The sequence below is a fragment of the Thermomonas haemolytica genome, from assembly GCF_004346265.1.
GTDB classification, from domain to species: domain Bacteria; phylum Pseudomonadota; class Gammaproteobacteria; order Xanthomonadales; family Xanthomonadaceae; genus Thermomonas; species Thermomonas haemolytica.
Genome location: NZ_SMAP01000006.1, coordinates 1 through 115343, shown reverse-complemented (window position 1 = coordinate 115343; position 115343 = coordinate 1). Strand labels below are relative to the sequence as shown.

Annotated in this window: 95 protein-coding genes (1 of these 95 running past the window's edge); 64 read left to right on the top strand and 31 right to left on the bottom strand. The window is 70.4% G+C overall.

The genetic code is table 11. The features are described 5' to 3' along the window. From EDC34_RS08790 to EDC34_RS08625, 34 genes are all read left to right on the top strand, one after another. Nucleotides 1–453 carry the 3' portion of a PilZ domain-containing protein gene (locus tag EDC34_RS08790; protein ID WP_114960417.1) on the top strand. Its footprint begins 111 nt before the window's first position, so the window shows 453 of its 564 coding nt (coding positions 112–564); its start codon lies beyond the left edge, outside the window; it ends in the stop codon at nt 451–453. A 133-nt stretch (nt 454–586) separates the two neighbouring features. Then, on the top strand, nt 587–1993 hold the full coding sequence (gene rpoN / locus EDC34_RS08785; RefSeq protein WP_114960416.1) for an RNA polymerase factor sigma-54: 1407 nt from the start codon (nt 587–589) through the stop codon (nt 1991–1993). Between the two features lie 19 nt (nt 1994–2012). Further along, complete coding sequence (locus tag EDC34_RS08780; protein WP_114960415.1) at nt 2013–2411, top strand: response regulator; 399 nt, start codon at nt 2013–2015, stop codon at nt 2409–2411. Then, a complete protein-coding gene (locus EDC34_RS08775; RefSeq protein ID WP_114960414.1) occupies nt 2408–3928 on the top strand; it encodes a sigma-54 dependent transcriptional regulator in 1521 nt (506 codons plus the stop codon). The genes EDC34_RS08780 and EDC34_RS08775 overlap by 4 nt, the downstream gene beginning before the upstream one ends. Before the next feature lie 60 nt (nt 3929–3988). Continuing rightward, nucleotides 3989–4381, top strand: coding sequence for a flagellar hook-basal body complex protein FliE (fliE, locus tag EDC34_RS08770; RefSeq protein WP_114960413.1), 393 nt, complete (start codon nt 3989–3991; stop codon nt 4379–4381). Between the two features lie 75 nt (nt 4382–4456). Then, nucleotides 4457–6124 (top strand): flagellar basal-body MS-ring/collar protein FliF, encoded by a 1668-nt coding sequence (gene fliF, locus EDC34_RS08765; protein WP_114960412.1) that lies wholly within the window; start codon nt 4457–4459, stop codon nt 6122–6124. Next, on the top strand, nt 6117–7115 hold the full coding sequence (gene fliG / locus EDC34_RS08760; RefSeq protein WP_114960411.1) for a flagellar motor switch protein FliG: 999 nt from the start codon (nt 6117–6119) through the stop codon (nt 7113–7115). Before fliF ends, fliG begins: the two co-directional genes overlap by 8 nt. Continuing rightward, entirely contained in the window at nt 7112–7687 is a 576-nt protein-coding gene (locus EDC34_RS08755; RefSeq protein ID WP_114960410.1) for a FliH/SctL family protein, read from the top strand. Before fliG ends, EDC34_RS08755 begins: the two co-directional genes overlap by 4 nt. A 136-nt stretch (nt 7688–7823) precedes the next feature. After that, on the top strand, nt 7824–9200 hold the full coding sequence (gene fliI / locus EDC34_RS08750; RefSeq protein ID WP_114960409.1) for a flagellar protein export ATPase FliI: 1377 nt from the start codon (nt 7824–7826) through the stop codon (nt 9198–9200). Further along, complete coding sequence (gene fliJ, locus EDC34_RS08745; protein ID WP_114960408.1) at nt 9197–9643, top strand: flagellar export protein FliJ; 447 nt, start codon at nt 9197–9199, stop codon at nt 9641–9643. The genes fliI and fliJ overlap by 4 nt, the downstream gene beginning before the upstream one ends. Then, nucleotides 9643–11286, top strand: coding sequence for a flagellar hook-length control protein FliK (locus tag EDC34_RS08740; protein ID WP_114960407.1), 1644 nt, complete (start codon nt 9643–9645; stop codon nt 11284–11286). Before fliJ ends, EDC34_RS08740 begins: the two co-directional genes overlap by 1 nt. Before the next feature lie 186 nt (nt 11287–11472). Next, complete coding sequence (locus EDC34_RS08735) at nt 11473–11967, top strand: flagellar basal body-associated FliL family protein (protein ID WP_114960406.1); 495 nt, start codon at nt 11473–11475, stop codon at nt 11965–11967. A gap of 13 nt (nt 11968–11980) precedes the next feature. After that, nucleotides 11981–12976, top strand: coding sequence for a flagellar motor switch protein FliM (gene fliM / locus EDC34_RS08730; protein ID WP_114960405.1), 996 nt, complete (start codon nt 11981–11983; stop codon nt 12974–12976). Next, nucleotides 12973–13311 (top strand): flagellar motor switch protein FliN, encoded by a 339-nt coding sequence (gene fliN / locus EDC34_RS08725; RefSeq protein WP_114960404.1) that lies wholly within the window; start codon nt 12973–12975, stop codon nt 13309–13311. Before fliM ends, fliN begins: the two co-directional genes overlap by 4 nt. Nucleotides 13312–13320: 9 nt before the next feature. After that, nucleotides 13321–13788, top strand: coding sequence for a flagellar biosynthetic protein FliO (gene fliO / locus EDC34_RS08720; RefSeq protein ID WP_114960403.1), 468 nt, complete (start codon nt 13321–13323; stop codon nt 13786–13788). After that, on the top strand, nt 13785–14618 hold the full coding sequence (gene fliP / locus EDC34_RS08715) for a flagellar type III secretion system pore protein FliP (protein ID WP_114960402.1): 834 nt from the start codon (nt 13785–13787) through the stop codon (nt 14616–14618). Before fliO ends, fliP begins: the two co-directional genes overlap by 4 nt. A 55-nt stretch (nt 14619–14673) precedes the next feature. Then, nucleotides 14674–14943 carry a flagellar biosynthetic protein FliQ gene (locus EDC34_RS08710; protein ID WP_114960401.1) on the top strand — a complete coding sequence of 90 codons (270 nt, stop codon included), beginning with the start codon at nt 14674–14676 and terminating at the stop codon, nt 14941–14943. A gap of 8 nt (nt 14944–14951) precedes the next feature. Continuing rightward, nucleotides 14952–15740 carry a flagellar biosynthetic protein FliR gene (gene fliR, locus EDC34_RS08705; protein WP_240311099.1) on the top strand — a complete coding sequence of 263 codons (789 nt, stop codon included), beginning with the start codon at nt 14952–14954 and terminating at the stop codon, nt 15738–15740. Between the two features lie 4 nt (nt 15741–15744). Continuing rightward, entirely contained in the window at nt 15745–16887 is a 1143-nt protein-coding gene (gene flhB, locus EDC34_RS08700; protein ID WP_114960400.1) for a flagellar biosynthesis protein FlhB, read from the top strand. After that, nucleotides 16884–18974 carry a flagellar biosynthesis protein FlhA gene (gene flhA, locus EDC34_RS08695; protein WP_114960399.1) on the top strand — a complete coding sequence of 697 codons (2091 nt, stop codon included), beginning with the start codon at nt 16884–16886 and terminating at the stop codon, nt 18972–18974. Before flhB ends, flhA begins: the two co-directional genes overlap by 4 nt. Nucleotides 18975–19019: 45 nt before the next feature. Continuing rightward, entirely contained in the window at nt 19020–20570 is a 1551-nt protein-coding gene (flhF, locus tag EDC34_RS08690; RefSeq protein WP_114960398.1) for a flagellar biosynthesis GTPase FlhF, read from the top strand. Then, a complete protein-coding gene (locus EDC34_RS08685) occupies nt 20542–21417 on the top strand; it encodes a P-loop NTPase (protein WP_114960397.1) in 876 nt (291 codons plus the stop codon). Before flhF ends, EDC34_RS08685 begins: the two co-directional genes overlap by 29 nt. Then, on the top strand, nt 21414–22163 hold the full coding sequence (locus EDC34_RS08680) for an RNA polymerase sigma factor FliA (protein WP_114960396.1): 750 nt from the start codon (nt 21414–21416) through the stop codon (nt 22161–22163). The genes EDC34_RS08685 and EDC34_RS08680 overlap by 4 nt, the downstream gene beginning before the upstream one ends. A gap of 90 nt (nt 22164–22253) precedes the next feature. Then, complete coding sequence (gene cheY / locus EDC34_RS08675) at nt 22254–22646, top strand: chemotaxis response regulator CheY (RefSeq protein ID WP_114960395.1); 393 nt, start codon at nt 22254–22256, stop codon at nt 22644–22646. Beyond that, complete coding sequence (locus EDC34_RS08670) at nt 22643–23263, top strand: protein phosphatase CheZ (RefSeq protein WP_114960394.1); 621 nt, start codon at nt 22643–22645, stop codon at nt 23261–23263. Before cheY ends, EDC34_RS08670 begins: the two co-directional genes overlap by 4 nt. Before the next feature lie 2 nt (nt 23264–23265). Beyond that, nucleotides 23266–25080, top strand: a complete 1815-nt coding sequence (locus EDC34_RS08665; protein ID WP_114960393.1) for a chemotaxis protein CheA — start codon at nt 23266–23268, stop codon at nt 25078–25080. Nucleotides 25081–25090: 10 nt separating this feature from the next. Further along, nucleotides 25091–25831: a flagellar motor protein gene (locus tag EDC34_RS08660; RefSeq protein WP_114960392.1), complete on the top strand. Its 741-nt coding sequence runs from the start codon at nt 25091–25093 to the stop codon at nt 25829–25831. Between the two features lie 12 nt (nt 25832–25843). Continuing rightward, entirely contained in the window at nt 25844–26773 is a 930-nt protein-coding gene (gene motD / locus EDC34_RS08655; protein WP_114960391.1) for a flagellar motor protein MotD, read from the top strand. Beyond that, entirely contained in the window at nt 26773–27546 is a 774-nt protein-coding gene (locus tag EDC34_RS08650) for a ParA family protein (protein ID WP_114960390.1), read from the top strand. Before motD ends, EDC34_RS08650 begins: the two co-directional genes overlap by 1 nt. Continuing rightward, nucleotides 27543–28460 (top strand): chemotaxis protein CheW, encoded by a 918-nt coding sequence (locus tag EDC34_RS08645; protein WP_114960389.1) that lies wholly within the window; start codon nt 27543–27545, stop codon nt 28458–28460. The genes EDC34_RS08650 and EDC34_RS08645 overlap by 4 nt, the downstream gene beginning before the upstream one ends. A gap of 102 nt (nt 28461–28562) precedes the next feature. Next, complete coding sequence (locus tag EDC34_RS08640) at nt 28563–28847, top strand: STAS domain-containing protein (RefSeq protein WP_114960388.1); 285 nt, start codon at nt 28563–28565, stop codon at nt 28845–28847. Then, on the top strand, nt 28844–29209 hold the full coding sequence (locus tag EDC34_RS08635; RefSeq protein ID WP_114960387.1) for a response regulator: 366 nt from the start codon (nt 28844–28846) through the stop codon (nt 29207–29209). Before EDC34_RS08640 ends, EDC34_RS08635 begins: the two co-directional genes overlap by 4 nt. A gap of 20 nt (nt 29210–29229) precedes the next feature. Beyond that, nucleotides 29230–31278: a chemotaxis protein CheA gene (locus tag EDC34_RS08630; protein ID WP_114960386.1), complete on the top strand. Its 2049-nt coding sequence runs from the start codon at nt 29230–29232 to the stop codon at nt 31276–31278. A 70-nt stretch (nt 31279–31348) separates the two neighbouring features. Continuing rightward, the gene (locus EDC34_RS08625) at nt 31349–31861 is read left to right on the top strand and encodes a chemotaxis protein CheW (protein ID WP_114960385.1); all 513 of its coding nucleotides are present in this window, start codon (nt 31349–31351) and stop codon (nt 31859–31861) included. 180 nt (nt 31862–32041) lie between these two features. Here EDC34_RS08625 and EDC34_RS08620 read toward each other — a convergent pair whose 3' ends face one another. Further along, nucleotides 32042–32356, bottom strand: a complete 315-nt coding sequence (locus tag EDC34_RS08620) for an energy transducer TonB (protein WP_114960384.1) — start codon at nt 32354–32356, stop codon at nt 32042–32044. 225 nt (nt 32357–32581) lie between these two features. Between EDC34_RS08620 and EDC34_RS08615 the strand changes: the two genes are divergently transcribed. The 6 genes from EDC34_RS08615 (at nt 32582) to EDC34_RS08590 (ending at nt 41623) form a co-directional block, all read left to right on the top strand. Next, nucleotides 32582–35644, top strand: a complete 3063-nt coding sequence (locus EDC34_RS08615; RefSeq protein WP_132982871.1) for a methyl-accepting chemotaxis protein — start codon at nt 32582–32584, stop codon at nt 35642–35644. An 81-nt stretch (nt 35645–35725) separates the two neighbouring features. Further along, the gene (locus EDC34_RS08610; RefSeq protein ID WP_162797700.1) at nt 35726–37849 is read left to right on the top strand and encodes a putative bifunctional diguanylate cyclase/phosphodiesterase; all 2124 of its coding nucleotides are present in this window, start codon (nt 35726–35728) and stop codon (nt 37847–37849) included. Then, nucleotides 37842–38705, top strand: coding sequence for a CheR family methyltransferase (locus EDC34_RS08605; protein ID WP_114960381.1), 864 nt, complete (start codon nt 37842–37844; stop codon nt 38703–38705). Before EDC34_RS08610 ends, EDC34_RS08605 begins: the two co-directional genes overlap by 8 nt. Nucleotides 38706–38740: 35 nt before the next feature. After that, nucleotides 38741–39304 carry a chemoreceptor glutamine deamidase CheD gene (gene cheD / locus EDC34_RS08600; protein ID WP_114960380.1) on the top strand — a complete coding sequence of 188 codons (564 nt, stop codon included), beginning with the start codon at nt 38741–38743 and terminating at the stop codon, nt 39302–39304. Beyond that, on the top strand, nt 39304–40368 hold the full coding sequence (locus EDC34_RS08595; protein WP_114960379.1) for a protein-glutamate methylesterase/protein-glutamine glutaminase: 1065 nt from the start codon (nt 39304–39306) through the stop codon (nt 40366–40368). The genes cheD and EDC34_RS08595 overlap by 1 nt, the downstream gene beginning before the upstream one ends. A gap of 82 nt (nt 40369–40450) precedes the next feature. Continuing rightward, on the top strand, nt 40451–41623 hold the full coding sequence (locus EDC34_RS08590) for a methyl-accepting chemotaxis protein (protein ID WP_114960378.1): 1173 nt from the start codon (nt 40451–40453) through the stop codon (nt 41621–41623). Between the two features lie 127 nt (nt 41624–41750). Here EDC34_RS08590 and EDC34_RS08585 read toward each other — a convergent pair whose 3' ends face one another. From EDC34_RS08585 to ald, 4 genes are all read right to left on the bottom strand, one after another. Continuing rightward, a complete protein-coding gene (locus EDC34_RS08585; protein ID WP_114960377.1) occupies nt 41751–43115 on the bottom strand; it encodes a replication-associated recombination protein A in 1365 nt (454 codons plus the stop codon). Between the two features lie 53 nt (nt 43116–43168). Beyond that, entirely contained in the window at nt 43169–43786 is a 618-nt protein-coding gene (gene lolA / locus EDC34_RS08580) for an outer membrane lipoprotein periplasmic chaperone LolA (RefSeq protein ID WP_114960376.1), read from the bottom strand. Between the two features lie 99 nt (nt 43787–43885). Then, complete coding sequence (locus tag EDC34_RS08575; RefSeq protein ID WP_114960375.1) at nt 43886–46213, bottom strand: DNA translocase FtsK; 2328 nt, start codon at nt 46211–46213, stop codon at nt 43886–43888. A 90-nt stretch (nt 46214–46303) separates the two neighbouring features. Then, a complete protein-coding gene (gene ald / locus EDC34_RS08570) occupies nt 46304–47374 on the bottom strand; it encodes an alanine dehydrogenase (protein ID WP_114960374.1) in 1071 nt (356 codons plus the stop codon). Nucleotides 47375–47518: 144 nt separating this feature from the next. On the opposite strand from ald, the gene trxB reads away from it, so the two are divergent. The 5 genes from trxB to EDC34_RS08545 all read left to right on the top strand — a co-directional run bounded on the left by trxB (nt 47519) and on the right by EDC34_RS08545 (nt 53946). Then, nucleotides 47519–48472, top strand: coding sequence for a thioredoxin-disulfide reductase (gene trxB / locus EDC34_RS08565; RefSeq protein ID WP_114960373.1), 954 nt, complete (start codon nt 47519–47521; stop codon nt 48470–48472). A 42-nt stretch (nt 48473–48514) separates the two neighbouring features. Further along, nucleotides 48515–49648: a GNAT family N-acetyltransferase gene (locus EDC34_RS08560; RefSeq protein ID WP_114960372.1), complete on the top strand. Its 1134-nt coding sequence runs from the start codon at nt 48515–48517 to the stop codon at nt 49646–49648. Next, a complete protein-coding gene (gene aat / locus EDC34_RS08555; RefSeq protein WP_114960371.1) occupies nt 49645–50403 on the top strand; it encodes a leucyl/phenylalanyl-tRNA--protein transferase in 759 nt (252 codons plus the stop codon). Before EDC34_RS08560 ends, aat begins: the two co-directional genes overlap by 4 nt. Nucleotides 50404–50502: 99 nt before the next feature. Further along, entirely contained in the window at nt 50503–50721 is a 219-nt protein-coding gene (gene infA / locus EDC34_RS08550) for a translation initiation factor IF-1 (protein WP_028839405.1), read from the top strand. A 186-nt stretch (nt 50722–50907) separates the two neighbouring features. Further along, complete coding sequence (locus tag EDC34_RS08545) at nt 50908–53946, top strand: bifunctional diguanylate cyclase/phosphodiesterase (protein ID WP_162797699.1); 3039 nt, start codon at nt 50908–50910, stop codon at nt 53944–53946. A gap of 27 nt (nt 53947–53973) precedes the next feature. Here EDC34_RS08545 and cphA read toward each other — a convergent pair whose 3' ends face one another. Next, on the bottom strand, nt 53974–56544 hold the full coding sequence (cphA, locus tag EDC34_RS08540; protein WP_114960369.1) for a cyanophycin synthetase: 2571 nt from the start codon (nt 56542–56544) through the stop codon (nt 53974–53976). After that, nucleotides 56544–58745 carry a cyanophycin synthetase gene (locus tag EDC34_RS08535; RefSeq protein ID WP_114960368.1) on the bottom strand — a complete coding sequence of 734 codons (2202 nt, stop codon included), beginning with the start codon at nt 58743–58745 and terminating at the stop codon, nt 56544–56546. Before EDC34_RS08535 ends, cphA begins: the two co-directional genes overlap by 1 nt. 136 nt (nt 58746–58881) lie before the next feature. Between EDC34_RS08535 and EDC34_RS08530 the strand changes: the two genes are divergently transcribed. The 4 genes from EDC34_RS08530 (at nt 58882) to EDC34_RS08515 (ending at nt 64736) form a co-directional block, all read left to right on the top strand. Then, nucleotides 58882–61185: a cyanophycin metabolism-associated ABC transporter gene (locus tag EDC34_RS08530; RefSeq protein WP_114960367.1), complete on the top strand. Its 2304-nt coding sequence runs from the start codon at nt 58882–58884 to the stop codon at nt 61183–61185. Further along, nucleotides 61175–61642, top strand: coding sequence for a cyanophycin metabolism-associated DUF1854 family protein (locus tag EDC34_RS08525; RefSeq protein WP_114960366.1), 468 nt, complete (start codon nt 61175–61177; stop codon nt 61640–61642). Before EDC34_RS08530 ends, EDC34_RS08525 begins: the two co-directional genes overlap by 11 nt. A 327-nt stretch (nt 61643–61969) precedes the next feature. After that, nucleotides 61970–63646 carry an AMP-binding protein gene (locus EDC34_RS08520; RefSeq protein ID WP_114960365.1) on the top strand — a complete coding sequence of 559 codons (1677 nt, stop codon included), beginning with the start codon at nt 61970–61972 and terminating at the stop codon, nt 63644–63646. Between the two features lie 193 nt (nt 63647–63839). Then, entirely contained in the window at nt 63840–64736 is an 897-nt protein-coding gene (locus tag EDC34_RS08515) for a crotonase/enoyl-CoA hydratase family protein (protein WP_114960364.1), read from the top strand. A 33-nt stretch (nt 64737–64769) separates the two neighbouring features. Here the strand turns inward: EDC34_RS08515 and EDC34_RS08510 are convergent, their stop codons facing one another. The 3 genes from EDC34_RS08510 to lysS form a co-directional block, all read right to left on the bottom strand. Continuing rightward, nucleotides 64770–66959 carry an ATP-binding protein gene (locus tag EDC34_RS08510; RefSeq protein WP_114960363.1) on the bottom strand — a complete coding sequence of 730 codons (2190 nt, stop codon included), beginning with the start codon at nt 66957–66959 and terminating at the stop codon, nt 64770–64772. A 4-nt stretch (nt 66960–66963) separates the two neighbouring features. Next, complete coding sequence (locus EDC34_RS08505) at nt 66964–68022, bottom strand: response regulator (RefSeq protein WP_114960362.1); 1059 nt, start codon at nt 68020–68022, stop codon at nt 66964–66966. A gap of 126 nt (nt 68023–68148) precedes the next feature. Further along, the gene (gene lysS, locus EDC34_RS08500; RefSeq protein WP_114960361.1) at nt 68149–69660 is read right to left on the bottom strand and encodes a lysine--tRNA ligase; all 1512 of its coding nucleotides are present in this window, start codon (nt 69658–69660) and stop codon (nt 68149–68151) included. A gap of 179 nt (nt 69661–69839) precedes the next feature. Here lysS and EDC34_RS08495 point away from each other — a divergent pair, with 179 nt between their 5' ends. Next, complete coding sequence (locus EDC34_RS08495) at nt 69840–70874, top strand: GGDEF domain-containing protein (protein ID WP_114960360.1); 1035 nt, start codon at nt 69840–69842, stop codon at nt 70872–70874. 10 nt (nt 70875–70884) lie between these two features. Here the strand turns inward: EDC34_RS08495 and prfB are convergent. From prfB to hrcA, 13 genes are all read right to left on the bottom strand, one after another. Then, a protein-coding gene (gene prfB, locus EDC34_RS08490; protein ID WP_114960359.1) for a peptide chain release factor 2 occupies nt 70885–72013 on the bottom strand; the annotation gives its coding sequence in 2 pieces (ribosomal slippage) (nt 70885–71937 and nt 71939–72013; 1128 coding nt in all). Between the two features lie 51 nt (nt 72014–72064). Continuing rightward, entirely contained in the window at nt 72065–73744 is a 1680-nt protein-coding gene (gene recJ, locus EDC34_RS08485; protein ID WP_114960448.1) for a single-stranded-DNA-specific exonuclease RecJ, read from the bottom strand. Next, nucleotides 73741–74664: a phosphoglycerate mutase gene (locus tag EDC34_RS08480; RefSeq protein ID WP_114960358.1), complete on the bottom strand. Its 924-nt coding sequence runs from the start codon at nt 74662–74664 to the stop codon at nt 73741–73743. Before EDC34_RS08480 ends, recJ begins: the two co-directional genes overlap by 4 nt. A 3-nt stretch (nt 74665–74667) precedes the next feature. Next, nucleotides 74668–75132, bottom strand: a complete 465-nt coding sequence (gene greA, locus EDC34_RS08475) for a transcription elongation factor GreA (RefSeq protein ID WP_484600295.1) — start codon at nt 75130–75132, stop codon at nt 74668–74670. An 11-nt stretch (nt 75133–75143) separates the two neighbouring features. Continuing rightward, nucleotides 75144–78392 carry a carbamoyl-phosphate synthase large subunit gene (carB, locus tag EDC34_RS08470; protein ID WP_114960356.1) on the bottom strand — a complete coding sequence of 1083 codons (3249 nt, stop codon included), beginning with the start codon at nt 78390–78392 and terminating at the stop codon, nt 75144–75146. Beyond that, nucleotides 78385–79530, bottom strand: coding sequence for a glutamine-hydrolyzing carbamoyl-phosphate synthase small subunit (carA, locus tag EDC34_RS08465; protein ID WP_114960355.1), 1146 nt, complete (start codon nt 79528–79530; stop codon nt 78385–78387). Before carA ends, carB begins: the two co-directional genes overlap by 8 nt. A 127-nt stretch (nt 79531–79657) precedes the next feature. Continuing rightward, nucleotides 79658–80368 carry a 4-hydroxy-tetrahydrodipicolinate reductase gene (dapB, locus tag EDC34_RS08460; protein ID WP_114960354.1) on the bottom strand — a complete coding sequence of 237 codons (711 nt, stop codon included), beginning with the start codon at nt 80366–80368 and terminating at the stop codon, nt 79658–79660. Nucleotides 80369–80453: 85 nt separating this feature from the next. Next, nucleotides 80454–82679, bottom strand: a complete 2226-nt coding sequence (locus tag EDC34_RS08455; RefSeq protein WP_114960353.1) for a DUF1631 family protein — start codon at nt 82677–82679, stop codon at nt 80454–80456. A 174-nt stretch (nt 82680–82853) separates the two neighbouring features. Further along, nucleotides 82854–83978 carry a molecular chaperone DnaJ gene (gene dnaJ / locus EDC34_RS08450; RefSeq protein WP_114960352.1) on the bottom strand — a complete coding sequence of 375 codons (1125 nt, stop codon included), beginning with the start codon at nt 83976–83978 and terminating at the stop codon, nt 82854–82856. Further along, nucleotides 83975–84553, bottom strand: a complete 579-nt coding sequence (locus EDC34_RS08445; RefSeq protein ID WP_114960351.1) for a TMEM175 family protein — start codon at nt 84551–84553, stop codon at nt 83975–83977. Before EDC34_RS08445 ends, dnaJ begins: the two co-directional genes overlap by 4 nt. A 66-nt stretch (nt 84554–84619) precedes the next feature. Further along, nucleotides 84620–86545, bottom strand: coding sequence for a molecular chaperone DnaK (dnaK, locus tag EDC34_RS08440; RefSeq protein WP_114960350.1), 1926 nt, complete (start codon nt 86543–86545; stop codon nt 84620–84622). A 107-nt stretch (nt 86546–86652) separates the two neighbouring features. After that, nucleotides 86653–87180, bottom strand: a complete 528-nt coding sequence (gene grpE, locus EDC34_RS08435; RefSeq protein ID WP_114960349.1) for a nucleotide exchange factor GrpE — start codon at nt 87178–87180, stop codon at nt 86653–86655. Nucleotides 87181–87232: 52 nt separating this feature from the next. Beyond that, entirely contained in the window at nt 87233–88282 is a 1050-nt protein-coding gene (gene hrcA, locus EDC34_RS08430) for a heat-inducible transcriptional repressor HrcA (RefSeq protein ID WP_114960348.1), read from the bottom strand. Nucleotides 88283–88358: 76 nt separating this feature from the next. Here hrcA and recN point away from each other — a divergent pair, with 76 nt between their 5' ends. The 7 genes from recN (at nt 88359) to EDC34_RS08395 (ending at nt 100526) form a co-directional block, all read left to right on the top strand. Then, on the top strand, nt 88359–90017 hold the full coding sequence (gene recN, locus EDC34_RS08425; RefSeq protein WP_114960347.1) for a DNA repair protein RecN: 1659 nt from the start codon (nt 88359–88361) through the stop codon (nt 90015–90017). A 30-nt stretch (nt 90018–90047) separates the two neighbouring features. Continuing rightward, nucleotides 90048–90455, top strand: a complete 408-nt coding sequence (locus EDC34_RS08420; RefSeq protein WP_240311097.1) for a hypothetical protein — start codon at nt 90048–90050, stop codon at nt 90453–90455. Beyond that, on the top strand, nt 90452–93496 hold the full coding sequence (locus tag EDC34_RS08415) for a site-specific DNA-methyltransferase (protein ID WP_205388065.1): 3045 nt from the start codon (nt 90452–90454) through the stop codon (nt 93494–93496). The genes EDC34_RS08420 and EDC34_RS08415 overlap by 4 nt, the downstream gene beginning before the upstream one ends. Continuing rightward, on the top strand, nt 93493–96693 hold the full coding sequence (locus EDC34_RS08410; RefSeq protein WP_114960345.1) for a DEAD/DEAH box helicase family protein: 3201 nt from the start codon (nt 93493–93495) through the stop codon (nt 96691–96693). Before EDC34_RS08415 ends, EDC34_RS08410 begins: the two co-directional genes overlap by 4 nt. 5 nt (nt 96694–96698) lie before the next feature. Next, nucleotides 96699–97709 carry an amidohydrolase family protein gene (locus tag EDC34_RS08405; RefSeq protein ID WP_114960344.1) on the top strand — a complete coding sequence of 337 codons (1011 nt, stop codon included), beginning with the start codon at nt 96699–96701 and terminating at the stop codon, nt 97707–97709. 24 nt (nt 97710–97733) lie between these two features. Further along, nucleotides 97734–99002 carry a kynureninase gene (gene kynU / locus EDC34_RS08400; RefSeq protein ID WP_114960343.1) on the top strand — a complete coding sequence of 423 codons (1269 nt, stop codon included), beginning with the start codon at nt 97734–97736 and terminating at the stop codon, nt 99000–99002. Nucleotides 99003–99137: 135 nt separating this feature from the next. After that, nucleotides 99138–100526, top strand: a complete 1389-nt coding sequence (locus EDC34_RS08395; RefSeq protein ID WP_114960342.1) for an FAD-dependent oxidoreductase — start codon at nt 99138–99140, stop codon at nt 100524–100526. Nucleotides 100527–100550: 24 nt separating this feature from the next. Here EDC34_RS08395 and aroA read toward each other — a convergent pair whose 3' ends face one another. From aroA to EDC34_RS08370, 5 genes are all read right to left on the bottom strand, one after another. Then, nucleotides 100551–101855 carry a 3-phosphoshikimate 1-carboxyvinyltransferase gene (gene aroA, locus EDC34_RS08390; RefSeq protein WP_114960446.1) on the bottom strand — a complete coding sequence of 435 codons (1305 nt, stop codon included), beginning with the start codon at nt 101853–101855 and terminating at the stop codon, nt 100551–100553. 5 nt (nt 101856–101860) lie between these two features. Continuing rightward, nucleotides 101861–102973: a histidinol-phosphate transaminase gene (gene hisC, locus EDC34_RS08385; protein ID WP_114960341.1), complete on the bottom strand. Its 1113-nt coding sequence runs from the start codon at nt 102971–102973 to the stop codon at nt 101861–101863. Further along, nucleotides 102970–104139 carry a prephenate dehydratase gene (gene pheA, locus EDC34_RS08380; protein ID WP_114960340.1) on the bottom strand — a complete coding sequence of 390 codons (1170 nt, stop codon included), beginning with the start codon at nt 104137–104139 and terminating at the stop codon, nt 102970–102972. Before pheA ends, hisC begins: the two co-directional genes overlap by 4 nt. Next, nucleotides 104132–105217, bottom strand: a complete 1086-nt coding sequence (gene serC, locus EDC34_RS08375; RefSeq protein ID WP_114960339.1) for a 3-phosphoserine/phosphohydroxythreonine transaminase — start codon at nt 105215–105217, stop codon at nt 104132–104134. The genes pheA and serC overlap by 8 nt, the downstream gene beginning before the upstream one ends. 168 nt (nt 105218–105385) lie before the next feature. Beyond that, a complete protein-coding gene (locus EDC34_RS08370) occupies nt 105386–105658 on the bottom strand; it encodes a polyhydroxyalkanoic acid system family protein (RefSeq protein WP_114960338.1) in 273 nt (90 codons plus the stop codon). 121 nt (nt 105659–105779) lie between these two features. On the opposite strand from EDC34_RS08370, the gene EDC34_RS08365 reads away from it, so the two are divergent. Further along, a complete protein-coding gene (locus EDC34_RS08365; protein ID WP_114960337.1) occupies nt 105780–106556 on the top strand; it encodes an FHA domain-containing protein in 777 nt (258 codons plus the stop codon). 43 nt (nt 106557–106599) lie between these two features. Here the strand turns inward: EDC34_RS08365 and EDC34_RS08360 are convergent, their stop codons facing one another. Further along, nucleotides 106600–107322 (bottom strand): DUF8198 family protein, encoded by a 723-nt coding sequence (locus tag EDC34_RS08360; protein ID WP_114960336.1) that lies wholly within the window; start codon nt 107320–107322, stop codon nt 106600–106602. A gap of 97 nt (nt 107323–107419) precedes the next feature. Here EDC34_RS08360 and EDC34_RS08355 point away from each other — a divergent pair, with 97 nt between their 5' ends. From EDC34_RS08355 to EDC34_RS08345, 3 genes are all read left to right on the top strand, one after another. After that, on the top strand, nt 107420–108682 hold the full coding sequence (locus EDC34_RS08355) for a patatin-like phospholipase family protein (RefSeq protein ID WP_114960335.1): 1263 nt from the start codon (nt 107420–107422) through the stop codon (nt 108680–108682). 74 nt (nt 108683–108756) lie between these two features. After that, nucleotides 108757–109419 (top strand): phasin family protein, encoded by a 663-nt coding sequence (locus EDC34_RS08350; RefSeq protein ID WP_114960334.1) that lies wholly within the window; start codon nt 108757–108759, stop codon nt 109417–109419. A gap of 176 nt (nt 109420–109595) precedes the next feature. Further along, complete coding sequence (locus EDC34_RS08345; RefSeq protein WP_114960333.1) at nt 109596–110558, top strand: restriction endonuclease; 963 nt, start codon at nt 109596–109598, stop codon at nt 110556–110558. Nucleotides 110559–110985: 427 nt separating this feature from the next. Here EDC34_RS08345 and EDC34_RS08340 read toward each other — a convergent pair whose 3' ends face one another. Continuing rightward, nucleotides 110986–112974, bottom strand: coding sequence for an SDR family oxidoreductase (locus EDC34_RS08340; protein WP_114960332.1), 1989 nt, complete (start codon nt 112972–112974; stop codon nt 110986–110988). 147 nt (nt 112975–113121) lie between these two features. Here EDC34_RS08340 and EDC34_RS08335 point away from each other — a divergent pair, with 147 nt between their 5' ends. Both EDC34_RS08335 and EDC34_RS08330 read left to right on the top strand, forming a co-directional pair. Beyond that, on the top strand, nt 113122–113379 hold the full coding sequence (locus tag EDC34_RS08335; RefSeq protein ID WP_114960331.1) for an acyl-CoA-binding protein: 258 nt from the start codon (nt 113122–113124) through the stop codon (nt 113377–113379). Between the two features lie 19 nt (nt 113380–113398). Then, complete coding sequence (locus EDC34_RS08330) at nt 113399–114025, top strand: TetR/AcrR family transcriptional regulator (protein ID WP_114960330.1); 627 nt, start codon at nt 113399–113401, stop codon at nt 114023–114025. On the opposite strand, the gene EDC34_RS12465 is transcribed toward EDC34_RS08330, so the two are convergent. Continuing rightward, nucleotides 114013–114147, bottom strand: a complete 135-nt coding sequence (locus EDC34_RS12465) for a hypothetical protein (protein WP_275895187.1) — start codon at nt 114145–114147, stop codon at nt 114013–114015. The two genes, EDC34_RS08330 and EDC34_RS12465, sit on opposite strands and share 13 nt — an antisense overlap. Before the next feature lie 153 nt (nt 114148–114300). On the opposite strand from EDC34_RS12465, the gene EDC34_RS08325 reads away from it, so the two are divergent. Next, nucleotides 114301–115158 (top strand): hypothetical protein, encoded by an 858-nt coding sequence (locus EDC34_RS08325; RefSeq protein ID WP_114960329.1) that lies wholly within the window; start codon nt 114301–114303, stop codon nt 115156–115158. The last annotated feature ends 185 nt before the right edge of the window (nt 115159–115343 follow it).

Here is a 115343-nt window from a genome sequence, read left to right as displayed (position 1 = left end):
CTGTGCCTGCGCGCCGAGAGCGGCCTGGGCGCGATCGCGGTGATCGAGGACAACCGCGCCGAGGAAGAGGACGCCGCCCAGGGTGCGGCGCTGCGCCGGATCGAAGCGAAACTCGATCTACTGCTGGCACTGGTCGGCCAGCTCGGACGCGCGGCCGAGGCGGCCACCGAGGTCAGCCTGCAGTGGTCCGCGCTGGGTGCACGCCTGCCGGCCACGCCGGATGTCGCCGTGGGCGATACCGGGCTGTTCCGGATCCAGGCCGCGCCCTGGCTGCCGGAGTCGCTGGCCCTGCCCGCCCGCGTGATCGCGATCGGGCCGGCGCAGGACGCGCCGGGCGCGCCACTGCTGTGGCTGTGCTTCGACCCCCTGACGCCCGGAGTCGCCTCCGCGCTGGAGCGGCACCTGTTCCGCCGCCATCGGCAGGCGGTGGCCGAGCGCCGGCGCGGCGCCTGACCCACCGCGAATGGCTCCGGAAGCAGGCGCCCGCCATGCGTCGGAAACTCGACATTTCCGCGCTTTTTCCCGATAGTGACCACGCCGGGCCCGTGCGCTGGAGCCGGCAGGCAGTGACGTCCGGGAGCGTTGGATGAAGGCAAGCTTGCAGGCGAAGATGGGGCAGCAGATGGCGCTGACCCCGCAGCTGCTGCAGTCCATCCGGCTGCTGCAGGTGACTTCGCTGCAACTGGAGCAGGAACTGCAGCAGTTGCTCGAGCGCAATCCGCTGCTGGAGCAGGAACCCGAAGACGAACCGCTGCCGGCCTCCGCCGAAGCGGAGCGCGCCGGCCTGGAGGCCGCGGCCTGGGACGAACTTCCGGAGCCGATGTTCCTGTCCGGTGGAGGCTATGCCGGCGATCCCGACGACGACCCCACCGCCCGCATCGCCGCCGGGCAGTCCTCCGACCCGCGCCAGCGCCTGCTCGACCAGATGGCCCTGCGCAGCACGCCGCGCGAGCTGGCGCTGGCCGCCTACTGGCTGGATTGCTGCGACGACCGCGGCTATCTGGAAGGCCCACCGGACGCCTTGGCCGCGCAGGGCGCCAGTCAATTGCGCGAGGAACTGGCCGGCGTCAGCGCCGACGAACTGCTGGCCGCCCGCCAACGCCTGCTGGACGGCGAGTGGCCGGGCATGGCCGCGGCCGATCCGCGCGAATGCCTGCTGGCCCAGCTGCGCGCCCTGCCCCCGGGCCCCGCGCGCACGCTGGCCATGCAGATCGTGTCCGGGCACCTGGACCTGCTGGCCCGCCACGACCAGGCCGGGCTGGCCGCCGCGCTTGGCGCCACGTCGGAGGAAATCGCCGCGGCGGTGTCGCTGGTGCTCTCGCTGCAGCCGCATCCGGTGGAGCAGCCACCGGAGCCGGAGCCGGCCTATATCGTCCCCGACGTGATCGCCTGGCGCGCCAACGGCGGCTGGCAGGTGCGCCTGAATACCCGCAGCCAGCCGCGGCTGCGCCTGTGCGCCTACGCCGAGCAGGCCGCCAGCGGGCATGAGGGCATGCGCGGGCTGCTCGAAGAGGCGCGCTGGATGCTGCGCAGCCTGGGCATCCGCAACGAAACCCTGCTCAAGACCGCGCGCGTGCTGGTGGCGCGCCAGCAGGCCTTCCTCGAACACGGCGAGGAATCCATCGCGCCGCTGACCCTGAAGGACGTGGCCGAGGAGATCGGCATGCACGAGTCCACCGTCTCGCGCATCACCACCGGCAAGTACATCCAGACCCCGCGCGGCACGCTGGAGCTCAAGCAACTGTTCGCGGTGCGGCTGGAGGGTGCCGATGTCTCCGGCGCGGCAATCAAGGCGATGGTGCGCCGCCTGATCGAGAGCGAGCCCGCGCATGCCCCGCTGGCGGACGATGCGATCGCGGCGCTGCTGGCGCGCCAGGGCATCCGCGTGGCGCGGCGCACGGTGGCGAAGTATCGTGAGCAGTTGGCCATCGCCCCCGCCCGCGAGCGCAAGCGCGCTGCCGGCGGCGGGACGCGGATGGCGCGTGCGGGTTGACCAGATGACGGGGGATGCGATGCCGAACACGATCCGGGTGCTGCTCGTGGACGACCACGAGGGCTTCATCAACGCGGTGCTGCGCCACATGCGCAAGCATCCGTGGGTGGAGATCGTGGGCACCGCGGCCAACGGGATCGAGGCGGTGGCGCGCTCGGAGGCCCTTCGCCCCGACGTGGTGCTGATGGACCTGGCGATGCCGGAAATGGGCGGCTTGCAGGCCACGCGCCTGATCAAGGCCCAGGACGCGCCGCCGTTCGTGGCGATCGTCAGCCATTTCGACGACAACGAGCACCGCGAGCACGCCCAGCGCGCCGGCTGCGATGCCTTCATCAGCAAGCTCAACTACATGCAGGAAGTGCTGCCGCTGCTGGAGCGACTGGCGGACGGGCAGGCCGCTGACGAGGGCCGCGCATGAGCGAATCGCGGATCCTCGTGGTCGATGCCGACGACGCCCGCACCGAGCGGCTGGCGACGCTGCTGGACTTCATGGATTTCACCCCGCGCGTGGTGGTGGACGCGGCCGACCTCGACCTTTCCAAGGCCCGCGCCAGCGACTGGGTGGCGGTGATCGCCGGCGACGTGGGCGATCCCGAGGCCTGGGACGCCTTCGTCCACTGGCTGGCCGGGCAGCCGCTGCATCCGCCGCTGATCGCCCTGCCCGACCACGGCGACGACGCGGGCTGGCGCCGGCACATCCACCCCGACATGGTGTGGCCGCTGGCCTACCCGATCCGCCGCAACCAGCTGCAGGACGTGCTGCGCCGCGCCAGCATCAAGCGCATGGACGACGATGCCCGCCGCGAGCTGCCGCAGGTGGGGCCCACCGGCCGCAGCGCCGCCGTGCTGCGGCTGAACCGGATGATCGACCAGGTGGCCCGGTTCGACACCACCGTGCTGATCCTGGGCGAATCCGGCACCGGCAAGGAGGTGGCGGCGCGCGCCATCCACGCGCGCTCGCCGCGCCGGGACAAGCCGTTCGTGGCCATCAACTGCGGCGCGATCCCGCCGGACCTGCTGGAAAGCGAGCTGTTCGGCCACGAAAAAGGCGCCTTCACCGGCGCCCTGACCCAGCGCAAGGGCCGCTTCGAGATGGCCGAGGGCGGCACCCTGCTGCTGGACGAGATCGGCGACATGCCGATGGCGATGCAGGTCAAGCTGCTGCGGGCCCTGCAGGAACGGGTGTTCGAGCGGGTCGGCGGCGGCACCGCGATCCCGTGCGACGTGCGGGTGGTCGCGGCCACCCACCGCAACCTGGAAGCGCATATCGCCGAGGGCAAGTTCCGCGAAGACCTGTTCTATCGCCTCAACGTGTTCCCGATCGAGATGCCCGCCCTGCGCGAGCGCAGCGACGACCTGCCCGACCTGGTGGCCGCGATCACCCGCCAGCTGGCGGAGTCCGGCCGCGGCCGGGTCAGCCTGACCGCCGAGGCGATCGCCGCCCTGCAGCACTACGACTGGCCGGGCAACGTGCGCGAACTGGCAAACCTGCTGGAGCGGCTGGCGGTACTGAACCCGGATGGCCGGGTGGGGCTGGACGACCTGCCGGCGCGCTACCGCGCGGCGGTCCCGGCCGATTTCAGCCTGCCGCCGCCGGTGGACGAAGCCCCTGCCATTGCGGTCGTGCCCAGCCCGACGCCTGCCGCCAGGCCAGCGCCCGCGAGTGCCGCCGCGCCGGCACCCCCCGCATCCCCCGATCCAGCCACCCTCTCGCCGCTGGTGTCGCTGCCCGCCGGCGGCCTGGACCTGCGCCAGCACATCGCCGAGATCGAGAACGAGCTGATCCGGCAGGCCCTGCAGCAGACCGGCGGGGTGGTCGCGCATGCCGCCCCGCTGCTGGGCCTGCGCCGCACCACCCTGCTGGAGAAGCTGCGCAAGTACGGCATCGCCCGCAGCGGCGACGCCGGGCCGGAGGACGACGCGCGGGAATCTTGACGCATCCGCGGCACGGGTTTTGCTTGAGGTTGGCCAGACCCGTTTCCTTCCGATGCCGAGATGACCGACGCCATCAGCTCGATCCTCTCCCAGATCCGCGCCCACGAGCTGCGGACCCAGGGGGCCCTCGCCGGGGCCGCCGGCATGCCTGGCGTGGGCGGACTGGGCGGCGCCGGGCCGGCGGGGGATGCCGCGCCTTCCAATGCCATCGGCGGGGTGCGGCCGGCCGGCTCGGACTTCCAGCAAACCCTCAACAACGCCATCGATGGCGTGAGCAAGGCGCAGAACGACGCCGGTGCACTCCAGCAGGCGTTCGAACTGGGCGATCCGCGCGCCGACCTGGCGCGGGTGATGGTGGCCATGCAGCAGTCGCAGGTCGCGTTCAAGGCCGCCGTGGAAGTCCGCAACCGCCTGGTCCAGGCGTACCAGGAAGTGATGAACATGCCGATCTAGCCGGGCGCGGGCCGTGCCTGACGCCGCCCCCTCCTTCCGCACCTTAATTCCGTCCTTCGAGCTTCCCCCCGCCCCATGAGCGCCATCGCCCTCCCCAAGACCCCCGACGACCTGAAGAAGCTGGGCCGCCTGCAGGACATCCCGCTGGTGCGGCAGCTGCTCACGCTGGGCACGGTGGCGGCGGCGATCGCGCTGGGCCTGTGGCTGTTCTTCTGGACCCAGAAGCCGGCTTACACCCCGCTGCCGGGGCTGGACGCCAAGACCGCCAACGAGGCGCGCGACCTGCTGCGCAATGCCCAGGTGCCGTTCAAGATCGACCCGGCCACCGGGCTGCTGTCGGTGCCCGAGGACAAGCTGGGCGAGGCGCGCATGGCCTTGGCCGGGGCTGGCCTGGGCACCGGCGACGGCAAGGGCTTCGAGGCGATGGAAGGCGACCAGGGCTTCGGCACCAGCCAGTTCGTGGAGAACGCGCGCTACCAGCACGCGCTGGAAACCGAGCTGGCGCGCACCATCACCAACCTGCGCCCGGTGCGCGAGGCGCGGGTGCACCTGGCGCTGCCCAAGCCCTCGGCATTCACCCGCCAGCGCGAGCCGGCCAGCGCCTCGGTGGTGCTGCAGCTGCAGAGCGGGGCCAGCCTGGAGCCGGGCCAGGTGGACGCGATCGTGCACCTGGTGGCCTCGTCGATCCCGGAACTCCCGCCGGGCAACGTCACCGTGGTGGACCAGTTCGGCCGCCTGCTCTCCAACCCCGACCCCGACAGCGATGCGGCCATCGCCGCCAAGCAGTACGAACAGCAGCGCCGCCAGGAGGCCGTGTTCGCGCAGCGCATCCAGGCCCTGCTGGAGCCGATCACCGGCCCCGGCAAGGTACGCGCGCAAGTGAGCGTGGACATGGATTTCTCGCAGACCGAGGAAGCGCGCGAGGTCTACGGCCCGCAGGCCGGTCTGGTGCGCAGCGAGCAGGTGTCCGAAACCGGCACCCAGGTCGCCACCACCAACACCAGCGATGCCGGCGGCAGCGGCGGGCCGGCCCAAGGCGTGCCCGGCAGCGCCTCCAACACCCCGGGTGCGGCGCCGCAGGCCGGCGGCCCCGGTGGCAACAGCAGCGCCACCAATTCCAACAGCGGCAGCAACAGCCGCAGCGCGGTCCGCAACTACGAGATCGACCGCACCCTCACCCACACCCGCAAGGCGCCGTCGCAGATCCGCCGGATCACCGCCGCGGTGCTGGTGGACAACATCGCCGGGCCGCCCGGCAAGAACGGCAAGCCCACCGAGCGCGCGCTGACCGCGAACGAGATCAGCCGCATCCAGACCCTGGTGCAGCAGGCGATCGGGTTCGACAGCCAGCGCGGCGATGCGGTCAGCGTGGTCAACTCGCCGTTCGCGCGCGACACCGTTGCCGACAACGCGCCGTCCGCGCCGTTCTGGGAGGACCCGCGCGCCCGCGACCTGCTGCGCACCCTGCTCGGTGGGATCGCGCTAATGCTGGTGATCTGGTTCGTGCTGCGGCCGGCGTTCCGCGCCCTGACCACGCCGAAGGTCGCCCTGCCGCAGGCGATCCCCGAGGCCCTGCTGGTGGAACAGGAAGGCGGGCAGATGCCGCATCCGGCCCTCACCCAAGAGCAGCAGGCGGCGCGCAACAGTTTCGAGGAAAAGATTCAGGCGGCCCGCTCGGCGGTGAACAGCGACTCCAAGCGGGTGGCGGCGGTGGTGCGTGACCTGGTGAACTCCGATGGCTGAATTCGCTCTCTCCGGCGTGCAGCGCGCGGCCGTGGTCCTGCTCTCGCTGGGCGAGCAGCAGGCCGCGGAAGTGCTCAAGCACATGGGCGCCAAGGAAGTCCAGAAGCTGGGCGTGGCCATGACTTCGGTCGGCAACGTCTCGCGCGAGGAAGTCGAGAAGGTGATCGACGAATTCGTCACCACCCTCGAGCGTCCCAGCCTCGGCAGCGGCGCCGACGAATACGTGCGCGCGGTGCTGGTGCAGGCACTGGGCGAGGACCGCGCCAGCAGCCTGATCGACCGCATCCTGATGGGCCGCAACACCACCGGCCTGGACACCCTGAAGTGGATGGAGCCGCGCGCGATCGCCGACCTGGTGCGCAACGAGCACCCGCAGATCATCGCGATCGTGCTGTCCCACCTGGATCCCGACCAGGCCGCGGAAGCGCTGAAGTTCCTGCCCGAGCGCGTGCGCTCGGACGTACTGGTGCGGATCGCCACCCTCGATGGCATCCCGCCGCACGCGCTCAACGAGCTGAACGACGTGATGGCCAAGCAGTTCGCCGGCAACCAGAACCTGAAGTCGTCCACCATCGGCGGCGTCAAGGTCGCTGCCAACATCCTCAACTTCATGGATGGCGGCATGGACGAGAAGATCCTGGAGGCGATCGCCCAGATCGACGAACCGCTGACCGGCAAGATCCGCGACCTGATGTTCGTATTCGACAACCTCGCCGACATCGACGACCGCGCGATCCAGACCGTGCTGCGCGAAGTCGCCGCCGACAAGCTGGCGCTGGCGCTGCGCGGCGCCGACCCGAAGGTGAAGGACAAGATCATCAGCAACATGTCGCAGCGCGCCGCGGAAATGCTGGTGGAGGACATGGAGGCGCGCGGCCCGGTGCGGCTGGCCGAGGTCGAGGCGGCGCAGAAGGAAATCCTGGCGATCGTGCGCAAGATGGCCGATGACGGCACCATCCAGCTGGCGGCCAAGGCCGAGGTCTTCGTATGAGCGCGGCGGTGCGCTGGTCGGCTCCCGAGCTGGTGCCGCCGCCCCCGCCGCCGGAGCAGCGCGGCCTGCCCAGCGTCGAGGAGCTCCAGGCCATCGAGGAAGCGGCGCGCGCGGAAGGCTACGCGCGCGGGCACGCCGAAGGCCTGGCCAGCGGGCAGGCGGAGATCCGCCGCATCGTGGCCCAGATGGAGGGCATCCTGGACGCGTTCACGCGCCCGCTGGCGCGCCTGGACGCGGAAGTCGGGGATGCCCTGGGCGCATTGGCCGTGCGCATCGCCGGCGCCCTGCTGGGGCGCAGCTACGCCGCCGATCCGGCGCTGCTGGCCGCGCTCGTGCGCGAGGCGCTGGAGATCAGCGGCAGCGAAACCCGCCAGCTGGAACTGCGCCTGCATCCGGACGACATCGCCATGCTCACCCCGCACCTGCCGCCGCTGGACGGCGTGCGGCTGGTGCCCGACCTCACCCTGGCCCGCGGCGACCTGCGGGTGCACGCCGACAGCGTGCGGATCGACGGTAGCCTGGCCGCGCGCCTGAATACCGCGCTGCAGAGCCTGGCCGGGGAGCACGCATGAACGCCCGCCGTCCGTCGCCCCTATCCACGGCGCACTTGCGGAGTGGCGTGAAAAGGCGCTGGATATGCACGCCGGGACGTGATCCGCAGCGCAACATGGACGTGATCGATTCCGCGTTCCGGGCGGGAGGCCACCGATGAGCATCGCCGCCGCGCAATGGAATGAAGCCCGCAGCCTGCGCCTGGCTGCGCGCCTGCGCGCGGCCGACCCGCGCCTGGAAGCGATGGGCATGGTCCGCGAAGGCGTGTTGCGGCGCGCGGTGGGCCTGACCCTGGAAGCCACCGGCTGCAGTGCCCCGCTGGGCGCACGCTGCAGCGTGGAGACCAGCGGCGGGCGCTGGGTGGATGCCGAGGTGGTCGGCTTCGCCGGCGACCGCACCTTCCTGATGCCCACCTCCGACCTGTCCGGACTGCTGCCGAATGCGCGCGTGATCACCGGCTCCAGCCGCGGCGAGGTGGCGGTGGGCGAAGGCCTGCTGGGCCGCGTGATCGACAGCGACGGCGTTCCGCTGGACGGCCGCCCGCCGCTGCGTGCCGAGGATTTCGTCGGCCTGGCCGGCACCCAGATCAACCCGCTGATGCGTGAGCCGATCACCCGCTCGCTGGACGTCGGCGTGCGCGCCATCAACGCCCTGCTGCCGATCGGCCGCGGCCAGCGTGTCGGCCTGTTCGCCGGCTCCGGCGTCGGCAAATCGACGCTGCTGGGCATGATGACCCGCTACACCGCCGCCGACGTCATCGTGGTCGGGCTGATTGGCGAACGCGGCCGCGAAGTGCGCGATTTCGTGGAAAGCACGCTGGGCCCGGAAGGATTGCGCCGCGCAGTGGTGGTGGCCGCCCCGGCCGACCGCCCGCCGCTGGCGCGCCTGCACGGCGCCCTGCGCGCCACCGCCATCGCCGAATGGTTCCGGGATCAGGGCTTGCATGTGCTGCTGCTCATGGACTCCCTCACCCGCTTCGCCCACGCCCAGCGCGAGATCGGCTTGTCGGTCGGCGAGCCGCCTACCACCCGCGGCTACCCGCCGTCGGTGTTCGCGCGCCTGCCGGCGCTGGTGGAGCGCGCCGGCAACGGGGCCGATGGCCGTGGGTCGATCACCGCGTTCTACACCGTGCTGACCGAAGGCGACGACCAGCAGGAACCCATCGCGGACGCCGCCCGCGCCATTCTCGACGGCCACATCGTGCTCACCCGCCGGATCGCCGACGCCGGCCTGTACCCGGCGATCGACGTGGAAGTGTCGGTCAGCCGCGTGATGCAGGACATCACCGACCCGGCCTGGCGCGCCCGCATCCGCCGCCTCAAGCAACTGATGGCGGCCTACAACGCCCAGCGCGACCTCATCGCCATCGGCGCCTACCAGCGCGGCAACGACCCGGTGGTGGACGACGCCCTGGCGCTGTGGCCGCAGATCCTGCAGTTCCTGGCCCAGGACGTCACCGAATCGGCCGACGTGGAAGCCAGCCGCAATGCCCTCGCCCGCCTGCTCGACGGGACCCCGGAGATCGCACAATGACCCGCTCGCAACGCCTCGACCCCCTGCTGCGCGTCACCCAGCAACGCCAGGACGCGGTGGCCAGGCAACTGGCCGAGCGCGACAAGGCGCTGAACGAGCAACAGCAGCGGCTGGACCTGCTGAAGCAGTATGCCGACAGCTATTCCCCGGCCCCCGCCGGCAGCACCCTGGCCCCGGCGATGCTGGCCAACCACGTGGCGTTCCGCGCCAAGCTCGACGTCGCCCTGCAGCAGCAGGCGCAGGCGGTGGATGTCTCGCGCCAGAACCGCGAGATCGAGCGTGCCCGCCTGCTGCTGGCCAGCCGCGACAACAAGGTGCTGGAACAGCTGGCGGCCAGCTACCGCAGCGAGGAACAGCGGGTGGCCAGCCAGCGCGAACAGCGCGAGCTGGATGACCTCGGTGGCCGCCGCGTGCGCGCCGCGCGCGAGGCGGGCGAACCGTGATGGGCGAAGCCGCCAGCCTGCCGCTTCCCACCGGGCCGCTGGCGCTGATGGCGGCGGCGGGCAAGCTGCCGGCCGGCGAGGCCGCTGGCGATGACGCGCCGGTGGCCGGTGCGTTCCAGCTGTTGCTGGAGGCCGAGCCCTCGGCGCAGGCTGACGCAGCAGCGGCCAACCCGCCCGCGCTGGCCGCGCCCGGCAAGCACCAGCCCGCGAAACCCGGCGCATCCGCCGCTGCCGAGGCAGCGCCCGACGACGTGGCGCCGATGATGGCGATGCTGGCGCAGATGCCGGGTTTGCCGGCCGCCGCCGCACCGGCTGCTGCCACGCCCTCCCTGCCTTTGCCGGATGCGCTGCCGGCCGGCCCTGTCACCTCCCCGCAGGCCGTGCCGGACGCGCTTACCGCGCTTGCCACCCGCCCATCTGCGCCGCCCGTGCCGTCCACGCAGCCCGACTTGCCCGGGCTGCGCCGGGATGCCGTCGCCGATGCGGTCGAGGCCGCCCTGCGGCCGGTCGTGGCCGATGGCACGGAGTCCGCCAGCACCCCGGCACTGCCCGCGTCCCTGCGGGATGCGGCCGCCGGCGGTGACGGTTCCGCCCGCCGGCGGCCGCCGATCCTGCGCACCGCCTCGCCCGGGATCATCCCGCCCGCGCCGACGGATGCCCCGCGCCTGCCGGCGGCCACGGCGGGCAGCCTGCCGGCCAGCGCCCTGTTCGAGCTCCTGCGCGGCGGCGGGGCGTCGTCCTCCAACCGCGGCGCGACCGGCGGCGAGATCCTCGTGGCGGCGGCCACTGTCGCCCCCACGGCAGCCGGCCCTGCCGGTGCAGCCCCGGCACCGGCGCCCGGGAGCGATGCGGCAGTCCCCCTGCCGCTGCCGCCGGGCGTGCCCATGCCGTGGCTGCCCGCGGCGGCAAACGGGCCCGCCATGCCGACCCCGCCCGCCCTCCAAGCGGAGACCCCGCCCCCGGCGCTGGCGGCCATCGCCCCGGCATCGGCCACGGTGGCCGCATCCGGCCCGCTGCCGGCCTCCAGTGCAGCGTCCGATCCGCTCGCGCTGATGCAGGCGCTGGAGACCGCCCCGGCAGCGCCGCGTACCGCCGCCTCAGAGGCCGGCAGCGGCGAGGTGCCCAGCCTTGGCACCCTGCACTTCCCGGCGATGCTGGCCGCCACTGCGCAGCACACCACGCCCACCACCGCGCCCACGCCGGCGGCAGTGGCCGCGCCGCTGGCACAGCCTGCCGACCCCGCCACCGGCTATGACGACAGCCTCGGCGACCATCTGGCCTGGATGGCGGCGCAGAAGCTGGGCCACGCCCAGATCCGGGTCGCGCCGGAGCATCTGGGCCCGATCGACATCCGGGTGCAGGTGGACGGCCGCGACGTGCGTGCCGAGTTCCACAGCCCGCATGCCGAGGTCCGGCAGGCGCTGGAATCCAGCCTGCCGCGCCTGCGCGAGCTGCTGGGGCAGCACGGCCTGCAGCTGGCGCATGCCGGCGTCGGCCAGGGCCAGGCGCAGGCGCAGGGGCGGCGTGGCTCCGCCGCCGGCGCCACGGGTGCCGGCAGTACGGCGGAGGGGGAACCGGCGACGACCACGCCGCGGCCGCCGGAATCCCGTCGCGGCCGCGGCCTGCTCGACGAATACGCCTGACGCCGGCGTTCTGGCCCCGCTGCCCCGGGCGCGTCCCGCCCGTCGCGGTCCGGTGGATGGCGCCCGTTTGCCGCAACGGGCGGCCGCTGTCGGCCGCGCCTGCGTCCCCGCCGGGCGCTTGCCGGTCCGCCTGCGGCATGGCGTTTGCATGATGCAGGCCAACGCCATTCCAAGGACGAATCACCCGTGGCAGCTCCCGCAAAACCGGCCCCGGCCACCGCTGCGCCCGCGGCCAATCCGCCGCCGAAGAAATCCGCAAAGCTGCTGTGGATCATCCTGATCCTGGTGGTGCTGGCCGGCGGTGGCGGCGGCGCGGCATTCTTCTTCATGAAGCCGGCGCACTCCGGGCCCAAGCCGCTGCCGCCGGCGCAGTACATCGCCATGGACCCGGCCTTCGTGGTCAACCTGGCCGATGCCGATACCGTGAAATACCTGCAGGCCGACGTGCAGCTGCAGACCCGCGACCCGGAAACCGCCGCTGCGATCGCGCTGCACACGCCGCTGATCCGCAACCGGCTGCTGCTGCTGTTCGGGCAGCAGACCTCGCAACAGCTCGTCGGGCGCGCCGGCAAGGAACGCCTGCAGGCGCAGGCGCTGAACGAGGTGCGCTCGGTGCTCAAGGCGCAGCACGCCGCCGACAAGGTGGATGCGCTGCTGTTCACCAGTGTCGTGATCCAGTGACCGGGACGCCGCGATGAGCTCCGACCTGCTCAGCCAGGACGAGATCGACGCCCTCCTCCACGGCGTCGACAGCGGCGTGGTGGATACCGAACCACCGCCCGCCCCAGGCGAGGTACGCGCCTATGACTTCGCCACCCAGGAACGCATCATCCGCGGCCGCCTGCCGACCCTGGAGATGGTGAACGAGCGCTTTGCGCGGACCTGGCGGATCGGCCTGTTCAACCTGCTGCGGCGTTCGGCCGACCTGTCGGTGCGCGGCATCGACATGGTGCGCTTCGGCGAGTACATGCACTCGCTGCACGTGCCCACCAACCTCAACCTGGTGAAGATGAAGCCGCTGCGCGGCACCGCCATCGTGATGTTCGAGCCGCGCCTGGTGTTCACCGTGGTGGACAGCTTCTTCGGCGGCAACGGCAAGTACCACACCCGGATCGAGGGCCGCGAGTTCACCCCCACCGAGATGCGGGTGATCCAGCTGCTGCTGAAGCAGACCTTCGCCGATTTCACCGAGGCGTGGGCGCCGGTGATGCAGGTGGAGTTCGAATACCTCAATTCCGAGGTCAACCCGCACTTCGCCAACATCATCAGCCCGCGCGAATACATCGTGGTCTGCCGCTTCCACGTGGACCTGGAAGGCGGCGGCGGCGAACTGCACCTGGCCCTGCCGTGGGCGATGCTGGAGCCGATCCGCGAACAGCTGGACGCCGGCGTGCAGAGCGACCGGGTCGAGAAGGACGAGAGCTGGACGCGCGCGCTGCGCGCGCAGCTGCAGGACGCCGAGGTGGAACTGAGCAGCGTGCTGGCCGAGCGCCAGATCAGCCTGCGCGAACTGAGCCGGCTCAAGGTCGGCGACGTCATCCCGCTGGACATCCGGCAGGAGGTGCCGTTGCAGGTCGAGCACCTGCCGCTGTTCTCCGGTGAATTCGGCGTCCACAACGGGCGCAACGCGGTGAAGATCACCGCGGTGCACACACTTCGTTCCAACCAGGATTCCCAGGCCAAGCCATGAGCACGACCGAAAACGACCCGACCCGCGCCGCCTTCGAGCCGCTGACCGCCGAGGCCGGCACCGGCAACGGCAGCGACCTCAACCTGGAGGTCATCCTCGACGTCCCGGTCTCGCTGTCGCTGGAGGTCGGGCGCGCGCGCATCCCGATCCGCAACCTGCTGCAGCTCAACCAGGGCTCGGTGGTGGAACTCGAGCGCGGCGCCGGCGAACCGCTGGACGTGTACGTCAACGGCACCCTGATCGCGCAGGGCGAGGTCGTGGTGGTCAACGACCGCTTCGGCGTGCGCCTGACCGACGTGGTCAGCCCGGCCGAACGCATCAAGCGCCTGCGCTGAGCCGCCGCCATGCAGGACGCCACTCCCGCCTCCGCCGCGCAGCCCGTTCCGGCCGCACCGGCCGCAACACAGCCGGCCGTGCCACCGCCGCGCCCGGTGCAGACCCATGCGCTGGCGCTGCAGCCTGCGCATGCCCCGGCTGCACCCAGCGCCGCCGGCACCATCGGCGGCACCCTGTTCGCGCTGGCGCTGGTGATCGGCCTGATCTTCGGCCTGGCCTGGCTGGCGCGGCGCATGCCCGGCTTCGCGCTGGCGCGCCACGGCGGGCTGCGGGTGGTGACCTCGCTGGCGCTGGGCGCGCGCGAACGCCTGCTGGTGGTGGAAGTCGGCAGCACCCAGCTGCTGCTGTCCAGCGGTGCCTCCGGCACCCGCCTGCTGCACACCCTCGAGCAGCCCCTGCCGGACGCCGTGCCGGCCCCCGCGGCGGCCTCGCCGTTCGCGCAGGTGCTGGCCCAGCATTTCAGGAAGAAGGCATGAACCGGCACTCCCCCGCCCCTGCGGCCGGCGCCTGGCGGCGCGGCCTGCTGGTCCTGGTCGCACTGGTGCTGCTGGCCTGCGCGGTGCCCGCGCTGGCGCAAACGGCGGCATCTGCCCCGGCCGCCGCCACCGCGCCGGCCGCGGGTGCGCCGCTGCCGGACCTGCCGGCGGTGACCGTGGGGCAGATCGGCAAGGAGCCGGTCAGCATGCCGATGCAGGTGCTGCTGCTGATGACCGGCATCACCCTGCTGCCGGCGCTGCTGCTGGGGATCACCGCATTCACCCGCGTCATCATCGTGCTCAGCCTGCTGCGGCAGGCGCTGGGCACCGGGCAGACACCGTCCAACCAGATCCTGCTGGCGCTGGCGCTGTTCCTCACCGCGATGATCATGCAGCCGGTGCTGGACCAGGCCTGGACCGCGGGCATCGCGCCCTATCTGGACCACCAGATGGATTTCCGCAGCGCCTGGGCCGCGGCATCGGCGCCGTTCCGTGCCTTCATGCTGGCGCAGGTGCGCGAGAACGACCTGATGACCTTCGCCGGGATGTCCGGCAGCGGCCCCTATGCCACCCCGCAGGACGTGCCGTTCGGCGTGCTGGCGGCCTCGTTCCTGACCAGCGAGCTGAAGACCGCGTTCGAGATCGCGTTCCTGATCTACATCCCGTTCGTGATCATCGACCTGGTGGTGGCCAGCGTGCTGATGTCGATGGGCATGATGATGCTCTCGCCCATGCTGATCTCGGCCCCGTTCAAGATCCTGCTGTTCGTGCTGGTAGACGGCTGGGTGCTGGTGGTCGGCTCGATCGCAGGCAGCTTCAATCCGATATGACCGCCGCGCCGACGCCCACCTCCCGGCGCCGCCCGCTTCCCCACGGAGCCCCCGCATGACCCCCGAAATGGCCCTTTCGCAGATTTCCCAAGGCCTGCAGCTGGCGCTGCTGCTGGGCGCGCCGCTGCTGCTGGCGGTGCTCGGCACCGGCGTGGTGGTCGGCATCCTGCAGGCCGCCACCTCGATCAACGAGCCCACCGTGGCCTTCGTGTGCAAGGTCGGCGCGCTGGTGGCCACCCTGGCGCTGACCGGGCACTTCCTGCTGGGCCGGCTGGTCTCGTTCACCACCGAGCTGTTCCAGCAGATCCCGCACCTGATCGGCTGAACGCGGCCGTGGACACCGTCACCCTGACCACCGCCGACGGGTTGAACCTGTTCGGGATGCTGGCGACGGTCCTTTGGCACTCCATCCGGATCGGCGCCGCCATGCAGGTGCTGCCGGCGATCGGCGGCAAGGGCGTGCCGCGGCGCGCGCGCATGCTGTTCACCCTGGTGCTGGCGGCCGCCCTGTCGGGGATGTTGCCGGCCCCGCCGCCGGCCGCGGTGGATGCCGCCACCGCCCTCAACGTGCTGCGCGAATTCGCCATCGGCCTGTCCATCGGGCTGCTGATCAAGCTGGCGTTCGAGGCCGGGATGCTGGCCGGGCAATTCGCCTCGCAGGGCATGGCGCTGTCGTTCGCCACCATGGCCGACCCTGCCAACCAGACCCAGGTGCCGGTGCTGTCCACCTGGTTCTACCTGATCTTCGGGCTGGTGTTCTTCAGCCTGAATGCGCACGTGGCGCTGATCCAGCTGCTGGCCGACAGCTACCGCGCGCAGCCGATCGGCAAGCCGCTGGCGGACCTGTCGCATTTCCTGTCGGTGCTGCCGGCGTTCTTCCCGGCGGTGCTGCGCGCGGCGGTGCTGATGTCGCTGCCGGTGACGGTGGCGATGCTGGCGGTGAACACGGTCATGGGCGTGCTGTCGCGCGCGGCCCCGCAGTTCAACCCGATCCAGATCGGCATGCCGGTGGCCCTGCTGGTGGGCCTGGCCCTGCTGGTGGTGCTGGCACGCGAGTTGCTTGATCCAGTGCAGGCGTTGTTCGGGCAGGCATTCGAGGCCGCCCGCGCCGTCACGGATTGAGACGATGAGCGAAGCCGCCGATCGCGAAGACCGCACAGAAGCCCCGACAAGCAAACGCCTGGAAGATGCCCGCAAGCGCGGCGACGTGCCGCGCTCGCGCGAGCTGGCCAACGTGGCGGTGCTGGGCGCCTCGGTGGTCTCGCTGCTGGTGATGGGGCCGGGGGTCGCGCGTGCCTCGCTCGGCTGGATGCACGACGCGCTGGCGTTCGACCCGTCGCTGGTCGGGCACCAGGACCGCCTGCTGGCGCACGCCGCCAGCCTGCTCGGCGGCCTGGTGCTGCCCACCGTCCCGCTGGTGGCGGTGGCACTGGCCGCCTGCTTCATCTCCCCGGCGATCATGAGCGGCCTGCGCTTCAGCGGGCAGGCGCTGCAGCCGAATTTCGGCCGCCTCAACCCGATGGCCGGGCTGGCCCGCATGTACAACCGCGAAGGCCAGGTGGAACTGCTGCGCTCGCTGCTGCGGATCCTGCTGGTCGGCGCGGTGGGCTACTGGGTGGTGCATCGCGCGCTGGTGGCGATGCCGTCGCTGCAGCAGGAATCGGTGGAACACGCGGTGGCCGACGGACTGGGCTTCATGCTGCACGCGCTCGCGGCGATGGTCGGCTCGATGGCCCTGCTGGCGGCGATCGACGTGCCCTACCAGCGCTGGTCGTGGCGCGAGAAGCTGAAGATGACCAAGCAGGAGATCCGCGACGAGTTCAAGGAAAGCGAGGGCAACCCGCAGGTCAAGAGCAAGATCCGGCAGATGGCCATGCGGATCGCGCAGCAGCGGATGATGGAGGCGGTGCCGAAGGCCGACGTGGTGGTGGTGAACCCGACCCATTACGCGGTGGCGCTGAAGTACGAGCCGGGCAAGATGCGCGCGCCCAAGGTGGTGGCCACCGGGGTGGACGAGATCGCGCTGAAGATCCGCGAGATCGCGCAGGCGCACCGGGTGGCGCAGGTCGAGGCGCCGCCGCTAGCGCGCGCGCTGTACCGCCACGCCAAGCTGGACCAGGAAATCCCGGCCGCGCTGTACGCGGCGGTGGCGCAGGTGCTGTCGTACGTGTTCCAGCTGCGCCGCTGGCACCCGAAGCACGGGCCGATGCCGCGCCTGCCCGCGGTGACCCTGGACCCGGCGCTGGATGACGGGCAGGCGCCGCGATGAGCACGCTGCCCAACGACCGCCCGCAGTCCGGCGCACTGGCCGCGATCAGCCACGCCGTGCGCACCGGCGCCGCCGCCCCGGTGGTGGTGCTGGCGATGCTGTCGATGGTGGTGGTGCCGCTGCCGCCGTTCCTGCTGGACGCGCTGTTCACCATCAACATCGGCCTGTCGCTGATGGTGCTGCTGGCGGTGGTGTACGTGCGCCGGCCGCTGGAGTTCTCGATCTTCCCCAGCGTCCTGCTGATGGTCACCCTGCTGCGCCTGTCGCTGAACGTGGCCTCGACCCGCGTGGTGCTGCTGCACGGCCACCAGGGCGGCGCGGCGGCCGGGCACGTGATCGAATCGTTCGGCAACTTCGTGGTCGGCGGCAGCTATGCGGTCGGCATCGTGGTGTTCGCCATCCTCACCATCATCAACTTCGTGGTGGTGACCAAGGGCTCCGGGCGCATCTCCGAGGTGTCGGCGCGCTTCATCCTCGACGCCTTGCCCGGCAAGCAGATGGCGATCGACGCCGACCTCAACGCCGGCCTGCTGACCCGCGACGAGGCCAAGCTGCGGCGCGAGGAAGTGCGCAACGAGGCCGACTTCTACGGCTCGATGGACGGCGCCAGCAAGTTCGTGCGCGGCGACGCCATCGCCGGCCTGCTGATCCTGGCGATCAACCTGGTCGGCGGCGTCCTGATCGGCATGCTCCAGCACGGCCTCGGCTTCGGCGAGGCGATGCAGACCTACACCCTGCTGGCGATCGGCGACGGCCTGGTGGCGCAGATTCCGGCGCTGCTGGTGTCCACCGCGGTGGCGATGCTGGTGACCCGCGCCACCCGCGAGCAGGAAATGGGCGATGCGGTGAGCACCCAGGTGTTCGGGCAGCGCCGCGCGCTGACGGTGGCCGCCACCCTGCTGGGCCTGATCGGGCTGGTGCCGGGCATGCCCAACCTGCCGTTCCTGCTGCTGGCCGGCGCGCTCGGGTTCGCGGCCTGGCGCATGCGCGACCCGGGCGAGGCCAGCCCGCAGCCCGCGGCGGAAGCGACCGCCGCCAGCCCGGGCGGCACCGCGCTGGCGGAGCTGAGCTGGGACGAAGTGGCGCCGGTGGAGCCGTTGGGGCTGGAAGTCGGCTACAAGCTGATCCCGCTGGTGGACAAAAGCCAGGGCGGCGAGCTGCTGACCCGTCTCAAGGGCGTGCGCCGCAAGCTGACCCAGGACCTCGGCTTCCTGATCCCCGCGGTGCACGTGCGCGACAACCTGGAACTGGCCGCCGGCCAGTACCGCATCCTGGTGCACGGGGTGCCGGTGGCCAGCGGCGAGCTGTACCCCGACCGCATGCTGGCGCTGGACCCGGGCCGGGTGTTCGGGCGCCTGGACGGCATCCCGGGCAAGGACCCGGCGTTCGGGCTGGACGCAGTGTGGATCTTGCCGGGCGAGCGCGCGCACGCCGAATCGCTGGGCTATACGGTGGTCGATGCCGGCACCGTGGTCGCCACCCACCTCTCGCACGTGGTGCGCGAACGCGCGGCCGAACTGCTGGGCCACGATGAAGTGCAGCAGCTGCTGGCGAGCGTCGGCAAGGCGTCGCCCAAGCTCGTCGAAGAGCTGACACCGAAGCTGCTGCCGATGTCGGTGGTGGTGAAGGTGCTGCAGTCGCTGCTGGCCGAGAAGGTGCCGCTGCGGCAGATCCGGCGGATCGTCGAGGCCCTGCTGGAGCACGGCATCCACACCCAGGACCCGGCCACCCTGACCGCCGCCGTGCGGGTCGCGCTGGGGCCGTTCATTGTTCAGGAACTCGTCGGCATGGCGCAGGAGGTGCCGGTGTTCACCCTGGCCCCGCAGCTGGAACGCATCTTGCAAGATTCGGTCAACGGCCAAGGGGCCGCGCTGGAACCCGGACTCGCCGAGCGTTTGCACCAGAGCCTCAGCGAGTGCGTGACCCGTCAGGAGCAACGCGGCGAACCCGCGATCCTGCTGGTCCCGGGCGGGATCCGCGCAGCCATCTCGCGGCTGGTGCGTCACAGCGTTCCGCAGCTGTCGGTCCTGGCGTATGGCGAAGTGCCGGAAGACAAACGGTTGCGGTTGCTGGGTGCGATCGGATGACGGGCGTGTGCCCGCCAATGAGCAAGTCCGCAGCGGAGCAGCAACATGAGAATCAAGCGTTTCAACGCCCCCGACATGCGCACCGCGCTGCGGATGGTGCGTGAGGAACAGGGGCCGGATGCGGTGATCCTGTCCAGCCGGCAGGCCAGCGACGGGGTGGAAGTGGTGGCCGCCACCGATTACGACGAAGCCGTGGTGCAGCAGGCCCTGCGCACGATCGGCGCGCCCGAGGCGCCGCGCGCCCCGGCCGCCCCTGCGGCCCCCACCGCGCCGACCTCGCCCGCTCCCGCCGCTGTGACCGGCACGTCGCCCGCCCCGGAGGACTTCGCCGCCGTGCTGCGCGCACGCCTGCCCGAACCTGCGCAGGGCCGCGCGGTCTTCCACGTGGATGGCGAGCCGGTTCCCGCGCGCACCCCGCGCCCCGCGCCGACCAGCAATGAGCGCCCCTCCAGCCGCCTGGAGCAGGTGATGGCGGTGCTGAAGGGCCCGCGCGCCGCTGCCCCGACGCCGACGGCCGCGCCGCGCTCCGCGCCCGCCACCCTGCCGGCACAGGCCACCGTCGATCCGCCGACGGCCGTCCCGACCGACGTTCCGGCAGACATGCCGGTGCGCATGCCGGCGGATGCCCCGGCCGCGACCACGCCGGAGTCCCCGCGCCCCGCCCCAGCCCTGCGTGGCGTCGATCCCGACCCCGCGATGGCCGCGATGCGCGCCGAGCTGGCGGCCATGCGCAAGATCATCGAACGCGAACTCGGCCAGCTGGCGGGCGAGCGCCTGCGCGGCGCGCCGGCGCGGGCGGCGGCACTGGACGCACTGGCCGCGTTCGGCTGCGACGAAACGCTGGCGCAGCAGGTCGCCGCTGCCATCGATCCGACGCTGGCGCCGGAAACGATCGCCGCGCCGCTGCGCGCGGCCCTCGCCGCGCACCTGCCGGTGCTGCCCGACGAGGCGCTGGATGCCGGCGGCATCCTCGCCGTGCTCGGCCCGACCGGTGCCGGCAAGACCACCACCATCGCCAAGCTCGCCGCCCGCTATGCCGCCCGCCACCGCGCCCGCGACGTGGCCCTGATCAGCGCCGACAACGCCCGCGCCGGCGCCCGCGAGCAGCTGCATGTGCTGGGCCGGCGGCTGGGCATCACCGTCTGCGACGCCGAAGGCCCGGACGCCCTGGCGCGGGTGCTGGAGCAACTGGCCGACTATCCGCTGGTGCTGATCGACACCGCCGGCCACGGCCTGCGCGACCGCGCCCTGCTGCGCCAGATCCTGTGGGTGCGCGCCGCCAGCAACGTGCGCAGCCTGCTGGTGCTGCCCGCGAACGCGCACCCGGCCGACCTCGACGAACTGCTGCGGCGCTACCGCCCGGCCGCGCCGGAGGGCGCCATCCTGACCAAGCTGGACGAAACCACCCGTCCGGGTGCAGCCTTGTCGGTACTGGCGCACCACCGCCTGCCGCTGGCCTACACCACCGCCGGGCAGTGCGTGCCGGACGACATCGCGCTGGCGGACGCCACCGGTCTGGCCGAAGCCCTCGAGTTCCCGCGCCGCGCGCCGGCGGCCACCCCACACCATGACGACGGCCACCATGCATTCGCCTGAGCCCCCTCGCCCGCACTCCCCCGTCCCCACCGCGCCGCGCGTGATCGCCGTCACCGGCGGCAAGGGCGGCGTCGGCAAGACCACCGTGTCCATCAACCTGGCGATGGCGATGGTGCTGTCCGGCCAGCGCACCCTGCTGCTGGATACCGACCTTGGCCTGGCCAACGTCGACGTGATGCTGGGGCTGTCGCCGCGCCTGACCCTGGCCGACGTATTCGCCGGCCGCTGCGAACTGCGCGAGACCATCATCGAAGGCCCGCGCGGGCTGCTGGTGGTGCCGGCCGCTTCGGGCAAGCGCCACATGACCGAACTGCTGCCGCAGCAGCATGCCGGGCTGGTGAATGCGTTCTCGCAGCTCGACCTCCCGCTGGACGTGATGGTCGTGGACACCGCCGCCGGCATCTCCGACAGCGTGCTGACCTTCTGCCAGGCCGCGCAGGACGTGATCCTGGTGGTCTGCGACGAGCCCGCCTCGGTCACCGACGCCTATGCACTGGCGAAGGTGCTCAGCCGCGACCGCGGGGTCAACCGGATCGAGGTGCTGGCCAACCAGGTGGCCAATCCCACCGAGGGCAAGGCCCTGTTCGACAAGCTGGAACGCGTCACCTCGCGCTTCCTCGACATCACCCTGTCCTACCTCGGCGCGATCCCGCGCGATGAATGGCTGCGGGTGGCGGTGCAGCGCCAGGAGCCGGTGGTGGATGCCTTCCCCGGCGCGCCTTCCTCGCTGGCATTCCGCGAACTTGCCGCCAGGATCAGCCAGTGGCAGGCCCCGCAAGGGCCCCGCGGCCACGTCGAGTTCTTCACCGAGCGGCTGATCGCCGCGCAAGGGAGCGCCTGCGCATGAACACCAAGGCCGCCCAGTACCGCGCCCAGCAGAACGGCGATGCCGCTGCCATCGTGGCACGGCATTCGGAGCTGGTCCGCCGCATCGCCCACCACCTCGCCGCACGGCTGCCGTCCAGCGTCGAGGTGGACGACCTGATCCAGGCCGGCATGATCGGCCTGATCGAAGCCGCCCGGAACTTCCAGTCCGACCAGGGCGCAACCTTCGAGACCTACGCCTCGATCCGCATCCGCGGCGCGATGATCGACGCGATCCGCGCCGGCGACTGGGTGCCGCGCTCGGTCCACCGCCGCTACCGCGACGTGGTGGCCGCCACCCGCGCGATCGAGCAGCGCGAGGGCCGCGCCGCCACCGCCCAGGAAATCGCCGGTGCGCTGGGCATGAGCGTGGACGACTACCACCAGGTGCTGCAGGACGCCGCCCGCGGCCAGCTGCTGAGCCTGGACGAATACGTCGAGGAGCACGACGGCGAGCCCCGGCTGGGCCAGCACGACAACGCCACCCCCGCCCGCCGGTTCGAGCAGAGCGCGTTCCGGGTGGCCCTGGGCGAGGCCATCGACAACCTGCCGGAGCGCGAGAAGATGGTGCTCTCGCTGTACTACGAGCAGGAGATGAACCTGCGCGAGATCGGCTCGGTGCTCAACGTCAGCGAATCGCGGGTGTGCCAGATCCACGGCCAGGCCATGCTGCGCCTGCGCGCGCGCCTGACCGACTGGCGCGGGGAACTGGACGACGACGAGGATTGACCCGGGCGCGCTTCGCGTTCCGGGCAGCCCGTCACATCAAGTTTTCGGCCCGGCGGCCGATAGCCACTGCGCACACCTACAGGATTCGACATGGACAAGGGCATCCGCATCCTCATCGTTGACGATTTCTCGACCATGCGCCGCATCGTCAAGAACCTGCTCAACGACCTCGGCTTCACCAACACCGCCGAGGCCGACGACGGCTCGACCGCGCTGATCGAGCTGCACAAGGGCCATTTCGACCTGGTCATCACCGACTGGAACATGCCCGGCATGCCCGGCATCGAGCTGCTGAAGGCGATCCGCGCGGACGCCGCGCTGTCCAGGATCCCGGTGCTGATGGTGACCGCCGAATCCAAGCGCGAGCAGATCATCGAGGCCGCGCAGGCCGGCGTGAACGGCTACATCATCAAGCCGTTCACCGCCGCCACCCTCGAGGACAAGCTCAACAAGATCTTCGAGCGCATGGAGAAAGTGGCATGAGCATGCCCGCGCGCCCGCCGGCGATCCCCGCCGACCAGGCCGACGTGATCGGCCGCCTGCACGCGGCGATGTCCGCGCTGGAAGCAGGCGACGCCGAGGCCTGGCGCCACCATCTCGACTCCCTGCTGGAATGGCGCCGGCAGCCGGTGGTGGAGAGCCTGGTCAAGCTCGCGCGCGAGCTGGACGAGCTGGAGCGCACCATCGACGCGCGCATGCCGGCCGCCGCGCAGGCCAACGCCTCCGGCAGCCTGCCCGATGCCTGCAGCCGGCTGGAGCACGTGGTCAAGATGACCGAGGAAGCCAGCATGCGCACGCTGGACCTCGCGGATGAATGCCGTGGCCTGCTCGCCACCTTCGGCCCCGAGCACGCCGCCACGGTGGAGGCGATCCGCACCCGCCTGTCCGCGATGGTCGAGGCGCAGAGCTTCCAGGACCTCACCGGCCAGATCATCCAGCGCGTGATCCACCTGATCCGCTCGCTGCAGACCGGCCTGGGCGACATCCAGGCCATGCACACCAGCGACGAACAGGGCCACGGGCCGGCGGTCGCGGGCGTGGACGCCCCGGCGGCGACCCAGGACGAGGCCAACGACCTGCTGGCCGCGCTCGGGATCTGACCATGGCCTCGGATGGCGGCTACGACGCGCGCGCCGACTTCCTGATCGAGGCGCGCGAGATCCTGGACCGCCTGGGCGAGCAGGTCGTGGCGCTCGAGCAGGACCCCGACGACCGCGCCACCCTCGACGCCGTGTTCCGCGGCTTCCACACCATCAAGGGCGGCGCCGGCTTCCTCGACCTGCCGCCAATGGTGGCGCTGTGCCATGCCTTCGAGGACCGCATCGATGCCGCCCGCAGCGGCGAGCGCGCGCTGGATGCGGCGGCCTTCGACGGCGCCCAGCGCGCCGTGGACCTGCTAATGGAGATGCTGGACGCGCTCGCCCGCGGCGAGGCGCTGGACGAGGTCGATCCGGCCCTGCTCGAGCAGGTGCGCGGCAGCCAGGCGCCGTCGCCTGCCGCTGCGCCTGCCCCCGCGTTCGAGATCCCCGAGAACCTCGACGACCTCGATTTCGATGCCTTGCTGGACAGCCTGCACGGGGTCGGCGGCATCCCCGGCGCCACCCCGGCCGCGCCGGCGCCCGCCACGCCTGCCAAGCCCGCCAAGCCCGCCGCACCTGCGGCGAACGCCGGCAAGCCGGCATCGCCCGCCAAGCCCGCCGCCGCGGACAAGCACGCCGCCGCCCCCGCCGGCGAGGCCGAGCAGACCGTGCGGGTGGACGTGCGCCGGCTGGATGCGCTGGTCAACCTGGTGGGCGAGCTGGTGCTGGCCCGCAACCGCCTGAAAACCCTGCGCCCCGGCGTGCGCGACGAAGCGCTGGACCGCGCCGTGACTGCGCTGGATACCGTCACCGCCCGCCTGCAGGGCGCGGTGATGTCGGCGCGCATGCAGCCGGTCAGCCGGGTGTTCACCCGCTTCCCCAAGCTGGCCCGCGATGTCGCGCGCCAGCTGAAGAAACAGGTCGAACTGGTGGTGGAAGGCGCCGAGACCGAGCTCGACCGCAACCTGGTCGAGGCCCTGGCCGACCCGCTGGTGCACCTGGTGCGCAACGCCATCGACCACGGCATCGAGATGCCCGAGGCGCGCCGCGCCGCCGGCAAACCCGAGGTCGGGCGGGTGCGCCTGTCGGCCCAGCAGGAAGGCGACCACGTCGCGATCGAGGTCAGCGACGACGGCGCCGGCATCGACCCGGAGAACATCCGCCGCAGCGCGGTGCGCAAGGGCGTGATCGACGCCGAGGCCGCCGGCCGGCTGTCGCCGGAGGAATGCCTGTCGCTGCTGTTCCTGCCCGGCTTCTCCACCCGCACCGAGGTGTCCGACCTGTCCGGGCGCGGGGTCGGCATGGACGTGGTGCAATCCAAGATCCGCGAGCTCTCCGGCCAGGTGCAGATCTTCTCCGAAATCGGCGAAGGCACCCGCTTCGTGATCCGCGTACCGCTGACCCTGGCCATCCTGCCGACCCTGCTGGTCGAGCTCGACCAGGACGTGTACGCGCTGCCGTTGGTGCGGGTGCTGGAGGTGATCACCCACGACGCGGCGCAGCTGCTGTGGATGGACGGCCAGAAGATCCTCGACCTGCGCGAACGGCCGATGCCGGTGCTGTCCCTGCGCGACTGGCTGGGCCTGCCGCGCGGCGGCGACGACGCCACCCGCGGGGTGGTGCTGCAATCGGGCGAGCAGCGCTTCTGCCTGCTGGTGGACCGCGTGCTCGGCCGCGAGGAAGTGGTGATCAAGGCGCTCCCGCGCAGCTTGCGCGGCCTGCCCGGCTACGCCGGCGCCAGCCTGGTCGGCGACGGGCGGATGGCGATGATCCTCGACGTCGATGCCCTGCTCGGCCCGGCACAACGCGGCTCAAGCGGAGCATCGCGCGGCCGATAGCGATGGGCATATGGACATCCTCAGCATCATCGGTGCGATCCTGGGCCTCGTCGCCCTGGTCGGCGGCAGCGTACTGAAGGGCGCCGGCATCAGCGGCCTGTGGTCGCCGGCCGCGTTCACCATCGTCATCCTCGGCACCATCGCGGCGATCCTGCTGCAGACGCCGATGCACAGCTTCCGGCGCGCGCTGCGGATCTCGGCCTGGGTGTTCCGGCCGCCGCCGCAGGAGACCGACCGCCTGATCGCGCGCATGGTCGAATGGAGCACCCTCGCCCGCAAGCAGGGCCTGCTGGCGTTGGAGCCGCTGCTGGAGCAGCAGTCCGACCCATTCCTGCGCAAGGGCCTGCAGATGGTGGTGGACGGCGTGGAACCCGACACCATCCGGCAGATGCTGGAAATCGAATCGCATGCGCATACCAAGCGCGACATCGCCGCCGCCAAGGTATTCGAGGGCATGGGCATCTACGCCCCCACGCTGGGCATCATCGGCGCGGTGCTCGGCCTGATGGCGGTGATGAAGAACCTGGCCGACCCCAGCAAGCTGGGCCACGGCATCGCTGCGGCCTTCACCGCCACCATCTACGGCATCGGCTCGGCCAACCTGATGTTCCTGCCGATGGCGTCCAAGCTGAAGGGCATCGTGCATCGCCAGGAAGTGGAGCGCGAGATGCTGATCGAGGGCCTGATCGCGATCGCCGAGGGCGAGAACCCGCGCAACATCGAAAGCCGCCTCGCCGGCTTCATTCACTGAAGGGCCACGCGCATGGCCCGCAAACGCCTCCACCAGCACGAAGAACACCTCAACCACGAAGCTTGGGCGATCCCCTACGGCGACCTGCTGACCCTGCTGCTGGCTTTCTTCGTGGTGATGTATGCGATTTCCTCCCTGAACGAGGGCAAGTACCGGGTGGTGGCGGACTCGCTGTCCGCCGCGTTCGGCGGCGCGCCGCGCTCGATCAAGCCGATCCAGGTCGGCCAGGTGCAGCTGCGCGGCGGCGACTTCGACCATCCTTCGGTGATCGACACCGGCGCCCGCCGCGGCCCCGCGCCCGCGGTGCCGGTGGAAGTCCCGATGCCGCTGCACCGGCGTGACCGCCTGGCGGATGCCGGCACGCCGCCCGCGCCGGATGCACGCCGAGAGCAGGCCGCGCAGCAGCAGCTGCAGGCGCTGGGCGATCAGCTCGAACAGGCGCTGTCCGAGCTGGTGGAGAGCGGCCTGGTGCGCGTGCGCCGCGGCCGCAACTTCCTGGAGGTCGAAATCCAGAGCGACCTGCTGTTCCCCAGCGGCGTGGCCACCCCTACCGCCAGCGCGCTGGACACCGTGCGCAAGCTGGGCACCGTGCTGCGCAAGGCTCCCAACGCCATCCGGGTCGAGGGCTATACCGACGACCAGCCGATCCGCACCGCCCAGTTCCGTTCGAACTGGGACCTGTCGTCCGCGCGCGCCATCAACGTCGTCTACGAACTGATCGCCGCCGGCATCGCCCCCGAACGGCTGGCGGCGATGGGCTATGGCGAATACCAGCCGATCGCCGACAACGCCACCATCGAGGGCCGCAGCCGCAACCGCCGGGTGGAGCTGGTGATCCTGGCCGCCGCCGAGAACGTGGACAGCGTGATGCCGGGGCTGGACGCGCGCTCCTCCGGTGCACCGGCCGCAGCTGCGCGCGCAACAACCAAGGGAGCACCCTGATGCGGATCTGGGCGATCGCCAACCAGAAAGGCGGCGTGGGCAAGACCACCAGCGCGCTGTGCCTGGCGCGCTGCCTGGCCGATCTCGGCCATCGCGTGCTGCTGGTGGACCTGGACCCGCACGGTTCGCTGTCGCGCGCCTTCGGGGTCGCCGCGGAACCGCCGCCGAAGGGCACCTTCGACCTGTTCAACGGCGAATCCATCGCCAGCGTGGCCCGCGCCACCGGCCAGGCCGATATCCAGCTGGTGGCCGCGCAGGCCGCGATGGCCACCCTGGAGCGCCGCAGTGCCACCCAGCCGGGCCTCGGCCTGGCCCTGCACCGCGCCCTGGTGAACGCCGACGCCGACTACGATTTCGCCCTGCTGGACTGCCCGCCCACGCTCAGTTTGCTGCTGGTGAACGCGCTGGCGGCCTGCGACCGCCTGGTGGTGCCCACCCAGACCGATCCGCTGGCCCTGCACGGGCTGGAAGGCATGCTGCGCACGGCGGCGATGGTGGAACGCTCGCGCGGGCGTGCGCTGGTGCGCCAGATCCTGCCGACCCTGTACGACCGCCGCACCCGCACCAGCCATGAAACGCTGGAGCAGCTGAACACCTATCCCGGCGTTTCCGTCTGCCCGTGGCCGATCCCGATGGACACCCGCCTGCGCGACGCCGCCAGCCTCGCCACCCAGCCCCGGCACTTGGCCGGGCGCGGCATCAATGCCTACCGCGATGCCTTGCAGTGGCTGCTGGAAACCGCGGATGCCAGGCCGCAGGAGGCCGCCGCATGAGCCAGATCGTGTTGCCGCAATCCCCCGTGCTGCCGGCCGATCCGTCGGTGGACGCCTACCTCGATGCCCTGCTCGGGCTGCCACCCGCGCAACCCGCGCACGCAGCGGAGACCGTGGAATCCGCGCAGGCCGCCGGCACCCGCGAACCCGGGGCAGCACCGGAAATGGCCGGTGAGCCGCCCGTTGCGCCAGCGTCCGAATCGGCCGACATATCCGCCGCGGAAGCCCCGGCAGAATCCGACGCCGACGCCGACCCCGAAACCGGATCCACGGCATGCCCCACTGCCGCAGTCGAGACCAAGGCCGAGGCCGAAGCAGACGTCGAAGCCGAGGCCGATGCCGCGCCAGGAGCGGCGCCTGGAACCGCATCCGGGCCGGAGCCGCAATCCGCCCTGCCGCCTGCACCCGCGGCGGACGCAGCGCCTGCCGCCGATGGGCAGGCCGCACCGGCGCCCTACTCGCCGCCGTTGGCGGTACCGTCGGTGCGCGCCGCGCCGCCCCCGATCGGGCAGCGCTGGCTGCGGGTGGCGATCGGCGACGACCGCTACGCGGTGGAGCTGCTGCGCGTGCAGGAAGTGGTGCGGCTGGCGCCGATCATCGCCGTGCGCGGTGCCCCGCCCTCGCTGCTGGGGGTGATGAACCTGCGCGGCCGGGTGGTGCCGGTGCACGACCTCGGCCGCTGGCTGCGCCGGCAGCCCGCCGAGATCGACGAGCGCAGCCGGATCGTGGTGCTGGAGCACCACGACGAACTGGCCGGCCTGCTGGTCAGCGCGGTGACCGACGTGGTGACCCTGGACGCCCACCAGATCGAGCCCCCCGCGGCCAGCCTGCGCGACCGCACCAGCATGGGCATCGCGCGCACCCCCGGCGCGCCGCCCACGGTCCTGCTGGACGCCACCGCGGTGTTCGATTGAGCCCCGGAACCGTGCGCTCCGGCACGCTTCCCGGGCCCGCCTCAAGTCGTCCGCCGCGGCGCCGTTAACCGGTCTGGGCCAGCACCACTTCCGAGATTCGACATGCCATTGTCCCTGCAAGCCGACCTGGGCATCGAACAGGTGACCGACCTGCAAGCCACCCTGCAATCGCACCTCGACGACGCGACGCTGGAACTGTCCGGCGCCGAAGTCCGGCGCGTGCATACCGCCGGCCTGCAACTGCTGCACGCCTTCATCCGCGAGCGCGCCGCGCGCGGCCTTTCGACCACCATCACCCTCCCCTCGCCCACGCTCGTGGAGGCGGCACGCCAGCTTGCGCTGGCGGTAAGCTTGGGCGTTGACAAGGACCCCGGAGAACCCGCGTGAGCGCAAACCTGCTGATCGTTGACGATTCCACCTCCATGCGCCAGATGGTCGCGTTCGCGCTGACCGGCGGCGGCTACACCGTGGTGGAAGCCGAAGACGGCATCGCCGCCCTGGACGCGGCCAAGACCCAGAAATTCGACGCGGTCATCACCGACGTCAACATGCCGCGCATGGATGGCATCGAGCTGATCCGCCAGCTGCGCGCGCTGCCAAACTACAAGTTCACCCCGCTGCTGATGCTCACCACCGAATCCGGTGCCGACAAGAAGAGCGAAGGCAAGGCCGCCGGCGCCACCGGCTGGCTGGTCAAGCCGTTCGACCCCGACCAGCTGCTGGCCACCGTACGCAAGGTACTCGGCTGAGCCACCACCCAGGGCCCGACATGGACATCTCCCGCTTCCACGCCACCTTCTTCGAGGAAAGCCGCGAGAACATCGCGGCCATGGAGGCCGGGCTGCTGGCGATGGAAAGCGGCGGCGGTAGCGGCGACACCATCCACGTGATCTTCCGCGCCGCGCATTCGATCAAGGGCGGCAGCGCGACCTTCGGCTTCGCCGCGATCGCCGATTTCACCCACCTGCTGGAAACCCTGCTGGAAGAGGCGCGCAGCGGCCGGCGCGTGCTCGACGCCCTCGCCATCAGCGCCCTGCTGGCCTCGGTGGACGCCCTGCGCATGCTGCTGGCGGCCGCCGAACACGGCGATGCCGTGGACCAGCCGATGCTGCAGCAGGCGCGCGCCGGGCTGGAAAAGCTGCTGGCCGGCGATGCCGCCCCCGCCGAGGCACCGGCCGCGACCGCCGCGCCGGCGGCGCCGCAGTCGATCGGCTGGCAGATCGAATTCGCGCCGGAGCGTTCGCTGTTCCTCAGCGGCAACGACCCGCTGCGGATGCTGCGCGAGCTCGGCCAGCTGGGCGAGCTCAAGGTCACCTGCCGCGACGATGCCCTGCCGCCGTTCAGCGAGCTGGACCCGTTCGAGGCCTGGCTGGCCTGGGACCTGCAGCTGATCGGCGACGTCAAGCGCTCGGCGATCGAGGACACGTTCGCGTGGGTCGAGGACCAGTGCAAGCTCACCATCGCGCCGCTGCCGGCCGCGGTGGCCGAGGCCGTGGCCGCGGCTGCGCCGGTTCCCGTCCCGCCGCCCTCCGTCGCAGCGCCCGCTGCAGCAGCGGCGCCCGCGCCCGCCACCACCCCTGCGTCCGGCAAGCCTGCCGCCGCGGCCGAACCGGCGGCCACCGGCGCCCGCCACGACGCCGCCGACACCACCATCCGGGTCTCGGTGGACAAGGTGGACGCGCTGATCAACCTGGTCGGCGAGCTGGTCATCACCCAGGCGATGCTGGCACAGCGTTCGGCCGATCTCGATCCGGCCCTGCACGAACAGCTGCTGGCGGGGCTGGAGCAGCTCGACCGCAACACCCGCGACCTGCAGGAAGCGGTGATGTCGGTGCGCATGCTGCCGGTGGACTTCGCCTTCAGCCGCTTCCCGCGCATGGTGCGCGACATCGCCTCGCGGCTGGGCAAGAAGGTCATCCTCAAGACCTCCGGCGAAGGCACCGAGCTGGACAAGGGCGTGATCGAGAAGATCGTCGATCCGCTGGTGCACCTGGTACGCAACGCGATCGACCATGGGCTGGAGACCACCGAGCAGCGCATCGCCGCCGGCAAGCCCGAGGCCGGCACGGTGACCCTGTCCGCGGCGCACCAGGGCGGCCACATCATCATCGAGGTGGGCGACGACGGCCGCGGCCTGAACCGCGAGAAGATCCTGGCGAAAGCCGCCGAGCGCGGCATCCCGGTGCCGGAGAACCCCAGCGACGCCCAGGTCTGGGACCTGGTGTTCGCGCCCGGCTTCTCCACCGCGGAGACCCTCACCGACCTGTCCGGCCGCGGCGTCGGCATGGACGTGGTGCGCAAGAACATCCAGGCGCTCGGCGGGCAGGTGGAGATCCGCAGCCGCCAGAACGAAGGCACCACCATCTCCATCCGCCTGCCGCTGACCATGGCCATCCTCGACGGCATGACCGTCTCGGTCGGCGGCGAGGTGTTCATCCTGCCGCTGAACATGGTGGTGGAATCGCTGCAGCCCGCCCCGGAGAACATCAAGACCGTGGCCGGCGATGCGCGCGTCCTGCGCGTGCGCGAGCACTACGTGCCCCTGCTCGACCTCGCCACCCAGTACGGCCTGCCCCCGGCGCGCGCCCGCGCCGACGCGCAGCCGATCGCGGTGGTGGTGGAAAGCCAGGGCCAGCGGCTGGCGCTGGAAGTGGACGAGCTGCTGGGCCAGCAGCAGGTGGTGGTGAAGAACCTGGAGCGCAACTACCGCCGCATCCCCGGCGTCGCCGGTGCCACCATCCTCGGCGACGGCCGGGTGGCGTTGATCGTGGACGCCGCCAGCCTGCCCCACCACACCGCCCTGCCGAGGGCGGCCTGACCCGACCCCGGTTCAAGGATCGCCGCGCGCGGCCGATGAACTGGACGAACCCGCCTGCATCCGGACTCCCATGAGCACATCCGCCAAGCCCTCCCACAACGGACTCCCGGCCAATGCCGCGGTGGCCGGCGAATTCCTGACCTTCACCCTGGGCCAGGAAGAGTACGGCGTGGACATCCTGAAGGTGCAGGAGATCCGCGGCTACGATGCCGTCACCCGCCTGCCCGACGCCCCGGACTACATCAAGGGCGTGATCAACCTGCGCGGCACCATCGTGCCGATCATCGACATGCGGGTGAAGTTCCGGCTGGATGCGAAGGTGGACGCCACCACCGTGATGATCGTGCTCAACGTGGCCGACCGCGTGGTCGGGATGGTGGTGGACAGCGTGTCCGACGTGGTCCAGCTCTCCGGCGAGCAGATCCGCCCGATGCCCGACGTCGGCACCGGCATCGACCGCCGCTACCTGACCGGCATCGGCGCACTCGACGAGCGCATGCTGATCCTGCTCGACATCGAAGGCCTGATGACCAGCAGCGAGATGGGCCTGGTGGCGGACGAGGCCGCGGCCCAGGCGGCCTGATCCCACCGCGACACCCGCCAGCGACCAGGCAGACCTTGCCGGCGCGGCGAACACGGCTCCAGCGCCCAAAAACGAAACGCGCCGCAGGTTGCGGCGCGTTTTTGTTCGGATCTGCACGGGAGGGCCTCCGCCAGAGGCCCTGGCAAGGCCCGCCGTGGCGGGCCCTGCCGGATCACCGCCTCAGAGCTTGAATTCGAGCTTCACCTTGCCGTGGCTCTCGCCCGGGGCGAACTCCCACTGCTTGACGGCCTTCACCGCCGCGGCCACGAACACGCGGCCCGGCTTGGCGTCCACCACCGAGACATCGGTGACCTTGCCGTCCGGGCCGACGCTGTATTCCACCTCGACATAACCGGTAGTGCCGGCGCGCGCCGCTTCCGCCGGGTACACCGGGTCCACGCGCTTGATGGGGTTGCCCGCAAACACGGGCTGGGAAAGGGCCATCGCCGCGGCGATCGCCGCTACGTTCAGGGCACGATGGAAGGCGTGTTGCATGACGGATCTCCGAGGGGGATGCGTGCACGGGACTGTGCTCACTGCGCGTATCGGCACGACCGGCCGGGACTTGAGCGCGCCACGCGCGGAAGCGCGGATTCGTGCACCCGGTCACGCCCCGGGCGTGCGCCGAAGGGGAATCCCGAACGCCGGTTAAAGATTCCCGCGTCCGCGCCGATGCTGGCGTTTGTACGGCCCATGAACCCGCCGCATCAGGACCCCGCCATGCCTCGCAGCTCATCCACCGTCGATCGCCTGCTCGCCCCCGCCGTCCGCCTGATGGCGTCCCTGCGCTTCAGCCAGAAAGCCCTGCTGATCGGCGCCAGCTTCACCCTCACCTGCGGCGTGTTGACCGCGCTGGTGCTCAGCAGCAGCCTGGGCGAGCTGTCCAAGGCCAAGGCCGCGCGCGCCACCACGGCCGGCCTGCAGACCCTGAACGAGGCCCAGATCGCGATGCAGGACCACCGCGCCCTGCGCGCGCGCGCGCTGGCCAAGGACGCCACCGCCACCCCGCAAGCGCTGGCCGAGGCCGCCGCCGCCGCCGACAAGGGGCTGGACGCCTTCGAGGCCTGGCAGGCCAGCAGCCATGTGGCGGACAACGAGGACGTGAAGAAACTGCTCGCCACCACCCGCGAGGCCTGGAAGAAGGCCAAGGCCACCGACGATGAGTCTGCGCCCGAGGCGGATACCGCCGCCCTGACCGCCCTGCGCGACACCATCGACCGCGTGGCCTTCGATGGCATCACCAGCGTAGCCCGCGACCCGGCCGTGCTGCGCGCCGGCACCGTGGGCGGTTCCCAGCTGCCGGCGCTGTCCGCGGCCGTGGCCAAGCAGGCGGTGGCCAGCATGCGCGTGCTCGGCGAGGGCGCGATCTGGGTCAATGACCGCACCGCGCTGGCGGTCAACAAGAACATGGAAGACTACCTGCAGGGCCAGGTGGAGAAGAACCGCCGCTTCATCGAGGCGGCCCTGCCCGAGGGCAGCGCGCTGTTCGGCAAGCCCTGGCAGGCCGCGCTCGCCGCCATCCAGGCCCAGGACAAGCTGATCCAGGACAAGGTGCTGGGCGCGGATACGCCGGACTACCCGGTGGCGCAGTTCGCGCGCCAGGACAAGGCTACCCGCGACGCCCTCAATGCCGCCATGGCCGGCGCCTATGCCGCCATCGATACCGCCGGCGACCGCGCCATCGCCAGCCTGCAGCGCAAGGCCTATCTCACCCTGGGTGGCGTGGTGCTGGCCCTGCTGCTGTCGGCCTACCTGTTCCTCGGCTTCACCCGCGGCACCCGCAAGGCCCTGCAGAGCATCGATGCCGGCGCCCGCGCGATGGCCGCCGGCCAGTTCTCCGACCAGATCCGGGTGGACACCCACGACGAGCTCAACAACATCGGCCGCAGCCTGGAAAGCATGGCCGGCAGCCTGCGCCGCTTCGCGCAGGCGCAGCAGACCATGTTCGACCAGCACGAGGCCGGCGAGATCGACGCGTGCATGGACGCCGAGGCCTTCCCGGGCGCGTTCGGGGTGATGGCCGACCAGGTCAATACCCTGGTGGCATCGCACGTCGCCACCAAGATGGACGCGATCGGGATCGTGGCCGATTACGCCCGCGGCGACCTCTCGCGCGACATTGCCCGCTATCCGGGCCAGAAGGCGCGCGTCACCGAGGCGGTGGACGCGGTGAAGAACGGCATGCTGGCGGTCAATGCCGAGATCAAATCGCTGGTGGAAGCCGCGGTGGCCGGCGATTTCAGAAAGCGCGGCGATGCCGGGCGCTTCGAGTTCGTGTACCGCGAACTGATCGAGGAACTGAATACCCTGATGACGACCGCCGACGAAGGTCTGGGCGAAGTGGGCGGCCTGCTGTCCGCGGTCGCCGCCGGCGACCTGACCCGCCGCATCGAAGTCGAACTGCCCGGCCAGTTCGGCCAGCTGGCCAACGATGCCAACCGCACCGTGGAAGAGCTGGCGCGGATCGTGCAGGAAATCCGCCAGACCTCCGACAGCATCAGCGCCGCCGCCGGCGAGATCGCGGCGGGCAATGCCGACCTGTCGATGCGCACCGAGCAGCAGGCGGCCTCGCTGGAGGAAACCGCCTCGTCGATGGAAGAGCTCACCTCCACCGTCAAGCAGAACGCCGACAACGCGCGCCAGGCCAACCAGCTGGCGATCGGCGCAGCCGGCGTGGCCGAGTCCGGCGGCGAGGTGGTGCAGAAGGTGGTCAGCACGATGGGCGACATCCAGACCGCCTCGCGCCGGATCGCGGACATCATCGGGGTGATCGACGGCATCGCCTTCCAGACCAATATCCTGGCGCTGAACGCGGCGGTGGAAGCGGCGCGCGCCGGCGAGCAGGGCCGCGGCTTCGCGGTGGTGGCAGCCGAGGTGCGCAGCCTGGCGCAGCGCAGCGCGGGCGCGGCCAAGGAGATCAAGCAGCTGATCACCGATTCGGTGCTGAAGGTGGAGGAAGGCAGCGCACTGGTGGACCAGGCCGGCAAGACCATGGGCGAGATCGTGGGCAGCGTCAAGCGGGTCACCGACATCATGGCCGACATCAGCGCCGCCTCGCAGGAGCAGAGCAGCGGGATCGAGCAGGTGAACCAGGCCATCACCCAGATGGACGAAGGCACCCAGCAGAACGCCGCGCTGGTGGAACAGGCCAGCGCCTCGGCCGAGAGCCTGCGCCAGCAGGCCGAGGCCCTGGTGCAGGCGGTGGCCGCCTTCCAGCTGGCACGCCAGCAGGCCGCCGCGCGTACGGCGAGTGCAGCCAAGCCCGCGGCAAGCACGCACAGCCATGCGCACCCAGCCGCGGCGGCGGACGACAAGGTGGCCTCGTTCGAGGACATGATCCAGCGGCACGTGCAGTGGAAGCTGCGGCTGAAGACCTATCTGCAAGGCAAGAGCGAGGAGCAGCTGGACCCTGCCACCGTCGGCCGCGACGATGTCTGCACACTGGGCGAATGGCTGTATGGCCCGGGCCAGCAGGTCAAGCATCTGCCGGAGTTCCAGCAGCTCCTGGAGCACCACAAGCGCTTCCATGCCGCCGCCGCCGAGGTGGTGCGCGCCCACCAGCAGGGCCAGGCGCTGCGCGCCAATGCCTTGCTGGAGGGGGATTTCGACAAAGAGACCAAGACCACCGTCGCCGCCATCCGCGCCCTGCGCGATGCGGTGGAAGGCAAGCGTCGTCCGGCCGCGCCCCCGGCCCGGCGCGCGGCCGCCGCCCCGGCCGCCGCCACGCCCATCAAGCGCAGTGCCAGCAGCACCGCCGGCGACCAGCACTGGCAGGAGTTCTGAGTCCCGATGGCCGCGGGCGGTGCCGACGCTGCGCCGCCGCGGCCACCCCTGCCGCCTGATCCCGCCGCCGCTGCTGCGCCGATGACCCTCGCCTCCCCCGCCATCGCCGCTCCATCCGAGATCGACGCCAGCCGCCAGGAGCCGCCTCTGCTGCCCGCCGGCCGCCTCGACGACCTGCTCGCGCTGGCACGGACCCTGCTCGACATGCCGATGGCCGCGGTGATCGCGGCCAGCGCCGACCGCCACGCCGTGGTCGCCCAGCAGGGGCTGGAGGCCGGCTGCACGCCGCTGGCGCGCGACCACCTGTTCGTGCGCTGCTGGGAGCAGCACGCGCCGCTGCTGGTGTTGCCGGAACTGCCGGGCAGCCCGCGCTGCCCCATCCGTGCGCACGTCGGCATCGCCCTGCAGGATGCGCAGGGGCGGCGCATCGGCCTGCTGGCCGTGTGCGACCGCCAGCCGCGTGCGCGGCCTTCGGATGCGCAATTGCAGTCGTTCGAGCAGCTGGGGCGGCTGGCCGCCAGCCTGCTGCAGCAGGAAGCGGTGGCCCGCCATTCCACCATCGTCGCCCAGGCCGGCCAGCATGCGCGCGAGGCGGTGGTGGTGGCCGACCGCCACGGCGGCATCCGCTGGTGCAACCCCGCGGCCGAGCGCCTGTTCGGCAACGCCGTGCGCGGCCAGCAACTGCGCCAGCTGGTGCCGCTGCGCCTGCAACCCGACCCGGACGCGGCGCGCGACTGGCTGGGCGGCGCCGGCGGCGACCGCCTGCAGCTGCGCATCGTCGCCCCCGATGGCAGCCTGCGCCTGCTGGACGCCACCCGCTCGCCGTGGCGGCACGGGCACGCGCACGGCACCACCCTGATCCTGCACGACATCACCGAGGCCGCCCACCAGCGCGCGCAGCTCGACCGCCTGGCCCACTTCGACCCGCTCACCGGGCTGCCCAACCGCAATGCCCTGCTGGCCGCGCTGGAGGCGAATCCGGACTGGGGCGTGGCGCTGGTCGGGATCGACCGCTTCAAATGGATCAACGACGGCCTCGGCCATGCCCTGGGCGACCGCGTGCTGCAGGCGTTCGCGGACCGCCTGCAGTCGCGCGCGGATGCCGCGATGTGCCTGGCGCGGGTGGAGGGCGACGTGTTCGCGATCGCCTGCGCGGATGCGCGCCTGAGCGATACGGATGCGGCGGGCAACGACGGCGGGCATCAGGGCGGCGTGCGGCTGGCGGACTGGCTGCACTACCTGCAGCAGCCGATGCGGGTGCGCGGCCACGAGATCCACGTCGAGGCCAGCGTCGGCCTGGCGCTGCGCGCCGACGTACGCGGCGGCGGCGACCTGCTGGCCTGCGCCGACCTCGCGCTGTACCGCGCGAAAGCCGCCGGTGGCCGCCAGCTGTGCCGCTACCGCCCGGCGATGCGCGCCGACGCACTGGCGCGGCGCGACCTCGACCTCGACCTGCGCCGTGCCTTCGCGCAGGGCGAGTTCGAGCTGCACTACCAGCCGCAGGTGGAGCTGGCCAGCGGGCGCATCTGCGGCGCGGAGGCGCTGCTGCGCTGGCGTCATCCGGTGCGCGGGCTGGTCCCGGCCTACGAATTCATCGACCTGCTGATGCGCAGCCCGCTGGGTGCCGAGGTCGGCGCCTGGGTGCTGCGCCGCGCCTGCGAGGAGGCGGCGGCCTGGCCCGACAGCGGGCTGTCGGTCAGCATCAACCTGTTCCCGGCCCAGCTGCGCGAGGAGCTGGTGCCGCAGGTGCTGCAGGCGCTGGCCGACTCCGGGCTGCCGGCGCACCGGCTGGAGCTGGAGATCACCGAGACCATCGCCTTCGCCCACGACAGCGAGGCCGCGGCGACCCTGGCCACCCTGCGCGGGCACGGGGTCAACCTCGCGTTCGACGATTTCGGCACCGGCTATGCGTCGCTGTCGATGCTGCATCGCTTCAGGATCGACCGGGTCAAGATCGACCGCAGCTTCGTGGGCGGCATGCTGGAGAACAGCGAAGATGCCGCGATCGTGCGCTGGACGGTGATGCTGGCGCGGGCGCTGGGGCTGCGCGTGGTGGCCGAAGGCGTGGAGCATCCCGAGCAGGCGCACTCGCTGCGCGAGCTCGGCTGCGACGAGGCCCAGGGCTACCTGTACGCGCAGGCGCTGGCCGCCAACGCCCTGCGGGAACGGCTGCAGGCGCAGTCGCCGGGGGTGGGCCATGCTTGAGCGCGGCCGCCAGCGCGCCGGCGGCGAACGCGAGCCGATCGGGTTCGAGTTCAACGACCGCGATTTCCGCCGGGTGTGCAAGATGATCTATGCCCGTGCCGGCATCCACCTGGCCGAGCACAAGCGCGACATGGTGTACAGCCGGCTGTCGCGGCGCCTGCGCGCGCTCGGGTTCACCCGCTTCAGCGACTACCTGGACTTCGTCGAGGCCGAGCCGGCCAGCGAGGAACAGGCCTTCGTCAACGCGCTCACCACCAACCTCACCGCGTTCTTCCGCGAGGCGCACCACTTCGACGCCCTGCGCGACCAGCTGCGCGCGGTGCCGCGCGGCGCGGTGGTGGACATCTGGTGCTGCGCCGCCTCCACCGGCGAGGAGCCGTGGTCGCTGGCGATCACCGCCTGCGAGGCCTTCGCCAGCGACACCCCGCCGGTGCGGATCCTGGCCACCGACATCGATACCAACGCGCTGGCCACCGCCGCGCGCGGCGAGTACGGGATCGAGCGCATCACCGACCTCTCGGCCGAGCGCAAGCGCCGCTTCTTCCTGCGCGGCACCGGCCCGTACGAGGGGCTGGCCCGGGTCAAGCCGTTCCTGCGCCAGCTGGTGGAGTTCCGCCAGCTCAACCTGCTGGCGCCGGACTACGGGCTGCACCAGCAGTTCCTCGCGGTGTTCTGCCGCAACGTGATGATCTATTTCGACAAGCCCACCCAGTACGAGGTGCTGCGCAAGGTGGTGCCGCTGCTGGCGCCGGGCGGGCGCTTCTACGCCGGGCATTCGGAGAGCTTCGCGCACGCGCTGGACCTGGTGCAGCCGTGCGGGCGCACCATCTACCGGGCGACCCGGGAGGCGCGATGAACGCCCCCTCGCCGCATGCCGCCGCCACCCGCCGGATGCCGGCAGGCAGCTACTACGACCCGGCGCTGGACACCGACGTCATCAAGCTGCTGCCGGCCGACTGGCGGGTGTCCGCGGAGGACGTGGCACTGGCCACCGTGCTCGGCTCCTGCGTGGCCGCCTGCATGTACGACCCGCTGGCGAAGGTCGGCGGGATGAACCATTTCATGCTGCCGGATGCCGCCCCCGGCGACGGCAGCGCCCGCTACGGCGCGCACGCGATGGAACTGCTGATCAACGGCATGCTCAAGCAGGGCGCCGCGCGCGCGCGCCTGCAGGCCAAGGTGTTCGGCGGCGGCAACGTGCTGCCGGGCATGACCCTCGACCCGATCGGCACCCGCAACGCCAATTTCGTCCTGGAATACCTGAACGCGGAAAGGATTCCGGTCCAGGCCCAGGACCTGGGCGGCGTGCAGCCGCGCAAGGTGGTGTTTTTCGTTCGTACCGGACGTACGCTGGTCAAGCGCCTGCCGGCGGCCGGCGAGATCGCGCGGATCGAGCGCGACTACCGCAGCCGGCTGGCGCAGACCCCCGTGGCCGGCTCCGTGGAGTTGTTCTGATGGCCATCCAGTCCCCCCAGCGCCCCGGCCGGGTGCGCGTACTGATCATCGACGACTCGGCGCTGGTGCGCCAGGTGCTGACCGACATCCTGTCCGAAGACCCGATGATCGAGGTGGTGGGCACCGCCGCCGACCCGCTGATCGCGCGCGACAAGATCAAGCAGCTCAATCCCGACGTGCTCACCCTCGACGTCGAGATGCCGCGCATGGACGGGCTGACCTTCCTGCAGAACCTGATGCGGCTGCGCCCGATGCCGGTGGTGATGGTGTCCTCGCTGACCGAGGCCGGCGCGCAGGTGACCCTGGACGCGCTGGCCCTGGGCGCGGTGGATTTCGTCACCAAGCCCAAGCTCGACATCCAGCGCGGCCTGACCGCGTATGCCGCGGATCTGCGCGAGAAACTCAAGCAGGCGGCGCGGGCGCGGGTGAAACCGTTGCAGCCCAGCACGGCCCCGGCGGCGGCCGGCACGCTGCAATACCGCACCACCGACCGCCTGATCGCGATCGGTGCCTCCACCGGCGGCACCGAGGCGATCCGCGCCATCCTCGAACAGATGCCGGCGGATGCCCCGGCGATCGTCATCACCCAGCACATCCCGCCTGCGTTCAGCAAACCCTTCGCCGAACGCCTGAACAAGCACAGCCGGATGACCGTACTGCACGCCGAGGACGACATGCCGATCCTGGCCGGGCACGCCTACGTGGCGCCGGGCGGGTTGCACCTGCGGGTGCAGCGCAGTGGCGCGCGCTGGCGCTGCCGGCTGGGCGAGGACGAGCCCATCCGCCGCCACCGGCCCAGCGTGGACGCGCTGTTCGACTCGGTGGCCAGCGCCGCCGGCGCCAACGCCAGCGCGGCCCTGCTCACCGGGATGGGCGACGACGGCGCGCGCGGGCTGCTGGCCCTGCGCAAGGCCGGCGCCGCCACCATCGTGCAGGACGAGGCCAGCAGCGTGGTGTGGGGCATGCCCGGCGCCGCCTACACCCTGGGCGCCGCGCAGCAGGTATTGCCGCTGGACCAGATCGCCCACGCGCTGCTGGCCAGCACCACGCAGGGCCCGGGCTGAGCCGTCGCCTGCCTGGCACTTTGCATTAAAGACCCGGCCGGCCGCGGCCGTTATCCCTACCGAGACCCAGACGAGATCGACGATGGAACCCCGTGCCCTGCTCCGGATCGCCGCCCCCCTGCTGCTGATGGTGCTGCTGCTGGTGGCCGAAGGCCTGTCCTGGCCGCTGCCGCTGCGCATGGCGCTGGTGGTGACCTCCGCGCTGGCCTGGGGCGTGGTGATCTGGCGCAGCCTGCCCAGCAAGGCCGAGGCGCAGATGCTGCGCGACCATGCCCGGCTGCTGGAGGAACTGCGCGGCTTCGTCAGCAACGAGATCAACGGCTCGCATGCCGAGATCGACCGCACCCGCACCCTGATCCGCGACTCGGTGGCCAAGCTCGGCGGGAGCTTCGAGGCGGTCAACCGCAAGTCGCGCGAGCAGAGCAACGTGGTGGCGCGCCTGGTGGAGCGCACCGGCGACGACAGTGGCTCGATCGACATCACCCGCTTCGCCCAGCAGGCGGCGCAGCAGGTGGAGCAGCTGGTGCAGGCGCTGGAGGAAGCCAGCGGCCAGAGCGGCGTCACCGTGTCCCACATCGACGCCATGGCCGGCCATCTCGACGGCATCTTCTCGCTGCTCGAGGACGTGAAGTCGATCGCCGACCAGACCAACCTGCTGGCGCTGAACGCGGCCATCGAGGCCGCCCGCGCCGGCGAGGCCGGGCGCGGGTTCGCGGTGGTGGCCGACGAGGTGCGCAACCTGTCCGAACGCAGCACCGCGTTCAACGAGCAGATCCGCAAGCTGGCGCACAGCTCCAAGGATGCGATCGCCAAGGTGCGCGACACCGTCTCGCAGACCGCCTCGCGCGACCTCGACCGGGTGCGCAATGCGCGCGCGGAATCGGCGGCCATGCTGGAACGGGTGGACGGCATCCACCGCAGCCTGGGCAACAGCATCCGCGACATCGCCGACTGCGGCCGCGCGATCGACGCTTCGGTGGCCGAGGCGGTGCGCTCGCTGCAGTTCGAGGACATCGCCACCCAAGCCCTGGGCGCGGCCGACCTGCACCTGCAGCGGCTGGCGCAGATCAACAGTGAGGCCATCACCCTGCACGACCTGCTGCAAAGCAGCCACGGCTTCCAGGACGCGGAAATGCAGAAGGCGCTGGCGCGGATCGGCAACCGCATCAACCAGATGCGCGGCGAATGGGAACGCCCCCCGCACAAGCCGGTGCTGCAGGAAAACATGAACGCCGGCAGCGTGGAGCTGTTCTAGACCCGATTTCTTCTCACTCCCCCCAGGGTGATGCGACGCGATCCCGGCTTCGGCCGGGATTTTTTTCGACCGCGGCAACGCCGGCGCCCGCGGCAAGGCCTTCGCGCCGCCGCCGGGCGCGCTTCGATCAAGGCTTGCGGGGGCTTTCCGCGCGCGCCTGCGCCCGCGCCGCGCGCAGGGCGTCGAGCTTTTCCTTCAGCTTGCCTTCCATGCCGCGGCCGACCGGGTCGTAGTACACCCGCTCGCCCATCGCGTCCGGGAACCCGGTCTGGTCCAGCGCGATCCCGCCGTCCACGTCGTGGTCGTACTGGTAGCCGCGACCGTGGCCCAGCGCCTGCATCAGGCCGGTCGGGGCGTTGCGGATGTGCAGCGGCACCGGCTGGCTGCCGTGCGCCTCGACGTCGGCGCGGGCCGACTTCCACGCCACGTAGGCGGCGTTCGACTTGGCGGTGCTGGCCAGGTACAGGGTGAGCTGCGCCAGTGCCAGTTCGCCTTCCGGCGCGCCCAGGCGGTCGTAGGCGTCCCAGGCGTCGATCGCCATCTGCAGCGCGCGCGGATCGGCCAGGCCGATGTCCTCCACCGCCATCCGGGTCAGGCGCCGCGCCAGGTAGGCCGGGTCCGCGCCGCCGTCCAGCATCCGCGCCAGCCAGTACAGCGCGGCGTCGGGGTTGGAGCTGCGCACGCATTTGTGCAGTGCCGAGATCTGGTCGTAGAACGCATCCCCGCCCTTGTCGAAGCGGCGGGTGCGGTCGGCCAGCACCTGCTGCAGGGTGGTGGTGTCGATCCTGCCGCCCTCGCCCACGGCGATGTCGGCGGCGATCTCCAGCAGGGTCAGCGCACGCCGCACGTCGCCATCGGCCGCCAGCGCGATCTGCGCCAGCCCGTCCGCCTCCACCGCCAGATCCAGCCCGCCGAGCCCGCGCTCCTCATCGGCCAGGGCGCGCTCCAGCGCGGCGCGGATGTCCTCCGCGGCGACCGCCTCCAGCACGTGCACCCGGCAACGCGAGAGCAGCGCCGAATTCAGCTCGAACGACGGGTTCTCGGTGGTGGCGCCGACGAACACGATGGTGCCGCGCTCGATGTGCGGCAGGAACGCGTCCTGCTGCGCCTTGTTGAAGCGGTGCACCTCGTCCACGAACAGCAGGGTGCGCTCGCCCGCGTCGAACCGCGCCTGCGCCCGCGCCAGCACCTCGCGCACCTGCGGCAGGCCGGCGAGCACCGCCGAGATCGCCTCGAAATGCGCCTGCGCATGGCGCGCCAGCAGCAGGGCCAGGGTGGTCTTGCCGCAGCCGGGCGGCCCCCACAGGATCATCGAGTGCACCCGCCCGGCGGCCAGCGCGCGGCGCAGCGCGGAGCCTTCCGCCAGCAGCCGGCGCTGCCCCACCATTTCGTCCAGCGTGCGCGGGCGCATGCGCTCGGCCAGCGGCCGCAACGCATCGCCGCCGTGGCCAAGCAGATCCGGTGCGGTGGACGGTGGACGCGCGGCGGGCATGTGCGGATTCTAAAGCGCCCGGCGCCCCATTCCCTCCTTTGCGGGCATCAAGCCTAGCCGCCGATCACGTCCACGCCCTTGGGCGGCACGAACTTGAACGTATCCGCGGCGAACGCCGGGTTGCGGGTCCAGCCGGAGAACGCGATCACGGTGCGCTGGTCGAGCGCATCGGTGTAGTCCAGCCGCGCCAGCTGGCCTTGGGCGAAGCCCAGCCGCGCCACCTTGAACGCGGCATCGGCGCGGCGCGGGGTGATCTCCAGCCAGTCCACGCCGTCGCTGTTGCCGGCCTCGCGCACCACGAAGTCGCGCTCCAGCCGCGCCGGGGTGAGCAGCAGCGCCAGCGGGCTGCTGGCCTCCTCCACGCCCTGCGCGCGCTTGCTGACCTGGTTGAGGTCGGGCTCGTACACCCAGACGGTCTTGCCGTCGGCCAGCACCAGCTGCGGGTAGGGCCTGGTGTATTCCCAGCGCAGGCGGTCCGGGGTCGCCACCGCCACCCGCCCGCTGTTGGCCTCCTTCTGGCGGCCCTTGGCGTCGAATACTTGCTGGGTGAACTGCCCGTCCAACCCCTTCAGGCCGCGGGTGAAGGTCTCCAGCGCGTCGCGCGCGCCGGCATGGGCCAGGCTGGCGGCGGCCAGCAGGCCGGTGGCAAGGATGGATGCGATCGGTTTCATGCGGTCTCTCCTGCGGCGTTGCCGGCAGTGTGTCGGCGCCATCCTGAATGGCGGATGCCGGACGCGCCGCGCGCGTGCGGGCGAGGTGCCGGGCGGCGTTCAGGGCCGCGGCGGCGGCGGTGCCAGCACCGTGCGGTCGCCGTTGTGCTCGGGGGTGCTGACGATGCCGGCGGCTTCCATCGCCTCGATCAGGCGCGCGGCGCGGTTGTAGCCGATCTTCAGCCGCCGCTGCACGCCCGAGATCGAGGCGCGGCGGGTTTCGGTGACGATCTGCACCGCCTGGTCGTACAGCGGGTCGGCCTCGGGGTCGTCGCTGGCCGCGGCCTCCGGCAGGCCATTCGCGCCAACGCTGCTGCCGTCGTACAGGGTCTGGGTTTCCTCCAGCACGCCGGCGATGTAGTCGGGGCCGCCGGCCTGCTTGAGGAACTCCACCACCCGGTGCACTTCCTCGTCCGAGACGAACGCGCCGTGCACGCGCTCGGGCATCGCGGTGCCGGGCGGCAGGTAGAGCATGTCGCCGTGGCCGAGCAGGGTCTCCGCACCGCTCTGGTCGAGGATGGTGCGCGAGTCGATCTTGCTGCTGACCTGGAACGCGATGCGGGTGGGGATGTTGGCCTTGATCAGGCCGGTGATCACGTCCACCGACGGCCGCTGGGTGGCCAGGATCAGGTGGATGCCGGCCGCGCGCGCCTTCTGCGCCAGGCGCGCGATGAGCTCCTCGACCTTCTTGCCGACGATCATCATCATGTCGGCGAATTCGTCGATGAAGACGACGATGAACGGCAGCGGCTCCAGCGTCGGCGGCGCCTCGGCGGTGTCCGGCGCCGGCCGGAACAGCGGGTCCACCATCGGCTGCCCGGCGTCGATCGCGTCCTTCACCTTCTTGTTGAAGCCGGCCAGGTTGCGCACGCCCACCGCGCTCATCAGCTTGTAGCGGCGCTCCATCTCGGCCACGCACCAGCGCAGGCCGTTGGCGGCCTCCTTCATGTCGGTGACCACCGGCGCCAGCAGGTGCGGGATGCCCTGGTAGACCGACAGCTCCAGCATCTTGGGGTCGATCATCAGCATCCGCACGTCCTTGGCGGAAGCCTTGTACAGCAGCGACAACACCATCGCGTTGACCGCGACCGACTTGCCGGACCCCGTGGTGCCGGCCACCAGCAGGTGCGGCATGCGCGCAAGGTCTGCAACGACTGGTTTTCCGGCGATGTCCTTGCCCAGCGCCAGCGTCAGCGGGCTGCCGGCCTTGTCGTATTCCTTCGAACGCAGCAGCTCGCTGAGGTAGATCATCTCGCGGTGGGTGTTCGGCGTCTCCAGTCCGATGACCGACTTGCCCGGGATCACGTCCACCACGCGCACCGACTTCACCGACAGGCCGCGCGCGATGTCCTTGTCCAGCGAGGAAATCTGGCTGACCTTCACCCCCGGCGCCGGTTGCACCTCGAAGCGGGTGATCACCGGGCCCGGATAGGCACCGACCACCTCGGCGTCGATGCGGAAGTCCTTGAGCTTGAATTCGATCTGGCGCGACAGCGTTTCCAGGGTCTGCGCGTCATAACCCTTCGGCTGCGGCTTGGGGTCGTCCAGCAGCGCCAGCGGCGGGATGCCGCTGGGATCACCGGCCGCGAACAGCGGGATCTGCTGCTCGCGCCGCGCGCGCTCGCTCTTCTCCACCGTCGGTGCCGCCGGCGGTTCGATCTTGACCTTGTCGCGGCGCAGGCGGATCTCGCTGTCGGCCTTGCGCGCGACCTCGCGCTCCTCGCGCAGGGCGCGCGCCTCGCTCCACTCCGCGGCCTGCTGCACGCCCTTGCGCGCGCCGCGGTCGAGCAGGCCCGGCAGGGCCAGCACGAACGCGCCGATGCGGTCCATTACCGCCAGCCACGACAGCCCGGTGGCCAGCGTCACTGACACCAGCAGCAGGCTGACCAGGAACAGGTTGGCGCCGACCGGCCCGAACAGCATGTGCAGCGAGTTGCCGGTCAGGCGGCCGAGCACGCCGCCGCTGCCGGCAGCGAGGTCGTTGCCGCCGCCGAAGCGCAGCGCGAGCAGGCCGCAGGCCGCGATCAGGAAGCCGACGATGCCCAGCAACCGCAGCGCCGGCCCGAGATCGGCCTGGCCGTCGCCATCCTCGTCCATCCCGAACAGCGCGATCCAGGCGATCGCGCCGAGCACGAATGGCAGCAGGAAGGCGACGTAGCCGCACAGGAACAGCAGGAAGCTGGCGATCCATGCGCCGGCCAGCCCGCCCCAGTTGTGCAGCGGCGCCAGCACGCTGGGGTCGCGGTCGAAGCCGGGGTCCTGCGGCGACCAGCTGACCAGGCAGGCCAGCAGGTACAGCAGCGCCGGGGCGATGGTGATCAGCGCGAAATCGCGCCACAGCCGGTGCCGGCGCGGGCTGGCACCCGCGTCGGACTTGGCCGCGCGCATCGGTTTCCGGCTGGACTTGCCCGCCTCGGACGGAGCGTTCGCCACCTGCGATCAGACCTCAGGAAGTTCCCCCAGGTCCTTGATAGTACGTCAAACCTTCATATCGCGCAGCGCCGGATGCACGATCTTCCCGGCTTCGACGTTGATGCCTTTGACCAGTGCCGGGTTATTGCGCCAGTCGTTGCCGGAAGCGAGCTTGTTCACCCACGGCAGGATCGCCGCGCAGATCGCCTGCGAGCTGGTCTGCGGCACCGCGCCCGGCATGTTGGTGACGCAGAAGTGGGTGACGCCCTCCTCCACGTAGGTCGGCTCCTTCCAGGTGGTCGGGCGCGAGGTCTCGAAGCAGCCGCCCTGGTCGATCGCGATGTCCACCACCACGCTGCCCGGCTCCATCGCCTGCAGCATGTCGCGGGTCAGCACGTGCGGGGCCTTGGCGCCGGTGATCAGGACCGCGCCGATCACCAGGTCGGCCGCGGCCACCTCGCGCGCCACCACATCGTGGTAGGGGTACAGCGCAGTGACGTTGTTGCCCAGGCGCATCATCTCGTCCATGCGGTCCTGGCGCATCTCGAACACGGTGACGTTGGCGCCCGCCGCCGCGGCCAGCGCCGCCGACGCGCCGCCGGCCTTGCCGGCGCCGAACACCACCACCTTGCCGCGCTCGGTGGACGGCAGGCCGCCCAGCAGCTTGCCCTTGCCGCCCATCGGCTGGTGCAGCAGGTGGGTGCCCACCTGCACGCCGATCTTGCCGGCGATCACCGACATCGGCGCCAGCAGCGGCAGGTCGCCGTTGGGGAGCTCCACCGTCTCGAATGCCACGCCGGTCAGGCCGATGTCCAGCAGCTTGCGGGTCAGCGCCGGCTCGGCGGCCAGGTGCAGATAGCAGAACAGCAGGTGGTCGCGGCGCAGGTGCTGCAGGTCGCCGGCGATCGGCTCCTTCACCTTCACGATCAGTTCGCCCTTCTCGTACAGGGCGGCGGCGTCCGGGGCGATCTTCACGCCGAGGCGGGTGTACTGCTCGTCGCTGAAGCCGGACTTCAGGCCCGCGCCCTGCTCCAGCCAGACCTCGTGGCCACGCTTGACCAGGTCGCCGGCGGCGGCAGGAACGAGCGCGACGCGCCCTTCGAGGGTCTTGGTTTCCTTGGGTACACCGATACGCATGCGCAACTCGCTCCTGGGGGATGTGGGGAATACACGACAGCGTTGCAGCCGCCGCGCCTTGTGCCCGGATCACACTGCCGCCAAGCTATGGGGCGGAAGCGGATCCGGAAATCCGCGAAATTATAGAGCTTCGACTCGACTCCAATGAACCCGACCCGACACATCCGCCTGCTGATCCTCGGTTCCGGCCCCGCCGGCTGGACCGCCGCCGTGTACGCCGCCCGCGCCAACCTCAAGCCGGTGGTCATCACCGGGCTGCAGATGGGCGGCCAGCTGATGACCACCACCGAGGTGGACAACTGGCCGGGCGACGCCCACGGCCTGCTGGGGCCGGACCTGATGGCGCGCCTGCAGGCGCACGCCGAGCGCTTCGACACCGAAGTGGTGTTCGACCACATCCACACCGCCGACCTGTCCAGGCGCCCGTTCCGGCTGGTGGGCGACTCCGGCGAATACACCTGCGACGCGCTGATCGTCGCCACCGGCGCCACCGCCAAGTACCTCGGCCTGCCCTCCGAGGAGGCCTACAAGGGCCGCGGCGTGTCCGCCTGCGCCACCTGCGACGGGTTCTTCTACAAGGACCAGGACGTGGCCGTGATCGGCGGCGGCAATACCGCCGTGGAAGAAGCGCTGTACCTGTCCAACATCGCCCGCAAGGTCTACCTGGTGCACCGCCGCGACACCCTGCGCGCCGAAAAGATCATGCAGGACAAGCTGTTCGCGAAGATCGAAGCCGGCAAGATCGAGGCCATATGGCACCACACCGTGGACGAAGTGCTGGGCAACGAGGCCGGCGTCACCGGCATGCGCCTGAAATCGGTGCAGGACGGCAGCACCCGCGAGATCCCGGTGCAGGGCTTCTTCGTCGCCATCGGCCACAGTCCGAACACCTCGCTGTTCGAAGGCCAGCTGGAGATGAAGAACGGCTACCTGAAGATCCGCAGCGGGCTGGACGGCATGGCCACCATGACCAGCGTCCCCGGCGTGTTCGCCGCCGGCGACGTGGCCGACCAGGTGTACCGCCAGGCGATCACCTCCGCCGGCTTCGGCTGCATGGCCGCGCTGGACGCGGAGCGCTTCCTGGACGAGGGGCTCTGACGAACCCGGCCGCGCCCGATGCGCGGCAGCGGCCCGCCCGCCATGCCGGACATCCGCCTCCATCGCGCGCTGTCGGAAATCCCCGCCGCGGCCTGGGACGGGCTGCACGACGGGCGCAACCCGTTCATCGCGCATGCCTTCCTGCACGGGCTGGAGGCCACCGGCTGCCTGCGCCCCGACTGGGGCTGGACGCCCTGCCACCTCGGGCTGTGGGAGGGCGAGCGGCTCGTCGCGGCGGCACCCGGCTATCTGAAAGACAACACCCACGGCGAGTTCGTGTTCGACCACGCCTGGGCCGAGGCCTATGCCCGCCACGGACTGCACTACTACCCGAAATGGCTGTGCGCGGTGCCGTATTCGCCGGTCACTGGCCCGCGCCTGCTGGGGCGCGATGCCGCGGCGCGGGCGGCGCTGCCGGAGGCGATGCGCGAATGGGTGGCACGCGCCGGGCTGTCGTCGGCGCACGTCAATTTCCATCTAGAAAGCGACGAGGCCGCCTTCGGCGCGGACTGGCTGCTGCGCGAGGACATCCAGTTCCACTGGCGCAATCCCGGCCACTGGCACGGCTTCGAGGACTTCCTCGCCGCACTCGACCACAAGCACCGCAAGAACATCCGCCAGGAGCGCCGCAAGGTCGCCGAGGCGGGCATCCGCTTCCGCATCGTGCATGGCGACCAGGCCAGCGAGGACGACCTGGCGGCGATGCACGGCTTCTATCTGCAGACCTTCGCCGACTACGGCAATGCCCCGGCGCTGACGCTGGATTTCCTGCGCCACCTCGCCCGGACGATGCCGCGCCAGCTGGTGCTAGTGCTGGCCGAACGCGCAGGCCGCACGATCGCCGGTGCGCTGTGCCTGCGCGGTGGCGACACCCTGTACGGCCGCTACTGGGGCGCGACGGAGCAACATCCAGGACTGCATTTCGAGACCTGCTACTACCAGGGCATCACCTACTGCCTGCGCGAAGGGCTGGCGCGCTTCGAGCCCGGTGCGCAGGGGCGGCACAAACTGGCCCGCGGCTTCCTGCCGGTGGCGGTGCGCAGCCGGCACTGGATCGCCGAGCCGCGCTTCGCCGTGGCCCTGCGCGACTGGTGCGCGCAGGAGACCGCCGACGTGCGCCGGCAGCGGCAGGCGCTGCTGGCGCACAACCCGTTCCGGGCGGAGGACATCGCATGAGGCTGCCGGTGCCGTGGCTGGGGACTGATTCCGAGGCCCCATTCCCGCCGCCAGAACAGGCGCTGTCCGAGCCGGACGGCCTGCTCGCGGCCGGCGGCGACCTCTCGCCGGCACGCTTCCTCAACGCTTACCGCCGCGGCATCTTCCCGTGGTTTTCCGAGGACGAGCCGATCCTGTGGTGGAGCCCGTCGCGGCGCGCGGTGTTCCGCACCGACGGCGTGCACCTGTCCACCCGCCTGCGCCGGCGCCTGCGCAACAGCGGCTGGACAGTGCGTGCGGATACCGCTTTCGCGGCGGTGGTGGATGGCTGCGCGGCCCCGCGCGACGGCCAGTCCGGCACCTGGATCACTGCCGGTATGCGCGCCGCTTACCTGCAGCTGCACCGGCTCGGGCATGCCCACAGCATCGAGGTGTTCGATGCCGACGGACGCCTGGTCGGCGGCCTGTTCGGACTGGCGTTCGGGCAGGTGTTCTGCGGCGACAGCATGTATTCGGCGGAATCCGGCGCCTCGTCCCTCGCACTGGCGATGCTGGCGCAGCGGCTGCGCGGCTGGGGCTGGCCGCTGATCGATGCCCAGGTGCCCAATGCGCATACCCGGCGCCTCGGAGTGGAGACCTGGCCTCGCGCCGACTACCTCGCCGCGCTGGCGGCGCTACGCGACCTGCCGTCGCCCCCCGGCGATTGGCGCGAACGCTTCGGCACCTGGCCTGCCGCGGCGCTGGGCGAAGCGGCACGCGATGGCCTGCGCGATTAACGGGATTTTTGCAAGACCCGGCCCGACGTGGCACAATGCGCGACTTTCGAGCCCCGCCTCCGGGGGCTCGCCCAGCGCAGGACACGCCCCGGCAGACACATGGCGAAAGACGACGTCATCGAATTCGAAGGCACGATCTCCGAAACCCTCCCGAACACCATGTTCCGGGTGAAGCTGGAGAACGGCCACGAGATCATCGCCCATATCTCCGGCCGCATGCGCAAGAACTACATCCGCATCCTCACCGGCGACCGTGTCAAGGTGGAGATGACGCCCTACGACCTCACCAAGGGCCGCATCACCTATCGCCATCGTTGAAGCCGGCCATCGCTGAAGCCGGCCACCGCTGGCGTCCGACGCCCGGCCGCACTCCACGCAAACGCCCCGCAAGGGGCGTTTTGCATTTCGTGGACATGCGACATGTTTGCCGCTTGTGCGGCCCCGCTGCGTCAAGTAAGAAAGCAGAGGCGCCTGCCGCCGGCGGTGCCCCACCAGGGACCTTTCGTGCCGACCACCCGTCCACGCGCCTCGCTGCTCCGCAGGCTGTCCCTGTCGATCTGGGGCATGTTCCTGGCCCTGCTGCTGTCGCTGCTGGCGCTGGGCTACCTGGGGATGCGCCTGGGCGCGGACCGGCTGGTGCCGCTCGTGGCGCAACGCTCGGCGGTGCTGCGTGCGGCCAGCAGCGAATGGCTGTTCGTGCAGGCCGACCAGAGCGTGGCGCGCCTGCACCGGGAACTGCTGGAGCGACTGCGGCATGCCGATCGCGAGGCCGCGTTGGCCCGCTTCCACGTGCTGTTCGAACGCAGCCAGGACGGCCTGTGGCGGCTGCGGCCGGAACTGGTGGACCCCGAGCGCGCGCCCACCCTGTACCTGCATCAACCGGCGCAGGGGCTGGGCGAATCGGCGCGCATCCGCGCGGTGGTGGCCTTTGACCTGCTGCGCGAGCAGGGGCCGGCGCTGTCGCCGCCGTTCTATTCGGTGTACATGGATTTCGTCGAGGACGGCCTGCTGGTGTACTCGCGCGGGCGCGATCTCGCGGCCGGGGCGGATGCCGCCTACACCAATACCGGCTACCCGACCATGCAGGGCTCGGAGCCGCGGCGCAACCCGCAGCGCCGGCTGTTCTGGACCCCGGTGTACCTGGACCGCCAGGCCAATACCTGGATGGTCTCGGTGATCCAGCCGCTGGACTGGGATGGCCAGTGGGTGGGCACCGTCGGCCACGACATCGCCATCCAGACTCTGCTGGACCACAACGCCGTGCAGGACCAGGGCGGCGCACTGGAACTGGTGATGAGCGCCGACGGCGAACTGATCGCGCATCCGCAGCTGCGCCAGCGGATCGCGGCCGCGCACGGTCAACTGAACATCGCCAGCCTCGGCGACCCGCAGCTGGTCCAGGTGCACGCCACCCTCGCCGCGGCCGGCACTGCGCAGGGCGCGCGGCGCTCGCCGGACGGCCGCCTGTGGGTGGGCTGGGCGACCATCCACGGCCCCGGCTGGTACCAGGTGTACGTGCTGCCGCAGGCGGTGATCGATCGCCTCCTGGCCTGGGGCCTGTTCGCCCTGTTCGCGATCGGCGTGCTGGGCCTGCTGCCGGGCATGTGGCTGCTGCGGCGGCGGATCCATCGTCTGGTCGCGGTGCCGCTACAGCGTCTGGCGCGCGCGGCAGATGAGCTGGGCCAAGGCCAGCAGCCGAACCCGATCGCCATGCCGGCCAACGACGAGCTGGGCCGGCTGGCCGGGGCGTTCGACGACATGGTGGAGGAAGTGGCGCAGCAGCGCGCCCTGCAGCACGCACACGCGCAGGCCCTGCAAACCGAGATCGACGAACGCCATGAGTTCATGCAGCGCCTGCAGGAGGAACGCACCCGCCTGCACACCCTGCTCGGAGCGATGCGCCAGGGCATCGTGTTCGTCAACAGCGAACAGGTAGTTGTCTACTGCAACGCCGCGTTCCTGAAGATGTGGGGTTTTGCCGGCGAGGCCAGCATCATCGGCCGCTCGACCCGCGAAGGCACCGCCGACATCCTGCCGCTGGTGCGTGACCCCGACGCACTGCTGCAGCGCCTGCGCGCCTCGATCGAGCAGCCACTGCAACCGGCGCACTTCGAAATCGCCCTCGTGGATGGCCGCATCATCGTGCACGATGCCTATCCTCTGCAGGATGCCGAAGGCCACCACATCGGCCGGCTCTGGGTGCAGGAGGACGTCACCCGCGAGCGCGAGGTCGCGGCGCAGCTGGTGCAACTGGCCGAACACGACGCGCTGACCGGGCTCAGCAACCGGCGCCGCTTCGAGGAAGACCTCGAGGCTTTCTTCCATGCTGCCGAGCGCACGCCCAGCCAGCTGGCGCTGCTGGTGTTCGACCTCGACGAATTCAAATACGTCAACGATACCTACGGCCACCGCGCCGGCGACGCCGTGCTGAACCGGATCGCGGTGGAGGTGCGGACGCTGATCCGCGGCGACGACACCCTGTACCGACTGGGTGGCGATGAATTCGTGGTGCTGATGGCGCATGCCAGCCCGCATGAAGCCAGCCAGCTGGCCGAACGTATCGTCCGCCGCATCGGCCAGACCCCGCATGAGATAAACGGGCAGACCCTGCGCCTGACCTGCAGCCTGGGCATCGCCCACTTCCCCACCCACGCCGGCAATGCCCAGGACCTGGGTGCCCACGCCGACATGGCGATGTACCAGGCCAAGCACACCGGCAAGAACCGCTGGAGCCTCTACCGCCCGGATCATGATGCCTCGCGTGCCATGACCATCCATCTGGGCTGGAATGACCGCATCGCAGAAGCCCTGGAGCATGACCGCCTGCGCCTGCATTTCCAGGGCATCTATCGCGCCCGCGACGGCCACCTGGAGCATCTGGAAGCGCTGTTGCGCATGGAGGATGCCCGCCATGCCGGCACCTTGATCCTGCCGAATGAATTCATCACGCATGCCGAGAAAAGCGGCAAGATCCTGGAGATCGACCGCTGGGTGATCCGCCGCTGCATCGACCTGCTGGGCCGTCACCCGCACCTGCCGGCGCTGGCGGTCAACATCTCCGGGCGCTCGGTCGACGATACCGATCTGCCTGCCTTCATCGCCGAGGAACTGCGGAGGCATCACGTCGATCCGCGGCGCCTGCTGGTGGAGCTGACCGAGACATCGGCCGTATCGGACATGGGCGATGCCGCGCGCTTCATCGCCGCGCTGCGCCGCATGGGCTGCCTGGTCTGCCTGGACGATTTCGGCGCCGGCTTTTCCTCGTTCGCCTACCTCAAGCACCTCAACGCCGACATCCTCAAGATCGACGGCATGTTCATCCGCGACCTGCCACAGGACACCGACAACCAGGTGTTCGTGCGCACCATCATCGAAGTGGCGCGTGGCATGGGCAAGCAGACGGTGGCCGAGTTCGTGGAGGACGGGCGCACGTTGCTGATGCTGCGTGAGATGGGCGTGGACATGGTCCAGGGCTACCACCTGGACCGCCCCAAGGCCGAGCACCCGGCCCTGCAACCACCGCCGTTCGGCGCGCGCCGCTGAGCGCGCCGCGGCGGGCCGAACGGCGCCTCAGCCGGCGCCGATCCGGGTGCGCAGGTGCGCCAGCGATTCCTCCACCTGGTCCACCAGCACCAGGCACAGCTCGCCCGGCTGCAGCAGCTCCAGCGCGCGGTCGATCGCGGCGAACTCGCCGTGGATCTCCTCCACCACCCGCGTGCGCGATGCGCCCTGCAGGCCTTCGCGCAGCAGCGCCAGCACCTCGCCGTCGGCACGCCCGCGCTGGCAGGCGTCCTGGTAGAGGATCACCGTATCGAAGGCGGCGCCGAGGATGCGGGTCTGCTGGCGGATGTCCTCGTCGCGGCGGTCGCCGGCGCCGCTGATCACCACCGTGCGCCGCAGCGCCGGCAGGTTCTCCACCGCCGCCACCAGCGCCGCCATCGCGTCCGGGTTGTGGCCGTAGTCGGCGATCACGGTGGCGCCCTTGTACGGCAGCACGTTGAACCGCCCCGGCGCATTCCCGGTATCGGCGTTGAAGCTGGCCAGGCCCTGGCGGATCACGCCCCAGTCCAGCCCCAGCGCCCAGCCGGCGGCGAGCGCTGCCATCGCGTTGTCCACCTGGAAGCCGATCCGGCCGCCGTGGGTCAGCGGCACCCCGGCCAGCGGCAGCCGGGTCTCGAACCCGCCTTCCATCGCCACCAGGTCGCCGTCCTGCACGAACACCACCCGCCCACCCTGGGCGCGGTGCGCGGCCAGCACCGGCTGGTCGCCGTCGGCCGCGAAGAAGATCACCTTGCCCGGGCACTGCGCGGCCATCGCCGCGACCACCGGGTCGGCCGCGTTGAGCACCGCGAAGCCGGACTTGGCCACGTTGCGCACCACCACCCGCTTCAGCACCGCCAGGTCGTCCACGGTGGTGATGAAGTTCAGGCCCAGGTGGTCGCCCATGCCGATGTTGGTCACCACCGCCACGTCGGCGTGGTCGAACGCCAGCCCCTCGCGCAGCAGCCCGCCACGCGCGGTCTCGAACACCGCCGCGTCCACCAGCGGGTTCATCAGCACGTTGCGCGCGCTGCGCGGGCCCGAGCAGTCGCCGGAGTCGATCTGCACGCCGTTGACGTAGATGCCGTCGGTATTGGTCATGCCCACGCCCAGCCCGCGGGTGCGCAGCAGGTGCGCGATCAGGCGCACGGTGGTGGTCTTGCCGTTGGTGCCGGTGACCGCCACCACCGGGATGCGCCCGTTCTCGCCGGGCGGGAACATGGCATCGATGATCGCCTTGCCCACGTCGCGCGGCTTGCCGTACGAGGGCGCCAGGTGCATGCGCAGGCCCGGCGCGGCGTTGACCTCGACGATCCCGCCGCCCTGCTCCTCCAGCGGGCGCAGCACGGTCTCGCAGACCACGTCCACCCCGCAGATGTCCAGCCCGACCATGCGCGCGGCTTCGATCGCACGCGCCGCCACTTCCGGGTGCACGTCGCCGGTGACATCGGTGGCGGTACCGCCGGTGGACAGGTTGGCGTTGTTGCGCAGCACCACCCGGCGTCCCTTCTCGGGCACCGAGTCGGCATCCAGCCCTTGCTTCTCCAGCGTGCGCAGGGCGATCTCGTCGAAGCGGATGCGGGTCAGCGAGGTGGCATGGCCCTCGCCGCGGCGCGGGTCGGCGTTCACCTGCTCGACCAGCGCGCGCACGCTGGACACGCCGTCGCCGATCACGTTCGGCGGCTCGCGCCGCGCCGCGGCCACCAATTTTTCGCCGACCACCAGCAGGCGGTAGTCGCCGCCAGGAAGGTAGCGTTCGACCATGACGTCATCGCGAAACTCGCGCGCCACCTCATAGGCGCGACGGATGTCGGCCTCGGCGTGCAGGTTGACGGTCACGCCCTTGCCCTGGTTGCCGTCCAGCGGCTTCACCACCACCGGCAGGCCGATCTCCTGCGCCGCTGCCCAGGCCTCGTCGGCGCTGGCCACCGGACGGCCTTCCGGCACCGGCACCCCGGCCGCGCGCAGAAGCTTCTTGGTCAGCGCCTTGTCCTGCGCGATGGCTTCCGCGATCGCGCTGGTGCTGTCCATCTCCGCGGCCTGGATGCGCCGCTGGCGGCTGCCCCAGCCCAGCTGCACTAGGCTGCCAGAGGTCAGCCGCCGGTACGGAATGCCGCGGTTCACCGCGGCCTCCACGATGGCGCCGGTGCTCGGCCCCAGGCGCTCGTCCTCGTCCAGCGCGCGCAGTTCCGCGAGCGCGGCCTCGAGGTCGAACGGCGCGTCCTCGCGCGCGGCCTGGCATAGATCCAGCGCCAGCTGGAGGGCACGCCGGCCGACTGCTTCCTCGCTGTATTCGACCACGATCTGGAACACGCCCGGGTCCACCGTGCGCGCGGTGCGGCTGAAGGTCACCGGGCAGCCGGCCTGCGCCTGCAGGCACAGTGCGGTGAACTCCAGCGCGTGCGCCAGGGTGAGGGTCTCGGATTGGCGGGTGGTGCGCAGGAAACCGAGCTCGGGGAAGCGCTGGCGCAGGCGTTCCTCGAAGCCGGGGATGCTGTCCAGCGGGCGCTCGCCCTGCGACAGGGTGACGATGGCCTCGATCGCGGTGCGCCGGGTCCACAGGTTGGGGCCGCGCAGGGCCCGGATGCGGGAAATGTCCATCACGCGCCCATCGCGTCGGTGGCGCGGGCGGCGGCCGCCCGCTCCTGTTCGAAATGTTCGATGCCGGCCGGGATCAGGTCCACCGGCACCTCCAGCGCCCAGGCAGCGGCGATCGCGGCCAGCACCGCCTCCCGCTGGGCCGGCGTGGCCACAGCTCCGGTCAGCGCAAAGCGCGAGGCGCGCGCCAATGGTTCTTCATTGCTACCCGCTGCCAGCACGATCGCGCCATTGCGCACGAACACGGCGCGCCCACCCTGCGCCAGGTGCGGCTCCAGCGGCGCGGCATCGGCATCGCGCGCGAACAGGATGACCTCGCCGTCGCACAGCCCGGCCATCGCGGCCACCGCCGGCTCGCAGGCATTGAGCACCGCCGCGCCCTGCGCCAGCACCACGTCCACCTGGGTGCGCAGCACCGCATGCAGGCGCTCCGGGGAATCGATGTAGAACTCCGAAAGCGCAGGGTCGGGATCGGCATCGGTGAGCACGCCGACCTGGCAGCGGTCGTACGGCAGGCCCTCGGCCAGGATCGCGCGCGCGCTGGTCTCGATCACCGCGGCCTCGATGTCGCGGTTGATCAGCAGCCGCTGGCCTGCGTCTAAATGCTGGCAGGGACGCGCCAGCAGCTGGCGCTGGTCGAGGAACAGTCCCTCGCCGCAGGCCAGGCCCACGCTGCGCCCGGACAGCCGCAGCAGGTGCCCGACCAGGCGCGCCAGCAGCGCCGGCTCGCGCCGGCCGAGCACGCCCACCACCGGGATGCGGCCATCGTCGCCGGCGGCGAACAGATGGTCCACGATCGCCTGCCCGGCCGGGCGCGGCTTGCCGATCGCCGGCTTCAGGTGCATCAGCAGGCTGGGGCCGGCGTTGACCTCGACGATCGCGCCGCGCGTTTGCGCCAGCGGCTTGGACACGTCGCGCGTCACCAGGTCGATGCCGGCGATATCCAAACCAACGACGCGCGCCGCCAAAACAGCCGCCGCGGCGACGTCCGGATGCACCTCGTCGGTGACATCGAAGGCCATGTTGCCGTGGCGCAGGATGAGCACCTCCTGCCCGGCGGGCGGCACCGACTCCGGCGCGTAGCCCTGCCGCTGCAACTCGTGGATGGCGATCGGCTCGCGCTCCAGCAGCAGGGTTTCCAGCGGGAAGCCCTCCTCTTCGCCGCGGCGCGGATCGCTGTTGATCTGCAGGTCGATCAGTTCGCGGATGGTCGAACGGCCGTCGCCCACCACCCGCGCGGTATCACCGCGGTTGGCCGCCACCAGCTTGCCGCCGACCACCAGCAGGCGGTGTTCGTCGCCTTCGATGAAGCGCTCCACCATCACCCCGCTGCCCTCGGCCAGCGCGCCGGCGTAGGCGGTCTCCACGTCCTGCCGGGTCTTGAGGTCGGCGAACACGCCGCGCCCGTGGTTGGCATCCAGCGGCTTCACCACCACCGGCAGGCCGATCTCCTGCGCTGCCTCCCAGGCGTCGGCCGCGTCCTCCACCAGCCGCCCTTCCGGTACCGGCACGCCGCAGCGGGCCAGCAGGGTCTTGGTGAGGTCCTTGTCGCGCGAGATGCTCTCGGCGATCGCGCTGGTGTGCTCGGTCTCGGCGGTCCAGATCCGGCGCTGGCGGCGGCCGTAGCCCAGCTGCACCAGGTTGCCGTCGGTCAGCCCCAGGTGCGGGATGCCGCGCTCGCCGGCGGCCTCCACGATGGCCGCAGTGCTGGGCCCGAGCAGGCGGCGGTCGGCCAGCTCGCGCAGCGGGGCCAGCCGCGCCGGCAGGTCGAACGCGGTGGCGTTGATCGCAGCCATCAGCAGGTCGCGCGCCAGCAGCAGGCAGGCGCGACTGACCTGCTCGTCGCGCGAGCGCACGGCGACCTTGTAAATGCCGCGCGGCCCGGCCTCGCGCGCCTTGCCGAAGCCGGTCTGCATGCCGACCTGGGTCTGCAGTTCCAGCGTGATGTGCTCGAGGATGTGCGCCGGCCAGGTGCCCTCGCGCAGGCGCTGCACGAAGCCGCCCGGCGCGCCCACGCTGCAGCGGTGCTCCTGCAGCCCCGGCAGCCAGGCGAGCAGGCGCTCGGTGAGCCCGTCGATGCGGTTGGAGGGATAGTCCTCGAGACCGCCGATGTCCACCCAGGCTTCCAGCACCGGGCGGTAGGTCCAGAGGTTCGGGCCGCGCAGATAGGCGGTCCGCAGGATGGTGATGTCGTCGTGCTTCATGTCCGGCGCCGTGGCTGGCAGGCACGCCCTTCGGGCACCCTGCCTCTCGTTATAATTGACGTCCTCTGGATGCCATCCAGAGTAGCGGAGCCGGGCTCTGGCGTCATATTACGGATTCTTTAAAAACAGCCGCCCCATGCCCGCGTCCGCCGCCCCCACGCCCATCGCCACGCCCGCTTCCTGCCACGGCCTGCCGGCCCACTGGCAGGAACCCCTGCAGCAGCAGCTGCAGCCCGGCGAAACCGCGCTGGCGGCGCTCGCGATCGACCTCGACGACACCCTGCATTACGGCGACGGCGTGCTGGTGCTGACCGACCGCCGCCTGCTGGCGCGCCTGCCGCGCGCCGCGCAATGGCAGGACTGGGCGCTGGGCGAAGGCCTGCAACTGCGCCACGGCGACCACGCCGGCGTGGGCCAGCTGGAATTGGTGGATGCCCACCGCCGCCTGTTCCACTGCCGCTTCACCCTCGACCAGAACCTGGCCGCACTGCGCCTGCTGAACCAATTCGAACGCTTGCAGGCGCCAGCGCAGCAGGCAAGCGCGGCAGACGACGATACGCCGCTATGCCCGCTCTGCAAGGCACCGCTGCCGCCGGATGAGGACGAATGCCCGGCCTGCGTGCGCGAGCTGCACACCCCGCCGTCCACCTGGACCCTGCTGCGCCTGTGGCGGTTCGCGCGGCCCTACCGCGGCGCGCTGCTGGCCGGCTTCCTGCTCACCCTGGCCTCGACCGGCGCCACCCTGGTGCCGCCATACCTGACCATGCCGCTCATGGACAAGGTGCTGATCCCGTTCCAGAACGGGCAGCCGATCGACCAGCGCCTGGTGCTGATGCTGCTGGGCGGCATCCTCGGCTCGGCGCTGCTGGCCTGGTTCCTGGGCTGGGCGCGCACCTACATCCTGGCGCTGGTGTCCGAGCGCATCGGCTGCGACCTGCGCACGGTGACCTACGAGCACCTGCTCACGCTGTCGCTGGAATACTTCGGCGCCAAGCGTACCGGCGACCTGCTGACCCGGATCGGCTCGGAATCCGACCGCATCTGCCTGTACCTCTCGCTGCACCTGTTGGACTTCGCCACCGACGTACTGATGCTGGCGATGATCGCGGGCATCCTGATCTCGATCAATCCGATGCTGGCGCTGGTGACGCTGCTGCCGTTGCCGCTGATCGCGTGGCTGATCCAACTGGTGCGCGACCGCCTGCGCACCGGCTTCGAGAAGATCGACCGCGCCTGGTCGGAGCTGAGCAGCGTGCTGGCCGACACCATCCCCGGCATCCGCGTGGTCAAGGCGTTCGCCCAGGAAGGTCGTGAAGCCCGCCGCTTCCGCGAGGCCAACCGCCATTACCTCGCGATCAACGACCGCCTGAACAAGGTGTGGTCGCTGTTCACCCCGACCGTCACCCTGCTCACCGAGCTGGGGCTGATCGTGGTGTGGGCATTCGGCATCTGGCAGGTGTCGCGGCACCAGATCACGGTGGGCGTGCTGACCGCGTTCCTGGCCTACATCGGCCGCTTCTACACCCGCCTGGACTCGATGAGCCGGATCGTGTCGGTGACCCAGAAGGCGGCGGCCGGCGCCAAGCGCATCTTCGACATCCTCGACCACGTCTCCAGCGTGCCGGAACCGGCGCAGCCAGTGCCGCTGCCCGCCGCGCGCGGCGCGCTCACGCTGCGCGACGTCGGCTTCCGCTACGGCAACCGCGGGGTGATCCGCGGCCTCGACCTGGAGATCCGCCCGGGCGAGATGATCGGCCTGGTCGGCCACAGCGGCTCCGGCAAGACCACCCTGGTCAACCTGATCTGCCGCTTCTACGACGTCACCCAGGGCGCGATCCTGGTGGACGGCATCGACATCCGCTCGGTCGCGCTGGCCGACTACCGCCGCCACATCGGCCTGGTGCTGCAGGAGCCCTTCTTGTTCTTCGGCACCATCGCCGAGAACATCGCCTATGGCCGCCCCGACGCCAGCCGCGAGGAGATCGTGGCGGCGGCCCGCGCCGCGCACGCGCACGAGTTCATCCTGCGCTTGCCGCACGGCTACGACTCGCTGGTGGGCGAACGCGGCCAGGGCCTGTCGGGCGGCGAACGCCAGCGCATCTCGATCGCGCGCGCGCTGCTGATCGACCCGCGCTTCCTGATCCTGGACGAGGCCACCTCGTCGGTGGACACCGAGACCGAGAAGGAAATCCAGCGCGCGCTGGACAACCTGGTGCAGGGCCGCACCACCCTCGCCATCGCCCATCGCCTGTCCACCCTGCGCAAGGCCGACCGGCTGGTGGTGATGGAGCGCGGGCGGATCGTGGAGGTGGGCCCGCACGACGAGCTGATGGCGCGCCAGGGCGCGTACTGGCGGCTGTACCAGGCGCAGCTGCGCAACGTGGACCAGGAAGAGGCGCTGGCCGAACTGCCGCTGGAGGGCGTGGCGCATGAACGCTGAGTTCCGGCTCGAACGCAATGCCTTCGGGCGGCTGGTGCTGACCGCCGCGGACGGCAGCGTGCACGAAGGCGTGGTGGCGGTGCGCGCCTTCCCACTGAGCGCGCCCGACACCGCGATCGCGCTGGTCGGCGGCGACGGCCACGAGCTGGCCTGGATCCCGCGCCTGGATGCGCTGGACCCGGCACGGCGCGCGCTGGTGGAGGCCGAACTCGGCCAGCGCGAATTCGTGCCGGTGATCCGGCGCCTGCGCGAGGTGTCCACCTTCGCCACCCCCAGCCAGTGGACGGTCACCACCGACCGCGGCGATACCCGCTTCATCCTCAAGAGCGAGGACGACATCCGCCGGCTGGGCGCGCATGCCCTGCTGGTGGCCGACAGCCACGGCGTGCACTACCTGATCCCGGACCTGCTGGCACTGGACCGCCACAGCCGCCGCCTGCTCGACCGCTTCCTCTAGCGCGCCCCACCGTAAGCTTCCCAGTAATCACTGGTACGGCGAATGGAGGCTGGTCAGTTGGCAGGTACCGCGCCGCGCTCACCGTGGCTGCTCCGCCCCACCGTCCAGCTGGGTGGTGATCGCCGTGCGACCAGGCGGCCAGCACCGGCGGCGGCAGACCGATCCGGACTCTGCTGTCGATACTGCCCTGCCCCAGCATGCTGCATTGCGGCATGCCTCGATGCCGCTGCTGCTCGCCTTGCCAGCCCTCGGGCGCTGTGCTGAAATCCGGGAAAATCCATACGCCGCCGCATTTTCGCGCCGGATCAGACTGCAGGGGAGTAGCGCATGAGTGTCGAACGTCCTTGGCTGGCCCACTACCCGAAAGGCGTGCCCGCCCAGATCGATCTCGACGAGTTCGCGTCGATCAACGACGTCTTCGACTCCGCGCTGCAGAAGTACCGCGACAACACCGCCTTCATCAACATGGGCAAGGCGATCAGCTACGCCGACCTGGATCGCCTGAGCCGCGATTTCGCCGGCTACCTGCTGGGCGAGCTGAAGTTGAAGAAGGGCGACCGGGTGGCGATCATGATGCCCAACTGCCTGCAGTACCCGGTGGCGATCTTCGGCGTGCTGCACGCCGGGCTCACGGTGGTGAACACCAACCCGATGTACACCCCGCGCGAGCTCAAGCACCAGCTGGCCGACTCCGGCGCCAGCGTGCTGCTGGTGATGGACAACTTCGGCCACGTGGCGCAGGAAGTGCTGGCAGAAATGCCGGGTGTGCGCGCCATCACCACCGGCCTGGGCGACATGCTGGGCTTCCCGAAGGGCGCGATCATCAATTTCGTGCTGAAGCACGTGAAGAAGATGGTGCCCGACTACGCCATCCCGGGCGCCGTGCGCTTCCGCGACGCGCTGACCCTGGGACGCATGCACACCCTGCCCGAGGTCCGCAACGCGCCCGAGGACCTCGCCTTCCTGCAGTACACCGGCGGCACCACCGGCGTGTCCAAGGGCGCGATGCTGACCCACCGCAACATGGTGGCCAACATGCAGCAGGCGGCCGCGTGGGTGGGCGCCAACGTCCGCCTGGGCGAAGAGAAGATCGTCACCGCGCTGCCGCTGTACCACATCTTCGCGCTGACCGCGAACTGCCTGGTGTTCATGAAGTTCGGCGCGCAGAACCTGCTGATCACCAACCCGCGCGACATGCCCGGGTTCGTGAAGGAGCTCAAGCATTCCGGCTTCACCGCGATCACCGGCGTCAACACCCTGTTCAACGGGCTGCTGCACACCCCGGGCTTCGAGCAGGTGGACTTTTCGCGCCTGCACCTGACCCTCGGCGGCGGCATGGCGGTGCAGCGCGCGGTGGCCGACAAGTGGAAGCAGGTCACCGGCGTCACCCTGGCCGAGGCCTACGGGCTCACCGAGACCTCGCCTGCGGTGTGCATCAACCCGCTCGACCTGCGCGAATACAACGGCTCGATCGGCCTGCCGGTGCCGTCCACCGACGTGTGCATCAAGGACGACGACGGCAAGGTGCTGCCCACCGGCGAGATCGGCGAGTTGTGCGTGAAGGGCCCGCAGGTGATGAAGGGCTACTGGCAGCGCCCGGAGGAGACCGCCAAGGTCATCGACGCCGACGGCTGGCTGCACACCGGCGACATGGCCAAGATGGACGCGCAGGGCTACTTCTACATCGTGGACCGCAAGAAGGACATGATCCTGGTGTCTGGCTTCAACGTGTATCCGAACGAAGTCGAGGACGTGATCGCGATGATGCCGGGCGTGCTGGAAGTGGCGGCGATTGGCGTGCCCGACGAGAAATCCGGCGAGGCGGTGAAGGTGTTCATCGTCAAGAAGGACCCGGCATTGACCGCGGACGCGGTGAAAGCCTTCTGCCGCGAGAACATGACCGGCTACAAGCAGCCGAAGTACGTGGAATTCCGCAGCGAGCTCCCCAAGAGCAACGTCGGCAAGATCCTGCGCAAGGAACTGCGCGCGCCGGCCGCAAGCTGAGCCACCTCCTCCCGGCGCGCCCGATTCCCGGGCACCGCCGCATTCAGCAAGCCCCGGCGTTCGCGCCGGGGCTTTTTTGCCGCAGTTCCTTGCACTTGCGCGGTTTTAGGCGCATAGAGGCCGCACGGGCGCATTCCCCACTCCCCTGTCCTGCCGGCGTGGCCCGAGCCGGCCCATCCTGTCTGGAGCGATCATGGCCACCGCGACCCTCGAAAAACTGACCCCCGTCCCGCGCTACCCCACCCTGCGCACCGCCACCGACGCCGCCGGCGACGTCCACTGGTGCCACATGCATGCCGACCTCGCCCACGCCCCCGGGCGCGCCTGCTTCAAGCCCGCGCTGGTGGACGACATCCTGCGCTACCAGCAATCGCTGGGCGAACGCCTGTGGCGCGAGCGCCGGCAGGGCGATGCCGGGCTCAAGCATGTGGTGCTCGCATCCGACTGCGATGCGTTCAATCTCGGCGGCGACCTCGAGTATTTCTGCGATGCGATCCGCCGCCAGGACCGCTCCGCCCTGCTGCACTACGCCACCCAGTGCGTGCGCGGCGTGCATGCCTTCCACGATGGCCTCGGCGCGGGCGCGCACAGCATCGCGCTGGTGCAGGGCGACGCGCTGGGCGGCGGCTTCGAGGCCGCGCTGAGCTGTCACACCATCGTGGCCGAGGAAGGCGTCGGCATGGGCCTGCCGGAGGTGCTGTTCGACCTGTTCCCCGGCATGGGCGCCTACTCCTTCCTGTGCAAGCGCATCCCGCCGCACAAGGCCGAGCAGCTGATGCTCAGCGGCGAGGTGCTGTCCAGCGAGGAACTGCACCGGATGGGCCTGGTGGACGTGCTGGCGCCGCGCGGCCAGGGCGTGCAGGCGGTGGAGGAGGTGATCCGCCGCAACCGCCGCATCCCGCATGCCCGCAGCGCGATGCACAAGGTCCGGGCGATGGCGCAGCCGGTGTCGCTGGAGGAAATGATGGCGATCACCGAGACCTGGGTGGATACCGCCCTGCAGCTCGGCGAGAAGTCGATGCGCACGATGGAGCGGCTGGTGCGCGCGCAGTACCGCCGGCACGGAAGCAACACCGCCTGCCAGGCTTGAGGTCTGCAGCCTGGGCTGCGGCCCGGGCTGGGGTCAGGGGCTGTCCTCGCGCGCGGGCGTCCAGCTCCCGCGCGCGGCCAGCGCCTGCTCGCCCTGCCGCAGGCGCTGCGCCAGCGCCTGCGAATGCCGCTGCCAGTCGCGCGCCAGCTCGAACCCGGTCATCCGCATCAGCGCGCCGCTGAGGCTGGCGCATTGCAGCAGGCCGAGGTTGCCGGCGACGCCCTTCAGCGCGTGCGCCTGTTCGCGATACTGATCCCAATCGCCGGCTTCGCCGGCGGACTGCATGCGCGCCAGCGCGACCCGCGCATCCGCCATGCACTGGCCGACGAATTCGAGTTCGAATGCCTTGCCCATGCCTAGCGCCGCGAACTCGTCCAGCACCGACGCATCCAGCACCTGCTCGCCCGAAGCGTGCAGCAATGCACGCGCCGGCTCTGCGGACGCAGCGGCGGGGGCCTCGCCGGCGACGATCCCGGCGATCGTGTCCAGCAGCTGCGCCGCGGTGAAGGGCTTGGTGATGAAGGCGCGCGCGCCGGCATCGCGGCAGGTCTGCGCGGCCTCCGGCGAGGCATCCGCACTGACCACCACCACCGGGGTGCGGATCTGCGCCCCGGCCTGCATCACCCGCAGCTGGCGCAGCAGGTCGATGCCGCTGAGCGAGGGCATGTGCAGGTCCACCAGCGCGAGGTCGAATTCGCCCTCCGCCAGCGCATCCAGCGCGGCCTCGCCGTCGTCCACCGTCATCACCCGGTGCCCCGCTTTTTGCAGCACGCCCTGCAGCAGCAGCCGGTTGGCGGCGTGGTCGTCCGCCACCAGCACCCGCAGCGAGCGCACCCGCGCGCGGTGGCGCAGGAACGGGTCGCTGAAGGCGATCACGTTCGGGGTCTCCAGCGCCTCCGGCGGCGGCGCGGCCTCGGCATCGGCCGCCATCATCGGCACGAACCCCACCGCGCTCTCGAACGGCAGCTCCACCCAGAACCGGCTGCCGACGTTCTCGCTGCTCTCGAAGCCGATGCTGCCGCCCATCGCCTCGGTCAGGCCCTTGGCGATCGTGGTGCCCAGGCCAGTGCCCTGGTGCTTGCGCGACAGGCTGCTGTCGGCCTGCTCGAACGCCTCGAACAGCCGCGCGCGCGCCGAGGCGGGGATGCCGATGCCGGTGTCGGAGACGGTGAAGCGCAGCCGCACCTGGCCCGGCCCGGCCTCGCCCACCTTCTCCACCCGCATCCGCACTTCGCCAGAGGCGGTGAACTTGATCGCGTTGCTGAGCAGGTTCACCAGCACCTGGCGCAGGTGGCCGGCATCGCCGCGCAGGCGGGCGGGCACGTCCGGCGCCACCGCGACCTCGTACTCCAGCTGCTTGGAACGCGCTTCCGGCCGCAGCATCAGGTTGATCTGTTCCAGCAGCGCGTGCAGGTCGAACGCCTCCACCCGCAACTTGAGCTTTCCGGCCTCGATCACCGCGATGTCCAGCACGTCCTCCACCAGCGCCAGCAGCGCGCGGGTGGCGGCCTGGATGGTCTCCAGGTAGCCGCGCTGCTCGGCATCCAGGCGGGTGCTGGCCAGCAGTTCGGACATCCCCGACAGGCCGTTCAGCGGGGTCCGGAACTCGTGGCTCATGTTGGCCAGGAAGCGGCTCTTGGCCTGGTTGGCGCGGCGCGCGTCCTCCACCGCCGCGGTCAGGGCACGCAGCAGCGAGGCGAAATACAGCGGCACCGCGCCGAGGCCGATCAGCAGGCCACCGGACAGGTAATCGTTCTCCTGCCAGTAATCCGTGGTGAGCATCACCGTTCCGAACGAGGCCACCGCCAGCAGGGTGGCGGCATACAGGTAGCGCGGGCCATAGCGCATGCCGTTGCCGATCGTCACCCACAGGTACACCGCGTACAGCGGCGCCGCCTGCTCGCCCTGCAGGTGCATCACCCCGGCCAGCGCCGCGTAGTCGGCCAGCATGCCGATCCAGCGGCGCACGTGCGAGGGCGCCGGCGCGGCCAGGATGGCCGCCAGCAGGCCCAGCGAGAGCACCAGCTCCCCGACCAGGATCAGCCAGGTGGCGACCAGCGCCGGCCGCGAGTCGCCGCCGCCGACTTCCCAGCCGAGGTAGATGGCGAACAGGAAGGTGATGACGATCCGCACCACCACCTGGCCATGCTCGCTGTCGGCACGGCCATGCAGGCGCGCCAGCACCCAGTTGCGCAGATCGCGCAGTGCGCGCAGGCCACGCATGGGGTCAGCGCCACTCCGGGCGCGGAGTGACCTGCGAATAGCGCTCGCAGATCTCGCGCAGGCGCGGGAGGTCGGCGGTCAGCGCGCGCACGCAGGCCGGGTCGAACATGGTGCCGCTGCGCGAGGCGATGAAGTCCAGGGCCTGCTCGAGGCTCCACGGCTGCTTGTACGGGCGCGGCGAGAGCAGCGCATCGAGCACGTCGGCCACGGTCACGATGCGCGCCTCCAGCGGGATCTGCTCGCCGGCCAGGCCGTCGGGATAGCCGCCACCGTTCCAGTGCTCGTGGTGGCGCAGGGCGATCTGGGCGCCGATCTGGATGAAGCGGTTCTGGCTGTCCTGCAGCAGCTCGTAGCCGATCCGCGGGTGCTGCATCATGCGCTTGCGTTCGGTGTCGTCCAGCGCGCCGGGCTTCATCAGGATGGCGTCGGGGATCGCGATCTTGCCGATGTCGTGCAGCGGCGCCGCCAGCTCGATCAGGCGCACCTGCTCCTCGGGCAGGCCCAGCCCTTCCGCGATCAGCCCGGCGATGTGCGCCATGCGCTCGAGGTAGGCGCTGGTGCCGGCATCGCGGAACTCGATGGCCCGCGCCAGCCGGTGCAGGGTCTCGCGCTCGCGCTCCTCCACCTCGTGCATGCTCGCAAGCAAACGCTCTTCCAGCGACAGCGCGCGCTGCTTGACCGACTCCGTCTGCTGGCGCAGCTGCAGCAGGTTGCGGCAGCGCGCGCGCACGTCGCGCGGGCGGATCGGCTTGACGATGAAATCGATCACCCCGGCATCCAACGCCGCCTGCCGTACCGGCTCGTCGCCGACCACGGTGACCAGCACGATCGGGACGTCGCGGTTGTGCAGCGGCTTGCGGATGGCGCGCGCCAGTTGCAGCCCGTCCATGCCGGGCATGCGGTAGTCCAGCAGCAGCAGATCGGGCCGGTTGGCCTCGCACCACTTCAGGGCCTCTTCCGGGGCGCCGAAATCATGCGCCGCCACCTGCGGACCGAGGTCCTGCAGGACATGCCGCATCAGGGTGCGGGCCGAAGGTTGGTCGTCAACGATTACCACGTCCATGCAGCGCCCTCTCTCTTCATGGCCGAACGCAGGAATCCATGCCGCTCGGCCATCCTTACCGCATCGCCGGGCATTGGCAAGTGAAGAACGCCCGGCCAGTGCGCCCGGTCGCGGTTTCCCGGGGCCTCACTGGGCGGGACGCATGTACGGAAACAGCAGCACGTCGCGGATCGAGCTGGAGCCGGTCAGCAGCATCACGAAGCGGTCGATGCCCACGCCCAACCCACCGGTAGGGGCCAGACCCACTTCCAGGGCCCGGATATAGTCGGCGTCGAAGTGCATGGCCTCGTCGTCGCCGCCCTCCTTGGCCTCGACCTGGGCGCGGAACCGGGCCGCCTGGTCCTCGGGATCGTTCAGCTCGGAGAAGCCGTTGGCCAGTTCCTTGCCGCCGACGAACAGCTCGAAGCGGTCGGTGATGCCCGGCTCGCTGTCGGATTCGCGCGCCAGCGGGCTGACCTCCACCGGGTAATGGGTGATGAAGGTCGGCTGGATCAGGCCGGCCTCGACGGTCTTCTCGAAGATCTCCAGCAGCAGCTTGCCCCAGCCGTAGCCGGGCTTGACCGGGATCTTCAGGCGCGCGCAGTGGGCCGCCAACGCCTCGCGGTCGCGGCAGTCGGCCACCGAGATCTCCGGGTTCAGTTCGCGCACCGCCTCCTCCAGCTTCCAGCGGCGGAAGCGCGGGCCGAGGTCGATGGTATGGCCATCCCATTCGAACACGGTGGTGCCCATCGCCTCCCCGGCGACATCGCGCATCATCGCCTCGGTCAGGTCCATCACCTCGGTGTACGTGGCGTAGGCCTCGTACAGCTCCAGCATGGTGAACTCGGGGTTGTGGCGAGTGGACACGCCCTCGTTGCGGAAGTTGCGGTTGATCTCGTAGACGCGCTCCAGGCCGCCGACGACCAGGCGCTTGAGGTACAGCTCAGGCGCCACGCGCAGGTACAGGTCGATGTCCAGCGCGTTGTGGTGGGTGACGAACGGACGGGCGGTGGCGCCGCCGGCGATGTAATGCATCATCGGCGTCTCCACTTCCAGGAAGCGGCGCGCGTCCAGCCAGCGGCGGATCGCGGCGACGATGCGCGAGCGCGCCACGAACACCTCGCGCGCCTCCGGAGTGACGATCAGGTCCACATAACGCTGGCGGTAGCGCTGCTCGACGTCGGCCAGGCCGTGGAACTTGTCCGGCAGCGGCCGCAGGGATTTCACCAACAGGCGCAGCGACTCCACCTTCACCGACAGCTCGCCGGTCTTGGTGCGCATCAGGCTGCCCTCGGCCGCCACGATGTCGCCGATGTCCCAGCCTTTGAAGGCCTCGTAGGTGGCGCCCAGTGCGTTGGACTGCAGGAACAGCTGGATGCGCCCGCTCATGTCCTGCACGGTGGCGAACGCCGCCTTGCCCATCACCCGCTTGGCCAGCATGCGCCCGGCGATCGCCACTTTGCGGCCTTCGGCCTCCAGCGCCTCGCCCGTCCACTGCGCGGCGTCGGCATAGGCCGCCTGCAGGTCGCCGGCGTAATCGCGGCGCTTGAAGTCGTTGGGGAACGCGACGCCCTGCGCGCGCAGCGCGGCCAGCTTGGCGCGGCGCTCGGCGATCAGGTGGTTTTCATCGACGGGCTGGGGGGCGGCGGAGTCGTTCATCGGGCATCCGGGGCCTGCCGCGGCAGCGCGCGGGGCCGGCAATCGCGGGCGGGGAAAGGGCCCGGAAGAATAGCAGAGGCGCGCCCTGCAACGAATTCGCCGTGCCTGCGCCATGAACCCGTCACTTGACTGGCACTCATCTTGCTTTGCGACCACCGAACCCACCGGTTTCCGACGCCATGGCCACCTTCCCCGCCCTGCGTTTTGCCCCGCTGCTGATGCTGGCCCTGCTGCCGGCGACGCCCGTGGCCGCCCCCGGCCCGCAGGGCGATGCCACCGAGCTGCAGCTGGCGCAGTGCCTGAGCCTGCAGAGCAGCCTCAACCGGCAGTCGCAGGCGCTGGCCGACCTGCAGGCGCGCACCCGGATCAGTGCCAGCCAGCGCGAACTGGAGCGGTTGCGCCACGCCCACCAGATCGAGCAGTTGCAGAACGAGAAGCGCCAGCTGGCCTACGTGGCCGCGATCGCCATCCTCGTCCTGCTGCTCGGCCTGGCCACCGGCTTCGGGCTGCTGCTGCGCAAGCGGCATGGCCAGCTGCGCCGGCTGAGCGAAGTGGACGCCCTGACCGGGCTCAACAACCGCCATGCGGCGACCGCCGCGCTGAATGCGATGGCACTGCAACCCGGCCCGGAAGGCACCCGCCACGTGCTGTTCCTGATCGACGTGGACCACTTCAAGCAGATCAACGACGGCCACGGCCACCACACCGGCGACGAAGTGCTGGTGGCGCTGGCGCAGCGCCTGAAGGCGGCCTGCCGCCCCACCGACCTGGTGGCGCGCTGGGGCGGCGAGGAGTTCCTGGTGGCCTGTCGCAACCTCACCCGCGAACAGGCCGAGCAGGTCGCCGCACGGCTGCGCCGGGCGATGGCCTACACCCTGGAGACGGCGCATAGCGCACGCCCGGTGACGGTCTCGCTGGGGCTGGCACCGATTCCGTTCTTCGATGCCGGCGTGGGGGCGTCCGCGGCCAGTCGCTGGGACTATGCGCTGCGCATGGCCGACCGCGCGCTGTACGCCGCCAAGCGCCATCGCGATGCCTGGGTGGGCTACTGGGGCGCGCAGCTCCCGGACGATGCCACCGCCGAGGCGGTGCTGGAACAGCCGGAAGCGGCACCGGAAATCGTCAGCGTGATGTCCAGCGTGCCGCGCATGGTGACTGGCGCCTCCGAGATCGCGCGCGCCCGCAGCCTGCGCGCGCTGCGCGCGCAGGGCTGATCGCCGCGAATCAGGCCGCGTCGGTGCGCTTGGCGCCGGCTTCCAGGCCCATCTTCAGGCTGGCCTCGACGAACTCGTCGAGGTCGCCGTCCAGCACCTTCTGCGTATCGCTACGCTCGATCCCGGTACGCAGATCCTTGATCCGGCTCTGGTCCAGCACGTAATTGCGGATCTGGCTGCCCCAGCCGATGTCGGATTTGCTGGCCTCCAGCGCGTCCTTCTCGGCGTTGCGCTTTTGCAGCTCCAGCTCGTACAGCTTGGCTTTGAGCATCTGCATGGCGCGCTCGCGGTTGGCATGCTGGCTGCGCTCGGTCTGGCAGGCCACCACCACCCCGGTAGGCACGTGGGTGATACGCACCGCCGACTCGGTCTTGTTCACATGCTGGCCGCCCGCGCCCGAGGAGCGGTACACGTCGGTCTTGAGGTCGGCCGGGTTGATTTCGATGTCGATGTCGTCGTTCACCTCGGGCGAGACGAACACGCTGGTGAAGCTGGTGTGGCGGCGGTTGTCGGAATCGAACGGGCTCTTGCGTACCAGCCGGTGCACGCCGATCTCGGTCTTCAGCCAGCCATAGGCATATTCACCCTCGACCCGGAAGGTGGCGGACTTGATGCCGGCCACGTCGCCGCCGCTGACTTCCATCAGTTCGACCTTCCAGCCGCGCGATTCGCACCAGCGCAGGTACATGCGCAGCAGCATCTCGGCCCAGTCCTGTGCCTCGGTGCCACCGGCACCGGCCTGGATGTCCACGAAGGCATTGGCCGAGTCCATCTTGCCGGAGAACATCCGCTGGAACTCGATCTGCTCCACGCCCTTCTGGTAGCGGTCGACGTCGGCCACCACCGCCAGCGCGGTCTCCTCGTCGTTCTCCATCTCGGCCAGGTCCAGCAGCTCGCCGGCGCCGGCCAGGCCCTCGCTCAGGTCGCGGATGCCGTTGACGGTCTTGTCCAGCAACGAGCGCTCGCGGCCCAGCGCCTGCGCGCGGGCGGGATCGTTCCAGACGTCGGGGTGTTCCAGTTCGCGTTCGACTTCTTCCAGGCGCTCGCGCTTGGCGTCGTAGTCAAAGATACCCCCGGAGCGCATCCAGCCGGCCGGTCAGGTCGGCGATGCGTGCTCGGATGGGATTGAGCTCGATCATGGGGAAAAGGCAGGGCGGAAACGGTCGCGCATCTTACCAGCCCGGGCGTGCTCAGGCCGGTTCGCGGTGCACCACCACCAGCTGCACCGCCTCGCCGCCGCGCCAGTCATCCGGCACCAGCCGATAGGCAAGCCGCAGCCGCGCCGCCGGCGCCGCGCCGTCCCAGCCGTTGAACTGGATCGCGTTGCAGCGCAGGCCATCCAGTTCCAGCTCCAGCTTGAGGTGGCGTTCCTTCAGCACGCGGAAATCCCGCACGTCGAAGACCCCGTCGAACAGCGGCTCGGGATAGCCCTGGCCCCAGTGGCCGCCATCGCGCAGGGCCACCGCCGTGGACAGCCGCAGTTCGTCCGCGCGCAGCGCGCCGTCGCTGTGCAGCTCCTCGGTCAGCAGCTCCGGGGTCAGCCACTCGCGCGCCACCTGCACGAAGGCGTCGCGGAACGCGGGGAAGGCCTCGCGCGGCAGGCTCAGGCCGGCCGCCATCGCATGCCCGCCGAAGCGCGCGATCAGGCCGGGATGGCGCGCGTCCACCAGCGCGAGCGCATCGCGCACGTGGAAGCCGGGGATCGAGCGCGCCGACCCGCGCAGCAGGTCGCTGTCCGGCTCGGCCGGGGCGAATGCGAGCGCCGGCCGGTGCAGGCGTTCCTTCACCTTCGAGGCCACCAGCCCGACCACGCCCGGATGCCAGTCGGGATCGAACAGGCAGGCGGCATGCGCGGCGTCGATCCCGTCCAGCCGCGCCTCGGCCACGTCCTGCATCTCGGCCTGCAGCGCGCGGCGCTCCTCGTTGATCGCATGCAGGGCCTCGGCCAGCCGCCGCGCATGCGCCGCATCGTCGGTGAGCAGGCACTCGATGCCGATGCCCATGTCCTCCAGCCGCCCCGCCGCGTTGATCCGCGGACCGATGGCGAAGCCGATGTCGGCGGTGGTGAGCGCCTCCGCGCGGCGCCCGGCCACCTCGATCAGCGCGCGCAGCCCGGCGCAGCCCTGCCCCGCCCGCAGCCGGCGCAGGCCGGCGCCGACCAGCGCCCGGTTGTTGGCATCCAGCGGCACCAGGTCGGCCACCGTACCCACCGCCACCAGGTCCAGCAGGACCGTGAGGTCCACTTTCAAGCCCAGCGCGGCGCGCAGCGCCAGCAGCAGGTAGAACACCACGCCCACGCCGGCCAGCGCCTTGCTGCCGAACCCGCAACCGGGCTGGTTGGGATTGACGATGGCATCCGCCGGCGGCAGTGTCGGGCCCGGCAGATGGTGGTCGGTCACCAGCACCTGCCAGCCGCGCGCCTTGGCGGCGGCGATGCCGGCGTGGCAGGCGATGCCGTGGTCCACCGTCAGCACCAGGTCGGGCCGCAGCGCCGCCAGTTCCTCCACCAGCCCCGGGGTCAGCCCGTAGCCGTGGACGATGCGGTTGGGCACCGCGTGCGAGACCCGGCGCGCGCCGAGCAGACGCAGCCCGCGCACGCCCACCGCGCAGGCGGTGGCGCCGTCGCAGTCGAAATCACCCACGACGAGGATGTGGGCATCGGCCGCAATGGCCTCGCGCAGCAGGCCGACCGCGGCATCGATCCCGCGCAGGCCCGACGGCGGCAGCAGGTCGGCCAGCCGCGGCAGCGCGGCGCGGGCATCGCTGCCGCGCGCGGCATGCACCCGGCGCAGCAGATCGGGCCAATGCGCCGGCCAGTCGCCCACCGGCGCCACCGCGGGGCGGCGCACGATGCGACGCACCGCGCTCATGCCGGAACCGTCGCCAGCGCCCGCCGCCACAGCCGCCAGCGCTGGCCGCGGCGCAGGTGGAACACCTGGCCATCGGCGAAATCGAAGACCGCCTCCGCGCGTAGCGCGGCCGGGGCCAGCCAGCGTTCGACCAGCGCGCGTACGTCGCGCTGGCCGCGCAGGTCCACCAGCGCGTCCTCCACCTCGTCGCGGAATGCCTGCACGCCCATGCCCTGCAGCTTGCCCAGGCGGGCGGCCCCGAGCACCGCAGGATCGTCGGAATAGATGATCGGCGCATGCCCGGACACCGCGTCGGGCAAGGCCCCGCCGCCCCAAAACCAGAGCGCGTTCACCGCCACCCGCCCGGCCGCCGCGCGCGCGGCGTTGTGCGGATGGTTGTGCAGGACCACCTGCACCTCGCTTTCCAGCACCCGCCAGCGGCGCGCCGCCTCGCCCTGCGCGGTATGCTCGAACACGTCGTCGCCCAGCGCGATGTCCGGCGAGGAAAACGCCGGCAGCGGCGTGCCCGGCGGCAGCCGCAGGTACCAGCGCGCCGGATGCGGGGCATCCAGCGCGAACCCGGCATCCCCGAACAGCGGCCGCAGTGCCGGCAGCAAGGCTTCCGCATCGGCCGCGTCCAGCCCCAGGCTGGCGCCCACGCCGAGCAGGCGCGCGCCGTTGATGTCGGGCCGGATGTGCGCGGGGTCCACCCGCAGCCACGGCCCATGGCGGGCATCGGCCTCGCCTGCGTCCAGCAGCCGGGTCAGCGCCGCCGAGGGCCAGGCCCGCGGCAGCAGGTCGAAATGGCGGGCCAGCTGCGCCGCTTCCCCGGCTTCCGCGCGCGCCCGGTCCGCGCGCCCCAGCGCCTGCGCCAACGCCGGCGGCAGCGCGATCCCGGCGAACCGCGCCGCCGGCGGCAGCAGCAGCGTCAGCCGCGCCACGCCTCAGCCCTTGTATTCGACCGACACGATCTCGTACTCGCGGGTGCCGCCGGGGGCCTCGATGGTGGCGACGTCGCCCTCGTGTTTGCCGATCAGCGCGCGCGCGACCGGCGAGGAAATCGCGATCAGGCCCTGCTTGATGTCGGCCTCGAGGTCACCCACGATCTGGTAGGTGCGCTCCTCGCCGGATTCGGCGTCGGCCAGCACCACGGTGGCGCCGAACACCACCTTGTCGCCCGCCGCCAGCTGCGCCACGTCGATCACCTGCGCGTGCGACAGCTCCGCCTCCAGGTGCTTGATGCGGCCTTCGATGAAGCCCTGCTGCTCGCGCGCGGCGTGGTACTCGGCGTTTTCCTTGAGGTCGCCGTGGGCGCGCGCCTCGGCGATCGCCTCGATGATGGCCGGGCGCTTGACCGACTTCAGCTCCTCGAGTTCCGCGCGCAGCCGCTGCGCGCCTTTCGCGGTAATGGGTGCACGATTCATGCAAGCTCCTTGTGCAGTTCCTGCAGCGAGAGCACATCGCCCGCGCCGCGGTGGTCCAGCGAGTGCAACAGGGCACGCGCGCCGGCCACGGTGGTGGAATAGGTGACGCGCGCCTGCAGGGCCTCGCGCCGGATCGAGAAGGAGTCGGCGATCGCCTGCCGTCCTTCGGTGGTGTTGACGATATAGCTGATCTCGCCGTTCTTGATCAGGTCCACGACGTGCGGGCGCCCCTCGGCCACCTTGTTCACGCGCTCGCAGGCGACGCCGTGCGCGGTGAGGTAGTCGGCGGTGCCGCGAGTGGCGACCAGGCTGAAGCCGCGCTCCAGCAGGGTGCGGGCCACGTCCAGCACGCGCGCCTTGTCGGGGTCGCGCACCGAGATGAAGGCCTTGCCCGGCTGCGGCGCGCGGATGTTGGCGGCTTCCTCCGCGCGCGCGAACGCAGCCGCGAAGCTGCGGCCCACGCCCATCACCTCGCCGGTGGAGCGCATCTCCGGGCCGAGGATCGGATCGACGTTCTGGAACTTGGCGAACGGGAACACCGCTTCCTTCACCGAGTAGTACGACGGCACGATTTCCTTCGTGGCGCCCTGCTCCGCCAGCGTCATCCCGGCCATGCAGCGCGCCGAGATCTTCGCCAGCGGCCGCCCGATCGCCTTCGACACGAACGGCACGGTGCGGCTGGCGCGCGGGTTCACTTCCAGCAGATAGATGGTGTCGGCCTCGGCGCCGTCCGCCACGCCCACCTGCACCGCGAACTGGGTGTTCATTAGGCCGACCACGTGCAGCGCCTTGGCCAGCGCCACCACCTGTTCGCGCAGGCGCTCCTGGGTGCGCGCGGACAGCGAGTACGGCGGCAGCGAGCAGGACGAGTCCCCGGAATGCACGCCGGCCTCCTCGATGTGCTGCATCACCCCGCCCACCAGCACGTTGCCGTCGCGGTCGGCGATCACGTCGATGTCCACTTCCACCGCGTTGTCGAGGAAGCGGTCCAGCAGCACCGGCGAATCGTTGCTCACCTTCACCGCCTCGCGCATGTAGCGGGCGAGATCGGCATCGGCATGCACCACTTCCATGGCGCGGCCGCCCAGCACGTAGCTCGGGCGCACCACCAGCGGGTAGCCGATCTCGCGAGCGTGGGCCAGCGCTTCCTCGGCGCTGCGCGCGGTGCGGTTCGGCGGCTGCTTCAGGCCGAGGTCGTCGACCAGCTTCTGGAAGCGCTCGCGGTCCTCGGCCAGGTCGATGGAGTCCGGCGAGGTGCCGATGATCGGCACGCCGTTGGCCTCCAGCGCCTTCGCCAGCTTCAGCGGGGTCTGGCCGCCGTACTGCACGATCACGCCGAAGGGCTTCTCCAGCTCCACGATCTCCAGCACGTCCTCCAGCGTCAGCGGCTCGAAGTACAGGCGGTCGGAGGTGTCGTAGTCGGTGGACACAGTCTCCGGATTGCAGTTGACCATGATGGTCTCATACCCGTCCTCGCGCAGGGCCAGCGCCGCGTGCACGCAGCAGTAGTCGAACTCGATGCCCTGGCCGATGCGGTTGGGGCCGCCGCCGAGCACCATGATCTTTTTGCGATCGCTGGGCGCGGCCTCGCACTCGTCCTCGTAGGTCGAATACAGGTAGGCGGTGCCGGTGGCGAACTCGCCGGCGCAGCTGTCCACCCGCTTGTACACCGGGCGCACGCCGAACGCCTTGCGCAGCGCGCGCACCGCGGTCTCGTTGGTGCCGGCCAGGCGCGCGATGCGGGCGTCGGAAAAGCCCATGCGCTTGAGCGCGCGCAGGCGGCGGGCGTCGAGCCCGTCCAGGCCGCGGTGGACCACGTCCATCTCGGCATCCACCAGCTCCTCGATCTGGTCGAGGAACCACGGATCGACGAACGACAGCGCGTGCACCTCCTCCACGCTCATGCCGGCGCGGAACGCATCGGCGATGTGGAAGATGCGCTCCGGGCCGGGCTCCTTCAGCTCGCGCCGCAGCGCCAGCAGGCCGTCCTCGGGCGCCAGGTCCAGCCCCGTCGGGTCCAGGCCCACCTTGCCGGTCTCCAGCCCGCGCAGGGCCTTCTGCAGCGACTCCTGGAAGCAGCGGCCGATCGCCATCACCTCGCCCACCGATTTCATCTGGGTGGTCAGGCGCGCGTCCGCGGCCGGGAACTTCTCGAACGCGAAGCGCGGGATCTTGGTGACCACGTAGTCGATCGCCGGCTCGAACGAGGCCGGGGTCTTGCCGCCGGTGATCTCGTTCTTCAACTCGTCCAGGGTGTAGCCGACGGCGAGCTTGGCCGCGACCTTGGCGATCGGGAAGCCGGTCGCCTTCGAGGCCAGCGCCGAGGAGCGCGACACCCGCGGGTTCATCTCGATCACCACCACCCGGCCGTTCTTGGCGTTGATGCCGAACTGCACGTTGGAACCACCGGTATCCACGCCGATCTTGCGCAGCACCGCAATCGAGGCATCACGCAGGCGCTGGTATTCCTTGTCGGTGAGGGTCTGCGCCGGGGCGACGGTGATGGAATCGCCGGTGTGCACGCCCATCGGATCGAAGTTCTCGATGCTGCACACGATGATGCAGTTGTCCGCGGTGTCGCGGACGACCTCCATCTCGTATTCCTTCCAGCCCAGCACCGATTCCTCGATCAGCACCTCGTGGGTCGGCGACAGCTCGAGGCCACGCTTGACGATCTCCTCGAACTCCTCGCGGTTGTAGGCGATGCCGCCGCCGCTGCCGCCGAGGGTGAACGACGGGCGGATGATGGTGGGATAGCCGACCTCCTGCTGGATGCGCACCGCGTCCTCGAAGCTGCGCGCGACCTCGGACTTCGGGCTGTCCAGCCCGATCTCGGCCATCGCGCGCTTGAACAGCTCGCGGTCCTCGGCCATGCGGATCGCCTCGCGCTTGGCGCCGATCAGCTCGACGCCATACTTCTCCAGCACGCCGTGGTCGGCCAGGTCGAGCGCGCAGTTCAGCGCGGTCTGCCCGCCCATGGTCGGCAGCAGCGCGTCCGGCCGCTCCTTGGCGATGATCTTCTCGACCGTCTGCCAGTTGATCGGCTCGATGTACACGGCATCGGCCATGTCCGGGTCGGTCATGATCGTGGCCGGGTTGCTGTTGACCAGCACCACCCGGTAGCCCTCCTCGCGCAGGGCCTTGCACGCCTGCGCGCCGGAGTAGTCGAACTCGCAGGCCTGGCCGATGACGATCGGGCCGGCGCCAATGATGAGGATGGTGCGGATATCGGTGCGCTTAGGCATTGGCGCGTTGCTCCATGAGCGCGATGAACTTGTCGAACAGCGGGGCCACGTCGTGCGGGCCGGGCGCGGCTTCCGGGTGGCCCTGGAAGCCGAAGGCCGGCGCGTCGGTCAGTTCGATGCCCTGGTTGGTGCCGTCGAACAGCGAGCGGTGGGTGACGCGCGCGTTCGCCGGCAGCGTGGCTTCGTCGATGCAGAAGCCGTGGTTCTGCGAGGTGATCATCACCCGGCCACTGTCGAGATCCTGCACCGGATGGTTGGCGCCGTGGTGGCCGTGCGGCATCTTCATGGTCTGCGCACCGACCGCCAGGCCCAGCAGCTGGTGGCCGAGGCAGATGCCGTACAGCGGGATCTTCGCCCGGATGAACTCGCGGATCGCGTTGATCGCGTAATCGCAGGGCGCCGGGTCGCCGGGGCCGTTGGACAGGAACACGCCATCCGGATGCATCGCCAGCACCGCGGTGGCGGGCGTCTGCGCCGGCACCACGTGCACGTCGCAGCCGCGCTCGGCCAGCATGCGCAGGATGTTGCGCTTGATGCCGAAATCGTAGGCCACCACCTTGAAGCGCGGCGCGGTCGCGGCGAACGCATTGCGATCGAGGTCCAACTGGCCTTCGGTCCAGCGATACGGCTCACGGGTGCTGACCACCTTGGCCAGATCCATGTTCTTCAGGCCGGGGAACTTGCGCGCGGCCTCGATCGCCTGCTCGGCATCCAGCGCCTCGTCGTGCGCGGCCGCGGCCAGCAGCGCCGCACTCTGCGCCCCGCGCTCGCGCAGGATGCGGGTGAGCTTGCGGGTGTCGATCCCGGCGATGGCGGGGATACCGCGTGCGCGCAGCCAGTCCGGCAGCGCGACCTGGCTGCGCCAGTTGCTGGGGCGGCGCGGCACGTCGCGCACGATCAGGCCTGCGGCCCAGACCTTGGCGGCCTCGTCGTCCTGGTCGGTGCAACCGGTGTTGCCGATGTGCGGATAGGTCAGGGTGACCAGCTGGCGGGCGTAGGACGGGTCGGTCAGGATCTCCTGATAGCCGGTCATCGCGGTGTTGAACACCGCTTCGCCCACGGCCAGGCCGGGGGCGCCCACGGAAATGCCCTCGAAGACCGTACCGTCTTCAAGCGCGAGGATGGCGGGAATATTCAAGTGCGTCGCCTTGCGTCGGGTTGCAAGAAAGCGCCGAAGCGGCGGTGCCGGTTCGGAGCTGGAGGGGGTTCAGGCGAGCCGGAATTGTACCGGCGCGCGGCGGCCGGCGCCAGCCTTCGCAAAGACGTCAAAGCAGATCGGCGATCCGGTAACGGCCCGGCGCGCGCCCATTCAGCCGCCGCGCCGCGTGCAGCGCGCCGCGCGCGAAGATGTCGCGGTTGGTGGCGCGGTGCACCAGCTCGATGCGCTCGCCGGCGGTGGCGAACTGCACCAGGTGCTCGCCGACGATGTCGCCGGCGCGGATCGAGGCATAGTGCGGGTGCGCGCCGCCGGTTTCCGCGGCCGCCCCCAGCGTCAACGCGGTGCCCGAGGGCGCATCCAGCTTGCGGGTGTGGTGGGCCTCGACGATGTCGCAGTCCCAACCCGGCAGCAGGGCCGCTGCGCGCGCGACCAGCTCGTGCAGCACCGCCACCCCGAGGCTGAAGTTGCTGGCCCAGACCAGCGGGATGTGCGCGGCCGCCGCATCCAGCCGCGCCTTTTGCGCATCGGACAGGCCCGTGGTGCCGGAGACCAGCGCCGCGCCGCGCGCCTCGCACAGCGCGAGCACCGCATCGAACCCTTCCGGCAGGCTGAAATCGATGGCGACATCGAACGCGGGAACGCCGGTGAGCTCGGCCGACGTGAAGTGCGGCACGCCCTCCACCACGCGCGCGGCGACCTTGCTCGCGACCGCCGCCACCACCTCGCATCCGCTGGAGTCCTCGCGGCACAGGCGCAGCAACGCCTGCCCCATCCTGCCGGTGGCACCGTGGACCAATACGCGAACCTGAGTCTGCATGCGTGCAGGCTAGCCGGCGCCCGCGGCAGCGGCAAGCCGCGCCGGCGACGTCGCGGGGATGGATGAGCGGCGGATCAGGCGTTGCTCAGGGCTTGGCCGCCACGCTCTGCAGGCGGTCGGCCACCTGGTGCATGGCGTCCTCGAACGCGGTGGCGGCCTCGCGCACGATCACCTTGCCCAGCTTGGCCATCACCGCCAGCTCCTCCACCGAGGCCACCAGCACGCGGATGCCGCGCCGGTTCACCAGCAGCAGGCGCGAGGAAATCGGGCTGATCCATGACACCTTCGCCGGCGCGAAATGGCCGTCGCCGGCCTGCAACTGCACCCAGCTGCCGACCTGCAGCTTGCGGATGCGCGCCAGCATGGCGGCGTCGTAATCCAGCCCGGCGGTCCCCGCCACCACTTCCAGACGCGGCTCCGGCTCCGGCGTGGGCGGTTCCGGCGCGACCGCCTGCGCCGGCATGCGCGGATCGGCCTGCAGCGCAGGCTCGCCTGCCACCAGCCGGGCCAGGGCATCGTTCAGGGCATCCAGCGCCGCCTCGCCGGCATCACCGATGCAGCCGGCGCTGGCCAGCATCGCCAGCAGCTCGGCTTCGGGCAGCGGCCGCGCCGGGTCCAGCGGCTTGCGCTGGACCGCGCGGTCGAACGCCGCCAGCAGGTCGTCGATGGCGCGCATGGCGCTGTCGTAGCGCGGCGAGCCCTTGCCGTCGCGCAGCGCCATCTGCACCAGGTGGTGGGCGGCATGCTTGGAAATGAAATCGTCCAACACCGGCGGCAGGGCACGGTTGCCGCGGTGCCATTCGAGGTCGGCCTGCACGCTGGCACGCGCCTGCTCCAGGCGCTCGCGCCCGCGCTGGGCCTCGGCGCTGCGCTTTTCCGCGAGTTCGAAGCGCTTGCGGTGCTGGGCCATGTAGGCGCGCAGCTCCTGCTCCAGCGTCTCGAAGATCGCCACGTCCTCGTTGAACTCCGCCACCAGGCGATCGATGGTGTGATCCACGTGGTTGAGCAGCTCGCGCTCCTGCGGCGCCTCGCCGCGATTGCCCTCGCAGGCCTCGGCCACGGTGTTGAGCAGGCGCCGCGCCGGATGCTCCTTGTACAGGAACATGCGCCGGTCCTTGACCGCCACCTTCACGTAGGGGACCAGCATGCGCCCGATCTTCTGGCGGATGCGGTTGTCGTATTGCGGACCGTCCAGCAGCACGTCGAACAGCAGCGCGACCAGGTCCACCGCGTCGCCGTCCAGCCCGTCGAGATTCAGGTTGTCTCCGGTGACGCCGAGCTTGCGCGCGCTCTGCGCCATCTGCTGGCGCAACTGCGCCGCCAGCGAAACCTGGTCGCCGGACGCGGATGGCATGAACGCAGCGCTGGAATCGTGCTGCATCAGCGACAGGATCGACATCAGATCCTGGGTCGGCAGCACCGGTCCGGCGGGCGCGGCCGAGGCTCCCTGCCCGGCCATGCCCACCGCGGCGCGCCACATCTGCAGCTGCCCCAGCATGCTGGCGAACAGGGCCTGGTCGGCCGGGCTGATCTGCATCGCTGGCGCGACCTCCGCCGTCGACCCCGCCATACCGGGCATCCCCGCCGCGTGCGCGGCCGGTGCCGCGGCCGGTTCCGGGGTCGCCGGCCGCGCACGCGCGGGTTGCGGTGCCTGCGCGCGCGAGGTCGCACGCAGCTCCGGCAACACGCCTGCGGTCACCATCAGAGCATTGCAACGCTCGTACACCTCGCCCAGCGCGGCCGCCAGTTCGCGCTCGAAATACTTGAAGACCACGATGCGCAGGGCATCGTCCATCTCCAGCTGGCCCATCGCGTTGCCCAGCGCCTCGGCCAGGAACGCCGGCCCCAGCGGGTTCTCACGGTTGGGGATCTCGCTGCGACCGGCCACCACCGCCAGCCGCTTGGCCGCGACTTCGTAAGCGGAGGCATGCACGCGCAGCACGGAAGCGGCGAGCTGTTCGATCGCCAGCTGCTCCTCGAGCGCCTGCTCCGAGAGCAGGCTCAGGCCGGCACTGGCGGTCTCCAGCCCCACAGGCTGGCGTTCGCGCAATTGGCGGAATCGGTCCAGGAGCGCCTGGCGGAACTTCTGCACGATCTCGCCGCGGGCGCGACGCATATCGCGCAGGGCGAGCATGCCGAGGGTTTCCTCGCCGCTCTGGCTGCGGTCAAACAGGTAGTCATCAACGTCGGCCAGGGCGCTGTCCAGCGCAGGCCCCACCCGGTCCAGCAGGTGTTTTTGCACGGCGTCGAGCAGCGCCACGTTGGGGGCGCTGGAAACAGGGATGGAGTCCGCGGGGGAACGGAAGCTCATGGCGGCAGGAATGGCAGAGTGGCCCTACCGTCAACGGTAGCGGAAAGCAGGGCTGCGATTATTGATTGCCGTCATGGTTCCGTGATGGCCGGGCACCACTGATCGCACCAGTATGACCGTCCGTCCGCCCCGTCCGGACCTTGCGATCGGCGACGGGGGATCATGCGACAGGATTCAGGACACCATGCGGTCCCAGAAGCCCTTCACCCCGTCGAGGAAAGTGCTGGACTTCGGCGAATGCCGGCGCGCGTTCTCGCCGGTGAAGGTGGCCTCGAACTTCTCGAGCAGCTCGCGCTGCTCGGCCGTAAGGTTGACCGGGGTCTCCACCACGACCTTGCAGTAGAGGTCGCCCGGATGCCGGCTGCGTACCGACTTCACCCCGCGGTCGCGCAGGCGGAATACGCGCCCGCTCTGGGTCTCGGCGGGAATCCGCAGCTCCACCTCGCCACCCAGGGTCGGCACCCGCACGCTGTCGCCCAGCGCGGCCTGCGAGATCCGGATCGGCACTTCGCAGTGCAGGTCGTCGCCATCGCGCTCGAAGATCGGATGCGGGCGCACCCGCACCTCCACGTACAAATCGCCCGGGGGCGCGCCGGCCGGCCCGGCCTCGCCCTCGCCGGCCAGGCGGATGCGGTCGCCGTTATCGACCCCGGCCGGGATCCGCACCTGCAGGGTCTTTTCATCGTGCACGCGACCGTTGCCGCTGCAGTGCTTGCAGGGATGGGCGATGGTCTTGCCACTGCCGTCGCAGTGCGGGCAAGGGGCCTGCATCATGAAGGGACCGCGCTGCATGCGGACCTGGCCGCGCCCGTGGCAGGTGCTGCAGGTCTCGACCTTGCCGTCCTCGGAACCGCTGCCCTTGCACGGCTCGCACATCGCCAGGGTGGGGATATGGATGGTCTTTTCCACGCCCGCGACGGCTTCCTCGAGGTCCAGCTCCATCACGTAGCCGACGTCGGCGCCGCGGCGCGGGCCCTGCTGGCGTCCACCGCCGAAAATGTTGCCGAAGATGTCGCCGAAGATGTCGCCCATATCGGCGAACCCGGGGCCGGCATTGCCGCCGCCCATGCCGTGTTCGAACGCGGCGTGCCCGTGCTGGTCGTACATCCGGCGCTTGCCGCCGTCGCTCAGGACCTCGTAGGCCTCCTTGCACTCCTTGAACGCGGCCTCGGCGGCCTTGTCGCCGGGATTGCGATCGGGGTGGTACTTCATCGCGCAGCGGCGATAGGCCTTCTTCAATTCCTCGTCGCTGGCGTTGCGGGACACGCCCAGGACTTCGTAGTAGTCGCGCTTGCTCATGAGCCTTCAATTCTCGATTCGATGCGCCGGTCCGGCACCAGCCACACCAGTGCGACCAGCACGTACACCGCCCAGGCCAGCCACGGCTGCACGAAGGCCAGCGCGATCGCGAGCAGGTACGCCAATGGCGACAGCTTGCCCTTGATGTCCGCGCCGACCGCCCGGGCCAGCAGCGAGTCCGGCCCTTCCAGCGTGATGATGCGCTGCTGCAGCACCCAGTAGGCGATCGCCGCCATCAGCAGCACCACGCCGTAGGCCGCCGTCGGCACCGCGGTGAAGTGGTTTTCGCCCATCCACGCGGTGGCGAACGGGAACAGCGACAGCCAGAACAGCAGGTGCAGGTTCGCCCACAACACGCCGCCGCTCACCCGACGGGTGGCATGCAGCATGTGGTGGTGGTTGTTCCAGTAGATGCCCACGTACACGAAGCTGAGCACGTAGCTGAGGAAGACCGGAAGCAGCGGCTGCAGCGACGCCAGGTCGCTGCCGTGCGGCACCTTCAGCTCCAGCACCATGATGGTGATGACGATGGCGAGCACGCCATCGCTGAAAGCCTCCAACCGTCCCTTGCCCATCGCGTCCTCCCCCTACGCAGCGAACGCCCGTGACCGGGCGTTCGCGTGCCTGCCTGCCGTCGTGGATCAGGCCTTCTTGTCGTCCTTGACCTCGGTGAACTCGGCATCCACCACGTCATCGGCCGGCTTGCCGGCGGCCTCGCCGGGGTTGCCGCCGCCCGCCTGCTGGCCGGCCGCAGCCGCAGCGGCGAACAGGGCCTGGCCGGCCTCCTCCAGCGCCTTGGCCTTGGCCTCGATCTGGGCCTTGTCGTCGCCCTTGATCGCCACCTCGAGCTCGGCGATGGCGGCCTCGGCGCGGCCGATGGCATCGCCCGGCAGCTTGTCACCGTTGTCCTTGATGGTGCTGCGGGTGGCGTGGATCAGGGCATCGGCCTGGTTGCGGGCCTGCACCAGCTCGTGGAACTTGCGGTCCTCCTCGCGGTGCGCCTCCGCATCCTGCACCATCCGCTGGATTTCCTCGTCCGACAGGCCCGAGCCGGCCTTGATCTCGACCTTCTGCTCCTTGCCGGTCTTCTTGTCCTTGGCGGTGACGTGGACGATGCCGTTGGCGTCGATGTCGAAGCTCACCTCCACCTGCGGCATGCCGCGCGGCGCCGGCTCGATGCCGGTCAGGTCGAACTTGGCCAGCGACTTGTTGTAGCGGGCCTGCTCGCGCTCGCCCTGCAGCACGTGCACGGTCACGGCCGACTGGTTGTCCTCGGCGGTGCTGAACACCTGCGAGGCCTTGGTCGGGATGGTGGTGTTCTTCTCGATGATCTTGGTGAACACGCCGCCCAGGGTCTCGATGCCCAGGCTCAGCGGGGTCACGTCGAGCAGCAGCACGTCCTTCACGTCGCCAGCCAGCACGCCGCCCTGCACCGCCGCGCCGATGGCCACGGCCTCGTCCGGGTTCACGTCCTTGCGCGGCTCCTTGCCGAAGAACTCGGCCACCGCCTGCTGCACCTTCGGCATGCGGGTCTGGCCGCCGACCAGGATCACCTCGCTGATGTCGCTGGCGCGCAGGCCGGCATCATTGAGCGCGACGCGGCAAGGCTCGATGGTCTTCTTGATCAGGTCGTCCACCAGCGCCTCGAGCTTGGCCCGGGTCAGCTTGATGTTCAGGTGCTTCGGGCCGCTGGCATCGGCGGTGATGTACGGCAGGTTGACGTCGGTCTGCTGGTTCGACGACAGCTCGATCTTGGCGCGCTCGGCCGCGTCCTTCAGGCGCTGCAGGGCCAGCGGGTCCTTGCGCAGGTCCACGCCGTCGGTCTTCTGGAACTCCTCGACGAGGTAGTCGATGACGCGGTTGTCGAAGTCCTCGCCGCCGAGGAAGGTGTCGCCGTTGGTGGCCAGCACCTCGAACTGCTTCTCGCCGTCGACGTTGGCGATTTCAATGATCGACACGTCGAAGGTGCCGCCGCCGAGGTCGTACACGGCAACCTTGCGGTCCTTGGTGTCGCCCTTGTCCAGGCCGTAGGCCAGCGCGGCCGCGGTCGGCTCGTTGATGATGCGCTTGACGTCCAGGCCGGCGATGCGGCCGGCGTCCTTGGTGGCCTGGCGCTGGCTGTCGTTGAAGTAGGCCGGCACGGTGATGACCGCCTCGGTGACGGTCTCGCCCAGGAAGGCCTCGGCGGTCTTCTTCATCTTCTCCAGCACCTTGGCGGAGACTTCCTGCGGGGCCAGCTTCTTGCCGTCGGCCAGCGCCACCCAGGCGTCGCCATTGTCGTGCTGGACGATGGTGTACGGCACCACGCCGATGTCCTTCTGCACTTCGGGGTCGGTGAACTTGCGGCCGATCAGGCGCTTCACCGCATAGAAGGTGTTCTTCGGGTTGGTGACCGCCTGGCGCTTGGCCGAGGCGCCCACCAGCACTTCGCCGTCCTTGGTCCAGGCGACGATGGACGGCGTGGTGCGGTCGCCCTCGCTGTTTTCGATGACGCGGGCCTTGCCGCCTTCCATGATGGCGACGCAGGAATTGGTGGTACCCAGGTCGATGCCGATGATCTTGCCCATGGTGGTGTCCTCTTGGATGCTCGAATGTCGATGTCGGGGGCGCGCTGCGCCGATGGCTGCTATCTGGGGGTGCCGGCGGCGCCTTCAAGGGCCGCGCGGCGGGGCGTTCAGTCGTTCCTGGCCACGATCACCAACGCCGGCCGCAGCAGCCGGCCGTTGAGCCGGTAGCCCTTCTGGAACACGTTGATGACGTGCCCGGGCGCGACGCCCTCGGCCTCGCCCTGGCTGATCGCCTGGTGGTGCTCGGGATCGAACGGCTGGCCGGTCGGGTCCAGCACTTCCATGCCGTTGTCGGCGGCCACCTTCAGCAGCTGCTTATAGGTCAGCTCCATGCCCTGGCGCAGCGCGCCGGCATCGGCGCCGGCGGCGGCGAGGCCGGCGTCGAGGCTGTCGAACACCGGCAGCAGGTCGCTCAGCAGGCGCTCGTTGGCGAACTTGCGGGCCATCTCGATATCGCGCGCCAGCCGCTTTCGCTGGTTCTCCAGGTCGGCGCGCTCGATCAGCGACTGCGCCTTGAGCTGCTCAACCTCGGCGCGCAGCGCCTCCAGCTCATCCTGCGGCTCCACCGCGGCGGTGGTGTCGTTCGCGTCCTGCGGCGCGTCCTGCGTGGGGTCTTGGGTCGGGTCGTTGCTCATGTGCACGGTTCACTGTCGCGGCGGCTGCCGCACTGAACCGGGCTATGGGGCCTTACGGGTCGGGATTCAAGGCGGCCCCGAGCACGGCGGCGGTGGCCTCCACTACCGGGATCACCCGCTCGTAGGCCATCCGGCTGGGGCCGATCACCCCCAGCACGCCCAGCACCTGGCCGTCGCGGCCGTAGGGCGCGGTCACCAGCGACATGCCTTCCAGCGGCGCCAGCCCGGTTTCCTCGCCGATGAACACCCGCATGCCCGGCGCCTTGGCGGTGCGCTCCAGCAGCTGCAGCAGCTCGCGCTTCTCCGCGAAGGCCTCGAACAGCGCACGCAGGCGCTCGAGGTCGCCCAGGTCCTGCAGCCCCAGCAGGCGGGTCTGCCCGGCCACTACCATGTCGTCCTCGGATGCGGGAGCGAACGCCTGCTCGGCCAACTCCACCGAGCTCGCCAGCAGCCGCTCCATCTCGCTGCGCGCTGCGCGCAGCTCGCGCAGCAGCGCGGCGCGGATCAGCGACAGCGGCTGCCCGGCGAAATGGGCGTTGAGATAGTTCGCGGCCTGCTCCAGTTCGGAGGGCGAGAACGCGCGCCGCGCCTGCACCACCCGGTTCTGTACCTCACCGTCGGCGAAGACGAGGATCGCCAGCACCCGCTGCGGGTCCAGCGCGACGAAGTCGATCTGGCGGAACGCGAAGCTCTCGCGCTTGGGCACGCTGACCATGCCGGCGAAATGGGTCATCGCCGACAGCAGCTCCGAGGTACTGCCCAGCAGCGCCTGGGTGCCCGCCCCGGCCGGCAGCCCGCTGCGCAGGCGGTCCAGTTCCTCGGCCGCCAACGGCTTGACCTGCAGCAGGGAATCCACGAACAGTCGGTAGCCCTGCGCCGTGGGCACCCGGCCGGCCGAACTGTGCGGCGCGGCCAGCAGCCCGGCGTCCTCCAGCGAGGCCAGGATGTTGCGGATGGTGGCCGGGCTCACGTCCAGCCCCGCATGCTTCGCCAGCGTCTGCGACCCTACCGGTTCGCCGCTGCGGATATGGCGCGCCACCAGCGTGCGCAGCAGCTGGCGCGCGCGCGGGTCCTGGCGGATGTCGTGGGGCTTGCGGGCCATGCCGTGGTTGTAAGCGCCGGCCCGCCGGCTTGCAACTGCTACCGGCCTCCGACCGCCGCAGGCACAATGCCGCCCCATGCTGACCCGACTTTCGATCCGCGATTTCGCCGTGGTGGCCCAGGCCGAGCTGGAATTCGGCCCCGGCCTGACCGTGATCTCGGGCGAAACCGGCGCCGGCAAGTCGCTGCTGGTGGACGCGCTGGGCTTTTTGTCCGGCGCCCGCGGCGATGCCGGCGCGGTGCGCCACGGCGCCCAGCGCGCCGAGCTGTCCGCCGAGTTCACGTTGGACGACTGCCCGGCCGCCGTCGCCTGGCTGGCCGAGGCCGAGCTGGACGACGCCGGCGCCTGCCAGCTGCGGCGCACCCTGCGCGCGGACGGCGGTTCCAAGGCCTGGATCAATGGCCGCGCGGTGCCGCTGGCGCAGCTGGCCGAACTGGCCGCGCTGCTGGTGGATATCCACGGCCAGCACGCCCAGCAGGCCCTGCTGGCGCGCCCGCAGCAAACCCGCCTGCTGGACGATTTCGCCCGCCATCCCGCGCTGCTCGCTGCCGTGGCCGACAGCGCCGGGCGCTGGAAGGCGCTGCAGCAGGAACGCGACGCCCTGCTCGCCCGCGGCGACGTCGGCGAGCGCCAGGCCTGGCTGCAGCACCAGCTGGACGAGTTGCAGACGCTGCCGCTGGAGCCGGCCGCGCTGGCCGAATTGGATGCCAGCCACCGCCGCCATGCCCATGCCGCCGCGCTGATCGCGGCCTGCGACCACGCCCTGGACCAGCTCGGCGGCGACGACGCCCTCGGCGCGCGCCTGCAACACCTGCGCGGCGGCCTCCAGCGCGAGGCCGCCTACGAACCGCGCCTGGGCGAGGTGGACGCGATGCTCGATTCCGCCGGCATCCAGCTGGACGAGGCGCTGGCGCTGCTGCAGCGGATCCGCGATGACCTCGACCTCGACCCTGCCGCGCTGGCCGAGATCGAGCGCCGACTCGGCCGCATCCACGACCTGGCGCGCAAGCACCGGGTCCCGCCCGACCAGCTGGCCGCGCACCGTGACGCGCTCGCCATCGAACTCGAATCGCTGGCCGATGCCGATGCGCGCCTGCAGCGGCTGGACCGCGACATCGCCTCGGCGCTGGCCGACTGGCAGGCCGCCGCCGCCGCACTCTCCGCCTCCCGTCGCAACGCCGGCGACGCGCTGGCCGGCGCGATCACCGCGCTGATGGACGCGCTGGGCATGCAAGGCGGCCGCTTCGAGGTGGCACTGGAACCGAACGCCGCCGACACGCCCGACCCGCAGGGCCGCGAGCGCGTGGAGTTCCTGGTCTCCGCCAATCCCGGCCAGCCGCCGCGCCCGCTGCGCAAGGTCGCCTCCGGCGGCGAGCTCTCGCGCATCTCGCTGGCGATCGAGGTGGCCACCCAGGGCCAGGACGCCGCCGCCACGCTGGTGTTCGACGAAGTGGATGCCGGCATCGGCGGCGCCGTCGCCGCCGCGGTAGGTGCCAAGCTGCGCGCGCTCGGCGCCACCAAGCAGGTGCTGTGCGTGACCCACCAGCCGCAGGTCGCCGCCGCCGGCCACGCCCAATACCGGGTCAGCAAGGCGGCGAAGGATGGCATCACCCAGTCCGCGGTGGTCGCGCTGAATGCCGCCGGCCGCGTGGACGAGATCGCCCGCATGCTGGGCGGCGCGGATGTCAGCAAGGAAGCCCGCGCCGCGGCGAAGAAGCTGCTGGAAGCGAATTAAGTCCTTTCTCGCCGCCCGCCCAGATTGCGCTTGCACCTGCCCGAATTGGGCATTAACGTGCCCATCATGGGAAGCCGACCGAAACACCGCATCGCCGACACACCGGCAAGTCCGGCAGACGCCCTGTTCACGACCACCCAGCAGCGCGTGCTGGGTCTGCTGTTCGGCTACCCCGCTCGTAATTTCTCTATCAGCGAGATCATCGCCGCCACCGGTGCCGGCTCTGGCGCCGCCCAGCGCGAGCTGGCACGGCTGGCCGAAAGCGGGCTGGTGACGATGCAGCCGGTCGGCAATCAAAAGCGCTATCAGGCCAATCCCTACGCCTCCATCCACGACGAGCTGATCGCCATCGTGCGCAAGACGCTGGACACTGCTCCGCAGCTTCCGCTTGCGCTCTCGCGCGATCAGAGCCCCGACACGCCCACGGAACCCGTATGACCTCCGCCCGTGAAAAATTCATTGCCCTGCTCAAGGACGACATCCTCCAGATGGAGCTGGCGTCCCTCGACTTCGGCATCTACCGGATCCTCAATTTCCGCCGCCGCGAGATCGAGGACTTCCTCGACCGCGAGCTGCCCGCGCGCATCGACGCCGCGCTGGCCACCCTGCCCGGCGCGCCCACCGAGGACGAACAGGGCCGTCTGTTCCACCACCTGTACACGTTCTTCTCTCGCTACTACGACGACGGCGATTTCGTCACCCGCCCTCGGCGCGGACGCAATGCTGCCTATTCGGTGCCCTACAACGGCCAGGACGTGCATTTCTGGTGGGCCACCAAGGGTAGCCACTACGTGAAGAGCGGCGAACGCTTCGCCAGCTACGTCTGGAAGGACGGCCCCCGGGCAATCCGCATCGAGGTGGCGCAGGCCGACATCGAGAAGGACAACGTCAAGGGCGCGAAGCGCTATTACCTGCCCGCCGCCGTGGACACCACCGACGACACGCTGGTGATCCGCCTGGCCTACCGCCCACTGGATGCCGACGAGGCAACGCGTTTCGAGAAGCGCAAAGCGGCTGACGATCAGGACGACGGTGAAGACGCGCCGGAAGGCCGCACCACGCAGGAACGCATCCTCAATGCCTGGCTGGACGGCGGCGGCCCGCGCAAGGCGAAGATTCCCGCAGGTGTGGACAAGGCGCTGCTCAGGAAACACGTGGCGCGCTACGTGGCAGGACAGACCAGCGACTTCTTCGTGCATCCGCAGCTGGGCGAATTCCTGTCCGGTGAGCTGGATTGGTACCTGAAGAACGAATTCCTGGAAATCTGGGACCGCGCCGATGGCGACGCGCTGGCGCGCGAGCGCGGCAAGCTGGCCATCGTGCGCGACATCGGCAACGCATTGATCGCGTTCCTCGCCGCCATCGAGGACGTGCAGGCGCAACTGTTCGAGAAGCGCAAATTCGTGCTGGCCAGCGACTGGCTGGCGCGGGTGTCGGCCTTGCCGCAGGGCAAGGCTGCGCAGGCGTTGATCGCGGACGCCTGCGCCAATGCGGATCAGGTGAATGAATGGCTGGGCTGGCTGGGCCGCGAGCCGCTGAAGGGCCGTGCGCTGGCCAATGCGGGCAAGCACGGCTTGGCGCTGCTGAAGGAATTTCCGCACCTGTGCATCCACACCCGGCACTTCGACGAGGGCTTCAAGCTGCGCTTGCTGTCGTTGTTCGACGATATCGAGGCGGCCACCGGCGGCGTGCTGGTGCATTCAGAGAATTACGCCGCACTGCGGACGCTAGAATATGCGTACCGGCAGCGGATCAAGTGCATCTACATCGATCCGCCGTATAACACCGGGAAGGATGGATTTGCGTACAAAGATGCTTTGCAGCATTCAAGCTGGAACAGCATGCTTATCGAGCGCGCACAACAATCGTCTTCACTTTTGAAACAGGATGGCGCCTTGTTCGCCTCCATTGACGAGGTGGAACAACCATCCCTCCGTCAGCTTCTCAATGACGTCTTCGGCGAAGAAAACCATGTTGCCGACATGATCTGGGCCGCCGGAAGAAAGAACGACTCCCGTCTAATTTCCGTATCACACGAATACGTAATTGCGTATGCAAAGGACCGCGCACATCTTTCCGAAGCCAAGAACGAATGGCAACAAAAAAAGAAAGGGCTGGATGAAATCTATGCCCAGCATGAAAAACTGAAGCGCGAGCATGGCGATGACTATGCAGCCATGAGCGCGGGACTCAAGGCTTGGTACAACAGTCTTCCGGATGGTCATCCTTCTAAGGCGCACAAGCACTATTCTCATATCGACCAGAACGGAATTTATTTCCCTGCTGACATCTCATGGCCTGGCGGCGGTGGCCCCACGTATAAAGTACTGCATCCTGTCACGAAAAAACCTGTCAAGGTGCCTGCCCGCGGCTGGATGACCAGCGACCCAGAAAAAATGCAGGAATGGATCAAGGATGGTCGCGTTCACTTCGGAGCGGATGAGACTTCCGTTCCCTGCATCAAGGCCTACCTCAAGGACCGGGAATATCAGGCGCCGTACAGCGTTTTCTATCAAGATGGTCGCGCTGCTACCAAACGGCTGCGACAGCTTATCGGCTTTGATGATTTCGGCTATCCAAAGGATGAAACAGTCATTGCGGAAATTGTCGCTATGCTTGGCGAAACTCGATACACCCTCGACTACTTCGCCGGCTCCGGCACCACCGCCCATGCCGTGATCAACCTCAACCGCGAGGACGGCGGTACCCGCAAATTCGTGCTGGTGGAACAGGGCGAATACTTCGACACCGTGCTGCTGCCGCGCGTGGCCAAGGTCATCTCCTGCCCGGAGTGGAAGGATGGCCAGCCGAAGGACGGCGTGGCCATGACCGGCGACGAGGACCACTGGTCGCAGCGCAGCCCGGCGCTGGTCAACGTGCTGCGGCTGGAACGCTACGAAGATTCGCTGGACGCACTGGAACTGCCGGGTGAAACCGCCGCCCGCAACGCGGGGCAGCTGAGCTTCGCCGACGCGCCCCTGCGCTACGTCCACGAAGCCACGGCCGGCAAGCCGAGCATCACCCTGCGCCACGAGCAGCTGGCGCATCCCTTCGCCTGCACCATCCCGCAGACCCTGCACGGCGCGCCCACGCTAGCCAAGGTGGACTTGCTGGCCACCTGCCTGTTGTTGCTGGGCCTGCATCCGGTGCGCGTGCGCGAGGTGGCGCGCAAGGACAAGGTGTCGCCGCGCTACGTGTTCGCCGAGGCCCGTCCCAACGGCCGGCCCGGTGAATTGCATCTGCTGTTCCTGCGCGACTGCGACGATGCACTGGTCGGCGAGCCGCTGCGCAAGCAGGCCGAGGCCGAAATGGCGTGGCTGGACCAGACCATCGACCGCGAGTTCGGTCGTGCTCCCGGCGACTACGCCGTGGTTTGGTACAACCGCAACGCGGTGCTGTCATCGCCCAATGGCCGCTCGCTGGACCCGGACGTGATCCGCCGCATGCTGGAGCGCGCACCGAAGGAGCGCGGCGCATGAGTGCACGCGGACGCCCGCGCGCTGCCGCAGCCGTGCTGGCGCATGGCGTGTCGGTGAATGCCTACAAGCAGCGCCCCTTCGCGCGGTCCCTGGTGCTGGTGGAGCATCTGGCCGGCCTGCTGGGCGGCCGCTATGCCGACTTGCTGCGCCGCCTGTCCGAATCGGCGGCGGACGGCGGCGGGTTCCTGGATGCCTTGCTGTCGTTCGCCGGACGCACGTTGCCGGATGCCAGTCTGCGCGCTTACGACGCCAACATCCGTCGCCACGAAGCACGCATCGCCTGCCAGCGCGCGGATTTCCGTCTCACCTATTTCCAGTGGTTCGCCGCCCTGCTGGTGGAAATGACGCTGGACGCAATGAAGTCGGACGAAGCCGCGCTGTTGCGGGCACTGGATGAAAAACGCAAGGAGCATGCGCCGTTCCTGTCCCCCTACCAACCAAGTGACCTGCGCAAGCTCGCCTGTTTCATGGCCACCGGCAGCGGCAAGACCCTGCTGCTGCATCTAAACCTGCTGCAATTCCTTGATTACCGCCTGTTCGAGCCGGACAACATCTTGCTGCTGACGCCAAACGAAGCGCTATCCGCGCAGCATCGCGCCGAATTGGCGCTGTCCGGGCTGGATGGCGAAGGCGTGCGCGTCATCGAAATCACCAAGCTGTACGTGGACGGCGATGGATCGCGGCGCCCGAGGAAAGGCGTGTCCCTACCCACCTCGCAGTTCGAGGGGCCGAACCTGCTGCTGGTGGACGAAGGCCACAAGGGCGGTACTTCGGCAGCGGACACCAAGGGCGAGCGCGAATGGCGCGCCATCCGTGAAGCGCTGGCAGCGGGCAACACGCCTGAAAATCGCGGTTTCGTGTTCGAGTACTCGGCCACGTTCGCGCAGATGGCGGCGGGCAGCACGGAGTTGTACGACGAATACGCCAAGTGCGTCGTGGCCGACTTCGGCTATGCGCGCTTTCACGGCAATGGCTACGGCAAGGATTTCCGCATCCTCAACGCCAGGGCACGCGACGGCAGGGACTTGACCCTGAGCGCGGGCCTACTGAGCTTCTATCGCCAGGTGCGCGCAAGCGGCGAGCATCCGGCGCTGGTGGCCGATTACCGGCTCGCCTCGCCGCTATGGGTTGCGCTTGGCAAGAGCGTGACCGCCGCAAATTCCGACGCTGCCGCGCTCCTGGAATTCCTCGACCATGCCGCGCGCGATACGGGCTGGCTTGCCGCACAATTCGACAAGGTGCGGCGGGACGTGGCGGTCATGCAGGCCGGGATCGAAGGCGACCCGCTGGAGTTCGGCGCACTGAAGGACATTGATGCGCGCGGGCTGGCCGAAGATGCGCAAACCCGACTATTCGGTGGCTGCGGCCGTTTGCGTCTGCATCTGGTCTCGGACAATGAAGTCGGCCTGCGCTGCACTGGCGCGAGCGACGACCGCTATTGCGCCGTGGTGCGCGTGGGCGAGGCGCGCAAGTTCGTGGAACAGGTGCGCAAGGATGGGAAGCTTGAGGTCGGCGAGCCGGACAAACTCTCGGGTTCGCTTTTCGCACGGATCGAGAGCGACGACAACATCCGTTTCCTGATCGGGGCGAAGATGTTCGTGGAGGGCTGGTCGTCGTGGCGCGTATCGGCGATGGCGTTGATGAACGTGGGCAGGGGCGCAGGCAGCGAGATCGTGCAAATGTTCGGACGCGGCGTGCGCCTGCGCGGCAAGGGCATGGGACTGAAGCGGGCGGGCGATGCCGCGCCCGAGGCGGTGCGTTTGCTGGAAACCCTGTACGTCTTCGGCGTCCGCGCGGATTACCTGCATACCTTCGTCGAAACGCTGCGCCACGAAGGGGTGGCGCGCGCGGTGCACTTCTGGCCCGTGCGGGAACATGCTCCGCCGGTGGATTCGCTGGGGCTGATGGTGCTGGCGGGCGACGATGCCGAATTCGACGGCGTTGTATTGCCGGACCCGGCGCGGGATGCCGCGCGCATCACCCTTGCAGGCGGCATGACGCTGACGGTGGGCCTGGGTCCCTCCGCAGCCATCGGAACGGCATCGCGGCAGGAATATGCGCCGGATACCGACTGGCTGGATGCGGCGGGCCTGTACGACGCCGCGCTGGAATGGCGGCGGCGGAATCCCGCGGCACGGATCGTTGTCTCGCCCAGTCTTGCAGAAGCGCTGGTTCAGGCGTCCAGGGTGCAGACGCAGGCCGGCGAATTGTCGGGGCTGGACATCGCAACACGGCGCCGAAAGGCTGCATTGGCGTCCGAGTGCGTGGCGCGCGCGCTGGACAACGCATTGAACCGCGCACGGCGCGAATTCTTTGCCTCCCGCATGAGGACTGAGGCGCTCCAGCTTTCCGGCAATCCGAATTTCCCGCATCACGACGTGGACGGACGTTCGATGCTGGCGGTCCGGATCGAAGCCGAGACACGGGAAGATTTGGTCAAGGAATTGCGCGACCGCATCGAAGCCTTGCGCCGTGGCGGCGTATTCACTACGGAATCAGCGTCGAAACTGCTGGCCACGCTGGACGAGAGCGTGGGTGTTGGTGACGTGAGCGCGCGGGTGCAGGAGCTACTCAAGCTCGCCGCAACGGAGTCCACGGATGAAGGTGCTGCGCCATTGCCCCGCCTTTACTTCGACCGGCACCTGTACACGCCCCTCTTCATCGATCAACCATTCGCCGAGACCAATAGGCAACTCACGCTATTTGGCGGGACGGAATCAGGTGTGCGCCTGCACCCGCCGGCACTGGTGGGAAGCGAGGCGCAATTTGTATTCGATTTGCGTGCGTTCTGGTCCTCGCACCGCGAAACGCCGTTGTGGCAAGACTGCGAAATCTACCTGCTGCGCAATCAAGCCCGCACCGGGTTCGGGTTCTTCACCGGCGCGGGCTTCTATCCAGACTTCTTGCTGTGGCTCAAGCGTGATGGCAAGCAGGTCCTCTGCTTCGTCGAACCCAAGGGGCTCGGCCGCGCTTGGCCGCAGGCAAAAATCGAGCTGCTGGCCACGCTGCCCACCCAGTCGCCGCCCGACCTGCCGCTGCTCGGCTTCACGGTGACGCCCACCCCACTCTCCGATATTCAGATGCTCCAGCCCGATGTCGACGCAACATCTCTGGCCGAGAAGAGCGTGCTACTCCAGCAACCGGATGGGCACTACATCGAGCAGATATTGTCCGCCATGAAAACACGGCTGACTTGATCGCCATGCTCAAGATCGACACCCATGCCCACTACCTGCCGCGCGACTGGCCGGATCTGGCCACGAAATACGGCGACAACCGCTTCCCGGTGATCCATCACGGCGACGACGGCCGCCACCGGATCTATAAGGACGGCAAGTTCTTCCGCGAGATCTGGCCGAAGACCTGGGACCCGCAGATCCGGATCGAGGACTACGCCGGCTTCGGGGTACAGGTGCAGGTGCTCTCGACGGTGCCGGTGATGTTCAGCTACTGGGCCAAGGCGCACCAGGCGCTGGAACTGCACAAGTCGCTCAACGACCACATGGCCGAGGCCTGCCGCACCTATCCGCGCCACTATGCCGGGCTCGGCACGGTACCGCTGCAGAGCCCGCAGCTGGCCATCCGCGAGCTGGAACGCTGCATGGACGAGCTGGGCCTGCAGGGCGTGCAGATCGGCTCGCACGTGGGCGACTGGAACCTGGACGCGCCGGAGCTGTTCGAGTTCTTCGAAGCCGCCAGCGAGCTGGGCGCGGCGATCCTGGTGCATCCGTGGGACATGATGGGCAGCGAGTCGATGCCCAAGTACTGGCTGCCGTGGCTGGTGGGCATGCCGGCCGAACAGGCGCGCGCCGCCTGTTGCCTGATCTTCGGCGGCGTGCTGGAACGCCTGCCGAAGCTGCGCATCGCGCTGGCCCACGGCGGCGGCAGCTTCCCCTACACCATCGGGCGGATCGAGCACGGCTTCCACATGCGCCCGGACCTGGTGGCGACCGACAACTTCCGCAACCCGCGCGAGTACCTGAAGCGGCTGTATTTCGATTCCTGGGTGGCCGACGACGCCGCCCTGCGCTATCTGCTGGAGACCTGCGGCAGCGACCGCGTCATGCTGGGCACCGACTACCCCTTCCCGCTGGGCGAGCAGGTGCCGGGCGCAGGCATCGAGCGTCTGCCGCTGGACGCGGCCGAACGCGCCCGCCTGTACCACGGCACCGCGCTGGAATGGCTGGGATTGCCCGCCGCGCGCTTTGCCTGACCTCTTCCAAGAAACCGCCTGCCCATGAGCGACCTGTTTTCCGACGCCCACGCCGCCGCGCTCGACGCGGCCGACCCTCTGCGCACCTTCCGCGACGAGTTCCACCTGCCCCTGCACGCCGGCGCGCCGCAGGCGTATTTCGTCGGCAATTCGCTGGGCCTGCAGCCCAAAGGCGCGCGCGCACACGTCGAGCAGGTGCTGGAGAAATGGGCGAGCGAAGCGGTGGAAGGCCACTTCACCGGCGATGCGCAGTGGATGGACTACCACGCGCTGGTGCGCGACGGCCTGGCGCGGGTGGTCGGCGCGCAGCCGCAGGAAGTGGTGGCGATGAATTCGCTGACCGTGAACCTGCACCTGCTGCTGGTGGGCTTCTACCGCCCCACCCGCGAGCGCCCGGCGATCCTGCTGGAGGCCGGCAGCTTCCCGTCCGACCGCTACGCGCTGGAATCGCAGGTGCGTTTCCACGGCTTCGACCCGGCCACCGACCTGATCGAAGTGGAACCCGACGCCGAGGACGGCACCATATCGATGGCGGCGATCGCGCGCGCCATCGCCACCCACGGACACCGTCTGGCGCTGGTGCTGTGGCCGGGCGTGCAGTACCGCACCGGGCAGGCGTTCGACCTTGCGGAAATCGTGCGGCTGGGCCATGCAGCCGGCGCGGTCGTGGGCTTCGACCTCGCGCACGCGGTCGGCAACCTGCCGCTGCAACTGCACGATGCCGGTGCCGATTTCGCGGTCTGGTGCCACTACAAATACATGAACGCAGGCCCAGGCGCGGTGGCCGGCGCCTTCGTGCACGAGCGCCACGCGCGCACCGACCGCCCGCGCTTTGCCGGCTGGTGGGGGCACGATGCCGCCAGCCGCTTTCGCATGGGCCCGCAGTTTCATCCGACCCCCGGCGCCGATGGCTGGCAGCTGTCGAACCCGCCGATCCTCGCGCTGGCGCCGCTGCGCGCCTCGCTGGCGCTGTTCGACCGCGCCACGATGCCTGCCCTGCGCGCCAAGTCCGAACGCCTTACCGGCTACCTGGAGCAACTGATCGACGCCGGCCTGGGCGACGTGCTGCAGGTGCTGACCCCGCGCGATCCCGCGCAACGCGGCTGCCAGCTCTCGCTGCGGGTTCGCGGCGGCCGCGACCGCGGCCGCGCCCTGTTCGAGTTCCTCGCCGCGCGCGGCGTGCTGGGCGACTGGCGCGAGCCGGACGTGATCCGCATCGCGCCAGTACCGCTGTACAACACCTACGGCGACGTGCTGCGGTTCGCCCGCACCGTTCGGGAGTGGCGAACTTGATCGTCATGCCCGCGAAGGCGGGCATCCAGCTTGTGATCTTGCCTGGAAACATGGAATCGCGCCCGGAAAAACGGCTCATTGAATCCCTGAATCCAGCATGGAAGGACTTGTGGCCGAAGATAATCGGGGACACGCATGACATCGGAAAAGCTGGATTCCCGCCTTCGCGGGAATGACGCGCATTTGACCATCGTCGGCGGTGGCCTGGCCGGCGCCCTGCTGGCCATCCTGCTGGCGCAGCGCGGCTGGTCGGTGGACGTGTACGAACGCCGCGGCGACCCGCGGATCACAGGCTATGCCGGCGGCCGCTCGATCAACCTGGCGCTGGCCGAACGCGGGCTGCACGCGCTGCGCCAGGCCGGCGCGGACGGCGCGGTGCTGCAGCAGGCGGTGATGATGCGCGGGCGCTTCGTGCACCCGCTGGACGGCGCGCCCGGCCTGCAGCGCTACGGGCGCGACGATTCCGAAGTGATCTGGTCGATCAATCGCGGCGAGCTGAACATCGTGCTGCTCAACATCGCCGAATCGCACGGCGCGCGCCTGCACTTCGACCACGCGCTGGAACAGGTGGATTTCGACACCCGCCAGGCCACCTTCCGCCGCCACGGATACGCGCTGGCGCGGCCGTTCCACGCCCTGATCGGTGCCGACGGGGCCGGTTCGATGCTGCGCGCGCAGATGGCCAAGGTGCAGCCGCTGGGCGAGCGCACCGAATGGCTGGACCATGGCTACAAGGAACTGGAAATCCCGCCGGCTGCCGACGGCGGCTTCCGGATCGAACCGAACGCCCTGCACATCTGGCCGCGCGGGCACTACATGTGCATCGCCCTGCCCAACGACGAGCGCACCTTCACGGTCACGCTGTTCATGCCGCACCGCGGCGCGCACCCCAGCTTCGAGACGGTGCAGACCGGCGACGAGGCGCTGGCGCTGTTCGGAGAACAGTTCCCCGACACCCTGCCGCTGATCCCGGCCCTGCGCCGCGACTACGAGGCCAACCCGGTCGGCAACCTCGCCACTTTGTACCTGGACCGCTGGCACCTGGACGGGCGCGCGGTGCTGCTGGGCGATGCCGCGCACGCGATGGTGCCGTTCCACGGACAGGGCATGAACTGCGCGTTCGAGGACTGCGTGGCGCTGGCCGACCACCTCGATCGCGCCCCGACGCTGGGCGAGGCGTTTTCCGCGTTCGAGGCCGAGCGCAAGCCGAACGCAGCGGCGATCCAGCAGATGGCGCTGGAGAACTACATCGAGATGCGCGACCGGGTGGACGACGCCGACTACCTGCTGCAGCGGGAACTGGAACTGGCGCTGCAGGACCGCCACCCCGGGCGCTTCATCCCGCACTATGCGATGGTCAGCTTCATGCGCATCCCGTACGCGCTGGCGCTGCAGCGCAGCGAGCTGCAGCGGCGCATGCTGGCGCAGGCCACCGCCGGCTGCCAGCGCCTGGACGAGGTGGATTTCGCGGCACTGGATGCCTGGATCCTGCGCGAGCTGCCGCCGCTGGAGGCGACGGCCTGAACACGACGGCCTGAGCGCGGCGGCTCAGGCCAGCCCGAAGCCCGCCTGCCGCGCCAGCACATCGAACCCGGGGAACGAGGTGGCGACGTTCGCCACATCGTCGATCCGCACCGCGCCCGCCGCGCGCTGGGCGGCGACCGCGAAGGCCATTGCGATGCGGTGGTCGCCGTGGCTGTCCACCGCCCCGCCCTGCAACGTGCCGGGATGGATCGTGGCGCCGTCCGCGGTTTCGTCCACCCGCAGCCCCAGCCCGCGCAGGCCGGCGGCCATCACCGCCAGGCGGTCGGATTCCTTCACCCGCAGCTCGGCCGCGCCGCGCACCACGGTGGGCCCGTCGGCGCAGGCGGCGGCCACGAACAGCGCCGGGAACTCGTCGATCATGTCCGGCACCAGCGCCTCGGGCACCTCGATGCCGCGCAAGGGCGCGTGCCGCGCTACCAGGTCCGCGACCGGCTCGCCGCCGTGGGTGGCAGGGTGCTCCTCGCGGATGTCCGCGCCCATCATCCGCAGCACCTGCAGCAGGCCGGTACGGCGTGGGTTCAAACCCACCTGCCGCAGCCGCAGCTCGGAGCCGGGTACGATGCTGGCGGCCACCAGGAAGAACGCCGCCGACGAGAAATCCGCCGGCACCGCCACGTCGGTCGCGCGCAGGCGCTGGCCGCCGCGCAGGCGCGCGATGCCGGGCGCAAACGCGATGTCCACGCCGAACGCGGCCAGCATGCGTTCGGTGTAGTCGCGGGTCGGGTGCGGCTCGCGCACCACGGTCTCGCCGCGGGCATACAGCCCCGCCAGCAGCAGCGCCGACTTCACCTGCGCGCTGGCGACCTCCAGCGTGTGGTCGATGCCGACCAATGCGTGCCCGCCGTGGATGCGCAGCGGCGGTGTGCCGCCGTCCTCCGTGTCGATGCGCGCGCCCATCGCCGCCAGCGGCACGGTGACCCGGCGCATCGGCCGCTTCGACAGCGAGGCATCGCCCACCAGCACAGAATCGAAGCGCTGCGCCGCCAGCAGCCCGGCCAGCAGGCGCATGCCGGTGCCGGCGTTGCCGCAGTCCAGCGGCCCATCCGGCGCCTTGAGGCCGTCGATGCCGACCCCGTGCACGACCCGGCGCGACGGCGAGGGCGTCTCGATGCGCACGCCCAGGCGCGCGAAGATGGCCGCGGTGGCGCGGGTGTCCTCGCCTTCCAGGAAGCCATCGATGGTGGAGGTGCCGTCGGCCAGCGCAGCCAGCATCACCGCCCGGTGCGACACCGATTTGTCGCCGGGGATCGCCAGCGTCCCGCGCAGCGGGCTGCCCGCGCGCGCCGTCCATGCCTGGGGTTCGTGCATGCCGCTCACGCCATCACCTCGTCCAGCGCGGCCAGCAGCCGCGCATTGTCGTCCGCCGTGCCCACGGTAATGCGCAGGCAGTCACCGAGGCCGTAGCCACCCATCGGCCGCAGGATCACGCCGCGCGCGCGCAGCCCCGCCTCGATGCGGGCCGTGGCCTCGCCGAACTCCGCCAGCAGGAAATTGGTCTGCGACGGCGCCACCGCCACCCCGCGCGCGCGCAGCGCGGCGGCCAGCGCCTCCCGTTGGGCGCGGTTGGCCGCTACCGATGCCTGCAGATGCCCCGTGTCGTCCAGCGCCGCTTCCGCCGCGGCCAGTGCCGGCGTGTTGACGTTGAAGCTCTCGCGCACGCGCTCCATCACCGCCAGCAGCCCCGGGTGGGCCAGCGCGTAGCCCACCCGCAGCCCCGCCAGCGCGAAGGCCTTGCTGAAGGTGCGGGTGACCACCAGGTTCGGATGCCGCGCCAGCAGCGGCACGGCCGAGGCCCAGTCCGGCGCATCCACGTACTCGGCATAGGCCTCGTCCACCACCACCAGCACGTCGGCCGGCACGGCGGCCAGGAAGGCCTCGAACGCCGCGCCGGAATACCAGGTGCCGGTGGGGTTGTTCGGATTGGCCAGGTACACCAGCCGGGTGCGCGGCGTGATCGCCGCGCGCAGCGCGTCGAGATCATGCCCGCGCGGCATCGCATGGTCGCGCGGCAGTGCCGGGGCCAGCCGCAGCGTCGCGCCAGCCGCCTGCGCCGCCAGCGCATACACCGCGAAGCCGTACTGCGCGGCCACCACCTCGTCGCCCGCGCCGGCGAACACCTGCGCCAGCTGCATCAGCACTTCATGCGAGCCGTTGCCCAGCAGCACCTGCGCGGCCTCGACGCCGTGATGCCGCGCCAGCGCGCGCTTGAGGTCGCCGCCCAGCGGATCGGGATAGACATGGGCGGCAGCCAGCGCGTCGATCGCCGCCAGGCGCGCGCGCGGGCTGGGCCCGTAGGGGTTTTCGTTCGAGCCCAGTTCCAGCAGTGGCGCGGCGGCCGCACGCCGCAGCGCCACCAGGTCGTGGCCGGGATCATAGGCGCGCAGGCCGCGGATGCCCGGCTGCGCCAGCGCCTCGAAATCCATCATGCGATCGCCACCGGATAGGAGCCCAGCACCCGCAGCGCATCGCCCTGCGCGGCGATCTCGTCCAGCGCGTCCTTCAGCGGGGCCTCGTCGCAGTGGCCGGCCACGTCGATGAAGAACGCGTACTGCCACTTGCCGCCGTGCTCCGGGCGCGACTCGATCCGGCTCATGCTGATGCCGCGCCGCGCCAGCGGCTCCAGCACCCCGTACAGCGCGCCGGGGCGGTCGCGGATCGACACTAGCAGCGAGGTGCGGTCGTTGCCCGAGGGCGGGAACGGCTGGCGGCCGATCACCAGGAAGCGGGTGGTGTTGTCGCTGCGGTCCTCGATCGGCCCGGCCACCCGCTTCAGCCCGTAGGCCAGCCCGGCCGACTCGCCGGCGATCGCCGCGGCATCATCGGCATGGCGCGCGCGGCGCGCGCCCTCGGCATTGCTGGACACCGGGATCTTCTCGGCCCGCGGCAGGTGCGTGCGCAGCCAGCCGGCGGCCTGCGCGAAGGCCTGCGGATGCGCGTAGATACGCTCGATGTCCTCGATCCGGCCGCTGCGCGAAAGCAGGTGCTGGTGCACCCGCAGCTCGACCTCGCCGCAGATCCGCAGCGGCGAGGTCAGGAACATGTCCAGCGTCACCTGGATGGTGCCCTGCCCCGAGTTCTCCACCGGCACCACCCCGAAATCGGCGTGCCCGGCGGCCACTTCCTGGAACACCTCCTCGATGCTGCCCAGCGGCAGGCCGTGCGCGGAATGGCCGAAATGCTTGAGCGCCGCCTGCTGGCTGAAGGTGCCCTCCGGGCCGAGGTAGCCGATCTTCAGCGGCTCCTGCTGGGCCAGGCAGGCCGACATCACCTCGCGGAACAGCCGCACCAGCACCTCGTCCGCCAGCGGGCCGTGGTTGCGGTCCACCACCCGGCGCAGCACCTGCGCCTCGCGCTCGGGGCGGTAGTAATCCACCGCCGCGGCGAGCTTGCCCTTGGCCTTGCCGACCTGGCGCGCCCAGCGCGCGCGCTCGGCGATCAGCGCCTGGATCTGCTGGTCGATGCCGTCGATCTGCGCCCGCACCTGCGCAAGGTCGAGCCCGGCCGGGGCATCGGCCTTGGCGCGCGCCGGTTTGCGCGGCTTCGTCGCGGCCTTGAGCGGCGCGGGCCGCCGGGGGGTCTTCTTCTCAGCCATGGCGAACCTGGAACTCCCGCATGAACTCGACCAGCGCCTGCACGCCGGCCTCGGGCATCGCGTTGTACAGCGAGGCGCGCATCCCGCCGAGCACGCGATGCCCCTTCAGGCCGATCAGCCCGGCCTGTTTCGCCTCCGCCAGGAACAGCGCATCCAGCGCCGGATCGTGCAGGAAGAACGGCACGTTCATGCGCGAGCGCGCGGCCGGCGCCACCTCGTTGCGGTAGAAGCCGCCGGAGCCGTCAATGGCGGCATACAGCAGCGCCGCCTTGCGCGCGTTGCGGCGCGCGAACTCGGCCACGCCGCCTTCGTCCAGCATCCAGCGCACGGTCAGGCCCAGCACGTACCAGTTCCAGCTGGGCGGGGTGTTGAGCATCGATTCGGCCGCCAGCTGCGCGCGGTAGTCGAGGATCGGCGCACGCGCCTGCCCGGCGCGCTCCAGCAGGTCGCGGCGGACGATCACCACGGTGATGCCCACCGGCCCGAGGTTCTTCTGCGCCCCGGCGTAGATCACCCCGAACCTGGTCACGTCCAGCGGTTCGGAGGCGATCGAGGAACTGAAATCCGCGACCAGCGGCACCTCACCCGCCTCCGGGATGGCGCGCCACTCCACGCCGTGGATGGTCTCGTTGGCGGTGACGTGGACGTAGGCCGCCTCCGGCGAGAGCCGCCACTGCGCGCGCGGCGGCAGGTCGCGGAACCCGCCGTCCTCGCTGCTGGCGGCGATGCGCGCATCCACACAGGGCGCGGCCTGCTTCAGCGCGGTCTTGCCCCAGTGGCCGCTGATGACGTAATCGCAGGGCTGCCCCGGCGCGGCGAAGTTCAGCGGCAGCAGCGCCTGCACCGTGGTCGCCCCGCCCGCGGTGAACAGCACCGCGTAGTCGTCCGGGATCGCCAGCAGCGTGCGCAGGTCGGCCTCGGCCTGGCGCGCGACCGCGAGGAACTCGGGGCCGCGGTGGCTGATCTCGAGGATCGAGGCGCCGGCATCGGCGTACTCCAGCAGCGTGGCCTGCGCCTGCCGCAACACCGGCTCGGGCAGCATCGCCGGGCCGGGACTGAAGTTGTAGGCGCGCGACATTGAGGCAGGCTCCGCGGATAAGGGATGGCGCAGCAGTATGCCGCAGCGCAACACGCTTGCGCCGACAGTTGCGGTGGAAACCGCGCATGCCGCGCGGGCATCACGCCAGAACTGGCGCGCGGGTCCCGGCGCGTTGCAGGCGCCAGCCGCCCGCGGGCCGCGTGCGCCTTAGAACTTCTCCTTCAGCACGCGCCGGATCTCGGCCTCGATCGGCTCCTTGAACATCGCCGCGAGGAAGCCCAGCTTGGCGTGCACGTGCAGCGCCTTGTCCTGCACCTCGATCTGCCCATCCACCCCGGAGCGCGAGAAATGCAAGGCATCGCCCTGCCAGGCGCAGTCCACCTCGAAGCGCTCCTGCAGCTTGCGCGCCACCTCCTCCACCGCCTTGCGGGCCTGGGCCTTGGACAGCGCGTGGGCATGGCGGATATCGATGCGGGACATGGCGGCTCTGCAGACATGGGTGGTGTCGCATTCTGCCGGCAGCCCGCGGGCCGCGACAACCGCCCGCGCAAGGCGCGCGCGAAGGCGGCAATCGCGCACCTGCATGCTAGATTGCGCGGCGATGACTGCCTTGCGCCTGCGCTTCTGCGACGACTCCCGCCCCGACCTGCCGCTGGACACCGGCGTGCACGCGCTCGCGCGCCAGGGCGCCGGGCTGGCCCCGGTGGCCAGCGATGGCCCGTGGCTGCTGCAGCTCTGCCATGACCGCCGCGGCATCTGGATGACGGTGGCGCCGGGCACGCGCGGCATCCACGTCAACGGCCGCCCGGTGCAGCAGCTGGCCATGCTGCGCGCCGGCGACAGCATCCACGTCGATGGCCAGGAACTGCTGCTTATCGGCTTGCGCGAGGAACCGCCGCTGCCAGCGCCCCCGGCGCGGCCAGAGGAAGGCTCGCTGCGGATGGTGCTGCGTGGGGTCGGCGGCGAACACCACGGCCGCAGCCTGAGCCTGGAAAAGCCGCGCCGGATCGGCAGCAGCGCGCGCGCCGACCTGCGCATCGACGGCCACGGCATCGCCCCCGAGCATGCCGTGCTGGAACTGGTGGACGGCCAGCCCCTGCTGCACCAGACCGCGGCCGAAGTGCTGGTGAACGGGCTGCCGGTACGCCAGGCGGTGCTGCAGGCGGGCGACCAGCTGGTGTTCGGCGGCCGCCACCGCTTCGTGCTGGAAGGCCCACCGCCGTCGGCGCCCGCAGTAGCCTGCCCGTTGCCGGAGCCATCCGCGGAGGCAGCGCCTGTTCCGCTTCCGCACTGGAGCCAGCGCGTGCCGTGGCTACTGGTCGCGGCCCTGCTGCTGGCCGCCACCCTATGGACGCTGCTGGTGTTCGGGGCGCGCTGAAGCCGCCACGCATCGCCCCCCGAACGCGCACCGGCGCGATCCGTCAGGCCGGCTCGAACGGCGTCGGGTCGCCCGCGAACAGGCGCTGCATCACCCGGATTTCAGATTGCCGGATGCGGTCCAGGAAGGCCTGCGCATCGCCTAGCGCGGCGAACGCCTCGAAGCCACGCTCGAGGAACGATTGCAGCTCGCCCAGCCCGGCCGCGCGCGCCGGCAACCGCGACAGCCGCAGCAGGCGGCCCACGCCCGGCATCCGCAGCGCCGCGGCCAGGCCGCCGCCGACCTCCACGATCAGCGCGATCTGGCGCGCGCGCAGGCGCGGATGCCCGACCCGGCGATAGGCCTGCGCGTACAGGTCCGCATCCAGCCCGCGCCCAGGCGGCACCAAGGTCTGTAGCGCCTGCGCCATGCGCAGGTCGAAGGCATGGCTGATCGCCGCCAGCGCGATCGCATCCGCCAGCGTCTGCAGCAAGGGCTCGGGCAGCAGCCGCTGCATCATCGGCAGCACCCGCGCGACGTCGGCATCGCGCTGGCGGAAATCGCGGTCGCCGTACACGTCGGTGAGGAAGAAGCGCGCGGCCGGGCGCTGCGCCGGATCGCGCAGGAAGGCTGCGAAGCTCTGTTCCAGCCGCTGCGCCTGCCAGCGCTGCAGGCGCGGCAGCCAGGGCAGCAGGTTGCGCGGCTCACAGGCGGGGTCGTACAGGCGCTGGTGCAGCTGCAGGCGCCGTTGCAGCCGCGCCTGCAGGTCGGAACGGGAAGACGGCATGCCACCAGTGTCGGGCCGTGCGCGCGCCCGGCGCAACAGCCCATACGCAAGGGTATACACTCGCCCCTGCCCGGTTTCCGCCCTCGATTGCCCCCGAATGCTGTCCCTGCACGCCGCCCATGCTCCGCGCCCCGCCCACCAGCCGCCCCGCATCGGGCTGGCGATCGCCGGCGGCGGCCCGGTCGGCGCGATGTACGAACTGGGCGCGCTGCGCGCGCTGGACGAGGCCTGCGACGGCCTCGACCTGACCCGCCTCGACAGCTACGTCGGGGTCAGCTCGGGCGCGTTCTTCGCCGCCGGCCTGGCCAATGGCATGGACACCGCCACCCTGTGCCGGATCTTCATCACCGGCGACGACCCGGACGTGCGCTTCCGCCCGGAAACCTTCCTGCGCCCGGCGCTGGGCGAATACCTGGCGCGCGCCGCCGCGCTGCCGCGGCTCACCGCGCGCCTGCTGCGCGACGCCTGGTCCGGGCGCACCGATTCGCGCTGGTCCGACCTGCTGACCCGCGCCGGCAGCCTGGTGCCGACCGGGCTGTTCGACAACGACGCGGTGGAACGCTTCCTGCGCGAGGTCTTCACCCGCCACGGCCGCAGCAACGATTTCCGCACGCTCGGGCGCCCGCTATACGTGATCGGGGTGGACCTGGACAGCGGCGAGACCGTGCGCTTCGGCGCCGCCGGCTGGGACGACGTGCCGATCTCGCGCGCGGTGCAGGCCAGCGCCGCCCTGCCGGGGCTGTACCCGCCGGTGGAACTGCGCGACCGCCGCGGCCGCGTGCGCCACGTGGTGGACGGCGCCCTGCGCCGCACCATGCATGCCTCGATGGTGCTGGACCGCGGGATCGACCTGATGCTGGGGATCAACCCGCTGGTGCCGTTCAACCCCGCCACCGATGCCGGGGCGCAGGCCGAGGCCCACCGCTTCAGCGACCGCCGGATCGCCCAGGGCGGGCTGCCGGGCGTGCTCTCGCAGACCCTGCGCACCATGCTGCAATCGCGGATGCAGGTCGGGCTGGCGCGCTATCCGCAACAGTACCCGGGGATCGACCAGCTGGTGTTCGAACCGAACGCCGGCGACCGCGAGCTGTTCTACACCAACATCTTCAGTTTCTCGGCGCGACGCCGCATCTCGCAGCTGGCCTACCGCAACACCCTGGCCGACCTGCGCCGCCGCCGCGCGCAACTGGAACCGCTGCTGGCCCGGCATGGCATCCGCCTGCGCGAGGACGTGATCGCCGACCGCCCGCGCTCGATCGTCGCGCACCTACCGCACGCGCGCCGCGCCACCGCCACCACCGCGCGCCTGGCGCGCACGCTGGACGACCTCGAGCACGACCTGCGCCGGCGCATGGTGTGAATGCTCTAGACCCCGTGTCGATCCTGCGCTGGAATCCACACCGCACGCGTCCATCGACGCAGGGAGGCTCCACCATGGCCAAGCTGAAGAAGACCGCCGCCAAGACCACCCGCAAGCCGAGCAGCAAGCCGGCCGGCGGCAGCAAGGGCAAGGCCGGCGCCGCCGGCAAGCTGCACGTCGCGTTCAACCCCAAGAGCCTCACCGAATCCGCGCAGCAGATCTGGCTGGCCGGGATGGGCGCCTTCACCCGCGCACAGGCCGAGGGCGGCAAGCTGTTCGAAACCCTGGTCCGCGACGGGCTGTCGCTGGAACAGACCGCGCGCCAGTTCGCCGGCAGCCGCGCCAGCGCGGTGCGCGATGCGGTGGAAGGCCAGGTCGGGCAGGCCCGCGAGCGCGCCGCCGACACTTGGGACAAGCTGGAGAAGGTGTTCGAGGAACGGGTGCAGCGCGCATTGGTGAAGCTGGGCGTGCCTGGCCGCGACGACCTGCACGCGCTGAGCGAGCGGGTGGAGCGCCTGACCGAGGCCGTGCGCAAGGCCAGCGGCGGCGGCGCACCGGCCAAATCCGCCCCGGCGAAGAAGGCCGCCGGCAAGCCTGCCAAGGCCGCGAAGCCGGCGCGCAAGCCCGCGAAGGCCGCAGGCGCCGCAGCGCGCAAGGCGCCGGCCAAGCGCGCGTCCAAGGCGGCCAAGGCCAGTCAGCCGGCCGCTGCGGCCACTCCTGCCGAACAGGCCCAGTAAGCCCCTCGCGCACTGCCAGACGCCCCCGCCCCGCGGGGGCGTCGCGTTTTCCGGGATGCGTTTTTCCGGAAGCCCCGTTTCCGGGAAGCGCGCGAGGATGGCCTGCCTGCGGCCCCGTTTCGCGTCCCTGACGTATAGTGACGCCCCTCGCATCCCCCGAACCTGCCCGCCCTCGCATGATCGCCATCGTCATCGCCCTGATCGTCTTCGTCCTCTCCGGCTTCGGACTGGGCTACTGGCTGCAGCGCAACAGCGCCGTGCGCCAGGCCAGCCAGCCGCAGCCACGCGGCGCCGACCAGCTGGCCAAGCTGCACTGGCGCGAGTTCGCCAAGCTCGTGCTGCAGGCGATGCATGCGCGCGGCTTCGACCCGGTGATCGAGGACGGCATGCCGGCCGACGGCATCCCCACCAACGGCAACGACATCCTGCTCGAGCGCGACGGCGAGCGCGCCCTGCTCTCCAGCAAGTACGGCACCGCCTCGCTGGTGGGCGCCTCGGCCCTGCTGGGGCTGTCCAAGTCGGCGACCCTGCGCGGCGCCGCGCGGGTGATCGTGGTCACCCCGGGCCGCTTCGACGAGGAAGCCAAACGCCTGGCGCTGCAGCAGAACATCGAACTGATCGACGGCGAAACCCTGTGGCCGGAGGTGCGCCCCTACGTGGCGCGTCCGGAAGAGCCGCAGCCGGCCAAACCTACGGCCGGCGCGCAGGCGCGCGGCCCGCTGCTGGCCTGGGGCGGCGCGGCGGTGATCGGCGTGCTGGCGTGGGGGCTCGCGCAGTCCCTGCTGCCGGCCAACAGCGGCGACGATGACATGCCGCCGCCTCCGCCGGTCATCGCCAAGGCCAAGGCCGCTGCGCAGGCGCCGATGGCGATGGAGGCGATCCCCACCGACCCGGCCCAGCTCGAGCAGCGCCGGCGCGAGACCGCCAACGCCATCTCCACCCTGTTCGGCGTGGATCGCGCGCTGTGGTCCACCCAGTCCACCCTGCTGGTGTACCTCAACAGCGAGGATGCCGACCCGGTGAGCGAGCTGTGCCCGCTGCTGGAGCGCTACCCGGAACTGGCCGCCTCGCGCGTGCAGCTGCAGCCGCCGGCCGGCAGCAAGAAGCCGGTGCGCTTCAAGCAGTGCCGCACCTACTGATCCCGACCCGGCCCCGCGGGCCGTAAGCCCGCGAGCTTGCGCTCACCGTGCCTTGCCCCCGCGTCCTGAGCCCACGCTCCCGTTCGTGCCAGCCCGCATTCCCGTTCGTGGTGAACCCGCATTCCCGTTCGTGGCGAGCGCGCGCTCCCGTTCGTGGTGAGCCTGTCGAACCATGAACGGGAACAGCGACCAGCCCGATCATTCCGCAGCGCCCTTCGACAAGCTCAGGGCGAACGGAACTCGAGTTTCCATTCGTACGAAATGCGGTTTCTCGCTCGTACGGAGCGCGTGCTTCCGTGCATACGGAACCCGCATTCCCGTTCGGGCGAGCGCGCGTTCCCGTTCGTGGCGAGCCCGCATTCCCGTTCGTGGTGAGCCTGTCGAACCATGAGCGGGAACGGCCGGGCGCCTGCTCCCCGGCTGCGCCTTACCAGTGCACCCCGCGCATCAGCGCGGCGAACGCGATCTGCTCCTGGCTGGGCGCCTCGTCGCGCAGCGCCTTCTTGTCCCCCTTGGCCGCGGCCGAATCCGGGAACAGCTCGAACGCGGTGCTCATCACCGCCTCGTAGGCCTTCGGCGCCAGCGCGTTGACCACCGCCGCGAAGATCCCCAGGCGGGTCGCGATCCGGCTGGGTTTCTCGATGATGCCCTTCACCACCAGGTCGGCGGCCTCGTCCGGGGTCAGGGTCGGCACGCTCTCGTACACCTTGGTCGGCGCGATCATCGGCGTCTTCACCAGCGGCATGTTGATGGTGGTGAAGCTGATGCCCTTGCCCGACAGCTCGCCCTGCGCGCAGCGGCTGAACGCGTCCAGCGCGGCCTTGCTGGCGACATAGGCGGAGAACCGCGGCGAATTCGCCAGCACGCCGATCGAGCTGATGTTGATGATGTGGCCCTTGCGGCGCTGGGTCATCGACGGCAGGAAGCCCATGATCAGGCGCAGGCTGCCGAAGTAGTTCAGCTGCATCGTGCGCTCGAAGTCGTGGAAGCGGTCGTAGCTGAGCTCGATCGAACGCCGGATCGAACGGCCGGCGTTGTTGATGAGGATGTCCACGTGGCCGTGCTCCTCGAGCACGGTCGCCACCAGTCGGTCGCAGTCGGCCATGTCGGAGAGATCGGCGGTATAGGCGAACACCTTGCCGCCGGCGGCCTTCATCGCGTCACGCGCCTTGAACAGCTCCTCCTCGCCGCGCGCCACGATGACGGTGGTCGCGCCCGCCGCCGCCACCTTCTCCGCGGTGGCCAGCCCGATCCCCGAGGAACCGCCGGTGATCACCACCACCTTGCCCTTGACCTTGCCCTTCAGGCTGCGGTCGATGAACAGGTCGGGGTCGAGGTGGCGCTCCCAGTAATCCCACAGCCGCCAGGCGTAGTCCTCCAGCCGCGGCACCGCGATGCCGCTGCCCTTGAGCGCGCGCTCGGCCTCGCGGTTGTCAAAGCGGGTGGGATAGGTGATGAACTTCAGCACCTCCTTGGGGATGCGGAAGTCGCGCAGCAGCATGGTCATGAAGCGCCGCACCGGCGGCAGGCCGCCGACCGCCATGCGCACGCTGCCGGGCACGAACGCGAACATGCGCGCGTCGATGCGCATGCTCATCTCCGGCGCATGGCCGGCACGCGCGAACACATTCAGCACTTCGCCCACCCGCAGCGGCTCCGGGTCGGTGAGGTGGAAGCAATGCCCGTCCAGCCGCGGCTTGTGGGCGATGTGGTCGATCGCATCGGCCACGAAATCCACCGGCACGATGTTCACCCGGCCGCCCTCGATGCCCAGCATCGGCATCCACGGCGGCAGCGCCTGGCGCAGCTTCTTGAGGAAGGTGAAGAAGTAGTACGGGCCGTCGATCTTGTCGATCTCGCCGGTTTGCGAGTGGCCCACCACCATGCCCGGGCGGTAGATGCGCCACTTGATCCGCTTCTCCGCGCGCACCAGCCCCTCGGACTCGTGCTTGGTGCGAAGGTAAGGATCGTCCAGCCCTTCGGCCTCCTCGAACATGTCCTCGCGGAACACGCCCGGGTACAGCCCGGCCGCGGCGATCGAGCTGACGTGGTGGAAGCAGCCGGCATCCAGCGCCGCCGCCAGCTCCAGCGCATTGCGGGTGCCCTCGACGTTGGCCGCGCGCATGCTCTCGGCGCTGGCGGCCATGTCGTAGATCGCGGCCAGGTGGAAGAAATGCCTGACCTTGCCGGACAGCGCGCGCAGCTGGGCGGCGGACAGCCCGCAGCGCGCCTCGGTCATCTCGCCGGTCACCGGCAGCACGCGCTTGCGGTCCCAGCCGCGCTGCTTGGCCAGCGCCTCGAACTTCTTCAGCGAATCCTTGCGCACCAGCACGTGGATGCTGCCCTTGCGCTTGAGCAGGTTGTCGATCAGGAAACGGCCGATGAAGCCGGTGCCGCCGGTGACGAAATAAGCCATTGCGCGCTCCCCAGGATGCCATCGGCGCGATGGTGCGCCGCCTCCGGCCTACGTTGCCAGAGCCGCGCGCGCTCGACAATTCCCCCGCGTATTGACCGACCACCGGGTGCATGCTGATATGCCGCTTCCACAGCACGGGGAACCACCATGGCCGACCTCAAAGCCCTGTTCGAGCAAGCCGCGCAGGACATCAAGACCCTGTCCGAGCGCCCCGACAACGACACCCTGCTGCGGCTGTACGCGCTCTACAAGCAGGGCGCGGAAGGCGACGTCAGCGGCCCCAAGCCGGGGTTCTTCGACTTCGTGGGCACCGCCAAGTACGAGGCCTGGGCCAAGCTCAAGGGCACACCGCAGGAAGAGGCGATGCAGAAGTACATCGACCTGGTGAAGAAGCTCACCGCCTGACCCGCGCCCGCCGCCCAAGATGGCCCGCCAGACCCGCCAGCGCATCCTCGATGCCTCGCTCGCCATGTTCAACGCGCAGGGCGAGCCGAACGTCACCACCAACCACATCGCCGACGAGCTGGAGATCAGCCCCGGCAACCTGTACTACCACTTCCGCAACAAGGACGACATCATCGAGCAGCTGTTCGCCGGCTACGAGGCGCGCATGGACGCGGCGCTGTCAGCGCCGCAGGGCCGCCTGCCGGGGCTGGAGGATGTCTGGCTGCAGCTGCACCTGGTGTTCGAGTGCATCTGGGACTACCGCTTCCTGTACCGCGACCTGGTGGACATCCTCAGCCGCAACCGGCGCCTGCGCCTGCGCTTTGCGCGCATCCTCAAGCGCGCCGACGAACAGGCGCACGCGGTGATGCGCGGGCTGGTGCAGGCCGGGGTGATGCGCGCCTCGGCCGACGAGCTGGACGCCGCGGCCACCAACGTGCTGGTGGTGGCCACCTTCTGGATGAACTACGCCGCCGCCCGCGGCGACCGCGACGAGCAGACCTCGATCCGCGACGGCATCGTGCAGGTGATGATGCTGATCTCCCCGTTCCTGCGCGACGCCGAGCGCGTCCACCTCAACACCCTGACCCGCGCCTACCTCGACTGATCGCGCGGCGGGCGCCGCACCCGCGCCAGCAGCCCCAAAGCGGCCAGCCACCAGTGGCGGGCGGTCGGCACGAACCGCAGCGGCGGCAGCCGGCGCGGGGCGGGCTTGCGAGATGCGGGCATGGCGGGCCTCCTCCCGGGCGCGATGGCCGCAGGGTGCGGCCGGTGGCTGGAGCAAACACACTACCCCCCACTACCACCGTCCGCGTGCCCCTCTTGTCAGCGGCCGCCGCGCGCAGGATGCTGGCCCTCGCGCTTCCCGACAGGACCTTCCGCATGGCCAGCAAGAAATCCGCCGCCTGGGCTCCCTTCCCGCACGATGCCAAGCCGTTCGCGTATGCGGGCGAAGCGTTGAAGAAGGCCTGGCCCAAGCTACATGCCGGAGACTGCGAACCCTATCCCGATGCAAAACGCGCCGCAGCACTGCTGAAAGCGGCCGGCAAGGCGGCGCCGAAGCTGGATGCCGAGGCGCTGGCAGCCGCATTGCAAGACGCCTGGCGCGCGTTCCATCACGGCGATTTCCAGGTCGCGTTCAGCGCCGGCGAGGCGCTGGGGCCGGTGGGCGCCTCGGTGGCCGTGAAGGCCATCGGCATCCATGCCACCTACCTGGTGGACGATGACGACGAGAAGCTCAAGCGCTTCGAGCGCGCCGCCGCGCTGGCCGAGGCGGCGGTGCAGGCCCTGCCGGAGGAAGCCAACAGCCACTACCGGCTGGCGTTCGCCCTCGGCCGCTACAGCCAGGGGCTGTCGATCGCCAAGGCGCTGAAGATGGGCATCGCCGGCAAGGTGCGCACGGCGCTGGACACCGCGCTGGAGCTGGCCCCCAAGCATGCCGAGGCGCATACCGCGATGGCGGTGTACCACGCCGAGATCGTGAACAAGATCGGCGCGATGCTGGCCGGCCTCACCTACGGCGCCAAGGCCGCCGAGGCCGAAAAGCACATCGCCACCGCGCTGAAGCTGACCCCGGCCTCGCCGATCGCGCACGTCGAGCACGGCAACGTGCTGCTGTTGCTGGACGAACGCCGCAACGAGGACGCCGCCGCCGCGGCGTACGAGAAAGCCACCCGGTGCAAGCCGCTGGACGCGATGGAAGCCCTGGATGCCGCCTGGGCAGCCGACCAGCTGGAATAAGCGGCGGCCCCGTTCGCCCTGAGCGTGTCGAAGGGCGCCGCGGCAGGATCAGGCTGATCGCTGTTCCCGTTCATGGTTCGACAGGCTCACCACGAACGGGAACATAGGCCTCATCACGAACGGGAACCGAGCCACACGGCGAATGGAACCCTAGGCCGCAGGACGTACGGGAAAATCCGCTACTC

Bases quoted from the DNA above. Each gene is read 5' to 3' on its own strand.
- rpoN (WP_114960416.1), top strand. From the start codon at position 587: ATGAAGGCAAGCTTGCAGGCGAAGATGGGGCAGCAGATGGCGCTGACC.
- EDC34_RS08780 (WP_114960415.1), top strand. From the start codon at position 2,013: ATGCCGAACACGATCCGGGTGCTGCTCGTGGACGACCACGAGGGCTTC.
- EDC34_RS08775 (WP_114960414.1), top strand. From the start codon at position 2,408: ATGAGCGAATCGCGGATCCTCGTGGTCGATGCCGACGACGCCCGCACC.
- fliE (WP_114960413.1), top strand. From the start codon at position 3,989: ATGACCGACGCCATCAGCTCGATCCTCTCCCAGATCCGCGCCCACGAG.
- fliF (WP_114960412.1), top strand. From the start codon at position 4,457: ATGAGCGCCATCGCCCTCCCCAAGACCCCCGACGACCTGAAGAAGCTG.
- fliG (WP_114960411.1), top strand. From the start codon at position 6,117: ATGGCTGAATTCGCTCTCTCCGGCGTGCAGCGCGCGGCCGTGGTCCTG.
- EDC34_RS08755 (WP_114960410.1), top strand. From the start codon at position 7,112: ATGAGCGCGGCGGTGCGCTGGTCGGCTCCCGAGCTGGTGCCGCCGCCC.
- fliI (WP_114960409.1), top strand. From the start codon at position 7,824: ATGAGCATCGCCGCCGCGCAATGGAATGAAGCCCGCAGCCTGCGCCTG.
- fliJ (WP_114960408.1), top strand. From the start codon at position 9,197: ATGACCCGCTCGCAACGCCTCGACCCCCTGCTGCGCGTCACCCAGCAA.
- EDC34_RS08740 (WP_114960407.1), top strand. From the start codon at position 9,643: ATGGGCGAAGCCGCCAGCCTGCCGCTTCCCACCGGGCCGCTGGCGCTG.
- fliM (WP_114960405.1), top strand. From the start codon at position 11,981: ATGAGCTCCGACCTGCTCAGCCAGGACGAGATCGACGCCCTCCTCCAC.
- fliN (WP_114960404.1), top strand. From the start codon at position 12,973: ATGAGCACGACCGAAAACGACCCGACCCGCGCCGCCTTCGAGCCGCTG.
- fliO (WP_114960403.1), top strand. From the start codon at position 13,321: ATGCAGGACGCCACTCCCGCCTCCGCCGCGCAGCCCGTTCCGGCCGCA.
- fliP (WP_114960402.1), top strand. From the start codon at position 13,785: ATGAACCGGCACTCCCCCGCCCCTGCGGCCGGCGCCTGGCGGCGCGGC.
- EDC34_RS08710 (WP_114960401.1), top strand. From the start codon at position 14,674: ATGACCCCCGAAATGGCCCTTTCGCAGATTTCCCAAGGCCTGCAGCTG.
- flhB (WP_114960400.1), top strand. From the start codon at position 15,745: ATGAGCGAAGCCGCCGATCGCGAAGACCGCACAGAAGCCCCGACAAGC.
- flhA (WP_114960399.1), top strand. From the start codon at position 16,884: ATGAGCACGCTGCCCAACGACCGCCCGCAGTCCGGCGCACTGGCCGCG.
- flhF (WP_114960398.1), top strand. From the start codon at position 19,020: ATGAGAATCAAGCGTTTCAACGCCCCCGACATGCGCACCGCGCTGCGG.
- EDC34_RS08685 (WP_114960397.1), top strand. From the start codon at position 20,542: ATGACGACGGCCACCATGCATTCGCCTGAGCCCCCTCGCCCGCACTCC.
- EDC34_RS08680 (WP_114960396.1), top strand. From the start codon at position 21,414: ATGAACACCAAGGCCGCCCAGTACCGCGCCCAGCAGAACGGCGATGCC.
- cheY (WP_114960395.1), top strand. From the start codon at position 22,254: ATGGACAAGGGCATCCGCATCCTCATCGTTGACGATTTCTCGACCATG.
- EDC34_RS08670 (WP_114960394.1), top strand. From the start codon at position 22,643: ATGAGCATGCCCGCGCGCCCGCCGGCGATCCCCGCCGACCAGGCCGAC.
- EDC34_RS08665 (WP_114960393.1), top strand. From the start codon at position 23,266: ATGGCCTCGGATGGCGGCTACGACGCGCGCGCCGACTTCCTGATCGAG.
- EDC34_RS08660 (WP_114960392.1), top strand. From the start codon at position 25,091: ATGGACATCCTCAGCATCATCGGTGCGATCCTGGGCCTCGTCGCCCTG.
- motD (WP_114960391.1), top strand. From the start codon at position 25,844: ATGGCCCGCAAACGCCTCCACCAGCACGAAGAACACCTCAACCACGAA.
- EDC34_RS08650 (WP_114960390.1), top strand. From the start codon at position 26,773: ATGCGGATCTGGGCGATCGCCAACCAGAAAGGCGGCGTGGGCAAGACC.
- EDC34_RS08645 (WP_114960389.1), top strand. From the start codon at position 27,543: ATGAGCCAGATCGTGTTGCCGCAATCCCCCGTGCTGCCGGCCGATCCG.
- EDC34_RS08640 (WP_114960388.1), top strand. From the start codon at position 28,563: ATGCCATTGTCCCTGCAAGCCGACCTGGGCATCGAACAGGTGACCGAC.
- EDC34_RS08630 (WP_114960386.1), top strand. From the start codon at position 29,230: ATGGACATCTCCCGCTTCCACGCCACCTTCTTCGAGGAAAGCCGCGAG.
- EDC34_RS08625 (WP_114960385.1), top strand. From the start codon at position 31,349: ATGAGCACATCCGCCAAGCCCTCCCACAACGGACTCCCGGCCAATGCC.
- EDC34_RS08620 (WP_114960384.1), bottom strand. From the start codon at position 32,356: ATGCAACACGCCTTCCATCGTGCCCTGAACGTAGCGGCGATCGCCGCG.
- EDC34_RS08615 (WP_132982871.1), top strand. From the start codon at position 32,582: ATGCCTCGCAGCTCATCCACCGTCGATCGCCTGCTCGCCCCCGCCGTC.
- EDC34_RS08610 (WP_162797700.1), top strand. From the start codon at position 35,726: ATGACCCTCGCCTCCCCCGCCATCGCCGCTCCATCCGAGATCGACGCC.
- EDC34_RS08605 (WP_114960381.1), top strand. From the start codon at position 37,842: ATGCTTGAGCGCGGCCGCCAGCGCGCCGGCGGCGAACGCGAGCCGATC.
- cheD (WP_114960380.1), top strand. From the start codon at position 38,741: ATGCCGGCAGGCAGCTACTACGACCCGGCGCTGGACACCGACGTCATC.
- EDC34_RS08595 (WP_114960379.1), top strand. From the start codon at position 39,304: ATGGCCATCCAGTCCCCCCAGCGCCCCGGCCGGGTGCGCGTACTGATC.
- EDC34_RS08590 (WP_114960378.1), top strand. From the start codon at position 40,451: ATGGAACCCCGTGCCCTGCTCCGGATCGCCGCCCCCCTGCTGCTGATG.
- EDC34_RS08585 (WP_114960377.1), bottom strand. From the start codon at position 43,115: ATGCCCGCCGCGCGTCCACCGTCCACCGCACCGGATCTGCTTGGCCAC.
- lolA (WP_114960376.1), bottom strand. From the start codon at position 43,786: ATGAAACCGATCGCATCCATCCTTGCCACCGGCCTGCTGGCCGCCGCC.
- EDC34_RS08575 (WP_114960375.1), bottom strand. From the start codon at position 46,213: ATGCGCGCGGCCAAGTCCGACGCGGGTGCCAGCCCGCGCCGGCACCGG.
- ald (WP_114960374.1), bottom strand. From the start codon at position 47,374: ATGCGTATCGGTGTACCCAAGGAAACCAAGACCCTCGAAGGGCGCGTC.
- trxB (WP_114960373.1), top strand. From the start codon at position 47,519: ATGAACCCGACCCGACACATCCGCCTGCTGATCCTCGGTTCCGGCCCC.
- EDC34_RS08560 (WP_114960372.1), top strand. From the start codon at position 48,515: ATGCCGGACATCCGCCTCCATCGCGCGCTGTCGGAAATCCCCGCCGCG.
- aat (WP_114960371.1), top strand. From the start codon at position 49,645: ATGAGGCTGCCGGTGCCGTGGCTGGGGACTGATTCCGAGGCCCCATTC.
- infA (WP_028839405.1), top strand. From the start codon at position 50,503: ATGGCGAAAGACGACGTCATCGAATTCGAAGGCACGATCTCCGAAACC.
- cphA (WP_114960369.1), bottom strand. From the start codon at position 56,544: ATGGACATTTCCCGCATCCGGGCCCTGCGCGGCCCCAACCTGTGGACC.
- EDC34_RS08535 (WP_114960368.1), bottom strand. From the start codon at position 58,745: ATGAAGCACGACGACATCACCATCCTGCGGACCGCCTATCTGCGCGGC.
- EDC34_RS08530 (WP_114960367.1), top strand. From the start codon at position 58,882: ATGCCCGCGTCCGCCGCCCCCACGCCCATCGCCACGCCCGCTTCCTGC.
- EDC34_RS08525 (WP_114960366.1), top strand. From the start codon at position 61,175: ATGAACGCTGAGTTCCGGCTCGAACGCAATGCCTTCGGGCGGCTGGTG.
- EDC34_RS08520 (WP_114960365.1), top strand. From the start codon at position 61,970: ATGAGTGTCGAACGTCCTTGGCTGGCCCACTACCCGAAAGGCGTGCCC.
- EDC34_RS08515 (WP_114960364.1), top strand. From the start codon at position 63,840: ATGGCCACCGCGACCCTCGAAAAACTGACCCCCGTCCCGCGCTACCCC.
- EDC34_RS08510 (WP_114960363.1), bottom strand. From the start codon at position 66,959: ATGCGTGGCCTGCGCGCACTGCGCGATCTGCGCAACTGGGTGCTGGCG.
- EDC34_RS08505 (WP_114960362.1), bottom strand. From the start codon at position 68,022: ATGGACGTGGTAATCGTTGACGACCAACCTTCGGCCCGCACCCTGATG.
- lysS (WP_114960361.1), bottom strand. From the start codon at position 69,660: ATGAACGACTCCGCCGCCCCCCAGCCCGTCGATGAAAACCACCTGATC.
- EDC34_RS08495 (WP_114960360.1), top strand. From the start codon at position 69,840: ATGGCCACCTTCCCCGCCCTGCGTTTTGCCCCGCTGCTGATGCTGGCC.
- recJ (WP_114960448.1), bottom strand. From the start codon at position 73,744: ATGAGCGCGGTGCGTCGCATCGTGCGCCGCCCCGCGGTGGCGCCGGTG.
- carB (WP_114960356.1), bottom strand. From the start codon at position 78,392: ATGCCTAAGCGCACCGATATCCGCACCATCCTCATCATTGGCGCCGGC.
- dapB (WP_114960354.1), bottom strand. From the start codon at position 80,368: ATGCAGACTCAGGTTCGCGTATTGGTCCACGGTGCCACCGGCAGGATG.
- EDC34_RS08455 (WP_114960353.1), bottom strand. From the start codon at position 82,679: ATGAGCTTCCGTTCCCCCGCGGACTCCATCCCTGTTTCCAGCGCCCCC.
- dnaJ (WP_114960352.1), bottom strand. From the start codon at position 83,978: ATGAGCAAGCGCGACTACTACGAAGTCCTGGGCGTGTCCCGCAACGCC.
- EDC34_RS08445 (WP_114960351.1), bottom strand. From the start codon at position 84,553: ATGGGCAAGGGACGGTTGGAGGCTTTCAGCGATGGCGTGCTCGCCATC.
- dnaK (WP_114960350.1), bottom strand. From the start codon at position 86,545: ATGGGCAAGATCATCGGCATCGACCTGGGTACCACCAATTCCTGCGTC.
- grpE (WP_114960349.1), bottom strand. From the start codon at position 87,180: ATGAGCAACGACCCGACCCAAGACCCCACGCAGGACGCGCCGCAGGAC.
- hrcA (WP_114960348.1), bottom strand. From the start codon at position 88,282: ATGGCCCGCAAGCCCCACGACATCCGCCAGGACCCGCGCGCGCGCCAG.
- recN (WP_114960347.1), top strand. From the start codon at position 88,359: ATGCTGACCCGACTTTCGATCCGCGATTTCGCCGTGGTGGCCCAGGCC.
- EDC34_RS08415 (WP_205388065.1), top strand. From the start codon at position 90,452: ATGACCTCCGCCCGTGAAAAATTCATTGCCCTGCTCAAGGACGACATC.
- EDC34_RS08410 (WP_114960345.1), top strand. From the start codon at position 93,493: ATGAGTGCACGCGGACGCCCGCGCGCTGCCGCAGCCGTGCTGGCGCAT.
- EDC34_RS08405 (WP_114960344.1), top strand. From the start codon at position 96,699: ATGCTCAAGATCGACACCCATGCCCACTACCTGCCGCGCGACTGGCCG.
- kynU (WP_114960343.1), top strand. From the start codon at position 97,734: ATGAGCGACCTGTTTTCCGACGCCCACGCCGCCGCGCTCGACGCGGCC.
- EDC34_RS08395 (WP_114960342.1), top strand. From the start codon at position 99,138: ATGACATCGGAAAAGCTGGATTCCCGCCTTCGCGGGAATGACGCGCAT.
- aroA (WP_114960446.1), bottom strand. From the start codon at position 101,855: ATGCACGAACCCCAGGCATGGACGGCGCGCGCGGGCAGCCCGCTGCGC.
- hisC (WP_114960341.1), bottom strand. From the start codon at position 102,973: ATGATGGATTTCGAGGCGCTGGCGCAGCCGGGCATCCGCGGCCTGCGC.
- pheA (WP_114960340.1), bottom strand. From the start codon at position 104,139: ATGGCTGAGAAGAAGACCCCCCGGCGGCCCGCGCCGCTCAAGGCCGCG.
- serC (WP_114960339.1), bottom strand. From the start codon at position 105,217: ATGTCGCGCGCCTACAACTTCAGTCCCGGCCCGGCGATGCTGCCCGAG.
- EDC34_RS08370 (WP_114960338.1), bottom strand. From the start codon at position 105,658: ATGTCCCGCATCGATATCCGCCATGCCCACGCGCTGTCCAAGGCCCAG.
- EDC34_RS08365 (WP_114960337.1), top strand. From the start codon at position 105,780: ATGACTGCCTTGCGCCTGCGCTTCTGCGACGACTCCCGCCCCGACCTG.
- EDC34_RS08360 (WP_114960336.1), bottom strand. From the start codon at position 107,322: ATGCCGTCTTCCCGTTCCGACCTGCAGGCGCGGCTGCAACGGCGCCTG.
- EDC34_RS08355 (WP_114960335.1), top strand. From the start codon at position 107,420: ATGCTGTCCCTGCACGCCGCCCATGCTCCGCGCCCCGCCCACCAGCCG.
- EDC34_RS08350 (WP_114960334.1), top strand. From the start codon at position 108,757: ATGGCCAAGCTGAAGAAGACCGCCGCCAAGACCACCCGCAAGCCGAGC.
- EDC34_RS08345 (WP_114960333.1), top strand. From the start codon at position 109,596: ATGATCGCCATCGTCATCGCCCTGATCGTCTTCGTCCTCTCCGGCTTC.
- EDC34_RS08340 (WP_114960332.1), bottom strand. From the start codon at position 112,974: ATGGCTTATTTCGTCACCGGCGGCACCGGCTTCATCGGCCGTTTCCTG.
- EDC34_RS08335 (WP_114960331.1), top strand. From the start codon at position 113,122: ATGGCCGACCTCAAAGCCCTGTTCGAGCAAGCCGCGCAGGACATCAAG.
- EDC34_RS08330 (WP_114960330.1), top strand. From the start codon at position 113,399: ATGGCCCGCCAGACCCGCCAGCGCATCCTCGATGCCTCGCTCGCCATG.
- EDC34_RS12465 (WP_275895187.1), bottom strand. From the start codon at position 114,147: ATGCCCGCATCTCGCAAGCCCGCCCCGCGCCGGCTGCCGCCGCTGCGG.
- EDC34_RS08325 (WP_114960329.1), top strand. From the start codon at position 114,301: ATGGCCAGCAAGAAATCCGCCGCCTGGGCTCCCTTCCCGCACGATGCC.